The following is a 115343-nucleotide window of genomic DNA, read 5'->3' as shown; positions in this document are numbered from 1 at the left end:
TTCGATTCCGCATTTGAATTAATGGCGCATGGCATGAACCTGCATCGCACTCAAATATTGGAATCGCCGAACCTCGCCAAGACCATTGACGAAGACCGGGAAATCATTGAATTTGACCTGGACGAACTTTATGAAAGCAAAGTCAAGGCACTTTACAGCGCGATTATTGATTTCATTTCGAAGGCGCAATCCAATATTCCGAGCGTGTTTTCCGAAGAGTTGTTTCGGCTGCGCAACGCCGCTTCAGAAATTGTTGAATGCGTCAAGCACATCAAGCATTTGCGTAAAAACACAACGGTATATATGGTTTCGGATAACCAGTACATTCGCAATGAATACAACATGTTACGATTAAAAATTGCCACCATTCTTAAACAAATATACCGCTATAGAGATATGGATGATCACACATTATCAATTCTTGAACTCGATGAACTAAAAGCGGAAGCGCTCGCTTCGCATGACCTGTTAAACAAGCAAATTACCGATTTGCTCAACGATAACAAGATTACGCCATTGATGGCGACATCATTATTGAATGACTTTAATTATTCCGATGAAACCGCGAAAAACCTGCTTGACTCCGCCCAGGCATTATTGGCATCGCATGCCGACCTTATGGCAGAAGCCGCTCAAGAGGTTATTCTGGATGAAGACGAAATCGAGAGCCTGGCAAAATCCTGACCCACTAATTTGAACAACCAAAGAGAGCAACTTATGAAATTCACTAAATTAAATGCAAAGTTTGACAAACTCGCCCGCAAAAAAGAAAAAGGGAAATCAATCAATCCCGGAAAACTGGCAATACTGCAACAGTTACTGACGGATAAAAAAATCCGCTACGAAGAGAGAATAAAGTCGATTGAAGATTCGGATAAGAGACATTCTCTTGAAACCAAATTAAAAGTGGTCAACGCGCAAATCGAAAAATCCAGGCAGATGATTGCTGAAGGATAGTCGGGGCGATTCGGATAATTTCCAGCATACAAGCGTAGTCAATTAATAATTGTGAATAAAGAACAAAAAGCGAACGGACAAGATCAAGCAAACGGGCTGATCGCCCACCTGAAAGGCAAGTGGGAAAGGTTTTCGATTGGAATTAAACTGTTCTTGTCCGTTGCCGTGGCCTCATCTTTGGTCTTTCTTTGGTTCCAGGTTGGCCCGGAATTTGCAAAATTTATGACGTACTTGGTTGGTGGCGGATTGTTAATCTGGCAGATTTATGTCTCTAACCGACGGGCGACAGCGGCGGAAGAAACGGCGAAGGCAATGCAAAAAACGGCAGCGTTGACCGAAAAAGGTAACATTGCCGAACGGTACAAAAACGCCATTGAGCATTTGGGACATAAATCCGCTTCCATCCGGTTGGGTGGTATCTATGCCTTGCACCACATTGCATGGGAAGTAGAAGATTACCGGGGGCGGGTGGTTCAAATACTGTGCGCCCATATCCGGGGAACGACAACACATGAGGGATACAAGCCGAGAGAATCAGCCATGATGGACAAACAACCAAGTATTGAAATCGAAAGCATATTAGATTTATTGTTTGATAGAGCACAAACCCGTGAAATCTATACAGAACTATTCAAAAATTTAGCGGGTGCCAATTTACAAAAGGCTTTTTTTGGTTATGGCAACTTACGAACGGTTTATTTAGATAAAGCCGATTTGCAAGGAGCCCATTTCCAGCATACTAAATTACAAAAGGTTAGCCTGACCGGTGCGAACTTGCAAGGAGCTACTTTTTGGGAAGATGATTTCCGTGGAGCTGATTTAACCAACGCCAACTTGCAAGAGGCTGATCTAAAAAAAGTCATAATAGAAATCGATCGGTTATTGCAAGCAAAAACCCTATACAAGGCAAAACTGCCCGATGGAATGGAACAGGAGATTAAGAAACAAAAACCGGAACTCTTCGAAGAACCTCGCGAATAAACAGGAAACTTAATACATGCCTACCGAAACTGAAAAGCCTCATCGCTGTTTTAATTAAATATTTCTGAAAATATTTTTTTGAGTCTAGCACTTATGTCATCTTCTAAATTTTCGGTGTGCGGTATTCCTAACGTGATTAGCACTTCTCCAAATTTTTTATAGCCGCCTTGGCTTCTCATTTCCACCCACTCTACTCCACGATTAGCGAGTTGAGTTTTATTTTGTTCTGAAAGTTTATCAGCAATAAATACATTGCTGTCTCGTGCGATTACCGCATCAGCACTTTCCGGGTTGCCGCGTCCCATTAACTTAACCTCGCACCGATATTCCATATCATCCATTTTCAAAAAGAAATCCACCTCTCTATTCACTTCCCCTTTTTGGACGATACCCTTCCTTGTTTTCGTAGAATAATTTTGTTTTGGAACATCAAACAATTTACACAAAGAGACCATTAACGGACCTTCTACTTGTTTGCCAGCAGTGCTCCACAGACCACCTCGAAGCGCCGCTCTTTTCACTGCCAAAGCATTTATAACAATCAAACTTTCATTAATGTCCAGTTCGACGCTAACTTTATTGAATTTAATCTGTAGAATTAGATTTAGATCATCGCTCTTAGTTAATTGCTCGATTATAGAGCAAAGTTTTTCGTAATGTGCATTTGATGCGCCAATCACAATCTCACGCTTCGCGGTGTTGTGCATATTCATGATGGTCTTTCTATTTAAACCAGCATGAATAATAATTTCATCGCTTGGCAAATCAGAATTGAGCATCTCTTTCTGATACCAATCAACATCAATGTCTTGATTGGTTAATTTTGCTTCTGCAACTCTCCTAAAAAAATCAACCGCAAATTGCATAAATTCAGCATCAATCAGAGTCACAATTTCTGCCCGATAATCTTCGCCATCAAGAAGGCGAAGAACGATGTTTTTTATTACGTGGTTTGTTAACGTCATTTAATTCTTTTTTTAAATTCCTGTATAGTTAAAAAATTAGTCGGGGCTTCACCAAGCAATTCATAATCGTTCTTTTTCACAAAGGTTTTCATATACTCGAAATATTCCTCGTTTGCCTCAGTTAAGAAAAAACGCCGGTCTAAATGTTTAGCTGTCCTCCCGAATGTTCCACTACCAGCGAATGGATCAAAAACTAAATCGCCCTTAAATGAGTAATACTCAATGACTCTTTTGCATAATTCAAATGGGAAAACTGCCGAATGCACTTTGTTGAAAGTGGGATCTATTTCCCACACGTTCGAGGATTCGTAATTATCCGCCACCTTGCTCGACTGCACTGTTTGCCAATCATATTGCTTGATATTCCAGTCAATTAATTTGTCCGTTTGCTTTCGATAAACCATCAAATATTCGGTTCTTGCATTTGGCTTATATGCCAACGGTTTTCTATGCTGCAGAAAGCCTGCATTTCTATTTTTTACACTCGCTTCTGGTTTCACCCAAACAATATCATCGATAAATTCCCAGCCGATAGCGGTTAGAGCATGATGCAAATCAAAAGGGATTGGATGACGCTTGGAAGAATGTTGTCGACTTATTCGTGCGACGATGACAGGGGAAGTATTGACAATTAAAAATCGCCCTTCTTTTGTTTTATCATGCGTAAGTTTAAATACTTCCTTCAAAAAGGAAAGATATGATTTATAACTCGGATATATTGAATAGTCACGAGCATTATAATACGGTGGCGAAGTGAATGTCAGGTGAAAACTTTCATCAGGTATCTCTTTTAAGGTATTCCTAACATCGCCAAACACTACAACATTTTTCAAATAATCATAACACTTGCGGTGTTCCAACTTGTCTTTTGATGTTTTTTTGGAACTAAAATATGCTTTTTTTATTACCGCTTGAATTGTCTCATTTTCATGCTGGCTTAGTGAGGTTAACATTGCATCGACTGCTTGATCGCCTTTAAATACCAGTAGCCCGCGAATGGCTTGGCTAACCACTTTCGGATCTTCATCGATTAGAAATTCTGATAATGCTTTAACTGTTTTCTTGCTTTTCATTCTCCCAAGTGCAGATACAGCCTCTCTCCTGACATTAGTTGATGGGTCCGTTTTAGCTATCTTAAATAAAATGCCTATCCCTGCTTCTTGCTTCGTTTTGCCTAATGTTTTTACTGCATTCAATCGAATTTTTTGGTTATCGCTATTTAATAGATTCAACACCCATTTAACATCAAAATTATTCGGCAAACGCCCCAAATTCTCCAATATAAACAACGTGCTTTTAGCGTCACTTTGTGATTGAACAAGGGCACGCACGGCTTCATGGCCGTTAGATTTAACTACTTCTAAATGTTCTTTTGTAAGCATTTTTTTATCATCCGTATTGTCTGACATTGAGCGCCGCTGACTCATTCAGCGGATATGAGGTGCCACATTATACACAGCAGACAATGCTACTGCAGGCATTTTTTCATTCGGCAGCATTTCTATGGTTCAATCTTAAAGTGGAATATACAGAAACCGAAAACAGAAAATAATCAGTTTCGACCGCAGATTATGCCGAACAAAACCCCGAATACCACCTCAAATCATCTAAATTTTAGCTGGCTTGCTGCTAATCCGTTCTCGCTACCCTTGCTGTTTTAACTTTTATTAGATTCCTACTTGCGCGGGAATTCTAGCGAGGGCGTATCAGGACAAACCCTTGACCATATACTCATGCAGGTGGCGGTTTGCCCATTGCCGAAATTGCGTTCCGCAAACACCGCCCACCCTAAAACCAACCGCCAGTATCATCGGCAAGACGTAATGCCGAACCGAGTATTCTTTTCCGTCAGGGGCAGTTGTTAAGTAATCCTTAACAGCTGAGTTTGCAATTAACTCCTTTTCTTTCAATATGTTAGATAGGTGCATACTGATGTTCGGCTTGGAGGTGGCAAAAAGTTCTGTGAGCTGGTTTTGACTAAGCCAGATAGTGCCGTCACGGGCATAAAGCGCCACAGAGGCTTTACCATCCGGGGTGTTGTATATGACGATGCCTTGCCGATCCATGGTTTAATTCCAAAAATTTAGCCTTTCACTCTTCGCCCACTCAATAAAGGCTTCGGCGATGCCATCTGGCAGTTCTCCATCGTGATTGTGCAAATCGTGATTAACAATCAGATGACCGTTTTTGTCTAGCTTTTCCTGTCTGTTTTCACTCTTGAGATAGACATAATCACCGGAGTTGTCCTTGCCGCCTTTCTCGCTTACCGCGAAAAAGATGGGGTAGTCATCGACTTTCGGGCAGAGTTGGTCGTCCCATTTCTGCACAAACAACACGCTGGTTTTGGTGCCGGTGTGCGGCTTGAAGGTGTTGCCGTGCAACCCCACTACAGCGAGGATGCGGGCGTGCTGGGCGATGAATTCGCGGATGTGTTTATCCATTGTATTGTTGAACCTGCCTTGCGGCAAAACAATCGCCATGCGTCCGCCGGGTTTGAGAAAATCCAGATTTCTTTCAACAAAAAGAATATCGCGCCCGACCTTATTTTGCGCATTTTTTCTACCCGCCTTAAAGCCAAGTTCATATTGATGCAGGATACGGCTTTCCTTGATATCTCCAGCAAAGGGTGGATTAGCCATCAGAATATCGAAGTTGAATTGCTTGTTTTCGTTTTTCACCGCGCGCATTTTTTCCAGAAAATAATTCGGGTCTTTGCGATGGTAGTGAGAAATTTGCTCGCCATTTGTCCATACCCCGATGGGTGCGCCCGTAGCGTTGCAATAGGAGCGAAGCTGATCTTTTCCGTCTTTTAGTTTGGGCTTTTTTAGCTCAACAATAATATAAGCGGTGTCAGTACGATCTTTGTCAAAAATCACAATATCGGCGCTTTTCTTTTCCTTGCCGAAAGTAACGGAATGTTCAAATTTTATTTGTGTTTTGGGATAGCCGTATTGATTGATAAGCATCGCCGCATATAACTGGCGGACGATTTCTTCTGGCTTGAGTTGAATATCCTTGTCCCGAACGATACATTTTACAAACGGCATTTCCTTGCCTCTGGCGCTTTTGGCAAGGACTTTCTCCTGCAAGGCTGTAATTTCATCCGCCGCGAACAGGGCAAGATGATAATTGCTGTCTTTAAGTATCGACTGGATGATACATGATTGTGTCATTGATTCTTCGTTTTGTTTATGGATTGATAGTGAAAACCGCGTCGTTCCTCTATTTTCAATCTATCGTAACATAAGGCGCAATGACCTCTAGCGTCTTCGCGCCGATGCCTGGAATTTTCAGCAGGTCCTGGAGCGATTGATACGGTCGGCCGGCGATGATTTTGGCAGCGATGACCGGGCCGATGTGGTTGATTTGTTGGAGTTGTTTGCTGGCGGCGGTGTTCAGATCCATGGGATTGGTCGTTGATGGCTCGTCTATTGTTTTCTGCTTGTCCCGAAATTCCTTCTGTGCTTTCCTTTCCGCTTGCTTCTCCTCCCGCCGACGCTTGCGCTTCTCGGCGATGATGTTAGGGTCGGCTTCAGCCCATATTCCGACTCGTTTGAGCATGGCCGCGACTTCGAGATCCTGAAGTTCTTCAAGCACCAAATCGCTGGGCAGACCACTCGGCGCCGGACGGGTTTTGCCGTGGATTCTGGCCAAGCCTTGTTTGATCAGGAGACGGCTGAGATCGTGGCCGTCATTGGTTTCGACGAAGGCATAGAAGCGGCCGGCGGCCGAGCGCCCCAACGCTTTGGCGTAACTGGTGTGGATGGTGAACGGCCGGGATAATGCCTGCTTGGTGTATTCGGCGGCGCGTCTGCCGAAGCGGATTACGGCATGGCGGTCATTGAGGCCAAAGTGGTCTTGCTGTTCGCCTATTCTTTCAAAGTCGGCCTTGCTGCCGTAGGCGGTTTCCGGGCAATCGACATAGTACAACCGCAGGTGAAGTTCGCGCCCGGACGCATTGACTTTGAAACTGTCACCATCGTTGAGCTCGGCATCGATGAGCGTGACACCCGTTATGCTGACCAGTTCGGCGGCGTGCATCGGCAGTGCAATGCAGCCGAGCAAGGCGAAGCGCAGGACGTGCCGCAGCACATGCCGCAAGTATTTTTTCATGAGGATGTTTTTATGGAGATATTTTCATAGCGAGGGTTTGTGCGGTTGCATTGCGAAAACATGGTCCTTAAACTAGCGATTATCGAATTATGCCATAATCGACCGACCGCCGAAAAACCTCAAATTCGACTAACTGTTTGACCATGAACGAACTCATTCATATCGCAATCGTGAAACTGGCTCAGTTTCTTTCCAGCAATCAATCTCCCAGACCTATCGCCAGCGACTGGTGGCAAAATCATGTTGTGGATAGCCTGAGCGACCAACAACAGAGGCTACGCGAGAGCAGATACACCAAACCGCAACAACTCGACTTAGCCGCTTTGCTCCGGGTGCTGTATTCCAGTTTTATGCTATCGCCCATAACAATACGAACTATCTATAATAACAATTTGCTACCCATGCGCTTTGTGCATACCCTACGCGGTTTTCGCGCCGTTGCGCGGCTTCCAATTTCACAATAACTACTCAGGTTCCATCATTATGCAATTTACTCACGAACGAGAATTTACCTATAGCCGCGCTTACCGCGGCCCGCTTCGCTGTGTCATCCTCGACTGGGCTGGCACAACCATGGACTTCGGTTGCATGGCGCCTGCTGTGGTTTTTCGTCAGGTATTCGAGAAAGCCGGTGTGCCGATCAGCCTTGAAGAGGCGCGTATCCCGATGGGTGCGCATAAAAGAGTCCATATCGGTTTGATATGCGAAATCCCCAGTGTACGTCGTCGTTGGGTCGAAACTCATGGCACCGAGCCTGCGGACGACGATGTGGGTCGCATGTTTGCGGATTTCATCCCCTTGCAGGAAGCCTGCCTTTCTGAATATTCACAGCTTATTCCGGGCACGCTCGAGGTCATCGACGAATGCCGCAAACGTGATTATAAAATTGGCTCAACCTCCGGTTATCTGCCGGGCATGTTAGCCATCAACCAGGCCGATGCGAAAAAGCAAGGCTATATTCCCGATGCCACCTTTGGCGCAGGCGATGTTAAACGTGGTCGCCCGTTCCCGCATATGGTGCTGCGTAACATGCTTGAACTCGACATTTCACCGGTGCAATCGGTAGTCAAAATCGACGATACCTTGACCGGTATCGAAGAGGGTTTGAATGCCGGTTCATGGGCTGTCGGCCTGGCCATTTCCGGCAACGAGGTCGGTGTGCAGTTGGATGAATGGAACGCGTTCCCTGAAGAGGTTAAACAAAAACATCGCGATCGAATCTATCCCACCATGTACCAACGCGGCGCCCACTATGTCATCGACAGCATCGCCGATTTGGTGCCCTGCTTGGATGACATTGAAGCTCGATTGCGGCGTGGCGAAAAACCTTAAGTCTTGACTCGGTAACGCTGGCCGGGATTTGTTTATTTTAGGAAGACATGATTCTGATTGAGCGCCTTCCATTCGAAATGGATGACGGCATCGCCAAGCGCGCAAAAATCGGACTCATCGTTTTGGCAACGGACTACACCATCGAGCATGAATGGCGCACAATTTTTCATCATCTCGATGGCGTAGCCCTGTATCAAAGCCGCATCCTCAACGACGATTTAATCACCGCGCAATCGCTCAGGGCCATGCAGCCCCGAATAACGCTTTGCGCCGGACTGCTCACTCCGGGAACACCTGTGGATGTGGTCGCTTATGGCTGCACCTCCGCGTCAATCGCCATCGGCGAGGAAAAAGTATTTGAGAATATTCATGCGGCCCAGCCCACGGCGCATTGCACCACGCCGATAACCGCCGCCTTTGCGGCCTTTAACGCCTTCAACGCCAGCCGCATTGGCGTATTGACGCCCTACTCCGCCGAAGTCAACAAAATTGTCGCCAAATACATCGCCGACCGCGGTGTTGAGGTTCCGGTATTTGGCTCATTTAATGAGGATCGGGACTCAAATGTGTCCCGGATTACGCCCGCTTCCATTGAAAAAGGGGTGCGCGAAATTATCAAGCACGCAGCGGTGGACGCTGTTTTTGTTTCCTGCACATCGGTGCGCCTGGTTGAAGCGTGCAAAGAACTGGAAGTCAGCCTTGGTATTCCTTTGACCTCTTCGAATCACGCTATGGCATGGCATGCTATGAGACTGGCAGGAATTGATGACCAACTGACCCGGTTTGGGTCATTGTTTGAATTGCCGTTGCCCTAGAGTAATATTGGATCGCGGTCTTATCTCATCGCCTTGGATCGTCGCACTAAATCGTCGCACTAAATCATCTTGGGCTATTTCAAAATGTTATCTCTTCCTGACCAGAAACAATCCATCCCCTACGGCAATCATAGAGATATCAACACGCAAATCATTGGAAATCACCTGGTTTAAATTTCTGATGCTGGTCGTGTCATCGCTGTTATCTTTTTCGTCAACGACCGCACCATTCCAAAACACGTTATCAACGACGATAAGTCCATTAGGGCGAACTAGCCGCAACGCACCTTCATAATAATGGACATAGTTGGTTTTATCCGCATCAATAAACACCATGTCAAAATGGCTCTCCAAACCCTGGTTAATCAACTGCTCCAGGGTCTCTATCGCAGGGCCAATTTGCAGATCGATTATTTCGTCAACGCCGGCTTGTTGCCAAAATGGTTTGCCCATACCAGCCCATTCGCGGCTAACGTCGCAGGCAATTAAACGCCCGTCTTCGGGTAATGCCAGGGCCATGGATAATGCGCTATAGCCGGTGAATGTACCAATTTCAATTATCTGTTTCGCACCGATTAGTTTTACCAGCATCGCCATAAACTGCCCTTGGTCGGGAGAGATTTGCATTGCGGAAGCTGTCAAATTTTGCGTCAATTGCCTGAGCAATTTTTGCTCCTTGGTTTCCCGCAATGAAACTGATTTTATGTATTCGTATAGTTTTGGGTGATGGCTGACTGGATTTTTCGACATTGCGTTCCTGATATTAATTTAGAGCGGTTCTGAATAATGCCATCCTGGCGTGATCAGAGCAAGAAAATCCAACGGCGGAGACAAGGGCATGAAGAACAAAGCATGCCTTGCCTCCATACCTTTGTATTCACGTCCTTGTCTTCACACCCTTGTTTCTACGCCGACGCACAGAAATCGGGTAAAATATCATGTTAGATTTCTGAATGGGTTGTTTTATTATTTTGGGGCCGTTAGCTCAGTTGGCAGAGCAGCTGACTCTTAATCAGCGGGTCGCAGGTTCGAGCCCTGCACGGCCCACCATTATAATCAATAACTTGCCGGCATCTCTCCACCAATATCCTTAGGTTAGCGGGCTACTGCCGCATGATTGTTTTATCAATCATTGGCTGGCATTATGGATTTAAAGTCCACATAATCCCCACAACAAGCAGCGCAATGCCTGACAATTTCATAGAGCGACTGGTGCCTCCTCCGAGCATTCTTGTAAGCACCGTGAACGGGCGGGATATTTTATTATCTGTATTTATAGATTCAGCCATATTCTTGCTGAACGCAAAAAATATCACGCCGGTAGCCGCCAGCAGTGTGCCCGCGTATTTTGTTTCGCCCTGGATTGCTAAAAAAATAGCTGAAAGAATACAGACTAAACTTACAACAAAAGGAATTTGCCGAATCAACATTGGCAACATTGGCGCCGATACAAAATCGTTGCCCGCCAAAAATAAAGCGCGTCCGCGTTTTCAATGGCACCTGTCATCGCCTGGTTTTGTCGTGTTGGCATAAAATTTGCTGAGCCGCCTTCACAAAATAATTTTTCCAAAGCTTTGTTTTGGTCGCGTCCGGGTTTTCAAACAGCGCATACCCCTTTTTAACATGCCCATTAGAAAAATACTTTAACGACGTTGCCGTTCCGCTGGCAATCAGTTCAGCAACTTCCTTTTTCGGCAGTTTGAACGCCAGCCCGGCCGGCGACCATGATGCGCACATCGCCCCATTGACATAAAACCCCGCGCCACTAAAAAAGTGTCTGGCTTCCACAGGAACAGCGATCTCATCCCCGATTTTCAGATCATTTATAAGGCTGGATAATTTATCTAAATATGTTTTAGCCACAATTTTTCAATGAGATGTAACATTGGGACAGTAAATAAGAATTATAAATGTATTTCTGTTGTGCAATCCTAATTTCGAGACAATTCCAGACTTCTAACAAACTCTGGAAACAATCCACTTGCTGAAAGGCCGACAATAATTTCTGACTTGCGGGTTTTGTGATTGTGTCAGGTAGTAGCCGCACCCAGTCGCAATCTTGTCCTGAAAAGGCGCGATCAGCAACCCTTTTTCCAGCGCATCGCTGGTTAAAACGTTGCTGGCCAAGGTAAAACCGTTTCCGAGCTCCGCGGACTGTAACGCCAAGTGCGCGTGATTGTAATGAGGTCCGTCTTTCGTTTCTATGTTGGTTGTATCGGAATGCCGCTTGGCCGCCACTGAAATCCAGTCTTGCCAGGAAACGCCCACGTTGTCATCGTGAATAAGCGTGAAATTTGACAAATCAGTCACGTCGATTGATTTCACGTTTTGTATAATTTCAGGATTGCACACCGGAAATATTTCTTCCGGGAATAATAACCGCGTGTTATTAGTGTTTGCGACCGCGTTGTGTTTTTTATCGGTCATGAACAATATTCCCAAGTCGGCTTCCGATGAACGCAAGCTATCCCGAAAATCATAAGTGACTATTTTTATGGCTATATCCGGGAGAAGCGCCTCGAATTCCGACAAACGAGGGATTAGCCAGCGCGATGCGAACGAGTCCGTAGTTTGTATGGTGATGATCGCTTTATTTTTACGGCGGTCGATTTCACTATTGGAGAATTTCTCCAACCGATTGAGCAGAGAACCCAGTTTCAGCATATAACGAATTCCAAAATCGGTCAGCTCGATCGCGCGAGTGCTCCGCTCAAACAGCTTAAGACCCGACCAGTCTTCAAGAAAACGCACTTGATGGCTTATCGCGGAAGAGGTCACGCACAACTCATCCCCAGCTTTTTTAAAGCTTTTATTGCGCGCCGCGGACTCGAAAGCCACGATGGCGTTTAACGGGGGAAGCCTCCTTCTCATAGGTTGTTCAGTATATGGTATTCCTGAGATTTATTCAGCGCCTTGTTGAGTTTTTATAGTTTGTAAAGGGTTGTCGAACTCTATTACCCTTATGCCAAGGTGCAAATTTCACAAATTGGGATGCGGATGAAAAAATCAAATATAAAGATTGATACTATTTCTCACAGTGGATGGGAAAGCTACTATAAAGAACAAAATGGTATGAGAGCATGGAACGGCGTTCCAGACGAATATCTTTTAGAGAATTTAGTGATATTTTGCCCGCGCCAGGGGCTAGCGTTATTGATATTGCTTCTGGAGACGGGAGAAACACGACTCCTTTCTTAGGCAAAAATTACAATGTTGTATCAACAGATTTGTCACCAACGGCACTAACCTCTTTTAGAGATAGGTGTGCCGAAGAGGGTGCAGGAACTCCGATTTTGGTGGCAGGTGATTTTATGTCGCTGGAGTTTACTGAAGGTCAATTTCAATGTGCGATATGTTTTAATGGTATTCCACACTTTCCATCCATTTCCCAAGCCTTAGAAAAGATATATATATTATTAGCTAAAGGCGGCGGTGCCATTGAACATGTCAGTCATATCCGCCACATTGCCCACATCCCAGCTGCCGATGTTCTGGTTAAAGGCGGCGGCGCCATTGAACATGCCTGCCATATTCGTCACATTGCCCACATACCAGCCGCCGATGTCCTGGTTGAAGGCGGCGGCGCCACCGAACATGTATACCATATTCGTCGCCTTGCCCACATCCCAGCCGCCGATGTCCTGGTTGAAGGCGCTGGCGTCAAAGAACATGTATGACATATTCGTCACATTGCCCACATACCAGCCGCCGATGTCCCGGTTAAAGGCGGCGACGCCATGGAACATGCCTGCCATATCCGTCACATTGCCAACATCCCAGGTTCCGATGGCGCCGTTAAAGACGCGGGCATCTCGGAACATATCACGCATAGTGCCAACAGCAGAAAGATTTGGCGCATCCGTCGCGCTCATCCGCATATTTTCGGCGCCATCAAATGCGTTTTCCATGCTGCTCCATTGCGCGCCGCCCCATTGTTTTACATCTATCAGTTTCTCTTTATCCTCGCCACGATTTAAGTTAAAGCGGGTAATGGTGTTTGAGGCGGCGATGTCGTAGTCGCCGGCGGCGGCGTAGGTATGGTTGACAGCACCGGTAACGATGTCAATCGCGCTGCCGTCCCCCCAGTCGATGGCGTAGGCGCCTTCGCCGGGGAAGGTGATGGCATCGTTCGCCGTGGCGCGCCAGGTGGTGATAAAGGCAGTCGTCGTATCAATAGCACGGGTGACGACGGTGACATCCACCATTACCGCGTTAGCGGCGCCGAAGTCCACACCGCTTGCGCCAATGCGCACTTTATAGAGGCCGTTTGCGGTGCCGGCTTTAGCGCTTAATGCTGCGCCGGTTAGGGTGAATTTATTATTACCGCTATCCCCGACTCCTGCAGCCAGTGCATAGACGGGGTCTTGGCCGGTTAAAACGCTGTTCTGCGCAGCGAGATTGAGCACGACAAGATTATCAGCGCCGTCATAGTCAGTGTTTCGAGTTCCAACAATATACCAGCGACCGAGGTTTTGGCTAAAGGCGTCGGCGCCATTGAACATGTTTGCCATCTCCGTCACATTGCCCACATTCCAGCCGCCGATGTCCTGGTTAAATACTTTGGCGGCGGCGAACATGCCGTTCATATCCGTCACCTTGTCCACCTTCCAGCCGCTGATGTCCTGGTTAAAGGCGTCAGCGCCATTGAACATGAGGCGCATAGTCGTCACATTGCTCACATCCCAGCCGCTGATGTCGCCGTTAAAGGCTTTGGCAAAAAAGAACATGCCGTTCATATCCGTCACATTGCCCACATTCCAGCGGCTGATGTCCCGGTTAAAAGCGGCGACGTCAAAGAACATGAACCTCATATTCGTCACATTGCCAACATCCCAGGTTCCGATGGCGCTGTTAAAGGCGGCGGCGCCACTGAACATGCCTGCCATATTCGTCACACCTCCAACATCCCAGTCGCTGATGGACTCCCCCATAAAGGCGGCGGCGCCACGGAACATTTCACTCATAGTGCCAACAGCAGAAAGATTTGGCGCATCCGTCGCGCTCATCCGCATATTAGCGGCGCCATGAAATGCGTTTTCCATGCTGCTCCACTGCGCGCCGCCCCATTGTTTTACATCAATGAGTTTCTCTTTATCCGCGCCATTATTTAAGTTAAAGCGGGTAATGGGGCTTGAGGCGGTGATGTCGTAGTCGCCGGCGGCGGCGTAGGTATGGTCGATATAGCCGGTAGCGATGTCAATCGCGCTGCCGTCCCCCCAGTCAATGGCGTAGGCGCCTTCGCCGGGGAAGGTGATGGCGTCGTTCGCCGTGGCGCGCCAGGTGGTGATAAAGGCAGTCGTCGTATCAATAGCACGGGCGACGACCAGGGTGTAGGTCCGCTCCGTCGTGGTATCTTCGGCGGTGACCACGACCTTGATTTCAGTCTCGCCCACCGCCAGACTGATGGCACCGCTGGCCGCGCCGCTGACGACGCTGGCGGTATAGCTAATGGTGTCTGAGGCAAAGGCCGGGGACAGGATGTCGCCGGCGGATAGCATCAGGCCGCTCAAGGCCGCATCGGCGGCGGCACCGACGGTGACATCCACCATTACCGCGTTAGCGGCGCCGAAGTTCACACCGCTTGCGCCAATGCGAACACTGTAGTCGCCAGCTGCGGTGCCGGCTTTAGCGCTTAATGCTGCGTCGGTTAGGGTGAATTTATTATTACCGCTATCCCCGTCTCCTGCAGCCAGTGCATAGACCGGGATTTCGCTGGTTAAAATGTTGTTCTGCGCAGCGAGCCTGAGCACGACAAAATCAGTAGCGCCATCATAGTCAGGGTTTAGAGTTTCAACAATATACCAGCGACCGAGGTTTTGGCTAAAGGCGGCGGCGCCATTGAACATGTCAGTCATATCCGCCACATTGCCCACATCCCAGCCGCCGATGTCCTGGTTAAAGGCGGCGGCACGATAGAACATGCCTCCCATATCCTCCACATTGCCAACATCCCAGTCGCCGATGTCCTGGTTAAAGGCGGCGGCGCCATCGAACATGGCTGCCATATTCGTCGCCTTGCCCACATCCCAGCCGCCGATGTCCTGGTTGAAGGCGGCGGCGTCAATGAAGATGTATGACATATTCGTCACCTTGCCCACATCCCAGCCGCCGATGTCCCGGTTAAAGGCGGCGGCGCCATTGAACATGCCTGCCATATCCGTCACATTGCCAACATCCCAGGTTCCGATGGCGCCGTTAAAGACGCGGGCATCTCGGAACATGTCACGCATAGTGCCAACAGCAGAAAGATTTGGCGCATCCGTCGCGCTCATCCGCATATTAACGGCGCCATCAAATGCGTTTTCCATGCTGCTCCACTGCGCGCCGCCCCATTGTTTTACATCAATGAGTTTCTCTTTATCCGCGCCATTATTTAAGTTAAAGCGGGTAATGGCGCTTGAGGCCGCGATGTCGTAGTCGCCGGCGGCGGCGTAGGTGTGGTTGACAGCGCCAGTGGCGGTGTCAATGCTGCCGTCTCCCCAGTCGATGGTGTAGGCGCCTTCGCCGGGGAAGGTGATGGCGTCGTTCGCCGTGGCGCGCCAGGTGGTGATAAAGGCAGTCGTATCAACAGCGCGGGTGACGGCGACGGTGTAGGTCCGCTCCGTCGTGGTATCTTCGGCGGTGACCACGACCTTGATTTCAGTCTCGCCCACCGCCAGACTGATGGCACCGCTGGCCGCGCCGCTGACGACGGCCGCGCCATTCACCGTGACGCTGGCGTTGGCGTCATTGAGCGTCGGCGTGACCGTGATGCTGTCCACCGCATTGCCGACGCTGGCGGTATAGCTAATGGTGTCTGAGGCAAAGGCCGGGGACAGGATGTCGCCGGCGGATAGCATCAGGCCGCTCAAGGCCGCATCGGCGGCGGCACCGACGGTGACATCCACCATTACCGCGTTAGCGGCGCCGAAGTTCACACCGCTTGCGCCAATGCGAACACTGTAGTCGCCAGCTGCGGTGCCGGCTTTAGCGCTTAATGCTGCGTCGGTTAGGGTGAATTTATTATTACCGCTATCCCCGTCTCCTGCAGCCAGTGCATAGACCGGGATTTCGCTGGTTAAAATGTTGTTCTGCGCAGCGAGCCTGAGCACGACAAAATCAGTGGCGCCATCATAGTCAGGGTTTAGAGTTTCAACAATATACCAGCGACCGAGGTTTTGGCTAAAGGCGTCGGCGCCATTGAACATGAACCTCATATCCGTCACATTGCCCACATTCCAGCCGCCGATGTCCTGGTTAAAGGCGGCGGCGCCATAGAACATTACCCACATAACCTCCACATTGCCAACATCCCAGCCGCTGATGTCGCCGTTAAAGGCGACGGCGCTATAGAACATGCCTTCCATATACTCCACATTGCCCACATCCCAGCCGCCGATATCACCGTTAAAGACGCGGGCCTCTTGGAACATGCCACCCATAGTGCCAACAGCAGAAAGATCTGGCGCATCCGTTGCGCTCATCCGCATATTTTCGGCGCCATTAAATGCGTTTTCCATGCTGCTCCACTGCGCGCCGCCCCATTGTTTTATATCTATCAGTTTCTCTTTATCCGCGCCATTATTTAAGTGAAAGCGGGTAATGGCGCTTGAGGCGGTGATGTCGTAGTCGCCGGCGGCGGCGTAGGTATGGTTGGCTGCGCCGGTGGCGGTTTCAATCGCGCTGCCGTCCCCCCAATCAATGGTGTAGGCGCCTTCGCCGGGGAAGGTGATGGCGTCGTTCGCCGTTGTTGTGCGCCAGGTGGTGATAAACTCTGCCTGTGCCTGTGCGGCCAGGCCGAGCAGGAGGACGCCGCCCAGCAACGCAACTAGGCGCCGGCAGGCTTGGGTCAGATTTGAACGCAACACTGGCCGCGCCCGGGCAGGGGGGGACCGCCCAGCAACGCAACCAGGCGCTGGCAGGCTTGGGTCAGATTTGAACGCAACACTGGCCGCGCCCGGGCAGGGCGCGCTGGCTGTACGCTGGATGTGGGGGGGGGGGGTAGCCTGTTTGCGTTGCTATATTTAGACCGCCGCATGGCCAATGATGGGCGTTGCCCTTCAGAACCCTGCGTCGGTTGCACTTTGTTTCAGGCTGGATATACAGCTGAATATACACGGTTACGACCCGGTTGGTTTCATTGTTGCCCCTGCAATGTTTTGTTGTGCATCATTAATAGCGAAGGTTTTTGCCTTTCGCCGATTGTCCATACATGGTACAAGTATATCATTGTGCATTTTCACTTTCAAGCATTGTGTATAAGCTCAGATACCTTTGGCACTCCGATGCAGAAGGAGAGTCATGCAACATCAGCATATCGGATACCGAACAAAGGCTTTTATCGGGTAGCTGCTTTAGGGCAGCTTTGGGAGATGACTTCCAAACATGCTCAACAACGCCTTAAAATCCTCGGTTTCTTCAGCGGATTATGGCGCAGCCGCGACCAGTGATGCCTTTGATGTCAGCCGCACAACCCGGTATCGCTGGAAACAGTGCGCCAAGCCAGCGGCGACCCGGCCGCCCTGACTGCCAAATCCTGCGCCGAGCGCTTCAACCGCACCATCCAAGAGCAGTTGGTCGATTATCACGAGGATCAACTATTCCATGACCTGACCGACTTTAACCTTGCGCGGCTAAAGCCGCACTTCCGGCAATTACTGTTCCGTGACCTGAACGGCTTTAACCTTGCGCGGCTAAAGCCGCACTTCCGGCAATTACTGTTCCATGACCTGAACGGCTTTAACCTTGCGCGGATAAAGCCGCACTTCCGGCAATTACTGTTCCATGACCTGACCGGCTTTAACCTTGCGCGGCTAAAGCCGCACTTCCGGCAATTACTGTTCCATGACCTGAACGGCTTTAACCTTGCGCGGATAAAGCCGCACTTCCGGCAATTACTGTTCCATGACCTGAACGGCTTTAACCTTGCGCGGCTAAAGCCGCACTTCCGGCAATGACTATTCCGTGACCTGAACGGCTTTAACCTTGCGCGGCTAAAGCCGCACTTCCGGCAATTACTGTTCCATGACCTGCCCAGATTTAACCTTGCGCGGATAAAGCCGCACTTCCGGCAATGACTGTTCCGTGACCTGAACGGCTTTAACCTTGCGCGGCCAAAGCCGCACTTCCGGCAATGACTGTTCCGTGACCTGACCGGCTTTAACCTTGCGCGGCTAAAGCCGCACTTCCGGCAATTACTGTTCCATGACCTGAACGGCTTTAACCTTGCGCGGCTAAAGCCGCACTTCCGGCAATTACTGTTCCGTGACCTGACCGGCTTTAACCTTGCGCGGATAAAGGGGGTGGGCTTATACAGCCGTTTGTTTCGTTGGAAATTGTTCCATAAAATCGAAGACGCTAAATGGTTTCGACTTTGTGCTTGATCTTTGGTTTCATTGAATTCTCAAGTTGTTGTAGAATAGTATGCAACGCATATCATAGACTGAACACATACACATAATTCCCTTTAATTGGAGATACAAGATGACAAAAAACAGACAATTTCTGGCGGCGACCCTGGTGGCTGCAACCCTCGCCAGTGTGCCCGCAACCGGCTTTGCGGATAGCGTTAAAATTGGTTTTGTGACCACATTAACCACGCCTGCAAGTGTTATTGGCGAAGATATGCAAAACGCTGTCAACCTTGCGGTGGAACACCTTGGCGGCAAAATGGCCGGGCAGAATATCGAAGTCATTTTTGAAGACGATGGATTTAAACCGGAAATAGGCAAACAGAAAACTGACAAGTTGGTTAAAAAAGATGATGTCGATTTCGTCGCCGGTTTTATCTGGTCCCACGTTTTGCTGGCCTCTAGTAAAACAGTGCTTGATTCGGGTAAGTTTTTGATCAGCTCAAATGCCGGTCCTCCGCTGTTGGCGGGGGCCGGTTGTCATGCTAATTTCTTTTCTACTTCATGGCAGAATGACCAGACCCCTATGGCCATGGGTGAGGTGCTTAATACTCAGGGGGTGAAATCTTTATACGTCATGGCGCCGAACTATGCGGCTGGAAAAGATATGGTTGCCGGGGTCGAACGAACTTTCAAGGGAAAGATAGTGGGCCAGGATCTGACCAAGTGGGGGAAGGACAAACAGTTGGATTTTTCAGCTGAATTAGCCAAAGCCAAAGCATCCGGCGCCGATGGTTTGTTTATTTTCTACCCTGGAAGCGCTGGCGGTGCATTCATCAAACAATATCAACAGGCTGGATTGAGAGATTCTTTGCCGTTGTATAGTGTCTTTACGGTGGACTCCCTCTCTTTGCCTAAATTCCAGGCAGCTAATATTGAAGGGGTTATGGGTTCGAGCAGCACGATGTTCTGGGCGCCTGATCTTGACAACCCCGCCAACCACAAATTTGTTAGTGCCTTTAAAGCCAAACATGGCAGCTATCCTTCGTTTTACGCGGCCCAATCCTATGACACAATAATGTTGATTAACAGTGCGTTGCAAGCCACGGGTGGTAATCTGGATGATCAGGATGCGTTGCGTGCGGCTATGGAAAAAGCCGATTATGACTCCGTCCGTGGTCGATATTCTTACGGCAACAACCATCTACCGGTGCAAAATTTCTACCTTCGCAAAGTGGTGGTGGATGCCGACGGCAACTGGACCACCAGTATTGTCAGCATCATTTATGAAAACCATCAGGACACATATGCGAGTGAGTGTGCACTTTAGGGGCTTGTTTTAATCAATAAACCGGACACAGATCGCAGGGAAATTTCGTGCGGTCTGTGCCTAAGCATATATTTTTTGGGCATGTATTTTTTGTAACTGGCGACTAATGGACTGGCATCTGCTAATTTCCCAAATGCTCAATGGTTTGCAACTTGGATTGTTGTTATTCTTGCTGGCTGCCGGGTTGACGCTGATTTTTGGAATCATGGATTTCATTAATCTTTCGCATGGCTCTTTTTATATGATCGGCGCTTTTTTTTGCGCCAGCCTGATGGCGATAACCGGATCATTGATTTTCTCTATTGTGTTTGCAGTGATTGGGGTTTTTGTCGTTGGCGCCCTGGTTGAGCGGTTCATCGCCAGAAGACTCTACAAAAATGATCATCTCGATCATGTGTTGGTTACCTTTGGGCTGATTCTGGTATTCGATACCCTGGCGCATATGATTTGGGGTTCGGCCGGGGGTGTCATACCACTCCCCGATGCCCTTAATGGTCAGCTTGAATTTGGCGGTTTCGTTATTCCCACCTATCGGTTGCTCATCATTGCCGCTGGATTGATGGTGGCGGTTGGACTGTATTTTCTAGTCGCCCGCTCGCGCCTTGGCATGTTGATACGGGCCGGCGCCTCGAATCGCACCATGGTCAGTGCATTGGGTATCAACATTGACCGTTTATATTTCGTTGTTTTTGCAATCGGCGCTGCTTTGGCCGGATTTGCCGGCATGCTGATTGCGCCGATTACCGAGGCCAGCATCGGTATGGGCAATGAAATTATAATCGTTGCATTTGTGGTGGTCATCGTCGGCGGTCTTGGCTCTATTAAAGGCGCCTTTTACAGTGCCATTTTAATTGGATTTATCGACACCCTCGGCCGTTCGTATCTTGATGATCTGCTTAAGTTGTTCGTCTCCAATCAATCCGCGGAAACCGCTGCGCCCGCATTATCCGCGATGATGATTTACCTGTTAATGGCGGTGGTTTTGGTATTCAAGCCGCAAGGATTATTTCCGCCTGGCGGGTTGAACAAATAATGTTCAGCCGTTTCAAATTCATCGCCGCCCGGGTGTATCTTGGCTTTGCATTACTGTTATTCATTGTACCGATTGTCACTGCGCTTACCGGCCAGGATTTTTATCTTGACCTGTTAACTCGTGTTTTAATACTGGCAATCGCGGCATTGAGCCTGAATTTAATGGTTGGTTTCGGCGGTATAATCAGTCTCGGCCATGCTGCATTCATTGGCATTGGCGCTTACTGTGTGGGTATTCCAGCTTACTACGACATCCACAATGGATTCGTCCATCTTGGGCTCGCGATTGTATGCAGCGCCGTATTTGCGTTAATTACCGGCGCAATATGCCTGCGTACCCGCGGCCTGTATTTTATTATGATTACGCTGGCGTTTGCGCAGATGCTGTATTTCACCTTTGTCAGCCTGGATGAATACGGTGCGGATGACGGTTTAGTGATCTATCAACGCAGCGAGTTTTCAGGTCTGCTGAACATAGAAAACGCGGTCACCCTGTATTACACCGTTCTGGCGGTATTGCTGATCTTTTTTGGGTTGCTGCATCGTTTAGTACAAGCCCGTTATGGCCGCGTGATTATTGGCAGCAAGCACAACGAACAACGCATGCAGGCGCTTGGCTATAATACCTATAAATACAAACTGGTTTGTTATGTGATTTCAGGCACCATGGCCGGGGTTGCCGGTTTTTTTCTGGGTAATTTCACCAATTATATTAGTCCGGAGATGATGGATTGGACGCATTCCAGCGAGTTGTTGTTCATGATTGTTATCGGCGGGACGGGTGGGTTGTTCAGCCCGATTATCGGCGCCGCTGTGTTTCTTTTGCTTGAGGAATTTCTGTCGGGAATTACCGTTTTTTGGCATTTGATATTTGGTTTAATACTGATCGCCCTGGTGTTATTTGGCAAGGGTGGTTTGCATGGATTACTGTTGCGGTGGCAGGACAAACACCATAAATCTCATCCATATGGCCAGCGCGACGAAAAAATGGCGAACGGCGCTGGCCCATGATCCTGCAAGTACAAAACCTGAATAAATCATTTGGTGGCATTAGCGCATCATCAGACCTTAATCTTGAAGTTGCCAAGGGACAGGTTCACGCCATTGTGGGGCCAAACGGTGCCGGTAAAACCACGCTGATTGCACAGCTTTCCGGGGTTCTGAAACCCGATAGCGGAAACATAATATTTAATGGCAAAAATATAACCAAAGCCAGCGCATACCGACGGGCGCATATCGGCTTGGCGCGATCGTTTCAAATAACCAGTGTTATTTTACCCATGACCGTGCTTGAAAATGTGATGCTCGCCGTGCAGTCGTTATCCGGTCACTCATTTCGGTTTTGGTCGCCGGCTTCCCAGGAAAGCCACAGCCGTGAACAAGCGCAACAATATTTAATCGATGTCGGCCTTGGGCAACGTGCCGGTGCGCTGGCCGGTGAAATAGCCCATGGCGAGCAGCGACAATTGGAAATTGCCATGGCCCTGGCGTTAACGCCGCAGTTGCTGCTGCTGGATGAACCGACTGCGGGAATGAGTAAGGACGAATCCGGAAATATAATTAAGTTGTTGAATAAACTTAAAGGTCAAATCACAATTTTGCTGATCGAACACGATATGGATGCGGTATTTGCGTTAGCAGACACGACTTCTGTTTTGGTTGATGGACACATTATTGCCACCGGCAACACCGAACAAATTCGACAAAACCCGGAAGTGCAGAGAGCCTATCTCGGAGATTCGCCGGCATGACGTTGGCGGTGAAAAATATTGACACGTTTTACCGCAGTGGCCAGGTCTTGTTTGGTCTTAGTCTGGAAATCAATCGCGGCAGTGTGACTACCTTGCTCGGCAGAAACGGCATGGGCAAAACCACAACCGTCAATTCCATTATTGGGAACATTCCGTGCAGCGGCGGTGGAATATATTACAACAATGAAAAAATTGATGGGTTGCGGTCCTTTCAAATTGCACGGAAAGGCATTGGCCTGGTGCCCGAAGGCAGGCAAATCTTTCCGAACCTGAATGTCCGGGAGAATCTGATTGCCACAGCAGCAAATTACAACCCATCGGTGGATCCATGGAGCATGGAAAAGGTATTAGAATTATTTCCGCAACTAAAAGATCGACTGCATAACATGGGTAACCAGCTTTCTGGCGGCGAACAGCAGATGCTGGCGATAGGACGAGGGTTGATGCTAAATCCACAGCTGTTGATACTCGACGAAGCAACCGAAGGCTTAGCCCCGCTTATGCGAAAAGAAATCTGGCGTCAGTTAGAAAAAATCAAACAAACCGGCATTTCAATATTATTGATCGACAAAAACCTCAATGATCTGTACAGAATTGCAGATTATCATTATATTATTGAAAAAGGGCGGGTCGTTTGGCAAGGCGATGCCGAGACCCTGATGTCAATGCCCGATCTAAAAGCAAGGTATCTGGGCATTTGAACGCAACAAAAATTTTGTTCTAACAAACTATGTCGGCACTCTTTTAAGTTATTTTCACGATTATAGATTTGCGTCAACGCGTCGATCTTTTCAGGCATACTCTGGAAAATCGCTGGAAAAATAAAATTGTGGCGTGAAGCAACGCAGTTTTATTTTTCCGAGTCAACGTGTTTGTTATGCAACATTAACGACAGTTCTAAATTTTGGCAGTTTCAACATCCTCAAAATTGCTTCCTAATCACTATCGATGGTGTTTGTAAAACCACATAAAGCCCCAGTGCATCGACGCCGTTGAAAGTGGCATTGCCTTCTAGCGCATTATTCCGCATTGTCATCTTTCTTCATAAGAGAGACCTTTGCATAATTACCGGAAGTGCGGCTTTAGCCGCGCAAGATGATTGCCGATGGCGGGACTAAAGTCCCACTTCCGATAGTATTTTGAATTATGCAAAGGTCTCATAAGAAAATATTTTGATCCGGTTCCGAATTACCGGAAGTGCGGCTTTAGCCGCGCAAGATGATTGCCGATGGCGAGACTAAAGTCCCACTTCCGATAGTATTTTGATCCGGTTCCGACAAATTCAAAAGACAAATCTTGCTCGACAGAAAAACCATGCGCTGGAGGAACGCTGCCCAACTATGTTGAAAGTGGCATTGCCTTCTAGCGCATTATTCCGCATTGTCATCTTTCTTCATAAGAGAGACCTTTGCATAATTACCGGAAGTGCGGCTTTAGCCGCGCAAGATGATTGCCGATGGCGAGACTAAAGTCCCACTTCCGATAGTATTTTGAATTATGCAAAGGTCTCATAAGAAAATATTTTGATCCGGTTCCGAATTACCGGAAGTGCGGCTTTAGCCGCGCAAGATGATTGCCGATGGCGGGACTAAAGTCCCACTTCCGATAGTATTTTGAATTATGCAAAGGTCTCATAAGAAAATATTTTGATCCGGTTCCGACAAATTCAAAAGACAAATCTTGCTCGACAGAAAAACCATGCGCTGGAGGAACGCTGCCCAACTATGTTGAAAGTGGCATTGCCTTCTAGCGCATTATTCCGCATTGTCGTCTTTCTTCATAAGAGAGACCTTTGCATAATTACCGGAAGTGCGGCTTTAGCCGCGCAAGATGATTGCCGATGGCGAGACTAAAGTCCCACTTCCGATAGTATTTTGAATTATGCAAAGGTCTCATAAGAAAATATTTTGATCCGGTTCCGACAAATTCAAAAGACAAATCTTGCTCGACAGAAAAACCATGCGCTGGAGGAACGCTGCCCAACTATGTTGAAAGTGGCATTGCCTTCTAGCGCATTATTCCGCATTGTCATCTTTCTTCATAAGAGAGACCTTTGCATAATTACCGGAAGTGCGGCTTTAGCCGCGCAAGATGATTGCCGATGGCGGGACTAAAGTCCCACTTCCGATAGTATTTTGAATTATGCAAAGGTCTCATAAGAAAATATTTTGATCCGGTTCCGACAAATTCAAAAGACAAATCTTGCTCGACAGAAAAACCATGCGCTGGAGGAACGCTGCCCAACTATGTTGAAAGTGGCATTGCCTTCTAGCGCATTATTCCGCATTGTCATCTTTCTTCATAAGAGAGACCTTTGCATAATTACCGGAAGTGCGGCTTTAGCCGCGCAAGATGATTGCCGATGGCGAGACTAAAGTCCCACTTCCGATAGTATTTTGATCCGGTTCCGACAAATTCAAAAGACAAATCTTGCTCGACAGAAAAACCATGCGCTGGAGGAACGCTGCCCAACTATGTTGAAAGTGGCATTGCCTTCTAGCGCATTATTCCGCATTGTCGTCTTTCTTCATAAGAGAGACCTTTGCATAATTACCGGAAGTGCGGCTTTAGCCGCGCAAGATGATTGCCGATAGCGGGACTAAAGTCCCACTTCCGATAGTATTTTGAATTATGCAAAGGTCTCATAAGAAAATATTTTGATCCGGTTCCGACAAATTCAAAAGACAAATCTTGCTCGACAGAAAAACCATGCGCTGGAGGAACGCTGCCCAACTATTCCGTTTACCTGGTTGAGTACCGCTGATGATGAAATGGTGGCCTTTACGCTGTCTGCCCGTGAGTTACAAAAACAGGCCGCGATACTTTCTGCCAACCGCTAAATAATTCGGCAATATTCATGAGAAAATCACGCTATGAAAAATTCAGAGCTCTTTGAAAAAGCCAAAAAAGTCATTCCCGGCGGTGTGAATTCGCCGGTCAGGGCATTTAAAGCGGTGGGCGGTGATCCGGTATTTATTAATCGTGGCAAAGACGCGCACTTGATTGCTGAAGATGGAAAAGAATACATTGATTATGTCGGGTCGTGGGGGCCGATGATTCTGGGCCACGCCGATAAAAATGTTATTCAAGCGGTACAAAAGCAATGTGAATCGGGGTTGAGTTTTGGTGCGCCGACGGTCCTTGAAACAGAAATGGCGGAGTTGATTTGCGCGCGCCTGCCCTGGATCAAGAAAGTCCGCATGGTGAATTCGGGCACCGAAGCCACCATGTCTGCAATCAGACTCGCCAGAGGCTTTACCGGTCGAGACAAGATAATCAAATTTGAAGGCTGTTACCATGGGCATGTTGATAGCTTATTGGTAAAAGCAGGATCCGGGGCATTAACATTTGGTGTGCCGACTTCACTCGGGGTTCCGCATTCGATGGCCGAGCATACTTTGATTGCGACGTTTAATGATCTGGATTCAGTGGCCTCGATTTTTACTGAAATCGGAGACCAAATTGCGGCGGTAATCCTCGAACCGGTGGCTGGAAATATGAATTGCGTTGCGCCAGTGGAGGGGTTTTTGCCGGGGTTGCGTTCATTATGCGATCAATTTCAAAGTGTTTTGATAATGGATGAGGTAATGACCGGCTTCCGGGTGGGAGCGCGCGGCGCGCAGGGGCTGTATGGCGTGCACGGGGACTTGACCACGCTGGGGAAAATTATTGGCGGGGGTATGCCGGTAGGGGCTTTTGGCGGGCGCAGGGATATTATGGCGCATCTTGCCCCGCACGGCCGGGTGTATCAAGCAGGCACCTTGTCGGGTAACCCGGTGGCAATGGCGGCTGGTTTAGCAACGCTTAAAGCCATCGAGCAGCCGGACTTTTTTGAAAGATTAAGCGCGCAAACCGAAAAGCTTGTGGCAGGCATTTTAAATGTTGCGACCATTCATGGAATAGCGCTAACCGCGAATCAAGTAGGCGGGATGTTTGGGTTATTCTTTACTCATCAAAAGCCCATCGTTACATTTTCTGAGGTGATGGCCTGTGACCTGGGAAAATTTAATCAGTTTTTCCATGGGATGCTGGACCGAGGAATCTACCTGGCGCCATCCGCCTTTGAAGCCGGATTTGTTTCCTCGGCACACACAGATGAAGACATTGAGAGAACAATCGAAGCGGCACACGCCGTGTTTTCAACCCTTAAATCGTAAACAATGCGGCGACCGGATTCCATTATGCAATTTCCGCGATAGCAAACCTGACGAGTTGGCCCAGTTCAGTCCTTTGCAATTAGAAAATACGGCGCCCAAGTTGGGTATCGCGCCCAAATTTCTGTTTTTCAGTGTTTTAGGAAATATCCGCCTTATCGCCTTTGTCGTTGAGCCAGGATTTTCGATCGGCAGCCCGCTTTTTAGCAAGCAGCATGTCCATCAATGAGTGCGTGCCGTCGCCACGTTTCACTTCGAGTTGCAGCAAACTACGGGTAGAAGGATTCATTGTGGTTTCCCGGAGCTGAAGAGGATTCATTTCGCCGAGCCCCTTGAATCGCTGTATATTGACTTTTCCACGGATTTTTTCGGATTCAATATGTTCGAGAATCGCGTTTTTATCTGATTCGTCCAGCGCATAGTAAACCTTTTTGGCAACGTCGATCCGAAACAGTGGCGGCATAGCGATACATACTCTGCCGGCTTCTACTAACGCTGGAAAATGGCGCAGGAAAAGCGCGCACAGCAAGGCAGCAATATGGGCGCCGTCAGAATCCGCATCGGCTAAAATACAAATTCGGCCGTACCGAAGTCCTGATAAATCATCGAATCCCGGATCGACGCCTAATGCGACCGCAATGTCATGCACTTCTTGAGAGGCCAGAACCTCGGTGGATATCACTTCCCAAGTATTAAGAATCTTTCCCCGCAACGGCATCACTGCTTGAAATATCCGGTCGCGAGCTTGTTTTGCCGACCCGCCGGCCGAATCACCCTCCACTAAAAATAATTCGGTCATTTCCAGATCATCGCTGGTGCAATCCGCGAGTTTTCCGGGCAACGCCGGACCGCTGGTAATTTTTTTGCGTTGCACCCGTTTGCCGGCCCGCAATCGACGCTGGGCATTGTCGATGGCAATTTGGGCAATTTTTTCAGCATCGCTAAAATGCTGATTCAGCCACAGCCCAAAAGCGTCCCTCACCGCTGCCTGGACCATGGGTGTTGTTTCCCGCGAGGATAATCTGTCTTTGGTTTGACCACTGAACTGGGGTTCATTGATACGAGTAGAGAGGATATAGGTACAGTTCACCCAGATGTCTTCCGGGGTTAATTTCACGCCGCGCGGCAGCATACCGCGAAATTCGCAGAACGCCCGGATCGCTTCGGTCAATCCGCTTCTGAATCCAGTAACGTGGGTGCCGCCCTGAACCGTGGGCACCAGGTTGACGTAGCTTTCTGTGATGCATTCCCCGCCATCTGTTACCCAGGCAACGGCCCAGTCTAATTCCCCGGCCAATTTTCCGGCCAATTCCCCAGCCAATTTCCCGGCCGGTTCGCCATCGTTACTCCGATACCTTCCAATATATGGCGTTGCCGGAACCAGATCGGCATCCCCTAAATAACCGCAAAGATATTGCTGTAGCCCCTCTTGGTATTGCCAGCTCTCGTTGTTCTGTTCATTATTGTCATCGAGAAAACTGACGTATAAACCCGGACAGAGCACCGCTTTTGCACGCAATACACGTTTCAGCCGGGCAACATGAAACTTGGATGAGTCGAAATACTCGGCATCCGGATGAAAACGAATCGTCGTGCCGGTCACTTTTTTCGCGATTTTTTCGGTAACTTTGAGGTCGGTCTTTTTTTCGCCGTTAGCGAAACTAATATGGTGTTGTTCGCCGTTTCTACGAATCCAGACCTCCAGACGGGTTGATAATGCATTGACCACCGAAACCCCAACGCCGTGCAAACCGCCCGAGTACTGGTAGTGCTTCCCTGAAAATTTACCGCCAGCATGAAGCCGGGTCATGATTAATTCTACGCCGCTAACGCCTTCTTCCCGGTGTATGTCAACCGGCATTCCCCGGCCATTATCTGCAACAGTGACCGAGCCGTCCTGGTGTAACTGTACTTCGATGGAGTCCGCGTGACCGGCAATGGCTTCATCCACACTGTTGTCGATAACCTCATGGGCGAGATGATTTGGCCGCTCGGTGTCAGTGTACATACCCGGTCGTTTGCGAACAGGTTCGATGCCTGTGAGTACTTCGATGGCGGATGCGGTGTAATTACTGCTCATTAAGATGGATGCCATTAAGATAGAGGTGCAATTTTAGTGTGGGATGATAACGCAGATTTATCGCGGGCTAAAAAAATCCGACAAAAAATTCACAATTATTTGTTTTTGCATTGATTAAAAAAATGATATTTCAACGCGCTGATGATTTTCGCCCAGTCCATTACCGCTCCATCAGTACGCCAAATTTGATACTATAGCCGGATTAAATTAACCCCCATTTCTGAACAAAATGCCCCAATCTAAAAACGCTAAAATGCCGGATTTTGAAAAATCCTTGGCAGAACTGGAAAAAATAGTTGAAAGGATGGAACAAGGCGAGCAAACCCTGGATGATACGCTCAAGGATTTTGAGCGTGGTATGGCGTTGTCTGAAAAGTGTCAAAAAAGTCTTGATCAGGCCCAACAAAAAGTGGAAAAACTGGTTAAAAAACACGGCAGCTATAAACTTGAGCCTCTGGAAGATGACCTGGACGGTGACCTGGAAGATGACCTGGACGATGAATAGGGCGGCGGGGATGATGATGTCCATTCGATTGACAATGAGGATGCGCCTATCTCATGTCCTCTTTACAGGAAACGGCACGAGCATAACCGAAACACCAAACCTTAAACAAACAGAATGCTTGTGCCCTTTATGCCCTTATGGTTTGGGTATATCTAATAATATTATGCAAAAGGGTGAAGTTTAGTTGAGTGAGTTTGAATCTGTTTGGGAGAGTTACAGCCAGCGCACGGAAAAAGCACTCCAATCCAGGCTAATCAACCCGCTAAACAAGCAAGCAAAAGCATCCGCACGACTACACCAGGCCATGGAATATGCGTGCCTCGGTGGCGGCAAACGCTTGCGGGCAATGCTGGTGTATGCTTGCGGTGAAGTTGCCGGCGCGGATCTGGAACAATTGGATACCCCCGCCTGCGCTGTAGAAATGGCGCACGCTTACTCTTTAGTCCACGATGATCTGCCGGCAATGGACGATGATGATTTGCGGCGAGGACGCGCTTCCTGCCACATCGCTTTTGATGAGGCCACTGCCGTGTTGGTTGGGGATGCCTTACAGTCGCGTGCTTTCGAAATTTTGGCATCGAATCAAGAGCATGACATTTTGCCAATTCAACGGCTGCATATGGTACAAGAGCTGGCCTTTGCCATTGGCTCATTGGGCATGGCCGGTGGTCAAGCGTTAGACATGGAAGCGACAGGCAAGGCCGTTGAATACCAGGAGCTGGTGCAAATTCATCGACTTAAAACCGGCGCATTGATAAAAGCCGCGGCCACTATGGGCGGATTGACGGCCCAGAGCATTGATTCGGTGTTGTTGGAAAAACTGGCGCAATACGCCTCATCAATCGGGCTGGCCTTTCAAATAGCTGACGATATACTTGACCATACCGCGGATAGCGAGACTTTAGGGAAATCCAGCAGCGCCGATCATAGAATGAATAAAGCAACCTATATTTCATTGCTAGGTGTTGATGCGGCCAGAGCCCAGGCCAATAAAATATCCGGGCAAGCTATCGAATCGATCCAAGGTTTAGGGGATAATGGCCGATTCCTTGAACAACTCGCACAATTCGTCGTAACCCGGAGCCACTGATGAACCAGCAGATGCCAGACGGCAGCACCCGCTATCCCTTATTATTTGGCATTGATGAGCCGAGCCAGTTAAGAGAACTGAATCGAGATCAACTAATCCCGCTTGCGCTTGAGCTCAGAAAGTACTTGATTGAAATTACCGCCCAAACCGGCGGTCATTTGGCCCCGGGGCTCGGCACCATAGAGTTGACCATCGCCCTGCATTACGTTTTCAACACCCCTGAAGATCGTTTGGTATGGGATATTGGTCACCAAGCCTATCCCCATAAAATTTTAACCGGCCGTCGAGATCGTTTCCATACCATTCGTCAATACCAGGGGCTGTCGGGCTTTTTGAAACGCAGCGAAAGTGAATACGACACATTTGGCGCCGGACATGCGAGCACCTCCATCAGCGCGGCCCTGGGAATGGCGGTGGCGGCCGGGCAAGCGGGCATCGAGCGTGAAGTCGTCGCGATTATTGGCGACGGTGCGCTGACTGGCGGAATGGCGTTCGAAGCATTGAACAACGCCGGCGATCTTGATGCCAACTTGCTGGTTATTTTAAATGACAACGAAATGTCCATTTCGCCGAATGTCGGCGCCATTTCAAATTACCTCGCCAGAATTCTTTCTGGTCATGCTTATTCAACGGTGCGCGAAGGCAGCAAGACGGTTTTGAGCACATTGCCGCCGCCGATCAAAAACTATGCCCGACGCTGGGAAGAGCATTTAAAGGGCATGGTGATGCCGAGCACTTTGTTCGAGGAGCTCGGGTTTTATTACATCGGCCCCATTGATGGACACAATCTTCAGACTGCGGTGACCACGCTGAAAAATATGCGGAAAATGAAGGGCCCTCGATTTTTGCATGTAGTCACGCAGAAGGGAAAAGGATTTGAACCGGCTGAGGGAGATCCCTGCGTGTTTCATGGGGTCACGCCATTTAATCCTGATACCGGGAAAATGGAAAAAAAGAAAAAGGGCCGAACTTATACCGACGTATTTAGCGACTGGTTGTGCGACATGGCAGCACAGGATAAAAAACTCATCGGTATTACGCCGGCCATGCGGGAAGGTTCTGGTCTGGTTGGTTTTTCTCATAAATTCCCGGAGCGATACTTCGATGTCGGTATCGCCGAGCAACATTCGTTAACCTTTGCCGCAGGGCTGGCATGCGAAGGATTAAAGCCTGTAGTGGCAATTTATTCCACGTTTTTACAGCGCGCTTACGATCAATTGATTCACGATATCGCACTCCAGAATCTGGATGTTTTATTTGCCATTGATCGCGCCGGGCTGGTCGGCGCCGATGGCGCTACCCACGCCGGCGCCTACGACTATTCCTTTCTCCGATGCATTCCCGGCATGGTGGTTATGGCCCCTGCAGACGAGGCCGAATGTCGCAACATGCTCTATACCGGTTATCAACACGTTGGACCGGCCTCGGTGCGCTACCCGCGCGGCGGCGGCGGACCCGGGGTGGCGGAAAAAACCAGGATGAGGGCACTCACTATTGGTAAGGCGGAAGTTCGTCGAACAACTGAAGGAAAAATAAAACCGGTCGCAATTTTGGCCTTTGGGACGATGCTGACACCCGCCGTTGAGGTCGGTGACGCGCTTGATGCTACGGTCGTGAACATGCGCTTTGTTAAACCGTTGGATGAACCATTGATTTTGACCTTGGCAGACGCCTGCTCATTGCTGGTAACGGTCGAGGAGAATGTCGTGATGGGAGGCGCCGGATCTGCGGTGAACGAATGCCTGGCGAAAAATAATCGCCAGGTCGCTATTTTGAATTTAGGCATTCCCGATAAACACCTTGATCAGGGCAGCCAACAGCAACAACTCGCGGCCATCGGTTTGGATGCCGACGGAATTAAACGGCAGATTCTTTCCAGGTTGGCTATCATGTCGGAGCCGCAACAACAGGTTAAAACACAACAGGCTAAAACACAGTGGCCTAAAACAATTACCGCAGTCAGTTGATATTCCCCGAAAATTTTGCTGGGTTCAGCTAACGTTAATACGGAGCGAATAACATGAATAGCCTCTCTACAATTATATTTCTTGGTGGCCGCGTAGTGTTGGCGTCGATAATTGGGTTAACTGTACAAATAATCATGCTGGTCACAATACCCGATCACTTGCTTACCATACATGAAGGAATGAAGACAATGGCTTCCAGGATATTTGATACATTGAATGTGCAATCCCAATATCCCGTCGCTTACAATTTGACCGGTGGAGACAACATTATTGTCCATACATTTTTCGTGCTGGTTGCCTACGTTGGCATCTTGATTTTGTTGTTGCTTTTTAAATCGAGTAAACCTGCTCGCAGCAAAGATCAGGCATACTGATTAAATTACAAACACTTAGATTATGCATCTGATAAAATGTTATCAAACAATCATCGTTAATATAACACTTCAGATATGACCAATCCTGCTACCGAATCTGGATTTTTCGATAACCCGATTATTGAGGCTAAAAACATTCATTTCTCATTCAATGAGCGCAACGTATATAGCGGTTTAAATCTAACTATTCCTCGCCGAAAGGTAACGGTAATAATGGGTCCCAGTGGTTGTGGAAAATCCACGTTTTTGAGTTTGTTGGGCGGGAGATTGCAGGCAGACTCGGGTGAATTAATATTCGACGATGCCCCGGTTCCTGCGAGCAACCGCCCGGCATTATTTAAAATGCGTCGAAAAATGGGTATGCTGTTTCAAAATAGTGCGCTGTTGACCGATTTAAGCGTATTCGACAATGTCGCGTTTCCATTCAGAGAGCAAACCGACTTACCCGAAGAGTTGATTCGGATACTGGTGATAATGAAACTGGAAATGGTCGGTTTGCGTGGCGCTCGGGATTTAATGCCGTCTGAACTTTCGGGAGGGATGGTGCGACGGGTTTCTCTCGCCAGAGCGATCGCCCTTGACCCTGCATTAATTATGTATGATGAACCTTTTGTGGGTCTTGATCCAATTTCCAAGGGGGTGATTATGCATTTGATTCGCCAGCTGAATGAGGCGATGGGGATCACCTCAGTCGTGGTCACTCACGATGTTGCGGAAGGGTGCAGTATTGCCGACTATATTTATTTGCTGGATGACGGAGTGGTTGCGGGTCAGGGTACTGCGGAGCAGATGACTAATAGCCAGCAACCGGGAATCAAGCAATTTATGAATGGGTTGCCCGATGGACCGGTGGGCTACCACTATCCGGCCAATGATTATTTGGCGGATCTACATACACGGATATTATGATGAATAAGACACGATGAATCTAATTGCCAGTCTTGGGCAATGGGGAATAAGCTTTGTGTCCCGACTTGGGGCCGCAGTCATGTTTTTACTGTCGGCTATGCGTGGTGCGTTGCATAGCTTGCCCAAAGGCTCGTTGATTATTCAACAGCTTTACGCCATTGGCGTATTAACCATGTTGATCATTCTGTTTTCCGGATTATTCGTCGGCATGGTGTTGGGTTTGCAGGGCTATTATCAATTAGTCGCTTTTAGTGCAGAATCCAGTTTGGGCTTGGTGGTGGCATTATTTCTGGTTCGGGAACTTGGTCCAGTACTGGCGGCGTTATTGTTTGCTGGAAGGGCCGGTTCGGCATTGACCGCTGAAATTGGGCTGATGAAAGCCACCGAGCAGCTAGCGGCGATGGAAATGATGGCAGTCGATCCCATGATTCGTGTCATTGGGCCGCGATTTGTCGCTGGCCTGATTGCCATGCCGTTGCTGGCGGCTATGCTGAGCGCGATTGGCGTAGTGGGCGGCTATCTTATTGGGCATGGTCAATTTGGCCTGGATGCCGGGGTGTATTGGTCTTCAATGCAGAACGGCGTTGATTTGATCGATGATATATTGAACGGGATAATCAAAAGCCTGGTTTTTGGTTTTATTGTGGTTTGGGTGGCATTGTTTGAAGGTTACCATGCGGTGCCTACTGCGGAGGGCGTAAGTCGGGCGACTACCCGAACTGTTGTGACTTCATCGTTAGCCATTTTAGGCGGTGATTATGTTTTGACTGCACTAATGTTTGGAGGTTTTTAACCATGCAAAGAAAAAGCATTGAGATATGGGTTGGTGTTTTCATGCTCGTTGGCATTGCCGCGATAGTGATGTTGGCGGTGCAAGTGAGCGCCGCGGGAACCGGTGCAAATAAATCCTATCGGCTGGAAGCCAGATTTGACAACATCGGTGGACTAAACGTAAAAGCGCCGGTGATGATTGGCGGTGTCAGAGTGGGCCGGGTCGGCGGTATCTGGATTGACAAAGAAGATTATGTGGCGGTAGTCGGGCTGGATATCGACCAACAATACGATACTCTGGCGGTGGATACCGGCGCATCCATTCTCACATCAGGCTTGCTTGGCGCGCAATTTGTCGGGCTGTCGCCGGGATTTTCCGATATTTACCTTGAGCAAGGAGATACATTGGAATTAACGCAATCAGCGATACAACTTGAATCCTTGATTAGTCAATTCATGTTTAGCCAAGGACAAGACCAGGCAAAAAACCCGGAAAAAAACCCGGCAAAAAACAATGCCAAAGAGCAGTAGAGACAGGAAAAATTAATGAACAAAAAACACTCGTTTCAAATCCAGCATTTATTGGCTGTATTCGCCATTTCTTTAACGCTGTTTGCCACACCGCAAGCTCATGCAAACGATGATCCCGCAATCATCGTGGAAAAAACGGTTAACGCGTTGCTTGAGGAATTTTCTAAAAAACGAGATCAATTGGAGGGCAATAACCGAGATTTATTTGAGTTGGTAAATCGGATAGCGAGTCCGCTATTTGACTTCGACTATATCTCCAAGTTGGTTTTGGCGAAGAGTTGGAAGAAAGCCAACGCGCGACAACGCCAGGCGTTTGCTGATGAATTCAAAAGATTGCTCATCGTGACCTACGCCACCGCCTTGTTTCAATACACCGGCAATGAAACCGTCGAGTTTGGCGAATCAGACGTTAAGGAGAAAAAAGGGGTGAGATTTGGAACGGTAAACACCGCGGTCAGCATCGGCGAACAGGGGTCAATACCCGTGGTTTATTCCCTTATTCAGGATAACCGCCGGGATGACCGTCACCAATGGAAAATCTATAACTTGACGGTCGGCAGTTTGAATATGGTGCTTAATTATCGTGCGGTCATTCAATCGCTCATACACCGTGAAGGGTTGGATGGAATGATTGCTGGCATGAAGGAAAATAACGATAAAAATTACTAGCCATGAACAATAATATGGGGGTCGCTCCTGCGCATCCTGCGCCCGCGACATACATGCCGTCCATGGCAATAACAATCACCACGCTCGGCACAGATATTCGTTTGGCTGGAAAACTGACTACCGAATCAGTCGCCCGGGTTTTTATGAATACCCCTGAATTTACCGAGCCTGCGTATCGGGTGGATTTGCAGGAAATCGATGAAATTGACAGCGCCGGGTTGGCGTTGCTGGTGTATTGGCAAACCTGTGCGAAAGCATCGGCATCCACATTAAATTTTACTAATCCTCCGAAAAAATTATTGGATATCGCCGAGATTGGTGGTTTAACCCGACTGTTTCAGACCTGAGATTTTGCCCATGGAAAGGCTTGTTTTAATGGCGCATCGACCCCAAGTTGTCCTAATTAGATTTATCACTCGAACTTAATTATATTGATATTGGCAATGATCGCACCCCAAGATATACAAAACTGGATTTCCCTGGGTTTGGAAAACAGTGAAGTTACCGTTGATGGAGACGGGCAGCATTTTGAAGCAATCATCATATGCCCGGACTTTGAAGGAAAATCGCTGATTCAACGTCATAAAATGGTGTACAGTGCGTTGGGAGATAAAATGAAATCCGAAATTCATGCCTTGTCGATGAAAACACTGACGCCGGCCGAATTATAATTTCAGGATTGCTTTCGGGATATAATGACCACCGTATAAAATAGACTATTTTTTAGAGGCTCCTACTATGTCAATTCAGGAACAATTAAAAGAGATCATTGATAACAATGAAATCGTGCTCTTTATGAAAGGAAATCCCGATTTTCCCCAATGCGGATTTTCTGGTCGCACCACTCAGATTCTCCAGTCCTACGATGTCAGGTTTGCATCGATAGATGTGCTCGCTGACGATGCGGTACGCGCAGGCATCAAAGAATACTCAAACTGGCCTACTGTTCCCCAGCTTTATGTTCGTGGCGAATTTGTCGGTGGCTGCGATATTGTCACCCAGTTGTATGAAAGCGGTGAGCTGGAACAAATATTGAAACCTGAAAAATAAAATTTCAGCAGACAACTTTAGATGGACAGGCGACTCCTTTATAGAATTCGCCTGCCCTATCGTCAGGAATGACCATGATTAAAACCGCTGGCCAACTCATCTCAGAAGCGCAAACACAGATATCTTGTCTCAATGTGGCATCCGCCAAATCACTATACGATGAAACCGAGAATGTCGTAATCATTGATGTTCGAGAGGCCGGCAGCGCCGCTCAATCCAAACTGACCGACTCCGCAAATATATCGCGCGGATTGATCGAAATGAAAGTTCCATCACTTTGCCCTGACCCTGAAACGGTAATTTTAACCCACTGCGGCGGCGGCGGACGCGCATCACTCGCCGCCCTGACCCTGAATCAAATGGGTTACACCCACGTACACGCCATCACCGCAAAATTTGAGGATATAAAGAAAGTTTTTGGGTAACGAAGTCCGTTGCAGGATTCGGATTTCGATTGCGAACCACATCAACCGCATTATAATTTGGAGAGCAACAGATGACCGCGCCGAGCGTTTTTAAAATTTCAGATATTCAAGATCGAATTGACAACTTGCCCGCTAACGGCACTTTTATAAAACCGTTTGTGACGACCGAGCACAGCGACTCAATGTGCGGCGGGATAAATTGCCTGAATCAAATCTCAGTGCCTTGGGATTTAACCTGCGACGAACTCATTTATTGTCTTGAAGGCACGTTTCGTCTGGTCGTCGATGAGGTTGACTATGTGCTCAATCGCGGTGATTTGATGTATGTCCCCAAGGATAATCATGTTAAATATGAGTGCGATCAGAAGTGTATTATTTTCTACGCGGCCTCCCCGGCCGATTGGAAGCAACGGGCCGGCATCACTTACGTGCCGGGCATCGATGCAGAAGATATGCCGTCGAGCAGCTAACCCGGTGAGCTTGGTCGTTATGCGGCATTAAGGACAAGAGCAGCAGGACAAAACAATGAATGAACACGAGAAAATCAACTACGTCGAGTTTCCTGCTAAAGATATTGAATCTGCCAAAGACTTTTTTGCAACCGTATTCGGTTGGTCGTTCATAGACTATGGCCCGGCATATACGACTTTCTCCAATCAAGGTATTGACGGCGGCTTTTTTCAGGCCGACTTGGCGACTTCTGCCGAAAGCGGTAGTGCCCTCATCGTTTTTTACAGTAAAGACTTGGAGCAAACCCAAGCTAAAATCGAGAGTGCTGGCGGCTCAATCGTAAAACCCATATTTTCTTTTCCAGGCGGTCGTCGCTTCCACTTTGCTGACCCCAACGGCAATGAGTATGCGGTGTGGTCAGATAAAAACCAAGCGCGTGAAAGAAGGATTCCCGCCGATTGCTGATGCACGGGCAACGGTTCTGATTTTGGGTACCATGCCTAGCGAGGAATCGTTGAGAAAAAAACAATACTACGGAAATCCCCGCAACGCATTTTGGAAAATAATGGGGAGATTATTGAAGTTTGAGCGCGCCGCAATCTACGAAGAAAGAACGGAAATATTAAAAAATAATAAAATTGCGTTATGGGATGTCATGCAATCTTGTGAACGGCAAGGCAGTCTTGATTCAGCGATAATTAACAGCACTATAATAGAAAACGATTTTGTTTCTTTTTATCGTAGTCACCCAAACATAAGGCAGGTGTTTTTCAATGGCACAAAGGCAGAAAAAGAATATTGCAAAAGAGTGCTGCCAAAACTATCTGTTAAAACAAAAGACATCGAGTATTCCAGGCTTCCCTCAACAAGCCCGGCAATGGCTCATATGTCGTTTGATGTAAAATTGCTGGAGTGGTCAGCTATTTGCGAGGTTAGGCGAGCGATATAGACATGAAAACAGTTATAAATATTTTTGCAATTACAGGGGTTTCGTTGGTTCTGTTGATTGCCATCGGATTATATTTTGATATCAAAGAAATGGACCGCACTGAAGGTGGTTACGAGGCGCCATTTGTTGGTGTGACCGGACAGCCGATTGATTGGGATAGCATGGATCTTAGTCGCACAGGTTTGGTAAGGAGAGGGTATGTATTGGATTTTTTAGTGAACGGCACTACGGGAATGATTAGCCTCGAAATGTTCGGAATCAGGTTTGAAGCACGCAAACTATCCGAGCGAGCAATTGCTGTCCACAAACCGAGAGAAGCTTTTATTCACAGAGGCTTTAAGCCGCAGTTTTGAAAAACCTCACCAAGCAATTAAAGCGGACAAGTAACAAGTTGACTTGTGCACAAACGGACACCTGCTCATCGACATTCCCAATAAAATTGTTTTTCAGGATTATCAGAAAAAACACTAACAATGGATCGTTCTGTATCTATATCTGAAACTGATCAGGATGATATTTATCAATACGTGGATTCAACTCGTAAGCGAAACAGTTAACAAAGTCTTGGTATTAAAAAAGACATCATGGAGAGTGCGAAAGCCCAAGGTCTTTCTTGGGCGGTGGTTAAGTTTATCCATGGCATGCTTGATTTCGGCGTTGCGCACGGTCTCGGCGGTCTTGCGCAGAACTGCGCGGATAATGGCGTGGCGGGACTTGCGCTCGACCAGCGTCACCAAGGCGCCGAGATGGCCTTTGCCGATCATTGTGTCGCCCTCCCAATCGCCGATGCGGCGCGCCGGGCATCGACCACGGCCGGGCGCTCATCGATCGATGTTCGGTCGGGAATGACGCCGCATCGGTCGGCTGCGCCTGAACGCTTGTCCGCATAGACCTGTTGATAAATCCACTCGTGGCTGACGCCGACGCCTTGCTCCATCTCAAGCCGATCTACGATCTGCTCCTGGCGCCACATCTTTGCGCAGCAACGCTTCGACTTGCCGCCAGACCAGGCTGCTGATACGCGACTGCGCCTTGTCGCAACGCCGCGACAGCGCCAGCTGGTGAGCCTGCCGGGGCCGGTAGCCCTTCAAGCCCTGATTGCGCCGGAGTTCGCCGGAGTTCGCGGCTGATCGTCCCTTTATCGCGGCCCACTATCGCCGCCACCTCGGTTTGGCTATAACCGGTTTGCTTGAAGGCATAAATCCGGTATCGTTCCTCTTGGGTAAGCTGTGTGTATCTCATCGGCGCTCCTCCTGCTTCGTTGGTTCGAGAAAGCCACGATGTTACCGCAGATTGCCTCTTCCAACACTGTGGAATTGCACTTGCTAGTTGAATTCAAGTTACGATAGTTCACATATCCGTTCAAAAGGTTATGGACAAAATGCCGGGTATCGGGGTGATACTAATAATGAAAAATCTGCTTCCGTTGATATTGGCAATTCGGGCTCGGAAAGATCGATAATTTTAGTGGTGAATATTATCGACCCAAAAACAAATACGGTAGTGGGCACCGAAGGGTTTGATTTGAAATTTTACAGCAATAGTAAAACGGCTCGTTTTCGGGTTGCTATCGACGATTATTATTATGGATTTTCAAACACCGATGTAAAAGTCGAAACGGTGCACGCCGCACAACAACTGGCAACCCCCAAACTCTTGCCAGCGCCACAGACCTTGGCTGCGCCGGAAGAATTAGCGGCGGAGAACTCAAGCACTCAGACGACACCGAGCAATATCACTGAGCCCGCAGTCGCCGACAAGGCAACGCCAAATCAATATAAAGTGAAATTGTCGTTACAAATGTGGAGTCTTTGAGCAAGATTGCCGGTTATGATTTCGTGTATGGCGATGTGAGCCAGTGGCCTCGTCTGTATATTGCCAATGTTGATAAATTCAAGGATCCGGCAAATCCAGACCTTATTTACCCGGGCCAGATTATTGAAATTCCAATTATCGACGATGCCAAAGGGCTGTCTGCTCGGACCAATGATGGCAAGGCGGGCGGGCAAGTTGTCGTGGGTATATTCGCTAAGAGCAGGAATGTTGTGGTACGTGTCCAAACTGCTGAGTAGCGCGGGATACGAAGCCAACTATAAGGTAGTGCAAAGCCATGCAGGAAAAAGGCTACGCAAGTCTGGCTAGGGCCTTATACCGAAAAAGATATAGCTAAAAAATAAGTGTTAAATTGGAGAACATTACCGGCGAAAAAGGTTACCTTGGCAAGCATACTTTTTGAAGCAAAATGAATGAATAGACATGCGTAAGACAATTGTTTTACTGCTGATTTTAGTTCCGGCATCTCAAAGCGTGACCGCTGCCGACTGGACGGTTGTGCAAACCGCCAGCGTATCCCCTCCGACGTTTAGCATGTCCCAACAAAATGCAACTTCTTCCCGCCAAGCGGTTAACGGTAGCGTACTTGGACCGGACGATCCGTTATCCTCTGTTACGCAAACAACCAACTTTGCCAACGCTAATGTCACTTTAACGCAAAGCGGATCTGCCACAAATTCAAATGTGCAGACAATCAATCTCGCTTCCGTCCCCTCGATAGTTCAGTTAGAACAAACCGCTGAAAATTTTAACACCGCGACACTAACTCAAGATATAACGGGTAGCGACAACGTTCAAGCCATTAATTATGCCTACGCAGATGACTATATTGGCGATGCAACACAAACCGTTACAGCGACATCCATAGCATTGACTAAAACGGCAACCACGCCTGCGGGCAATGTCCAGGCGGTTAATTACATGAAGGCGAATCGTTATACGGGAATCATCATTCAACAGTTAAATTTGAGAGAATCGTTGGTTCCTAACGACCTCTCTGCCAGCAACAGTGGCATACGCATCAATAGTATAAACGGGAATACTGTCGGTGCAATATCCATAACACAAACCGTAAAAGCGCGTTCAGTCGAAATTAACGCCGAAGATTTTCCTACTATAATCCTCAATCATATTTCACCATAAACCATGGCAGATACATGTCGAATCTGTTTGTTTCAACCGAACAGTATTCAGTGAAACTCTGGATAATCATTCCCCGCCTTCATCTATAACATTTGGGGTTACAGAAACTCCGTTGAATGCCCAGACCGCCGGTTTAGTAACCCAATCATCCTGCCCCCCTGAAGTCAAAAGGGGACATTGCCGCTTTGGGCTAACACCAACTCGATTATCGGCTGATTCTAATTTCAGACAATCCGTATATCGCGGGCGTGATGAAAAACCACCCACGCTCATTTTTGGTATTTGTATAAGCTCAGATACCTTTGGCGCTCCGATGCAGAAGGAGAGCCATGCAACATCAACACATCGGATACCGAACAAAGGCTTTTATCGGGTAGCTGCTTTAGGGCATCTTTGGGAGAGGACTTCCAAACATGCTCAACAACGCCTCAAAATCCTCGGTTTCTTCAACCAACATGGCACAGCGGCTGCTTGTGATGCCTTCAATGTCAGCCGCACAACCCGGTATCGCTGGAAACAGTGCGCCAAGCCAGCGGCGACCCGGCCGCCCTGACTGCCAAATCCTGCGCCCTCAAGCGCCGGCGACAGCCACAAGTGCCACCGATGCTGGTGCGGCAAATCCGCTGGCTGCGAGAGAAATTCCCCAACCTCGGCAAAGCCAAACTGCGGGTTTTGCTGCGACCCTGGTGCAGGCAGCAAGACATCGCACAGCCCAGCGTCTCCGCCATCGGCCGCATCATCGCCCGCGACTCAAACAAAATGCGCCACACCCCCACCAGACTGAGTGCCCGCGGCCACCACAAACCGCTCAAACACAAACGCAAACGCAAACGCAAAACCCGCAAGGCCAAAGGCTTCAAACATCAGCCGCTTGAAGTGTTCGCCTGCGATACCGTGGTGCGCCTGCGCGATGGCCTGCGCGATGGCCTACGCCGCACCTGTTCACTTTCATCGACCCTCACTCCCGCTTCGCTATCGCCTTTGACGCGCTGTGCCAACGGCTGCCAAAACCGCCGCGCTTCATCCGCTCCGATAACGGCTCGGAGTTCATATGACGCTTCCAGCAACGCCTCGATGCCCACGGCATGACCCACTGGCGGACTTATCCCCGCTCGCCCGCCATTTCGCCGGGAGCGAAATGGCGCCTAGTCCGCGAAGCGGATTCGTATCAGGGATGATGCGAACAAAATGAACCCCTGCGCCGAGTGCTTCAACCGCACCATCCAAGAGCAGTTCGGCGATTATCACGAGGATGAACTGTTCCATGACCTGGCCGGCTTTAACCACAAACTGGCCGACTGGCTACTCGACTGCAACACTGTCCTGCCTCATCATAGCCTCGGCTTGCGATCTCCTGCAACTTCCTCATCCATAATCAACCCGAGCACCAATGAGGGTGGACTTATACAGTATTTTGTACATTCCTGCTTCTTCAGTTAAACTGATGTTCTCATCTGTTGCGGATTGAATCTGAAGTTCACTCTTGGGGCAGAGCGACCGAACCATCCGAAATCACTGAAGGCTCGGTCGTTGTTTGGCTGAAACCTATCGTCGTTACACTGGATATATTAATTTTCGTGTAAAATGGAATCGACGACAGACTTGGCCAACAACAAATCTTCCCACGATTTCGATTTTTGCTGGGGGCTCCGCAACAAATACGCAGGATGATAGGTAATCACCAACGGCGTATTTGACGGCCCATACTGATGCACTTTTCCTCGGAGACTGCCAAGAGATTCACTGGTTTTTAGCAATGCCTGGGCGCTGATCCGACCCAATGCAACAATTACTTTCGGTTTAACCAACGCTAATTGACGGTGTAAATAAGGCTCACACTCGGCTATTTCCTCGGGCACGGGGTCTCGATTAGCCGGTGGGCGACATTTAATCACGTTAGCAATAAATACACCGGAGCGCTGCATCCGCAATGCGGCGATCATGGCATCGAGTAATTGACCGGCCCGGCCGACGAAAGGCAAGCCCTGTTGATCCTCATTTTGTCCCGGCGCTTCGCCGATGAACATCCATTGCGCTTGAAGACTCCCGACCCCTGGAACCGCTTTAATCCGGGTGGCGTGCAGTTGACAACGCTGGCAACGGTTAATTTCCATGGCCACGTTGTCCAGGGTATTCAGGGCATCCACGGTCAATTCTGGTTGCCTTTCAAGCGCAATGGCGCTTTTTGGTTCAATTAACTGTTCCACGCTTTTGCTATCCGCCTCTGCATCATCATCAATCCGATCATCGGCCGGATTATCAGCCAAATTATCAGCCAGATTATCAGCCTGGGCGGCGTTTTCGCCGGATTGCCGATGCCTGAGCCGCCAGATGTCGATGCCCATTTTATCGAGAATCTCCAACTGGCGGTAGTCAAGGTCAGGCATTTTATACCGCCTGGGCGCGCTGAGGATGGGTTCGGATTTCAGCATTGTAAAGCTTATTCAATGCATTAATGTACGACTTTGCCGACGCAATAATGATATCCATATCCGCGCCGTGACCATTTACGATAACGCCCTCTTTCTCCAGCCGTATACTAACCTCGCCTTGAGCATCGGTGCCGCCGGTTATGCTGTTAACCGAGTACAGTTGCAATTTGCTTCCGGATTCAATGATTTTCTCGATCGCCTTAAACGTCGCATCTACCGCACCGTTGCCGGTTTCTTCGGCTTTGGCTTCTATTCCGTCCACCCCCATAACCACTTTCGCGCTGGGCGTTTGATCCGTGGCCGAATAGGTTTGCAAATGCTTAAGTATAAACCGTTCATTTTCGGCTTCATTGCCTGATTCGGTGACTAACGCTTGCAGATCATCGTCAAAAATTTCATGTTTTTTATCTGCCATATCCTTGAAACGCGCAAACGCTTTATTCATTTTATCATCAGAACTGAACTCGAACCCCAGCGTTTTCAATCGCTGTTTGAACGCATTTCTGCCCGAATGTTTGCCCAACACCATACGATTTGAACCCCAGCCGACCTCTTCCGCCGACATTATTTCATAGGTCTCCCGCGCCTTGATGATGCCGTCCTGGTGTATCCCCGCTTCATGCGCGAACGCATTAGCGCCGACTATGGCTTTATTCGGTTGCACCGGGAATCCGGTGATATGGGAAACCAGCTTGCTGGCAGGTACGATTTGAGTAGTATCAACGTTTGTATCGCAAATAAATTCATCCTGTCGAGTGCGAACCGCCATCACAATTTCTTCCAGGGAAGCATTGCCGGCACGCTCCCCCAATCCATTGACGGTGCATTCAACCTGGCGCGCGCCCGCCGTAACCGCCGCCAATGAATTTGCAACCGCCAATCCAAGATCGTTGTGACAATGAACGGAAAAAACGGCCTTATCCAAATTCGGGATTTTTTCGAGCAATTTTTCGATTAACCCGCCAAATTGGGCCGGCAGGTTATAACCCACTGTATCCGGTATGTTAATCGTCCGCGCGCCTGCCTTGATTGCCTGTTCGATAACTCGACACAGGAAATCAAGCTCTGACCGTCCGGCATCCTCTGGGGAAAACTCCACGTCGTCGGTGTATCCTCTTGCCTGTTTTATTGCGGCAACCGCATGTTCGATAACCTCGTCCGGCCGCATGCATAATTTATGCTGCATATGAATTGGAGAGGTGGCAATAAAGGTATGAATTCGACCTGATTTTGCTGATTTGAGTGCTTCACCAGCGCGTGCCACATCTTTCGGGTTGGCGCGGGCCAACCCACATACCGTGCTGTCTTCGATCAGCTTTGCAATTGCTTTCACAGAATTAAAATCTCCTGGGCTGGCTGCGGGAAACCCCGCTTCAATGACATCTACCCGCATTTTCTCCAGCAAACGAGCGATCCGGATTTTTTCTTCCTGGGTCATTGAAGCACCGGGGCTCTGTTCGCCGTCTCTTAATGTTGTATCAAAAATGACTAACCTTTCTTTTATCGTATTGTCTTTCATCGTATTGCCTGTTTAGCTAATGTGAATATTATAAATAAGCTTGACCATTCTGCCTTGTAGGCAGAGGATGGTGCGCTGGCGGATAAGAGGTAAGTTTTATTGCGCTGGGAGGCGCAGTAGCAGAGTAGGCAGGAGTAACAACAAAGCAGTAGCCGAGGCAGGAATCCCCTGACAATTAAATTGTGGCAATTGTGGACAGAATTTTGCTACTGCTTCATTCATGGGCGTAGTCTATAAAATCAATAAAGATGTTGCAAGACCTAATTCAGTACTAAATTAGTCGAAGTTTCGACGTTTTTTGCGCTATTTTGATTTCTTTTTAGCGCCAATCGGCTGTATTTTTCCAGAATCCGCATGGCTATTGCCATGATCTTCAGTCTCGTGCTCCTGATCATCTTCATCCGGTAGAAACGCCGGGTTTTCAATAATGCCGCGCTGTCTGCGAATAACCCAACCGATGGGGCCTGAAGCGCCATAGGCCAGCGCCATCAAAAACAGCACTCGTGGCGGGTCGAACGAAATCAAGACAATGATACCCAAAATAGCAATCAATGCGAAAAACGGAACTTTGTGCTTGGGATCGAAATCCTTGAAACTGCGAAACTTAACATTGCTTACCATTAAAACGGCCATGAGCAATGTAACCAATGCGCTTATCCACGACATCGATTGCCCGGAAATTCCAGTTTCATGGAAATTCCAAACCCAAAACGCGATCAATGCCGCAGCCGCCGGACAAGCTATTCCATAAAAATATCGATTGTCTTTAATGGTCAAGGTGTTGAACCTGGCCAATCGCAACGCCGTTGCCGCAGCATACAGAAATGCAATCAACCAGCCAGCCTTGCCAATATACTGCAACGACCAAAAATACATGATCATGCCCGGCGCAACGCCAAATGCAACCAAATCCACCAGGCTATCGTATTCCTTGCCGAAATCACTTGCCGTATTGGTCCATCGAGCGACCCTGCCATCCAGCCCATCCATTATCATTGCAATTAATATGCCCACCGCAGCGTTGGCAAAGTCACCCTGGGTAGCCCGGATGATAGCGTAGAAACCGAAAAATAACCCGGCTGTTGTAAACAGACTGGGCAAAAAATAAATGCCTTTGCGGCCGTTCTGCGACGGTGGATAGTTTATTTCCATAACAAGATTATATTCCTTTTCGTACTAATCATGGCTTAATAACCGGGCAAATATCCGATAGTATTGTTTCCAGAACTTACCCATTGCCCCAATTTTACCGCTAATCTGCACTCCAGAGGCATATATAAATCCACCCTTGAGCCAAAACGGATAAAGCCATAGCGTTGTCCAGTTTGCACAGTATCGCCCGGTTTTACATAACACAGGATGCGTCTAGCGATCAATCCTGCTATTTGAATGCTATAGACATTGAAACCGGCGCTGGTTTCAATACAAATTGCATTTCGTTCATTTTCGCTAGACGATTTGTCCAGTGCGGCGTTGACAAACTTACCCGGGTAGTACCAATGGCGCTTGATGGTTCCCGATATGGGGATGAGATTGGAATGTACGGAAAATATATTCATAAACACACTGACCTTGAGTGCTTTGGCATTATCCTGATAGGGGTTTTCCTGTTCACTGATAGACACCACCTTTCCGCTTGCCGGGGAAACGATGGCGCCGGGCTCGGTGGTGATGTTGCGTTTCGGATCACGAAAAAACTGGAACACCAGTAAAACGCCAATCCATACCACAATCGATCCGTACCCGAACCATAGCGTGGCGCCCACACCAAGCACAGTCGCTACGATTAAATGTACGGTGCCTTCCTTAGCGAGAATTGGGTAACCGATCGCCATTATTAGTTCCTAATTGTCACAATTGAGCGCGTCCGCGCCGCTGTAGGGGTGGAAATACGGGAAACGAAAAGGAGTATTGAATAATAAAAAATATTTTAAACTTGGGTCATTAAATCCAGATTTATTTCGTCATGTAGCGCTTCTAATACGTTGCAGCTCCGGTAAAAGTTTTGGCTCCAATTCGGAAAGCGAAAACCAATTGTCAGCGCCGTTAAAATTCACAGACGGCGTTCTCGGTATTGAGTCATCTTTTCCTGCTATGGTTCGAGGAAAGCAACATCGCCAATCATTATGCACATCTAACGAGTTCTTCGTCTGTGCTCGCGTCATAGTATTTCTTCAGATATGCAATTGCTTCTTTATTTATGCAAAAGTTCCAACTGATTCCCAAGCGTTGCCCCCTGAAATATAGAATTTGATACATTGCAGACAATCAAATCAAAGTCGCCCACCAAATAGCGATCATTGGTGGTTTGACTTTTACTGATATTGCTGCGCGACCTGTGACACTTCACCTTGAAATGCGGGACATTAATCTTCATTCAATGAGTGCCCATCTTAAAACTACCGCGCACTGCGTTTTTCGCCTCCACTTTCAATCGATATCCTGTTTTAGAGTGCGTGATACTTATATCCTCATCGTACACGCCTTGTTGCGCGTTCAGATTCAGTTTCTGAACCTGCCAATTACGCCCCAATAATTTTTTAAGAACAACCGTTGCGATATATTCAGTGGCCTTGCCGCGTATCATCGGCAAAACTTTCTGATCCTCCAGAATATCCATCAAGTTCTCTAATGGGATGTTATACCGCTCGCAGTATTCTTTTATGCTATCGTAAATCCGGATGTGGTTGATCTCATTCACAACAGCGCCTCTTGTTTCGGCGCGACAAGCTTCGAAGAATGAACAGGACCGCAAATCGCCATGCTGTTTCTATCATAGTTCTTGATAAACAGCTCATTTCCATTGTAACGTTTGCTTTTGTGACCATCCGCCAATTTTTTGCCGTTTTTCTGATCATCTGTCCGATTGATTGTGTATTGCCATTCATGCTCTTCCACAACGTCGCACCAGTCATACATTTCCCCGACCCCTTCCGAATTATCATAGGTAATTAGAAACATCAGGCGTTCAGCATTGCGCGCTAAACAGTCTCTCAGTCGACTATGGTCGGATAGTTCAAAATGGCAAGAATAAAATTTCTTCTGGTCGGCTTTATAATAGGGTGGGTCAACAAACAAGAAGGCTCCAGTTGGCGCGTTATCAATGCAATACTCGAAATCAACAGACGTAAGCGCCACGCCTTGCAAACGACCGGATACTGTTCGTAAATGACGAGGCCAATTTTCAGGACGCATGGAGTATTTTTCATGATAACCCCAATAGCAATTTTCTGGTTTCATTATACCGGAATAAGATGTCCGGTTTAGATAATACCAACGAAAAGCGCGCTCCAAATCGTTTTTTGGCTTGAATTTATTCTTGTAATAGGTGTGCTGTTCTTTGGTTGCTGGAAGCCCCTCCAAAAGATCCAAAAGCCCGTTCAAATTATCTCTTATTTGAGAGAATGTATTTATAACATCGCTATCTAAATCATTCAGAATGGATGTTTTAGATGATTCCTTGGCGAAAAAAATAGAAGCGCCGCCGGCGAATGGTTCGCAATAAACATCCGTATGCGGTATGTGTTCCAGAATGAGTCTGCGAGCGTAAAATTTTCCGCCAGCGTAGCGAAATGGAGAATTGCTTTTACCTGATTTAACGCCACCGATGCTACTCATGCTATTAATTTCCAAGGAGTTAAATCAAGGTTACTATGTGAAATTAATTCTTCGCCTTATCCACAACCTTGTTTTCGCCGATCCAGGACATCATCGAACGTAGTTTGGAACCGACTTGTTCGATTTGATGCTCTTGACCTTTGCGGCGCAGTTCCGGAAAACGCTTTCCGCCGGAGGCATTTTCATCCATCCATTCCCGCGCAAATTCACCGGATTGAATTTCGTTAAGAATTTTTTTCATTTCAGCCTTGGTTTGCTCGTTTACGATTCTTGGCCCGCGGGTCAAGTCACCGAATTCAGCGGTATTCGAAATTGAATAGCGCATATCAGCAATGCCGCCTTCGTACATCAAGTCAACAATCAACTTGAGCTCGTGCATACATTCAAAATACGCCATCTCCGGCGCATAACCGGCCTCAACCAGAGTCTCGAATCCTGCCTGAACCAAAGCCGTCGCGCCGCCGCACAGCACCGCCTGCTCGCCGAATAAATCAGTTTCGGTTTCTTCCTTGAATGTGGTTTCAATGATGCCAGCGCGGCCGCCGCCAATCGCCGAAGCATAGGCCACGGAAATATCCAGCGCATCGCCGGTTGCGTCTTGATGAATCGCCACCAGGCACGGCACGCCGGCCGCGCGTTCATAAGTCGAGCGCACCAAATGACCGGGGCCTTTCGGCGCGATCATAATTACGTTCAGGTCTGCTTTAGGTTTGATGTAGCCAAAATGAATATTAAAGCCATGGGCAAAAGCCAGCGATGCACCGGGCTTGAAATCGGACTCAATGTCCCTATAAATTGCGCCCATCAATTCGTCCGGACATAGCATCATGACGATATCGGCCTGAGCCACCGCATCATTGACCTCGGCCACATTCAATCCGGCTTGCTCAGCCTTGTCCTTCGAACTTGAATCGTGGCGAAGCCCTACCACCACATCAATACCGCTGTCTTTCAAATTGTTGGCATGGGCATGGCCCTGAGAACCATAGCCGATAATGGCCACTTTTTTACCGCGAATCTTGTCAAGATCCGCGTCTTTGTCATAATGCACTTTCATATTTAATTCACTCTATTTTGGTTAATCGTACTGACACTGACATTTTTACTCATTATTACTGTTCAGGCTTGCTGTTTGCAGGATAGTGAGAAAGGTGCAGTGATAATTGCTAAAAAATTTTCTTTGTAAAACAACCGCTTTATACCTAATACACGTCTATTTTAAAGGAACCGGCACGAGCCTGACCTTAACCCCGAATCTTAAACAAAGGGTGTATTTACGCCCTATCTAAGAACATTATTAAAGAGGGTGCGCCTTAAGCGCGTTCTTGCCCCGGCCAATACCCAGAATTCCTGAGCGCACAACTTCAACCAATTCTATTTGCGACAATGCTTCCAGGAAAGCATCTACTTTCTCACTGCTGCCGGTCATTTCCAGGGTATATGTCGATTCGGTTACATCAATAATACGACCACGGAATATATCAACCAATCGTTTAATTTCATCTTTTTGATCGATATTTGCTGCACATACCTTAACCAGCATGAGTTCTCGCCCAAGATGTCTGCCTTCGGTCAGGTCACGCAATTTGACGACATCAACCAGTTTATTCAGCTGTTTGGTTATTTGCTCGATGATGGCATCAGTGCCACTGGTTACGATGGTCATTCTTGATAATGATTGGTCGTCCGTCGGGGCCACGGTCAGCGATTCAATATTATAACCACGGGCGGAAAACAGACCCGCAACACGTGATAACGCCCCGGATTCGTTTTCAAGCAAGACCGAGATTATCCTCCTCATTAAGCTAACTCCCGCTCTTGGGCATCCTTATCGCCCGGTTTCAAGTGCATTTCGTTATGCCCTTTTCCAGCCGCAATCATGGGATAGACGTTTTCGGTGTGGTCTGTGATCACATCCACAAAAACCAGTCGGTCTTTCATGGAAAACGCTTCTGCCAAAACGTCGTCCACCTGCCCGGGATTCTCGACCCGCATACCGATATGACCATAACTCTCCGCGAGTTTCACAAAATCCGGCAGTGCATCCATATAGGAATGTGAATATCGGCGATCATAAAAAAACTCCTGCCACTGCCGAACCATTCCCATATACTGGTTATTCAGGTTAATCACTTTGATCGGCAATCCATATTGCAAACAAGTGGACAGTTCCTGCAAACACATTTGAATACTGGCATCGCCGGTAATACAAACCACGACATCATGCGGAAATGCCAGTTGCACGCCCATGGCGGCCGGCAACCCAAATCCCATGGTGCCCAATCCGCCGGAATTTATCCAACGACGCGGCTGCTCAAAAGTATAATATTGCGCTGCCCACATTTGATGTTGTCCGACATCGGAAGTGATATAGGCATCGCCTTTGGTTATCTCCAATAGTTTTTGCACCACGTATTGCGGTTTTATTGCCTTATCGTCGAGGTCATATGCCAAGGAATCCTTGGTTTTCCACTGGTTAATTATTTCCCACCACTGATCAACCGCAGCGCGATCAATTTTGTCCACTTTAGTTTTCAATTGCTCATTCATAACCAGCAACACTGTATGGCAGTCGCCGACAATAGGGACTTCCACTGCAACATTTTTTCCGATAGACGCTGGGTCAATATCAATTTGCACAATTTTGGAATTAGGAGAAAACTTCGCAAGTTCTCCGGTTACCCGGTCATCAAACCGGGCGCCAATAGCCAACATGACATCACATTCATACATGGCCATGTTGGATTCATATGTGCCATGCATACCCAGCATTCCAAGAAAGCATGGGTTGGAAGCCGGGATCGCACCGAGTCCCATCAGCGTGCTTGTGCTTGGAAATTTCAAGGTATCCACAAGCTGCGTTAACGCCTGTGCGGCATTGGAAATCACCGCCCCGCCGCCGGTATAAATGATCGGCTTTTTCGCACGAAGCAAAATTTCGATGCCGCGCTCAATCTGCTTGGTGTGGCCTTTGGTGCGAGGCTGATAAGAGCGCATATTGACGGTTTGGGGGTATTTGTATTCAGCCGTCTGCGCGGTGATGTCCTTAGGAATATCAACAACCACCGGGCCTGGTCGCCCGGAAGTCGCAACATAAAACGCTTTCTTCATGATCTCAGCCAGTTGGTTAACATCCTTAACCAGAAAATTATGTTTCACGCATGGGCGGGTGATGCCGACGGTATCGACTTCCTGAAATGCGTCGTCGCCAATCAAATGGGATGGAACCTGTGCCGTGATAACCACCATCGGCATGGAATCCATAAAAGCGGTGGCGATGCCGGTGACGGTATTGGTCACACCCGGACCAGAGGTTACCAATACCACGCCAACCTTGCCGGTGGCCCGTGCATAGCCGTCCGCGGCATGGGTCGCGCCCTGCTCGTGGCGCACCAATATATGCTTTATTTTGTCCTGACGATACACCGCATCGTAAATATGCAATGCCGCCCCGCCGGGATATCCAAAAATGTATTCGATTCCTTCATCCTGGAGACAACGGACGAGAATATCTGCGCCTTTTAAAATCACTGATTACCTCTAATTAAAAAGTCCGCACCGGACTTGCCACATACTAATAACCGCCGAGTATAACGATATTTAATAAGAGATTCCAAGAGTTTGCATTGATGCCGTCAAAACCGTCCGCCCGGCATTGCAGCGCCACGAAATTGATTGAGCAGGCCCTTCATTGCTCCCTCTTTTCTCATTTTTTTCATCATTTTTTGCATCTGCAAAAATTGTTTCAACAAACGATTAACCTCCTGCACCTGTGTGCCAGACCCGGCAGCTATGCGCTGTTTTCTGGAAGCGCGAATGACTGCGGGAAATTTTCGTTCGTGCGGCGTCATTGAATTAACAATCGCAATAGCCTGATCAGTTTTCTTGCCAGCGACCTGATCCAGAGCCTTTTGTGGAAGCTTGTCCATGCCGGGAAGTTTTTCAACCACCCCCATAATTCCGCCCATATTCTGTATTTGCATCATCTGATCGCGAAAATCTTCTAAATCAAACCCCTTGCCTTTGGTCATTCTTTTCGCCAGTTTTTCCGCCTGGTCTTTGTCAACTTTACGCTCCACTTCCTCAACCAGCGACAATACATCCCCCATGCCCAGAATACGCGAAGCGACACGATCAGGGTGAAACGGCTGCAATGCATCCATGGCTTCGCCGGTCCCTAAAAATTTAATCGGTTTGCCGGTCGCTTGGCGAACAGACAGCACCGCACCGCCGCGGGCGTCGCCATCGGTTTTGGTCAAAATCACCCCGGTCAAGGGCAGCGCCTGAGCAAACGCTTTGGCGCTATTGACCGCATCTTGTCCGCTCATGCTATCCACAACAAACAAGGTTTCTATGGGTTGTACAGCTTGATGCAACGCTCTTGCTTCATCCATCATTTTTTTGTCCACATGCAAGCGTCCTGCGGTATCGACGACAACCACATCGATGCTGTTTTTACGCGCATGGCGCAAAGCATCCATGGCAATGTCCACGGGGTTTTGTGATTGACTGCCCGGATAAAAATTTAACTCAAGATCATCGGCAATGACTTTAAGCTGGTCAATGGCTGCCGGACGATAAATATCAGTGCTGACAACCAAAACAGATTTTTTCTGACGGATTTTAAGGAAATGACCCAGTTTACCCACAGTGGTTGTTTTACCCGCACCTTGTAACCCCGCAATAAAAATCGTTGCAGGCGGACGCGCGGACAGATTAAGCCCTTCATTTGCATCACCCATCAATTTGACCAGCTCGTCTTGAACGATTTTTATAACCGCCTGACCAGGTTGCAAGCTGCCCGACACCTCGGTTCCAACGGCCCGAACCTTTACCTGTTCAATAAAACTTTTAGTAACCTCAAGCGACACATCCGCCTCCAATAATGCGATCCGAACCTCACGCATTGCATCGGCTATATTCGCTTCGGTGAGACGACCTCGGCCACTTAGGGTTTTTATGGTGCCGCGAAGCTTATCGCTGAGTTGGTTAAACATGCTTTTAATCGTCCTGCTGTTAATAGTGATGAGTTAAAATAAGATAAGGTCATGCAAGAAAGGCTAATGGGTGACCTTGCCCGATTCATGGAAGTGTATAATTCACAGCGTCTGTCTATCCCCTCTAATATATATTAGATATGTCTTGGTCATTAATTTTGGTAGCGGCCTGTGTCGCAATTTACTGCCTCGGTACATTTTTTCTTTGGCGTGAAGCGAATGGCGATACCATCACTGGTTTCAACAACGGTCATTCCAGGTTTCTGATACCGGGATTGACCGCCCTGGCAATCGCCGTGCATGGCTATTTACTCTATCACAGCATCTATTCCCAGGGCTATTCTCAGGGATATTCTCAGGGATACTCTCAGGGCGGTCCAAATATTTCTTTAGGGCAGGCAATATCAATGGCAGGATGGATTTCGGCCGCATTGTATTTGTGCATTTCGTTTGTCAAGCAAACCATCAATCTTGGAATTATTGTACTTCCATTAGGATTGATCGCGGTGTTGATTGGCTTCATATCAATTGACCCAACATCCACCAATCACGCCTTTTCAATAGATCAAATTCTTAGTGGAATGGGCTGGCATCTTGCCTTGGCTATTCCGACTTATGGCATATTATGCGTTGCCTTTGCCCAGGCATGCTTATTGATTATACAGGATCGATTACTGCACAAACCTAACCCGGGCAACAGGCTGCCCACGTTTCCAGCTATACAAACCATGGAGTCGAATCTGTTTTGGTTGATGCTATTGGGATTTTTACTGATGACAGTCAATTTAGTTATCGGCATGGCCTCTAATTTAAAAAAAATTGGCGCATTGCTGGATTTCAACCACCATATATTATTTTCCATATTAGCGTGGTTTTGCTTTGCATGTTTACTGTCAGGGCGTAAAATTGCCGGTTGGCGCGGTCAAACTGCCGCAAAATGGACAATTATCGCATTCGGAATTCTTGTTTTAGCCTATTTTGGAACACGCTTTGTCAATGAATTACTACTCAGTGGTTGAAGCGGCACAAGCCGTGCCCGCGATACATGCACGGCTTGTGCCTTGCGCATTAACATATTGGAATAAAATCGGCATTTATGCATTATGGTCTGGGTACGACAAACATCTGCCGCCGCCACAAAAACCAATGCCTCAAGACCGCCCATGACTTTATACTGGCCTGCCCGCTTTTCGCTGCTTCTTTATTTCATCCTGTTGGTACTGGTCGCCATCAATCTGGCGCGGGTACTGGAACTGCCCGTGTGGCTGGCCACGGCGCCGCCGGTGCTTGCGCTCGGGGCGCTAGCCGCCACCTGGTTTTTCCTCGGCACCCGCCACGCACTGTTCACTTGTCTCTTGGCACTGGGCACAATCGCTCTGGTGGCGGTGGCATTGGTGCTGGCGGTGCCGGCCTGGCAGGTGATTAGCGCCGGCGCCAGCGGTTCCTGGGCTGGGCGCATGATGCCAATGTTTATCGCCGTGCTGGCACTCCACGCCTGCAACCTGTGGGTTGCCACTGTGGACTCCGGCGAACACGAACAAAGCCTTGAACGTCTGGCGCGCCTGCTCTACGGTCCGGGCATATTGTCGTCGCTAATCACCGCGCTGATTCTGTGTACCGGTACGATTCTCGGTATGGAACTGCTGGCGCGCGGCGGTGCCGATGTGCAAGCGCTGACGCGGCGCTTTCTGGAACGCGGCATAATTCCGCCGCTCACTATGTTGCTGTTTTTCTGGGGTATGTTGCTGTTGCTCGGCAAATCGTGGAACGGCTGGTACTTGCGCCGGGTACTGGCAGGTTGGCGCACTAACCCGCGCGCGCGAGTCTCGCCCTTCGCCGCCAGCCTGGATGCACTCAGCGCAAACCCGGCCGACATTGACATGTCCCTGCAATTGCTCTGGCGGCGCCACGAGGAATCGTGGTTGATTCCGCGCTACATCTGTTGGGCCGTGCCGATTTTGGGTTTCATCGGTACCGTGCTCGGTATTTCGCTGGCGGCTGACGGCATCCGTCGCATCATCGCCTCGGATGCCGGGCTGGCCAGCCTGTCGAGCGACCTGGACGCCGCCATCGCTCCGCTCGGCATCGCCTTTGACACCACCTTAATCGCACTCTCGCTGAGCGTGCTACTGATGCTGGTGCTGGCACTGGTACAACGCAGCCAAGAGCGCTTGCTCGCCACCCTTGAACGGCGTTTGCAAGAAACCTGATCAGATGCCTCGCCTCGTTTATAAACTCCTTCACCTCGTTTAGTTATTCTTTGAACGCGGCACCGAGTATAAGTTTGTTAAAAGTTTGGTGTTTAATGTAGGCTCATGCTCGTTCCTCAAAAATATTAAGGGTGCGATAGTGAAAAATATGAGGTGTTCGAAGTGAGACGCACATCGGCGGCGCGCGCTTCCGGAGATGCGCTGCAAGAAGAGAACAACGCGCCAATGATGGCTATTTTCGGCGGCGTGTTCGGCGTGCTGTTGGTGTTTCTGGTGGTGGTCAACCTATATTCCGATGCGGCACAACGCGAACGGTTGGAGCGCGGCAGCGAAGACAGTCTGTACCGCATTGAACGCCTTGACGGCGGCAGCGGTTACGTGGTGATCACCTTTCCTGACGAGTTGCGTATCATTGAAACCGGCCTCAGCATCAACCCGGCTGAGGTGTGCGCGGCAGGCAGCCCGTTCGTTGACTATGCCCGGCGCGTTTACCAGGACAACGGCAGCCAGCTGGTGTTTTTCATGCTTGAAGGCAGTGTGCCGAGCATGGCGCTGGCGCGCGAGTGCTTGCGCCGACTATGGCCGCAACAGGTATTAGCCATCGGCTGGGTAATCGCCGATAATGAACTGCTCAAATCGGTGGCGTTGAACGACATCCCCGACTACATCCAAGGCTACGCCGAGGAAACTCGATGAAACGGCGGATGCAGATGCCCGATTTCGCTGGAACGGCATTAGTGGATATCCTCGCCAACGGCCTGGCGATGCTGATTATCGTCATCGTGCTCAGTATCGCCGCGCGCGGCGAACACGAACAACGCACCGCTTCGCAGGTAGAAGAAGTGGAAACGATGATGAGCCGCCGCTTCAGCACCTCGCTGGTACTGAACAGCCTGGCGGCGAGCAAGCCGGCGCAGTTGCACGACTACCGCAACTCGCCGCTCGATCAACAGTACGACCCCCAGATGTTGCCGATTATTGAATTACACCGCGGCTTCGTGCGTGAATTTTACAGCGGGACAATCTGGCGCCGCGAACAGTTGCTACGCGAACCGAACGGCATGGACGCTTGGCTTGCCGGCTTTGACCAGGATCGCAAACAGCGTCTGCGTGCCGACGTGTATGACATCGCCCAATTCTATCTGACCATGTCAATTTTGCGCGACCACGACATCACTGTGCAGCATTGGCATTTTCTCTCTGGCGGGCTGGGTCTGGCACAGGCCGGCCATTGCCCGCCCGCTGTCGCCGCCCAGGATTGTGGCGCGGGCGCCGGCCGGGCAGCGACATCGGCCTTGCCGACACTGGCGCAGAGCGACGGCGGCGATGAAACCTGGCCGCCGGGTTTTCCGGGAGGACCCGGCGATCGGGCGGAGGCAGGCTTCGGTCCGTTCCCAGGCGGGGCCGCCCTCGGTCCGTTGCCGGGCGCGGCCGGCTTCGGTTCGTTTGCCGACGCGGCCAACTTCGGCGGCAATGCTCTGGGGGGCAGTTTCCCTAATGCGCGCCCCGGCATCGGGTCGCAGTCCCGGGGGTTGCTCGGGGCACCAGTGGCCGAGGGAGACGGGCGCATCCGTTTTCGGCTTTCCACTCCGGAGTCGCTGCGCCCGGATAGCGATCAGGCGCTCAACTGGGGCGATACCGAACCCACTGTAGAACGGGTGTTGATGGTGCTGTTTGATTTCATCGGCAAGTTGCAAGCAACCCTGGATGCGGGCGCCTCACCGAGCGCCCAACTGGCAAATTTTGAACTTCTGCTCAGCCGTGCATTCACCTCGCCGCTGGTGCTTGATGAGCAAACACGCACGCTGGTCAGCACCTTGGTTTGGGATATCTTCCAGAATCTGGCACAAGATTTGCCTGAAGATCTGGCTATGGGAATCCAACCGCCTGCCGCCGATGGGCACAGCCAACAGCAACTCAATGTCATCCCGCTTGAACTTGAGGATCGGGCGAACACGGCGCTTATCATTGCGCCCAATCGGCGACTACAACAGGTCTCTGTGGGGCAGGCACGATATAATGCCACGCCGTTGCCCGAGGTGGCGCATGCGGTGCTGCGGCTAAACACCCATCCCGACGTGTGGCGTGGCCTTTCGCTGCCTCTTGAATGGAACTCAATACTGCTGATGCCGCCGAAACAACAACGGGCCAACCAGTTGCGTTGGCGGGCGGTGGCCTACATCGCGCCCAAGTTTGATGACTTCATCATCGGCTTCATCGATGCAACCATTGATGCCGACGGGCGGCTGGTGGTGCAAGCCGAGGACAACCGGGTACGCCTGAACGGTCGTCCTCTACTGACACCGTACCGAGAAACCGGGTTCGGGACACGCGGTTGGCTGGTAACGTTGTACGCCATACTGGTGGTTTGCCTGCTCGGCTTCCTGCTGCTGGTGCGACGCTTGGCCACGGAGCGGCGCAAGTGAAACAATACCGCATCGCCGCATTCGGTCTTGGTGGTCTGTTGGTATTGCTGTTGTTACTGACCCAGTTCGGTTCTCGGGCGTTACGTAACGACACCGTGGCGGTGGAACTCGGCTTTGAGGCATCGCACAGCCCCCGCGCCCAAGCGTTTGACCAGTTTCTGTTTGAAGCGCTGGAGCGCGGGTATTTCGGCATTGAGCTACGGCGACGCCTGCACCGACCGGCTCATACTGCACAACTCAATCCCTTCTGGGCCGATACCTGCGAAGTGCGGCAACTTGACTTTGAACGTTTCGCACGCTGGCAACAACGCGACGGTGCAGCGCTGCCCGACCCGGGGGCATTGTACAGTTCATCCAGCGGTCATCGCATCGCTGGATTGCTCCAGTCTCCAGTAAGCGGGGTGAACTATAACGCCGCCGCCGCCTACTGCGCAGCAGCTGGCGGCCGCCTGCCCTGGGCCGAGGAATGGGAAGCGATGGCGGTTGGGCATGAGGGGCGTTTGTATCCGTGGGGCGACACCTTTGATGACAGCCCCTGGCCTTACCAAAGCGCCCACCGCAATGCCGCGCAATCCTGCGCTTTGCACCCGGTCACGACAACACCCGAAGGCGTGCACGATCTGGCCGGTAGCGTGATGGAGTGGAGCCGCGGTCAGCGCAGCGTACACCCTCTGCTACGGCAACCCGGCGCGCACGGCGCTCCGGCGGTGCGGGCACACGGGCGGCCGCTGTATGCACTGGCCGCCGCCTGGCTTGATATTGAGCCACAAACGCGCAGCCACCATCTGGGTTTTCGTTGCGTCTATCAACAGCCGGCGGCGACCCTGCCGTGGGGCGCGATGCCGAAATCGGTGGCAATTCCCGCTGGCCGCTATCCGCTCGGGGTACCACCGGATTTGCGGCTGGCCAGAATTGCGGTACTGTTACCGGCGGCACGGCAACGCCAAGCGCGCAGTCTCATCAGTCAAACCCGGGGAGCACGGCGCATGGAGGTGAGCCGTTGTGAAGTCAGTCGCAGCGAATACCGCTCGTTTTTACGTCACCCGCTGGTACGCCTCGGCCTGTTTGCCAACGAACACGAACCACGCTGGCAAAACTACACGCCGCAAAACTGGGAACAGCAACTGCAGCAGCCCGAACTGCCGGTGAGCGGAATCGACTGGTGGGCGGCGGACGCATTTGCCCGCTGGGCCGGCGGACGATTGCCCCAGGTTGAAGAGTGGCAGTTGTTGGCCGCCGGGCCGGATGCCAATCCGTACCCCTGGGGCGATGATTATGTGGTGAACAACGCCGCCACCGGCGATCAGACCGAACCGGGGCCGCGCCGATGCGCGGACGCTGTGCACGACAGCACCACCAACGGCGTGTACGACCTGGCCGGCAACGTCTCGGAGTGGACACTCTCTGTCACCGCCGAACCAGGCGACTACGCCGCCTGGGTGCAGGGCGGTAACTGGCTGTTACCCGGCAAAACCACAGCACGCAGCGTGTTTGGGCGACTGCTGCCCCTCACTCACCGCTCCGACAGCATCGGCTTCAGAGTGGTGTACGACTGAGAGCGGAAAACAGGCGGGGAAACTCCATTCCTCCTCGTTCTCACCCCCCCCTACTCATCAAACACCACGATTACGCGGCGGTTGTGTTTGCCTTGGCTCTCAATTTTTGCCTCTTGTGCTGTGCCGGTTTCACCGGTGGCGGCGACCGTTAACATCGCGTGGCGACGTTGCCGTTCACGTCGGTCACCGTGTAGGTCAACTCGGCCGTCTCCGTCGTGGTCGGCCTCCCCAACAGCGTGCGGGTGGCCGCGTTAAAGAACAACCCCTGCGGTAACGGAGCCAGGGTATAGTCCAGCGGAGCGGCACCTCTTTCGGCCCCCGGCGACACTAGAGCGGTGATCGCCGTGTTCACGGAATAGGTTCAGTTAGCCACCTCTTCGGTAAATATCGGCGAGAGAGTGATCGTGATTTGAGTTTGTCCATTAAAGTGGGCAGTTAGAATCAGTAGGCGCATTCTTTTCGATTTTTATCATAAAGAAGAAAGGTGAGTTACATCGATAAATGATGGCTGCATGAAACCCTGAATCACCAGTCCTTTTTCTTTGTATGTTTACCATATGGCCGTCTGGTTGTACTACACCATTTTTATAAGTATAGATCCAGGATTGTGTGGTACCTGTGGTATCTATTGCATAATTAATATGGGTCTTAACTAATTAAGACCCAAAGACAAAAATAAAATTGGCGAGGTGGAATTTAACGTCTCCTGTTGTATTTTGCGTTATTGAATTTTTCCATAAGGAAACCGCTTTTGAGATTCAACGATGTCATTTCTGACATAAGTTGCCTGCAGTTGCGTGGGTGCCACTGCCGACTCCAAGCCTGATTGTTGCGCGACTTTGGCCAGATATTTTGCCTCCGGATAGCGCTCCGATAAGCGGTTTATTTCGCTGTGCCCAATGCCCGCGATAATGGCGTCGCCATAAACATCCCAACCGCTGCCTAAGCCGCAGGCGGATTTGTTTACCGGGAATGGAATCGAACCCGGATCAACCACCATGGGGTTATGCAACTGAATCGGTTTAGAACTTTTAGCGACTTCATAGAGCCCGCAATAAACCTGTTTCATTCGTGCATCAATGGCTGGCAATACCACGCCACTATCAATCGATGCGGCCAACACTGCCAACGAACAAACACCAATAACAAGCAAGTCCGCACCATAAGCTAAGCCCTGGGCCACGCCCAAACCGATTCTGACACCCGTGAATGATCCCGGCCCGGTGTTTACCGCAATGGCATCCAAACTGCCCAGGCTGAAGCTTGATTTTTGTAGTACATCTTCCACCATTTGCAATACTAATCTTGAATGTGCGGCAGGCTGCCCGGTGGGCTGAAGATCATACTTTTGAATAATTTCCTGCCCCGTTAATATGGCCACAGAACAAGCTTCAGTCGAGGTGTCTATGGCAAGTATTTTCATGGATTGCATTCAGTCGATGTTGTCGATCTGAGGTTATCGACATGACGTAAAAAATCGTTGCACATCATAAAGACTTTGGGTAATCGGCATCGGTGGCAGGCTTTTCAAAAACAAACCTCCATAGGCTTTCGTGGTAATCCTCTGATCACAAATGACCAGTATTCCGCGGTCGAATTCAGAGCGAATTAAACGCCCTGCTCCCTGTTTAAGTGCAATCACTGCATTGGGAATTTGAATATCCATGAACGGATTCCCGCCCTGTTCCTCACTATTTTGCAATTTACTCTTCAACACCGGATCTGAAGGCGATGCAAACGGCAGTTTATCTATGATTACGCAGCTAAGCGCCTCACCTTTGACATCGACCCCCTCCCAAAAACTTGAGGTGCCCAACAAAACTGCATTTTCAGACTGGAGAAATTGTTCCAGCAGTTGTTGTTTTGCAGCCCGTCCCTGCACCAACAACGGCCATTTGCAATTGCCATGCAGCAATTGATAAACATTTTCCAGCATGGCGTGACTGGTAAATAAACAAAATGCCCGTCCGTTGCTGGCGTTAGTCACATCCAGTATGGTAGCCGCCAATGCCTGAAAGAAATTTGATTCTCTGGGGTCGGGTAATTCCGCGGGCAGGTACATCATCGCGTTTTGCTGAAAATCATACGGGCTTTCCCAGCGTCGAGTTTCTGCATTCTCCAAACCAATCTCGCTGCAAAATGCGGTAAAATCATCTTCCACCGCCAAAGTTGCCGAGGTAAAAATCCACGACATGCCCGGGTTGCCGGCGTTTTCAATAAATTTTGAAAAATGGGCTCCGACATTAAGCGGCGTTAAATTCATTCTGAACCAGGATTTTTCAGCCGCCAGCCAACACACGGAATCTTTGTCTCGATTTTCCCACCAACGATCCAGTTGATTCTGAATTTGCAAGCATCTGTTCTGACACTTGACCAGCCCTTCCCCCGCAACCGCAGCAAGGGTTAACGCATTATGCAGGTCATCCAGATTTATCGCTAAAGATTCAAGCAATGCATCGAATTTGGCGTTTTTTAAATTGGCCAGAATTTCTTTAGAATTTTTAAGCCGCTTGCAATATCCTTGAATGTTATCTATTTGATTTTCCAGGGCAGGAATACAAACGCCAAAATCCACTGCGCTTTTTTCCTCCTTTTCCGCCGCTAATACATCTTTAGTTAACTCTTTTAATTGAAAACTGGACAATGAAAACCCGAAAAACTGTGCCGCAATATCGGGAATGCTATGCGCCTCATCAAAAATTACCGCCTCATGGTCGGGCAACAACTCGCCAAACCCTTCAGTTCTAAGGGTCAAATCAGAAAAGAACAGATGATGATTTACCACCATGATGTCCGCCTTCATGGCGCGTTGCCGAGCCTGGTTGACAAAACAGTTTCGGTAGTCAGGACATTTTCCACCGAGGCAGTTATCCGTTGTGGACGTTACCTGTTTCCATATTGGAGAAGCCTCATTCACATCAGAAACTTCTGAAATATCGCCGGATTTGGTCCGCGAAGCCCATTTATCGATCACATCGTATTCAAGCTGATTTGCCTTGCCCACCAAATCGCTTTGCTGACTGTTCAATTTGAGACGATAGCGGCACAAATAATTGGCGCGCCCTTTCAGCATTTGCGCGCTGACGGTTTCATCAAGCACGCTGAGCACAACCGGAAGATCACGATTAAAAATTTGCTCCTGCAAATGTTTCGTGCCGGTCGAAATAATAGTGCGTTTTCCACTGAGCACCACGGCAACCAGGTAGGCATAGGTCTTGCCGGTGCCGGTGCCGGATTCAACCACCAACCGGCCCGAAAAAGCTAGAGCATCCTCAACCGCCTGAGCCATCTCTTGCTGCGCCAATCTCGGTGTGAAGTCTTCGATCTGATGATGAAACAACCCGTCGGTTGCCAACATGTTGTAACTTTCAGACATTAAAGGATTAACCGGTTTTTGGTGCACCTAATACATGTTTATTCTTGAGGAAACGGCACGAGCTTGAATTTAAGTACATACTTTTGTTAAACCTATACTCGATGCCTTATCTAAAGAATATTATGCAAGAGGGTAACTTTTCTTTTAGCACGACGTTTCCTCCTTTGGTGCATAACGCTTCGCATCACCGACTAAATAACGGTGCGGAACGAAACGGTACGGCTTTATTTTGTCCAAGTGCATGCGTTTGTCAGCTGCTTACCCGAACTTTATAGTTTGACTTTTTCTCTGCTATCCCCAATTCTAATTGACCGGTAGCAGTATATGATTGTACTTCAATCCATTGTTTATATTGTTTAAGTTCACCTAGCTCTGCCGCCACTGCTTTTAATGATAGTCTTCTTAGAATTTCTACGGTAATGGGGCGTTTTTCATCCCAAAATATCATTGATTCCAGAAATTCCAGTGAAGGACCTGAGGTAATTAGATGGAAAATAAATCGTGCCTCTGCCTCTGTATCAAAAGACAAGAAATTAACAGTGTCATCAAAAGCTACAGTTTTACCATCAAGCGGTCCGACAAGATTAAATCTTAATTTTTTATAGAATCCTGATATTGCAATTTTCCAATCCTTAAATGTGTATGGGCCAATACCGAATACAGAAAATTCTGGTTTATTCCTGTAAATTGAACTTTTTCTTTTATTTAAATACTCCCTATGACTTAATAAATATTTCCATGTATTTGGAGCAATGTTCTTCATGGATAATGTTTCTTCGCCTACCGTTTTCTGAGTTATCAATACTACTTTCCTGTAAGAAGTAATTCGCCCATTTCCCACATCGGAGCTTTTTAAGAGAGGATATATATAATTTTTTTCAAGAATAAAGGTTTCATTTAACCCATTCTTAAATCCCCCCTTAGCAGGTTCTAATTCCATGACTTTTGAGCAATCATGTTTAATGCCAGATCGCCAAGTATAACGTGGATCTTGCCCCTTTAAATGTCTCCATTTCTCATAAACATTAACGTTACTAACGATAAATCCATCTCTTTCGCCAATAATACAAGAAGACTTGGCCGAGTCTAATGATTCGTAAACCTCACAATCAGCATTTCCAGCATTTGTAGTAAGGACAAAAAGACACGCCTCAACTGATGCATCAAAATGTGCTTTAGCGTCAATTGGATAAATATGCCCAAAAAAACGATGCTCTGCACTTTGCCTGACTTGTCTCATTACTTTACGTGCAACAGCGTACTTACATAAGAAAGCAATAGCTCCGTCGCGATGTGAAAGCCAATTAACATGCTGTAGCAGCATCCATTCTGAAATATCAAAATTTCCTGAACCAGTAATAGCTTCAATGCCTTTACGGTTTTGAAAATTTGATTTTTCAGGGAGATTTCTACTGTTGAGAATGCCCAGTTCACTGCTTGTCACCCAAGGGGGATTCCCGATTATGAGGATATACCCACTCAATCCAGAAAGTATCTTTTTCCAGTCAGTATCAAAAAAATCGGCCTGTTTGATTGAAACGTGATTCGTAGAAGAAATCGCATTTAATGATGAAGTGGCTTCATCGACGTACGCTTTATTTATTTCATAACCAAATATATGAGAATGCTCAAATCCTTCGTTAGCAGCACAAACAAACGCTCCTTTTCCACAAGTGGGTTCAATAATAATTTCAGGTTTAATGTTGTGGTTTTGCTTTAGCGCTTCAACTACTTTGTCAGCGAGATCAATTGGTGTCTGAAAATCACCATACTGCCATTTATCTATCGATTTCTTAGCCATTCTTCATCGAACCTTTAATATACCAGATATAGATCCAGCTTCTTGAATAACCCTGCTATATTGAAGCCTCCATTGAAGCGCATTTGAAATTGTTAATTTGGTTTCATATTCCTTTCTGTTTATGTGTTTTGCAGCTAATGTCGCCAATGCGCCGCTGAAAAACCAGCCCAACTCGATTGGCCTTGTTATGTGCAAATTTAATCTGGCACACCAAGTAAATAGCCCGATGTCAAACCCCTTGCTCTCATATATTCCTTAATTTCACTCTTATTGTCAGTCAATACTCTATCAACTTCTGAATTTTGTGGAGACGACCATACCGACCACTCAACCAACCTTCTGATAATTTTTCGTATTTGATTGAAATTTTCTTTTGTCAATTCACGATAAAATAACATTGATTTTTCACCAGCACCAATTATCTCTAGTTTTGCGGAAATCGCATCTTTTAATATTTCTGCCCATAACATAATTGATTTGCTCCTAAACATTCTGGAAAGCTTATTCTGATTAGAATCCCTAGAGTCTTTCTCTGCATCCCAGTTATGCAATGCTTCCTCGTGCAAAATCTAGATAGAGAGTTCATATCATTCTAACTATTCGTATAGGGCGTATTGCCCTGACACGTCATATAAAGGTAAATTTTAAATCCTAAAGGAAAATACTTATTGAGCAAATTCGGCGAAACCTGTTTTTGTGCGAAATCTAAAAAAGAACAAACTATCGATGCTGACTCGATACCGTAATTCGTTTAATGACTTCCCAAGGCAACGATTCAGCCCCCCTGAAAGCCTAAGCAAAAACCAGAAATTCTGTTTTCCGGGCGATTTAATCAGCGAGAGCAGGTTCCATTTTACGGCACCAGCTCGTCAAAGAAAGATTTTATCTTGTTGGTCCATGAACTGCTGCGTGGAGAATGTCGCTTTCCGCCTTGGCTTAGACTTTTTTCAAAATCTTTCAATAGCTTTTTCTGTTCCCTGGTTAAATTCACCGGGGTTTCCACAACTACTTTACAATCTAAATATCCTTGATTGCCATTGCGTACATTACGCATCCCTTTGCCGCGCAATCTGAAAACCCGTTCTGACTGGCTTTCAGCCGGAATTTTCAAATTTGTGCGACCGGATAATGTGGGTATTTCCAACTCGCCGCCCAATGCCAATTTGACGTAGCTAACAGGCACCTCACAATACAAATTATCCCCATCCCTTTCAAATATATCGTGCTTTATCATCCTGACCTGGACATACAAATCACCGGGAGAACTGCCTTGACCGGCGCTTTCACCTTCACCGGACAACCGCACTTGATCACCGTCATCCACACCCGCAGGGATTTTCACCGACAGGGTTTTTTCCTGTTTAACCACCCCTTGCCCACTACACGATGTGCATGGGTCTGAAATCACCTTTCCTTGCCCCTTGCAACGTGGGCAAGTCTGTTGCACCGAGAAAAATCCCTGTTGCATTCTTACCTGGCCCTGCCCATGACAGGTATCACATGTTTTGGCTTCCGAACCTGGTCTCGACCCAGAGCCATCACAAGTCGCACAATTTGCCATCTTCGGAACGCGAATTTGTTTTTCTACGCCCATAACCGCCTCTTCCAGGGTCAGATTCAAACGGTATCGCAAATCCGAACCGCGCTTTCCGCGACCGCCTGCAGCTGCACCGCCACCGAAGATATCCCCAAATATGTCCCCAAATATATCTCCAAAACCACCCGCCCCAGCACCGCCGCCCATGCCACTGGCGGGATCAACCCCGGCATGGCCAAACTGATTGTATGCCGCACGTTTTTGCGAGTCCCCCAAAACACTGTAAGCCTCCTTGGCTTCCTTGAATTTAGCTTCTGACTCCGCGCTATTTTGATTACGATCCGGGTGGTGTTTCATTGCTAAGCGACGATAGGCCTTTTTCAGGTCTTGATCGCTGACATCCCGGCTCACACCCAGAACTTCGTAATAATCTTTTTTTGACATATTTGTCGTTGCATATGCACCGTTTAATAATTGACATGCAAAAGCGGGGTCATGGCCCCGCTTTTGCTTGCTTATTTATTTATGGGCATTTATGCATAATGTATTCAGGATTTTTTGTCCTCATCATCTACTTCTTCAAATTCGGCATCCACCACATCATCGGCTTCGCTTGAACTATCAGACTCAGCCTCACTGGGCTCGCCGGACCCGGGTTGATCGGCCTGGGACTGGGCATACATCTGCTCCGCTAATTTGTGGGATGCCTGGGTTAATGCTTCGGTTTTAGCCTTGATGGTTTCCAGGTCATCCTCTTTCAGAACTTCTTCAAGTTCTGAAATTGCGGATTCAATGCTTTGCTTTTCGTCAGCCTCAACTTTATCGCCAAGTTCGTCCAGAGATTTCCTGACACCGTGTATCAAGGCCTCGCCCTGATTGCGCGTATCAACCAATTCCCTGGTTTTTCTGTCTTCATCAGCATGCTCTTCGGCATCCCGAACCATTTTATCAATTTCCCCGTCAGACAATCCAGAACTCGATTTAATGACAATTTTGTTTTCTTTGCCGGTGACCTTGTCTTTCGCCGATACATTTAAAATGCCGTTGGAATCGATATCAAACGAGACTTCGATTTTAGGAATTCCCCTCGCTGCCGGCGGAATCTCAGTCAGATCGAATCGGCCCAAAGACTTGTTTCCGCTCGCCATTTCGCGCTCGCCCTGCAGAACATGCACGGTCACCGCATTTTGGTTGTCATCGGCAGTCGAAAACACTTGGCTTGCATTGGTCGGAATAGTCGTATTCTTTTCAACCAACTTGGTCATAACACCGCCCAGAGTTTCAATACCCAATGACAACGGCGTAACATCCAGCAACAATACATCCTTGACGTCGCCGCCTAGTACGCCACCTTGAATCGCGGCACCCACCGCTACCGCTTCGTCAGGGTTAACATCTCTGCGTGCTTCCTTTCCGAAAAAGGTTTCAACAACTTCATGAACTTTGGGCATCCGTGTTTGACCGCCGACCAGTATGACATCATCGATTTCAGATGCTTTTATTCCCGCGTCCTGCAAGGCGATTTTGCAAGGCACCAAAGTGCGTTGCAATAAATTATCTACCAGAGACTCCAATTTGGCCCGGGTTAATTTCATATTCAAATGCTTCGGTCCACTGGCATCCGCAGTGATATAGGGCAGGTTAACCTCGGTTTGAGAACTGGAAGACAATTCAATTTTCGCTTTTTCAGCGCCTTCCTTGAGCCGTTGCATTGCCAGCGGGTCGCCTCGAAGATCCATGCCCTGATCTTTCTTAAACTCATCCGCCAAATAATCAATCAAACGCCGATCGAAATCTTCGCCGCCGAGGAAAGTGTCACCATTGGTTGAAAGCACTTCAAATTGGTGCTCGCCCTCAATTTCCGCAATCTCGATAACCGAGATATCGAAAGTGCCGCCGCCTAAATCATAGACCACGATTTTTCGATCTCCTTTGGCTTTGTCCATGCCATAAGCAAGGGCTGCTGCGGTGGGTTCGTTGATAATGCGCTTGACTTCCAAGCCAGCGATTTTTCCGGCATCTTTGGTCGCTTGACGCTGAGAGTCATTGAAATATGCGGGTACCGTGATAACCGCTTCGATCACTTTTTCCCCCAGATAGTCCTCAGCCGTCTGCTTCATCTTCTGTAGTATTCGCGCCGAGATCTCCGGTGAAGCCATTTGTTTGCCGCCAACCTCTACCCAGGCATCACCATTTTTGGCTTTAATAATTTTATAAGGCATCAAGTCCATATCGCGCTGCACCACGTCCTCATCGAACTGACGTCCGATTAAACGCTTGACCGCGAAGATTGTGTTTTCCGGGTTAGTAACGGATTGACGTTTGGCTGACTGCCCCACTAAAACCTCATCATCTTTAGTAAACGCGACGATGGAGGGCGTGGTACGATCACCTTCACTATTTTCGATAACCTTGGGCGTACTACCTTCCATCACTGCAACGCAAGAATTGGTAGTACCAAGATCAATACCTATAATTTTTGACATTTTTTCGGGTCCTCTATAAACCTGGGTCTTAAAACAACTGGCTTTGATATAAGGGTTAACGATTGAATAACAAGTGATTTTTCACTCTTTTTCGGAACTTTTAGCAATCACAACCATCGCTGGACGTAATAACCTGTCTTTTAAGGAAAAACCCTTTTGCATCACGTTTACAATATGTTCAGGCTCAACCTCATCGCTCGCAACCACGCTAATCGCCTGATGTACTTCGGGATTAAACTTTACCCCGGGTTCCGCCTCCACCGCGATAACGCCAAACTTTTCCATTACTTTGTCAAACTGCTTCAGGGTCAATTCCAGCCCTTGTTTCATGTTCTCTTTCATATTAATAGCGGCTTCTCCGTTTGGCTTATCCATCTCAACCCTAGTCGCCTGATCCAGACTATCAACAACACTGAGTAATTCCTGGGCAAATCCTTCAATTGCGTATTTGCGCGCCGATATCATTTCATTCTGGCTGCGCCGACGAATATTTTCCATTTCAGCTTTCGCCCGAATATAACCATCTTTTAATTCGTCGATCTGGCTGTGCGCGACGACCAATTTTTCCATCAAACCCTCCCTGGAATCGTCGGCTTTGGCATCCTGCGTCGCCCTATCTCCTGCATCCATGCAGTCGTCTCCATAAACACCAATGGATGATTCATTATTTTCATCCCCATTCACTTTCTCCGAGGTTGATTCATCAACCAACTCATCGGCGGCTTGTTCAAGGGTATTTGGATCTTCAGGGATATTCTTATGGGTATTCTCAGGCGGCTCCTGATGGCGTTGATCGCTGGGTTTTGTTGACTTTCGACTCATATTGACAAAATTAGGGCATTGCAGTTGTAAGTTATCTCGAAAATGTGGGGATAAAATTCAAAAGCTCAAGCGTTAAAAAGCATATGGCTAAAAAGCGCCTCAATGCACTTTTTAGTATCCCGAACACGCCCCACACCCCAGCGAGGAGGAATCTCTCACCGACCCCAATCGGCTTTGGCATCCTCGGCAATTGCTCCTGCATTGCTCTAATAAGCTACGTCCATGTAGCGATGCGTCGCTCTACCTCCTGCATCCATGCAGTCGTCGGCTTTGGCATCCTGCGTCGCTCTACCTCCTGCATCCATGCAGTCGTCGGCTTTGGCATCCTGCGTCGCTCTACCTCCTGCATCCATGCAGTCGTCGGCTTTGGCATCCTGCGTCGCTCTACCTCCTGCATCCATGCAGTCGTCGGCTTTGGCATCCTGCGTCGCTCTACCTCCTGCATCCATGCAGTCGTCGGCTTTGGCATCCTGCGTCGCTCTACCTCCTGCATCCATGCAGTCGTCGGCTTTGGCATCCTGCGTCGCTCTACCTCCTGCATCCATGCAGTCGTCGGCTTTGGCATCCTGCGTCGCTCTACCTCCTGCATCCATGCAGTCGTCGGCTTTGGCATCCTGCGTCGCTCTACCTCCTGCATCCATGCAGTCGTCGGCTTTGGCATCCTGCGTCGCTCTACCTCCTGCATCCATGCAGTCGTCTAGATCGAAAACGAAGAACCACAGCCGCAGGTGGTTGAGGCATTAGGATTGTTTACCAGAAATCGGCTGCCCATCAGGTCATCCTTGTAATCAATTTCCGCCCCACTCAGATACTGCAAACTGAGCATATCTATCAGCACTTTGATGCCGTCGCGTTCTACGGTGATGTCATCTTCTTCCTGATTTTCGTCAAACTGAAAACCGTACTGAAAACCAGAACAACCGCCACCCTGGATATAGACGCGAAGCATCGAGTCAGGATTGTCTTTGGTGGCAAGTAACTCGGTGATTCTGCTCACTGCGTCGCTGGAGATTTTTAGATCGGCTTGTATAGGCTCGGCTTGTATAGGCTTGTGCATAAATTATCAGGTGCGGCAAATAATGTCAGGGAAATGTATCTTGCTGGTATATGTGGTATATGGGGGTGGATTTTACCAGAAACAAGACTAATGAAACTAGACATCGAATTCGTCAGAAAACAATTCAACCAGCTGCATGATAACCCGGAATTTGTGTTTTGTTCAAACGCAGGGGGTAGTTATGTGGCTAATCAGGTCAATACCTTGATGAACCACTACAATTCCCACACCAGGGTGCAGCCTTACGAGCGTTATGCGCCATCAAGCCAAGCCGGGGAAGCAATGGATCGGGCGATTGAGGGTTGGGCAGAGGCGCTTAATATCTCAGCCAATGAATTAACCATAGGTCCCTCTACCTCAATGAATACCTACGTTATGGCCCAAGCGATAGGCGTTGATTTGGGGGCAACAGACGAAATTATTGTCACCAATCAAGACCACGAAGCCAACAGCGGGGTGTGGCGCAGAAAAGCGGAAGAAAAAGGCGCGAAAATTCGTGAATGGAAAGTGGACCTTGAAAACGGATTGCTTAATCTGCAACAACTCGATTCTCTGGTCAATGAAAATACCAAATGGGTGTTTTTCGCACATTGCTCGAATATCGTTGGCACCTCTAATCCTGCCAGCGAAATCACCCGGCGAGTCAAGCAAAATTCCAATGCGAAAGTATTCGTCGATGCGGTGGCTCATGCCCCGCACCATATATGCGACTTGAAAGCTTTAGGGGTGGATGGTTATGCGTTTAGTTTATATAAGGTGTATGGCCCGCATCAAGGTTTAATGTATTTAAATCGGGAGATTGCTTCCAATCTAACGCCGCAATGCCACTACTTTAACATCGGCGACGGCAAATTATTCAACCCGGCCGGGCCGCAGCACGCCCAGGTTGCCGCTTGCGCCGGGGTGCTGGACTATTTCGACGCGCTGCATCAGCACCACTTTAAAGACACCCTCCGCGCGCCACAAAGAATGGCGCCGCAAAAAATGACGCAACTGCATTCATTGATATCCGCTCACGAAACCGAATTGGCAGCCCCTATTCTGGATTTTCTAGGCAATAACGACAAAGTGCGACTGCTTGGCAAAAACCATACCCGGGATAATGACAGAGTGCCGACCATCGCTTTTCAACCTCTGAAACAAAGCGCGCGGGCGGTTTCCACAAAAATACAGGATATGGGAATCGGCTGTGAAAGCGGACACTTTTATGCTCATCGATTACTCACCGATCTGGGTATTAATGCCGATGATGGTGTGGTACGTGTTTCCTTGGTGCATTACAACAGCACTGAAGAAGTCGAAAAAATACTGATGGCGCTGGAGCGCGCAATAAACCACTAATCAATATCAAAGCGGCAAATATCGAAAGTGGAGCGCGGTCGCACCGATTCAGGAATTGCCTCAGAGATTATTCCGGGGATTACCTCAGGGATTACTCCGGGCATCGCCCTTTGGGGCGGTTTGAAAAATATCTGCGAAGTTCACTTTACCGCCAAGTCCAGCAACGTCGAAACCGGCTGGAATGGCAGCGGCAAGGGGGAGGTGGTGGTTACCGTGATCGATGATAACACCATGACTTTTTCGGAAACCGGAAAATGGACTACCTTCGCAGGGACCGAACTAGCGTTTTCAAATCGGTATCGATGGCGGTTAAATGAAGACCAAAATTCGATACAACTGGAACACCTTCGATATGGCGCGGATAATCCCGTGCAATTGATTGAACTCGTAGCCACAGGAAAGCGGCAATGGAATACGGTAACGCCACATATCTGTAATGAAGATAGCTACACGCTGGCACTTGCCCATGATGACAAAACGGTGCGGATGGTTTGGGAGATAGTCGGCCCCAATAAAAATGAATGTATCAGATACCACTACCGATGACACCGATAATTAGTGTGAAAAGACGCTGGATGAATAGGTTATAATTTCGGGGTTATCGGATTTACACTAACAAGAGTTTTGCTGGATGAAAATACATAATCCTAAGAAATGAAATCTTTTTACAAAAATAAAGGAGTCAGGTTGTTCAAGGGGGATGTTCTGGAGGTGCTAAATGCCTTGCCGGATAACAGCATCGATTTGATTTTCGCCGACCCGCCCTACAATCTGTCAAATGACGGTTTTAGTTGCCATGCTGGAAAGCGCGTGAGCGTGAACAAGGGCAAATGGGATAAAAGCAATGGATTTGAAAAAAATTATGAGTTTCATTATAACTGGATTCAAGCGTGCCGCAGAGTCTTAAAAGAGAACGGCTCTTTGTGGGTTTCAGGAACCTACCATTCCATATATGTCTGCGGATTCGCATTGCAGAGCCAAGGGTGGCATTTGCTTAATGAAATCTGTTGGTATAAACCAAACGCAGCGCCTCATCTGGCCTGCAGAATGTTCGCCGCCAGCCATGAAACCTTGCTATGGGCGCGCAAAACAAAGAAGGCAAAACATCAATTCAATTATGAGTTGATGAAAAAATCGGAATGGGCGGGGGATTTTATAAAAAAATCGGATAAACAGATGCGAAGTGTTTGGGCTATTAATACCCCTAGGAGCGCAGAAAAAAAATACGGCAAACATCCCACGCAAAAACCCGAAGCCCTTTTAGACAGAATTGTATTATCTTGCACAAGCGAGCATGAAATAGTGCTTGACCCTTTTTGTGGAAGCGCGACTACCGGAGTGGCCGCCTTACGGCACAACAGAAATTTTGTCGGGATTGACGCTGAAAAAGATTATCTTGCAAGCATGGCGGTTAAAAGGATTAGTGATGTGTTGAAACAGAGAAATTTGCCGATTTCTGAAAGTGCTGTGAGAGAAGAATCCGCGACATATTTCGATGGAATTTTCAGACAGCTATAGGTTTTTGTGTTATGGCTTCCGATAATTCCTGGCGCAAGATTTTTAAGGATTACAAGATTCACAAGCACAATTTTTCGAACTCGCCGCTTGTTATTACCAACAAACAAATCAAAAAGTCCTGCCAGAATTTCACACGGACAACCGAAAAAGAAGTGCGGATTTTGTGCAAGCAAGATTCCCGTGAAGATCGCCCAGAAATTTTTCAAGAAAACAATCTTTTTATTCTTCCAATCAAGAATGGATTTTATGCAATTATTGAGGGCGAAGGCTATATTGATATTCCAGAAATTAAAACTGAGACCGTTGTGTATCAATCAAAATTGTCATTTTCTCTCGACACTTCAAAAGTCGGCGATTCTGAAATGCAACATTTGGACTATGCTTATGCTTCAAGTTTAATTCGTAGTTTTATGCAGGACGACACTCTCGTTTTAACCATACGAGGACGCAAATACACGCCAGAATTTTCATTCCGTGCAGGGAAATACAAACATCTCATAGAGACAAAAAGTGTTCAAACAGAAGTCGATGCTGGATACGAAGGCGAAAGTAAAGTTTTGCTCGTTGAGGCAAAGAACTGTTCCACTGCTAATGTGATTATTCGACAAATCTATTACCCATTTCGTCAATGGCAACGCTACACAAACAAGCCTGTTGAGTTAATTTTCTTTGAAAAAAGAGAAGAAAATTACTGTATATGGCGGTTTGTGTTTGATACCATTACTGATTACAACAGCATTCGGCTTGTTGATTCAGTACGCTATAAAATATCCGATTAAAGACTCGGTAATTGAGGATTTGTAAAATGCCAATAAAAGAAAACTCCAGAATTGTAAAAACCCTTACAGTGTCGAATTTAAATACACGGATCGATATCCGCAAATTTATCTTGAATGAATGGGGAAAAGAGGCCGTTGGGAAGAAATATAGATATTTCGTTGAAGTTCTTGATAACGGCAAACATATTTATCTTGAACGTCCGGCAAGCTTAAATAAGGGATGTGATTTCAAGATTTTGATAGAAGATTTGTTTTTGTATAAAAATGGATATGATAGACCACCAAGCCATACAGATTTGATTGATGATTTGATGGATAAGAAAAAACTTTTAGATTCGCAAACATGGAGCCACCTGATTCGATCAATTGAAGCGGTGCATCAAATAATTTCGTATGAGATGCCATCAGATTGCAAGAACAAAATCAATAACCTTGGCACCATGAGTGTTGAGCAAATTCAACTTTTATGCAAATGGTTATTTATTGAACAAGATATTACCTATTGGTCAGGCGATGGAAGGGATATGCTGCTAAAAAGAATTAAATCAATATAAGGTGTTGTCCTAGCTGGTTTATTTTATCGTAAGCAAGAATGCCTAATCACTAACCCAGAGCAATACCAGAGTAACCGCAAAAACAAAATGACCTACCAACATATCAAACTGCCGGAAAGCGGCGAGAAAATCACGATAAAGAACGACACGCTCGTTGTGCCGAAGCAACCTATCCTTGGATTTGTGGAGGGCGATGGCATTGGGCCGGATATAACCGCCGCATCGTTGCGCGTGTGGGATGCGGCGGTGGAAAAAGCCTATGGCGGAAAACGCAAAGTTCATTGGTGTGAGTTATACATGGGTGAAAAAGCCGCCGGCATTTATGCGGGCGATTATTTCCCGGCAGAAACATTGGAAGCCATAAAGGCGTTGATTGTTTCTATAAAAGGCCCGCTGACTACGCCGATTGGCGGTGGTTTTCGTTCCTTGAATGTTTCATTGCGCCAGGAAATGGATTTGTACGCTTGCGTTCGACCGGTGCGATATTACGCCGGCGTGCCTTCTCCGCTGCAAAAACCGGAGGAAATCGATGTGGTTATTTTCCGGGAAAACACTGAAGACGTTTACGCCGGCATCGAATATGAAAGTGGCTCGGATGCCAATAAAAAATTGGCGAAGTTTTTGCGCGAAGAAATGGGCGCGGCGTTTTTTGAGGATGCGGGACTCGGCGTCAAGCCAATCAGCCCATTCGCCAGCAAACGCCTGGTCAGAAAAGCGATCCAGTATGCCATCGACAATAACAAAACCGACGTAACCCTGGTGCATAAGGGCAACATTATGAAATTCACCGAGGGCGCGTTTCGCAACTGGGGTTATGAAGTCGCAAAAGAAGAATTTCGCGACCACATCGTTACCGAACAAGAGCTTTGGGATGAGCACAATGGCACACTGCCTGAGGGTAAAATATTGGTGAAAGACCGAATCGCCGATATTATTTTTCAACTGCTGCAATTACGCCCGGCTGAATTTGAGGTGCTTGCCACCATGAATTTAAATGGCGACTACTTGTCCGATGCGGTGGCCGCGGAAGTGGGCGGCGTCGGCATCGCGCCCGGCGCCAATATGGCCGATCACATCGCGGTTTTCGAGGCTACTCACGGCACCGCGCCGAAATATGCGAATCAGAATAAAGTCAATCCATCGTCGCTGCTGTTTTCGGGAGTAATGATGCTGGAATATATTGGCTGGAATCAGGCCGCTGATTTAATAACCGATGCGTTCGTTTCGGTTATGGCAGACAAAACCGTGACCTATGACTTCGCCAGATTGCTGGAGGGCGCGACCACGTTATCGACCAGCGCTTTCGCTGATGCGTTGATTGGAAAAATCAACGGGTAATTTTAGTAGTGATTCTCGCGGCAACTGACTGGTATGACAAACGCAACTTTATTGATTATTCGCCGCCAGCAACATTGATTCGGGATCATCATCAACGCGTTTGAGAACAACCCGGGTTTTATAAACTTTTCAAAATCAGGGTGTCCGCAAGAAGCACTGCTACGGTAATTTATACCATGGCCATGATTTCCAGATTGGAACAATAGCAAGCTACAACAACATCTCATGTCGAAAGGAAAAATAGCCGTTGTCATTGCGATATTACTTGTTGTCGGTCTGTTGATTTATATTGGGCCGGAAAAGTATCTGAATCTGGAATATATAAAATCGCGATTAGGACAATTGATTGCGTTTAGAGAAGAAAAACCGTTATTAACTGGATTGATATTCTCATCAATTTATATCGCAGTCACCGCAGCATCCATACCTGGAGCCTTGGTGCTGACCCTTTGCAGTGGCGCAATATTCGGTTTTATCTGGGGGTCGATCATCGCCTTAGTGTCCGCAACCATTGGCGCAACCATTGCTTTTTTAGTCGCACGATATCTGTTCGATGATTGGGTGCAAGCGAAAATGGGCCAGCGTGTGGCAAAGATTCGTGAAAACTTTCGTGCCGAAGGCGCGTTATATTTATTCTCCATGCGCCTGGTGCCGGTGATTCCATTTTTTGCAATCAATCTTTTGATGGGATTGACCTCAATAAAAACAGTCACTTATTTTTTTGCCTCATTGCTTGGCATGGCGCCAGGTAGCATGGTGTTTGTTAATGCCGGAACCCAACTTGCCAAGATTGACTCGCTCAAAGGACTTTTGTCGCCAGGGCTAATCGCCTCTTTTGTGTTGCTGGCGATATTTCCGTACCTGGCGAAATATGTCCTGACACTCATTAAAAACAAGGCAATTAAAAACAGGGCCAGTTAAATATGGGGCAAAAATATGATGCCAACCTTATCGTAATCGGTACCGGCGATCCAATTGCAGAATTCGTACTCGCTATGCGTCATGGATTGGGTATGAATAAAATCCTCGGCACCTTCACGTTTATCCGACATGGATGGAAGCAAATAAATATGCGGCGGGTAACTGGAAGAAAAGCCATGCTCCCCAGTGGGTACTAAGTCTGCTAGAAAAATTTCATAGTTGGCATCGAAACTAAGTAACATGGATAGTGCGCGGAAGCGAACCGAGTTGAAAATATACCCTTTTTCATGAAATCTCTTAGATAGGGCACGAGCATAAACTAAACAACAATCCCAAACAAACTATCATTTGCACTCTATCCAAAAAAATCAAAATGAAGAGGGTGTATCATCATCTTTTCAATTATTAAACCAGCCTTTGGTCGTGCGGAAAAAGCGTCAGCAATTCGTAACCGGTTTCGGTAATCAAAACCTGCTCCTCAAGTTTGACCCCTTCTTTTCCGCCAACCTCGCCTATATAGGCTTCCACACATAAACACATTCCAGGCTGCAACACGCCATCATAGCCACTGGACTCCCAATTTTCCGGGTACATGATTGCCGGATATTCATCGCACAATCCCACGCCGTGATATTTCACCCCATACTGCTGCCGACGATACTTCTGATCGAGTTGATTGCCGCCAAAGGTTAACTCTTTAAAGGTCAATCCCGGTTTAAGCAACGCCATATCTTCCATGATATGTTCATGGGCAACCTGGAAAAGTTGTTTCTGTTGTGCAGTCGCTTTCACGTCGCCGACAACCCAGGTACGTGACATATCCACGCAATAGCCGTAAACCCCAATCAAATCGGTATCAAGCGCAACCATATCTCCATCCTGAATAATTCTCGGGCCGCACTCAGACATCCACGGGTTTGTTCTTGGTCCCGATGACAAAATCCGGGTTTCAATCCAGTCTCCGCCACGTTTGATATTGCCAAAATGCAAGTAAGCCCAGAGTTCATTTTCGCTGATGCCGGGTTGCATTGCATGTTCAAATTCAACCAGCGTCGCCTCGCAAGCGGCGACCGCGCATTTCATGGCGCGAATTTCATTGTGGTTTTTTATTTCCCGCGCGGTTTCCATCAACTCCATCCCGTCCATGATCTCGATACCCGCGCGGTCCAGGGCTCGAACCCCGACTATTTCCAGTTTGTCCACCGCTAGGCGGCGGTTGCCGGCGCCATGCTGGCGCAAGAGTTGATCAATTTCCGCGGTAAATTTTGCCGCGAATTCGGCACTCCTTGCGCCACCCAGAAAATAGAAAAAACTGGTCATCTTGCGCACCTCATCAATCAACGGCAGATGCTGATTCAGGTGTTCGCAATTATGAAAATCAAACATCACCACCGGACCGTCTGTGGCGATAAAACAACCTCTGGCCTGGTTATGCATAATCCAAATCTGCATATTGGCACTGTCGGTGGCATAGCGAATATTAAGCGGGTCGAACAACAAGATGCCAGCGTAGTCGCGTTGGCGCAACTGCTGTTTGACCCGTTCAAGGCGATACTGACGCAACGCCACCAGGTCCGGCGGCGGCAAATCCAGCGCCGCCCATTCATCAAAGGCTAACTGGCTCGGACCAATCTCAATGCGATCATTATCGTTTGGCGTATTGTCCGGCTTTCTGTGAAAACTGCGTTTTAGCGCGCTATCTGACCTATTCATAATTAGTCCTGAATTTTTACCAGGGTTCGCCCCCAATTACTGCCATTTAGATAATTGTCAAATGCACTGGCTAAATCTTCGAACGCGATTTCGTTGGTGACGATGTTATCCAGATGTCCAGGTTTTAATTCGGCGCCTAGGCTGCTCCATATTTGGTTGCGAATATGATTGGGCATTTCAATGGAATTGATGCCCAGCAGGGAGACGCCGCGCAAGATAAAAGGCATCACTGTGGTGTTGAGTTTGTAATCATCCACCAAGCCAATGCTGGCGATATTTCCCCAGGGTTTCACAGTTCGGGTAAGCCAGGCCAGCGTTTCTCCGCCAGCGTTATCCACGGCGCCGCCCCAGATTGCCGATTCAAGCGGCCGGGTGCCCATTTCGATGGTATGTCTATCGATGAACTCACTGGCGCCCAGTTGTTTTAAGTAATCGTGTTGGTCCTTTTTTCCTGTGAAAGCAGTCACCTGATAACCATTTGAAGCAAGAATATCTATGGCAATGCTGCCAACGCCGCCGCTTGCGCCGGTGACGACTATTGGGCCATCATCTGGCGTTTGGCCATTGGTTTCCATGCGCGCTACGGCCATGGCCGCGGTAAACCCCGCAGTGCCCAAGGCCATTGATTCCTTCAAACTTAATCCTTCCGGCAAGACAACAACACAGTCGCCTTTGACTCTGGCGACTTCAGCGTATCCGCCATCAGCGGTTTCAGACAACCCGCATCCGGCTACCAAAACCTCATCGCCTTGCTTAAATCGATCATCGGTTGAGCTCATTACCACACCGGAAAGATCAATACCGCCGTTCAGCGGATATTGGCGTAAAATCTTTCCGCTGCCGGTGGCCGCCAACACGTCCTTGAAGTTTATCCCGGACCACTTAACGCTGATAACAACCTCGCCCTCGGTCAGTCCATCGACCGTCATATCCTCGAATTTTGCAACTATATTTTTTTCAACTTGATGAATTCTAAAAGCCCGAAATGATGACATGTCTAGTTCCAAACACTATGTTAAGTGTTAGTGTTAATGCTGGTATTTTATTGAGGGGAGTCAAATTCGCTGATGCAGCGGACTGGTCCTGGGAAAATGGGATTTCAAAAATTCCATTTGATCAGCAAGAATTCTCCGGCCTTGCAAATAAACATATTCTGCGTGGGTGGGCGTGAATGGCACCGCAATTAATTTCATGCCCGCCTGTTCCGGCGTTCTGCCGGCCTTGAAATTATTGCATCGAACGCAAGCAGTCACCACATTATTCCAACTATCCTGCCCGCCCTGGGAGAATGGCGTGACGTGATCTCGGGACAATGCCACCGGCTTAAATTGCTCACCACAATATAAACAAATACACGCATCTCGTTGAAAAAGCGGTATATTATGCAGCGGTGGCGTATATCTGTCGCGTCCATTGCTACAGTCCTTACTAAAAGCCTGACTGGCGCCACAAGTCGCTAGAATTGAATTAACCTCAAGTTTGCTTTGGCATTGGGTAAGACGGTTTATGCCGCCTCTTACCGTCATCACGAATTCGCCACAGGTATAAGCCACCTGATCCAAGGTAATCAAGGTTACGGCATGCCTGAAATGAATCCATTCCAGAGGCATTCCCGACACATCGGTTCTGAGTATAGGTTGGGTGATGTCCAGCATCTATTATAATGTTAAGGCACGAAGCATCGCGCCCTGCGAGTCTCCAAATATTTAATGGCAATAATCTACCATAAAACCGCGGTGACCAGCAGGCGGCGCTTAATCGGCGCTCTTAACAGGCTGCCGTCGACAAGTTGCGCCGGAGCGGTCGCGCATGTCGGTTTAAAGCGGTAAGTAAGGCAATAAAATTCTGAGTGCAATATTAGCGAATATCGCGGCGATAATATCGTCCAGCATGATGCCAATGCCGCCGTGGACATGCTGATCAAAATAACGAATCGGCCATGGTTTTACAATATCAAAAAACCGAAACAACAAAAATCCGATTAGCAACGTTAGCCATGTAACCGGGATAAATATCATGGTCAGCATCATGCCGACAATTTCGTCCCATACTATTGCCGGGTGATCATGCACACAATGATTACGTCCAGAATGATCATTTAACGTTCTTGATGCAGCGTTGCAAATTGCTGAGCCGGCCAATACGCAGAACAAAGTGATGGATGTGTAAATCAGGTTTGGAAATTGCGACATTATCCAAACCAGCGGAACTGCTGCTAATGTCCCCATTGTGCCTGGAGCTTTGGGTGACAACCCAGATCCAAACCCGAATGCCAGAAAATGGAGTGGAGACTGAAATAGATGCTGGCGGGTAATTCTATACATCTCCTCTTACCTCACGAGCGATTTTATCGAGCACGCCATTGACGTATTTATAGCTATGTTCAGAGGCAAATACTTTTGCAATATCAATGGCTTCGTCGAGCACCACTCGAGCCGGCACGTCCGGTTGAAACTTTAACTCATAAGTCCCGACTCTTAAAATAGCATGATCGATCAAATCAACTTTATCCAGTTTACGGTCAAGATGAGGGGTAATAAGGTTATCAATCACTTCCATATTTAACGGTATATTTTTTATTAATGCTAAAAAATAATCCAGATGCCGCCCCGACAGGTTTTCATTTTTTATAAAACTGCTTTCAATCTCAGAAGGAGATTGCCCGGTCACATTCCACTGGTAGAGCGCCTGCACCGCACACCGCCTGGCGAGATGTCGCCCGCTGCGCGCCATTATGCTATCGGGTAAGGTTTTACGCTGGAAACACTCATAACTGTTTCAGCAAGCTCACCATTTCCAACGCCGCCAATGCGTAGTCGGCGCCTTGGTTGCCGGCCTTGGCATCCGCCCGCTCAACCGCCTGCTCAAGGGTGTCCGTGGTCAACACCCCGAAAATGATGGGAATGTCGCTTTGCAGATTCAATTGGGCAATGCCTCTGGCGCACTCGCCGGCAACAAAGTCGAAGTGAGCGGTGGCCCCGCGAATAACCGCCCCTAAGGCAATCACCGCCATATAGCGTCTGGTTTCAACCAGCTTTTTTGCCGCCATCGGTATTTCAAACGCCCCGGGCACCCACTTGCAATCAATCTCAGCGATGTCAATGCCGTAGCCGGTCAATGCTTCTGTGGCGCCTTGCACCAACTGATCGGTTATGGCGCGATTAAATCGACCGGCCACCAAAGCGTATCGGCCAGAACAATTTTTAAGCTCACCGTCGGCTTGATTATTTTTCATGGCCTTAATTTGCATGGCGTTCATTATCTTTATTCCACTGCAACAGTTGTTGCGGACTTTCAATATAATCGATGATTTCCAATCCAAACCCAGATAATCCATGGGCTTTCTTTCGTAGTCCTAAGGCCAGAATTTTTGTCAAACCAAGACTGGCCAAAATTTGCCCGCCGGCGCCTAACATTCTCAAATTACCGGGATCATCATGGGGCGTTGTTTCTTTTCTTGGATGTCTTCTTTTGGTGTCGTTATTTAGCTTGATACGACTGACCAACTCGTCAACGGACGAGTTATAAGACAATATAACCGCAACACCGGATGGTTGAGCGGAAATTGCCCGCAGTGCATTTTCCAAGGTCCAGCTCCCTGGCGTTGGATCTAGTACGGCGTCGAGTAATCCGCGATGCACATGAACCCGCACCGGAACGACACCACCTGGATGAATCTCCCCTTTTACCAACGCCAGATGGGTGCCGCCTTCCACCACATCGTGATAAACATAAGACTGAAACCCGCCCTGCTTTAGCTGCAAACTCTCTGTTGAGACCTTTTTCAAGGTAGGGTCATTTTTCAATCGGTAACTGATTAAATCAGCAATAGTGCCCATTTTTAAATTGTGTTCTTTTCGGTACTCAACCAGATCCGGCAACCGCGCCATGCTGCCATCGTCCTTCAAAATTTCACAAATGACGCTTGCTGGCTCGAATCCGCTTAATCGCGCCATATCGACGCTTGCCTCGGTATGGCCTGCGCGAGTTAATACGCCACCCGCTTGGGCTTTGATAGGAAAAATATGTCCTGGTGTCACCAGATCATTGGGTTGCGCATCCGGGTTGACTGCTGCTTGAATTGTAATCGCTCTGTCCTGAGCAGAAATTCCCGTGGTAACGCCGACTGCGGCTTCAATCGAAACGGTAAAATTTGTTGAAAAACGCGCACTATTTCGACTAACCATTAAGGGCAAGTCAAGCTGATTGCAGCGTTCCTCGGTTAGCGCCAGGCAGATCAGACCGCGCCCTTTGGAGGCCATGAAATTGATATGGTCATCAGTAATACACGCTGCCGCAACCAGTAAATCGCCTTCGTTCTCCCGGTCTTCATCATCGACCATAATGACCATCTTACCCTGTCGGTAATCTTCAAGGACCTGTTCGATTTTATTCGCGGTTATGGCTGTTTTATCCATTGACTGTTTGCTTTTGAATTACCTGTTTGCTTTTGAATTACCTGTTTGCTTTTGAATTACCTGTTTGCTTTTGAATTATATGGGTTCAACATCTTGATTTTCTGCACATTCGCTTAGCCTTTGAATGTACCGGGCAACTTGATCCACTTCAACATGAACCCGCGAATTTTTTTCGAGCTTTCCCAGCGTTGTTCGCTCAAGGGTGTGGGCAACCAACATGATTTCGAACTGCGTCCGATGGTTGCTATCCGCCACTTTATTGGTGGTCAAACTGACGCCATCAATGGCTACCGATCCTTTGACCGCGATAAATTTCCCAATGGCACGCTCCGTTTCAAACCGCATGACAGCAAATCCCGACCCATCTTGTCGGTTAACCAATTTTGCCGTACCGTCGATATGGCCCGATAGCAGGTGCCCACCGATAGGCGTTTGCAGCGTTAAGGCAAGTTCCAGATTTATCCGGTCACCGGCCTGCCAGTCTCCCATCAAACATGTTGCCAATGTTTCGCTGGACACATCAAAATGAACAATATTTTGTTCGAGTCTGTTAATCGTAAGACAAGCCCCGTTTACCGCGATACTGTCACCAAGGCAAATCCGTTCTAAATCCAGTTGTTTGAGATTAATTGACAACCGCGCCCCATTCGAAGCGGATGAAATTGCGGTAACCGAACCGACGCTCTGTATAATGCCAGTAAACATGGCCTGGCGCTATTTAGCTACCGATAGCGTCAATCGAAGGTCACGACCGACCCGGGTGACATCTTTGTATTCCAGCGATAGTTTGTCGGCAAGTTGTTCAAGCCCTGGGATTGTGAACATATCCATGGCATCGCTGCCCAACAAATCAGGGGCCATATAAACAACGATTTCATCCACCAAACCTTGTTCGAGCATGCTGCCACTGAGTCTTGCGCCCGCTTCAAGCAAGATCGTGTTCATTTCTCGTCGTCCCAGTTCAAGCATCACTTCGTTCAAATCTATTTTGCCGCCTGAGGTGCGGCAATTGATGATTTCAACAGAATCATTCTGAAAAATTTCCGCTGCGCTGTCTTCAGAATTTGCGGTAACGATCAATACATCGCCCATTACGCCATCTTGGCGGCCCAGAATTCTTGCATCAACCGGGGTGCTTAAATTGGTATCGAGAATGATGCGTAGTGGTTGTCTTTGGACGCCATCGAGACGAGCATTCATATTCGGATCATCTCGCAGCACGCTGCCGATTCCGGTCAGTATGCCTGAAGCCGCCGCTCTCAACTTCTGTGCATCTTGACGTGCTGGTGGGGATGTAATCCATTGGCTTTCACCATCCGCCATGGCAGTTTTTCCATCCATGCTGGTTGCGATCTTAAGCGTCACCCAAGGGATGCCGGTGGTGATGCGTTTTAGAAATCCCCGGTTAATGGTTTTTGCCTGAGCCTGTCCAACGCCCAGGGTTACGTCGATTCCAGCACCTTGCAATTCAGAAATTCCAGAGCGATTCACTAACGGGTTTGGATCTTCGACAGCGATTACTATTCGACTGATTCGGGATTTGATAATTGACTTGACACAAGGCGGCGTCTTGCCGTGATGGCTGCAAGGTTCCAGGGTGACATACATAGTCGCTCCGGCTGAAGCCTTCCCCGCCTGTTTCAACGCATTGATTTCTGCATGGGCCTGTCCGGCGAAATCATGCCATCCTTCACCAACAGTTTCCCCATGGTTAACGATTACGCAGCCAACCGCCGGATTGGGGTGGCAAGTAGCAGCCCCCTTTCGCGCGAGTTGCAGCGCTCTGGCCATATAACCCTCGTCCTCACCGGGGCCTAATTTAATGTTGTCGCTAATGCTGTCGCCTGTTTGATCGGCCGCATCAAACTCCGTTGTCCGCTCCGATTGCCCAAGTTTCAATTTCTTGCTCTCCTGAAGCCCTGAAAACAAACTCATCGCTTACTATCCTTATTCGGCAACAGCGACAACTGGAATTTACTTTCCCGACCGGGATCTGACTCTCTTAATTTTTCTACTTCATCGCTAAAAGCTTCAGGGTCCTGGAAACTGCGGTAAACCGATGCGAATCGTACATAAGCAACTTCGTCCAACTGCCTGAGCGCATCCATGACCGCCTCGCCGATTTGTTTGGCGTTAATTTCCTGGTCACCTTTGCGGGTAAATTGACGCATGATGCGATTTATCGCGCCTTTGACAGATTCCATCTCAATCGGTCTTTTTTCAAGCGCGCGGGCAATACCTCTACGCAGCTTTGCCTCATCGAATTTTTCCCGCCGACCGTCAGATTTTATTACTCGGGGCATTTCAAAAACCACATGCTCGAAGGTGGTGAACCTTTGTGAACATTCCTGACATTGCCGTCGACGGCGAACATTTTCACCGCTATCCCCCAATCTCGAATCGACTACTCGAGTGTCGTCATTTGAGCAAAATGGGCAGCGCATATGATGCTGAAACGGTTAGGGTTGAGCGTCAATGTTTTCACCTTCTTTTTGTACCGGCATCATGTCTTCACGGCTTATGCCAAGCATCATCACCGCTGGGCTGGCTACAAAAATTGATGAGTAGGTACCAATGATAACGCCGATAAACAATGCCAAGGAAAACCCGCGAATCACCTCGCCACCCAATAGCAATAACGTAACCACAACCAGTAACGTCGTCAACGAAGTCAGGATTGTCCGCGGAAGCGTTTGATTGATGGCAACATTCATGGTTTCCACGATATCGCTTTTACGCATTTTGCGGAAGTTTTCGCGGATGCGGTCATACACCACGATGGTGTCGTTCAGGGAATAACCGATTACCGCCAATACAGCAGCCAGCACCGGCAGCGAAAAATCCAATTGAAACAGGGAAAAAGTCCCAACGGTAATTGCCACATCATGTACCAGTGCGATAACCGAGCCAACGGCGAACCGCCATTCAAATCGAAAGGTAACGTAAATCAGGATGCCAAGCAGGGCGTATAACATTGCCAATCCACCCTCGTTTGCCAGTTCATCTCCCACTTGCGGGCCGACGAATTCCACCCGCCGCATCTGCACCTGACAATCGACCGTCGTTTCATTTAAAACACATTGCTGCTGCGCGGAATTAGACGACTCAACCAACAATTCACCGAATGGCAATCGTAACGCCTCCATTACACTACTGCTTATTTCCGCGGCGTTAACACTTTCTCTGGAAAACGTGCCCGGCAAGCGCACCATGACATCTCTCGGGGTGCCGAAATGCTGCACCACAGCATCATCAAACCCGTTATCCTGTAATGCTGCTCTAACTGATTCGATTTGTACGGCGTTCTGATAACCCACTTCCACAAGCGTTCCGCCGGTAAAGTCGATGCCCAGATTTAATCCTTTGGTAAAAAGACTGGCAATACTTACCAGCATTAATACGCTGGAAATAACCAGCGCGATTTTTCGCTTGCCCAGAAAATCAAAGCGAGTTTGTTTTTTTAGTATTTCCATAGCCAATTAAATTAACCGATTAGATCGCCAGCTGTTTGACGGTTTTACCGCCATAGAACAGGTTAATTAACATTCTGGTCAACATTATTGCGGTAAACATCGAAGTGATAATGCCGATACTCAGGGTAACTGCAAATCCCTTGATCGGACCGGTGCCAAAGTTGAATAAAACCACAGCCGCAATCAACGTGGTTATATTGGCATCCACAATGGTGGAAAGTGCGCGGTCATAGCCCAGGTAAATACTGGCCTGGGGCGAGTTGCCATTCCTGATTTCTTCGCGTATGCGCTCGAATATCAAAACATTGGCATCGACCGCCATACCCACGGTTAATACGATCCCGGCGACGCCCGGCAGAGTGAGAGTTGCCTGCAGCAGTGACAAAACAGCAACGATGAGTATCAAATTCAAGCTCAATGCGAGCACGGCGGTAAAACCGAATACGCGGTAATAAACCAACATAAAAATTAATACCAACATGAATCCAACCATCACCGAACGAAAGCCCTGACTGATATTCGCCTGCCCCAAACTGGGGCCAACGGTGCGCTCTTCGATTATTTCAACCGGTGCCGCCAAAGTGCCAGAGCGCAACATCAATGACAAATCCCGCGCTTCTTCGACCGAATCGAGTCCTTCAATCTGATAGCGTTTGCCCAATTGATCCCTGATCACCGGCGCGGTCAGCACCTCTTCCAGCCGATTGGTCACGCGCACCGGCTTGCCATCATCGTCGAGAACAATATTACCGTTAGCATCTTTCTTGATTGCGGATGTTATTTCAAGATAAACCACTGCCATACGGTTATTAATATTTTCACCGGTCACCCTGCTATTGATGGTTGCTGCGGCAGAATCAAGAGTGATGCTAACGATAGGACCACCCGTTTGAGCATCCAGACTGGCCGCCGCATCGATAATACTGTCACCGGAGTAAATGACCCGTTTGTTAAGCAAAATTCTCCGACCATCACGGAATTTAAAAATTCGGGACCCGGATGGGGCTTGTCCGGAGGCAATCGCCGAGGTGTTATTTTTTTCATCCACCAAATGCATTTCAAGGGTAGCCGCCCTGCCGAGAATTGTTTTCGCCCTAGCAGTATCCTGAACCCCGGGCAGCTGGATCACGATACGATCATTGCCTTGTTGCTGCACTACCGGTTCGGCCACCCCTAATTGGTCAACCCGATTACGCAATGCAGTGAGGTTTTGTTGCAGCGCAAACTTTTTGATTTCATCGGTTTGGGTTTGGCTCAGTTGTGCCAAAATAATTTCCGCTCGACTGTCGTCGTTACTGAGATCCAGATCGGGTAATTCCTTAATCAGAATATCGTAGGCTTGCTGCCGATGATCAGGATTACGAATGGTTGTTTCCAATTGACCATGAGGGTTCAGCATTACCGCTCTGTAACGCAATTTATTCTCCCGCAATATCGTTTTTATACTGTCCTGATAGCGTTCCTGGGCGCGTTTAATTGCACTTTGCATATCTACTTGCAGCAGGAAATGGACGCCACCACGCAGATCAAGGCCCAAATACATCGGCAATATCCCTAAATCGGTGAACCAGCTCGGCGCGCCTGTTAATAACGTCAACGCCAATGAATAGTTATTGCCCAATTCTTTTTCTATTAACTCTTTCGCGCGCAATTGCGTTTCATCATTTTCAAATCTGATTTTAATGCCCTTTGCATCATGGGAAATGGATTTGAATGAAATAGACTGTGCGTCCAATACAGCTTGCGCGCGCCCAAGAACTGATGATTCAACGCTTAGCCCTCTGGCGCCGCGTATTTGAATACCCGGATCGCTACCGAAAATATTCGGCGCGGCATAAATCAGGCCTAGCAACACAACGGTGATAATCACCAGGAATTTCCACCAAGCAGTTTGGTTAAGCATAGAGAATTGAAGTTACCAGGTTAATGGCGGCAAATCGCAGGAAATGACAGGCGCATTTCTATCGCTAATGGCCTATCACTTATGGTGGTCGGGACAATGTTATTCCAGGCTGGATTATTCATGGTTGGATTATTCACGGCAAGCATATCCTAATGATATTGCTTAAGATTTCACCGTTCCTTTGGGCATCATTTGGGCTATCGCCATGCGCTGAACTTTGATGGTGACACCGGCGGCGATTTCCACGGAGACGAAATTATCATCCACATCGGTCACTTTGCCGAGCGCGCCACCATTGGTTACGATTTCGTCACCTTTGGATATGGCGGCGACCATCGCTTTATGTGCCTTCGAGCGTTTTTGCTGAGGCCGAATCAGTAAAAAATAGAAAACAGCAAAGATGAGAACCATTGGCAGAAGGCCCACCAATCCGCTGCCTCCCTCTGAACCAAATTGTGCCCAGGCGTCTGAAATCAGTAAATTCATGTTAATTCCTTAAATAAAAGGGTGAGTTGAATGTTTGATGTTACTGGATGGCCATAATTTTTGCAGCCAGCGTTTTTGCGCGCCCGATTATGCCATATATGAATCGAAAATGGGAATTTCGCAGGGCTGGCAAGCCTATGCTGCCGATGCCGCTGTTTCACAATCAGGGCGGGTTATACATCAATTCAATTTCGGTCTTAAATCGCTCCATGAGCACCGGTCGCTTGAGCTTTAGTGTGGGCGTAATAGCGCCATCGCTGACGCTCCATACATCGGTAGAAAGCGTTACCTGTCGAATAAATGCGTAGCCCGGAAATTCGGTTAATTGATCGGCGATTTTATCTAAAACAAATTGTTTTACTTTTTCGCTTTGCAATGCCGTTTTATCGGACCGATCAACGCCAAGCAATAAGGCGACTTCGGGCCAAACCTCAGGGCTTAACACAATAAGGGCGGTGAGGCAGGCTTTGCCTTCTCCTATTACCATCGCTTGCTCGAACAACGGATCGTCAATTATCGCTGACTCCATATCCGCTGGCGGCACTTTTTCACCATTCGCCAAAATGATTATCTCCTTGATTCTTCCGGTAATGGAAATAAAACCTTGCTCGGAAATATTGGCAATATCGCCGGTCATCAGCCAACCTTCCGAATCTATGGTTTTGGCCGTGGCTTGCGGGTTGTTCCAATAGCCCATCATGATGTACCGCCCTTTGGCTTGCAATTCATCATTATCTCCCAATCGTAGTTCGGCGCCGTGGAGCGGTAATCCAATGGAACAAGGCTTGTTTCGGGACAAGGTATTCACTGTCAGTACCGGACTGCTTTCGGTCAAGCCATAACCCTGCAAGATTTTAATACCGAGACCAATAAACACTTTGGCGATATTCGGCGATAATCGAGCGCCGCCACTAACCACAAAGCGCAATCGGCCACCAAATCGCTGTGCCACTTTACCGGCAACCAGGGCATTGAGTATCGGCCGGAAACACTGTCTAAGGCGCCACTTTGATCGACCTTGCTGATTTTCGAAACACTGCCAACCCACGCTAACCGCTTGTTCAAACAGCCATTTTTTTAATTTTGGTCCTGCGTCTAAGCGGGTTTTAATTTTCGAGCAGGCGCGTTCGAAAATTCTCGGAACGGCAATCATGCAGGTAGGTTTGATTTCCGCCATATCGTCCAATAGTTGTGGGACCGAGCGGCTGAACGCAACTGCAGCGCCCGCCATCATGGTCAAATAGTATCCCGCCGTGCGCTCAAACATATGCGACAACGGTAAAAAAGAAAGAAATTGATCCGATGGATACACCGCCACGCTTTGCAAGCCACCGTAGGCATTCAAAAACATGTTTGAGTGAGAAAGCATCACCCCTTTTGGTTTTCCTGTTGTGCCCGAGGTATAAACGATGGTTGCCAAATCGTCTGCATCAATCGCCGGGTTTTGAGGCACAACCGGCATGGCCGAAGCCAACCAGGCATTCAATGACATTACCCTAGCATCGCCGCAATTTGTAATTTCATCATTATCGTCCCTATGAGTATCGTCATGCGTATCGTCATGAACAATGACTACGCGCTTTAAGGCCGTTAACGATAGCAACTGCTGTTCCATCTCCAACCACTGCGAGTATTTTTCAAGCAGCAGCAACCGAGTTTCGGTATCCACAAGAATGTAGGCGATGTTGTCTGCGCGATCTTCGACATAAACCGGGACCACGATTAAGCCCTGGGCCAATACCGCCTGGTCGAATAAAACCCACTCTCTGGAGTTAGCCATGCGAATTGCCGCGCGTTGCCCGGGCGCCATGCCATCAGCGGCAATCGCTCTGCGCCAATGATTGACATCATTCGCCATATCCTGCCAAGTGTATTCAACCCATTCATTTCGGACTGGATCGAATTGCGAATAGGCTTTTTTGTCAGGACTGCGTCTTACCCTTTCCTCGAACAACCCGGGAATGGTTGTGGTAATTTCGGTATCAATGACATCACACCGGCGCTTATTTTCTTCAATGGCGCAATCAGCATAAATTGTTGCGGCGCGAATTTTTGCAACTTGCATGATTACAACCTGATAACGATCAATTTTGGGCTGATTAATTCCGGGCCAATCCCTAATCGGGCGCCACCGGTTTGAAATAAGAAACCACCGGGGCGAGAATCGTCAACAAGATGATGATCAGAATCGATAAGGTGATCGGACGCTCCCAAAGAAAAGAAAACGAGCCATCATTGATCAGCAAAGCCCGTCTGAGATTTTCTTCCATCATTCCCCCCAAAACAAATCCCAGTAACATCGGCGCCATCGGAAAATCCAGAATTCTCAGGAGCAACGCCGCAATGGCAAAAAAGATCATCATTTGGATGTCAAACGGATTGAACGATACCAAATATACGCCAATCAGAGAAAAAAACAAAATCATCGGGGTCAGCAGCTGCTTGGGCAACATTAATAATTTGGCGATGTAAGGGATTAATGGCAGGTTCAAAATCAGCAAAATGATATTGCCGATATACATGGATATAATCACCGACCAAAACACTTGCGGCTGTTCCACAAACAACCGCGGGCCGGGCTGAATTCCATAAGACAGCAAAGCGCCCAGCATCACCGCTGTGGTTCCGGAACCGGGAATTCCCAACGTCAGTAGCGGCACAAAAGAACCGGAGCAGGCGGCGTTGTTCGCGGTTTCAGGCGCAACCAACCCTTTGAGGCTTCCCTTGCCAAATTGAGCTTTGTGCTGAACTTTGGCTAAATTTCTTTCCATTCCATAGGCGAGAAAAGACGCAATCGTGGCTCCGGCTCCGGGCAAGACCCCAACAAAAAACCCCAACACCGAAGAGCGCGCAATCGTGGGCGCAATTCCCTTGAATTCTTGCCTGGATACTTTGAGGCTGCCAAGATTTCCGTGGGTCGCTTGTTGCGCTTTTTTCGAGATTTTTGTTCTTTTGAGAATCACCATCAAGGCTTCGGATAAAGCGAATGTGGCCATCGCTAACAGAAGAAAGCTGATGCCATCAATCAAATCCACGCGCCCAAACGTGAACCGTTGAATGCCGGCGGATGCATCCGTCCCCACGGTCGACAGCATCAAACCCAGCACCGTCATCATTATTGCCTTCAGGAATCCGCCCTTGCCCGCAAAGGCGGACACGGCGGTCAGCCCCAGCACCATCAAGGCAAAGTAATCCGAAGATTGGAAACTTAAAGAAACCGAAGCCAGCGCCGGAGCGGCAATCAACAAAAAAACAGCGGCAATCGTCCCGCCTGAAAAAGAAGAATACGCAGCCAGCGCTAAAGCTTTTCCGGCTTTTCCTTGTTGGGCAAGCGGATAGCCATCAAACGCGGTTGCGACGGTTCCGGCGACTCCCGGCGCATTGAGCAGAATGGAAGAAGTGGAACCGCCGAAAATCGCGCCATAATACACCCCGGCCATTAGAATCATCCCGGAGGCCGGTTCAAACCCATAAGTAATGGGGATCATCAAGGCAATGGCGGAAATCGGTCCCAGCCCTGGCAGCATTCCAATAAAGGTTCCGGCAAAACATCCGACCAACACCAGGAATAAGTTAATGGGTAAAAAAGTGGTCGATAACCCGGCAAGAATTCCTTCTAACATCACATGCCTCTCAGAAAATAGAAAAAACTTCCCGGATCAATATAGATATCCAGCAATTGGCTCAGGATATACCAAAACACAAGCACCAGAGGAACCGAAGTCAGCAAGATTACTTTGATTCGTCTTTCTCCTAAAATCCAAAACCCCAGCGCCAGAAAAAGAATGGTGGAAACAATGAATCCGACGACTTTGATGGTCAATCCATAAACGACCATCAAAATCAACAACAGAATCACTTCTTTCCAGTACAGACCACGAAATGCTTCCCCGACACTTGCTTCTTTTCCAGAAGAAGACGGCAAAATCAACAACAACAAGGAGGTTGTCCCTCCTAAAATTGCCAATGCGATGGGCAAGGTTCGCGAATTAAATACATCTTCTTCCGCAAACAAAGGAATCTTAATATCCCGGGAAGACACGCCATAGGCAACGGAAAAGATCAGAAAGATCAATGCGCCGACCTTGTCTTTATGAATATGGGCTTTATGAATCCGGCTAAAATTCATTGCTCCTTTCGTGGTATCCAGGGCGGGATTCTTATTTCAAAAACCCTAATTGCCGCAACATGCCGCCAATCGCTTTTTCCTGTTCCTCCAGAAAACTATAAAATTGGAATCCGGGCACGTATTGATTGGTCCAGCCTCTGCGGGCACGAACGGTTTCCCATTCCGGCGTTGCGTACATGTCCCGGAGCAGACTGGCATAGACATGAGCCTCGTTATAGGATAACCCCGGAGCGCCGAAAAACCCGCGCCAGTTGGCAAAGATCATGTCATATCCCAATTCTTTCACCGTGGGGACATTCGGAGCGTCTTTGGAACGAGTGGCAGAAGTGATCGCTAGAATGCGAACTTGTCCAGACTTCGATAACTCCAATGCTTCTCCAAATCCAGTGGACAACACATGGATCTCACCGGATAACAACCCTGCCATCGCCTTCCCGCCAGCGTCATAAGCGATATATTTGACTTTTTTAGGATTTTCACCCGCTGCCTGGATGGCTAAAGCGACGGCAATATGATCCAAATCCCCGGGCACGGAACCGCCGCCCACTTTAACTTTTTTTGAATCCGATTTAAAAGCCGCAACCACATCCTGCCAGGATTGAAACTTCGAATCCGCCTGAACGATAAAAACAGCGGAATCTGCGATAATTCCTGCAATGGGGGTTAAATCACGAAACGAATACGGAAACACTTTGGTGATGGAACGCACCACAATCGGGGTGGAGTTCACCATCAGCGTTCCTTTTTGTCGTTCTGCGGTTTCAATCATGTGGGCAATGGCTTTTCCACCGCCGCCGCCAGACATGTTTTCGTAAGACGCATGCTTCAGTAGCCCCGATTTGGTTAACGCTTCCCCGGTCCCGCGAGCCGTTCCATCCCATCCGCCTCCTGCCCCTCCCGGAATCAGAAAGTGAATTTTTTCAACTTCCGCCGCTTGCACCGGATTCCAAAGCATACTGGCGGCAACGCCGAATCCTCCGATCAGGACGACTTGCATCATATGGCACCAAAATCTCTTGATTTGACTCATTCTCATTTCCTCATAAAAATAATTGGGTAGTCTCTAAATAGTCTCTTTTGTGTCTGAGCCCGGACAAGAACCAGCATCTGGCACAAATTAAGTCGTGAATTCGCTCTGGATTGAGCGATAACAGCAATACATTTCTTTATTCCATTTCTGCAGGCCTGTGAAATTCCAGCAATACCGGATCTGAAAGGTCAGCGCCGCTAAATTGGACGATGGCAACCGTAGCCGTGGTCATCAATTTATTACCCAGTTTATGACTAAGAGTAACCGTAACATTGGGACAATATCCAAGCAGTACACTATCCATACCCGGGTTGTGCCCGACTATCATCAACCGATCACAAGCGCTTAAATTATCGGTAATTATATCAACGATTGTTGATTCGGATGCTAGGTAAAGCGCGTCGTCAAAATCGATGTTGATATCAGTGGCGATCTTTCCCCAATCGGTCGCATCATAAGCCAGTTGCAGCGTCTCTCTGGTTCTGTTAGCCGTTGAGCTGACTATTCGCTCCGGTTCATAACCATTTTCGCTAAGCCAGCGTCCAACCTTTGGAGCATCCTTTCGACCGCGATGATTGAGCGGCCTGGCGTGATCGCTCTGCGCGCTGGAGTGCCAGTCGGATTTAGCATGTCGCAATAAAATGAGTTGTTTATTCGCCATCGGTCACTAATAAGCAAGTAGAATACGCCATCTATTTTAACCGATTTTGTTGCAATCCACATCACAAAAACCCATGTCACAAAAACGACACAAACACAAATCCGGCACCGCCGCCAGCTCGGCGGATCGTCATGCGCTCTATGAAATTGCCGTGCAATCGGTTGAAACGGAAATTGATTTTGTTGATGAAACCTTTACCAATATCCGTGCACGACAGGCTGGTTTTTTGCGGGAAGATTTTTGCGGCACGGCGAACAGCAGTTGCGAATGGACAAGACGGCGGCCATCCAACCACGCTTTGGGACTGGATTTGAGCCAGGAGGTGCTGGATTGGGGAATCGCCAACAACATTAAAAAATTAAACAAAAAACAACAACAACGCATCCAATTGCTCAAACAGAATGTGCTGCACTACCAAGGGAAACCGGCGGATATCATTATTGCAATGAATTTCAGTTATCAGCTTCTCAAGACTCGGGATGAGCTGCGCGGTTATTTTAGCCGAGCGCATGACGGCTTGACTGAAGATGGCATTTTATTCATAGACGCTTATGGCGGTCACGATTCCTGGCGTGAAATCAAGGAAAAAACCAAGCATAAAGGTTTCACTTATTATTGGGATCAGAAAAAATTCGACCCCATAACGGCGAACATGATTTGCCACATTCATTTTAAATTTAAGGATGGCTCTAAAATGAAAAAGGCGTTCACCTACGATTGGCGCATGTGGACACTGCCCGAGCTTCAGGAAATTCTTGACGAAGCTGGATTCAGCAAAGTAACCGTGTATTGGGAGGGAACCGATGAGGACAGCGGTGAATGGGATGGCATTTATTCCACCGCCGAACACGGTGAAGATGAGCCCGCTTGGATCGTTTATCTAACGGCGGAAAAGTAAAAAAATACGCCCATTTCTTATTGAATCCGTGTTTCAAACGGCCCGTTTAATGATCAGCTTAATAATTAGGCAGAGTCTTTCAAAAGGTCGATAAAATCAGGTTAAGACGGCATCATGAGACAGCCGATTTCGTTACCACTCACAATCAGACGAAGTTGCCTGGCAAGGCGTGGTGATTATCCGATCCAGTAAATTATCATATTCGATGCTGTTGACCTGATAATCAATAATATCATCTATATGTTGCAATTTTACAATCCGCTCGTCTTTATAAGCCTGCAAAAGATCCCGGAAAGATGTTTCGCCGGATTGATATTTTTTATGTTCGATTCTGGTGCTTTGTGCGGCCGCATCAATGGCCGCAAGCAGTCGGTCTTCATCCAGCGTCAGCAAGGTATTCAGCAATTGAATGTCGGCGAGGAGGTCTTGCAGTTTATCCTGATAGCTGATTTCCAGTTTTCGAACGCCCAACCGGGATTTGCTCAAATTCGCTCGATTAGAAATGTTGCCGCCCAAAGGATAGCTGAATTCTAAACCAGCTGAATAGGTTATTTTATCGTCATCGTAAGTCGAGGTTGCGGTGGTGTTTCTGCTGTTCAGGTTTTTTTCGGCACGCACGGCAAAATCCAACGTCGGCAGGGTTTGTTTTTGGTAATGGTCAATTTCAAGCTGGCTTAATTCGATATTCATGGCAATTCTTTGTAAATCGCGATTGCGGGTTTGCAAATAATTTGGCAAACTTTCTGTGACCAGTTGAACGCGCGTGCGTAAATCGAAGCTTGGGGTTTCGGTTAAAATCATCCTGTCATCCAATAACACCGATAATTTTTCCCGGATAGCCTGCAACTGGATGCGGGCATCCGAGTCGTATTGTTCGATTTCATAAACCGTGCTTTTCAAAAGCGCGGTTTCGGCATCGTCTTTAGGATTCAATCGCCGCAATTTATTCAACAATTCCTGGTTGATCAGCATCTGTTTTTGATACAGAAGCCACGACAAGTAATCGTTTAATCGATCATCCAAAAAATCCTCTTTGGTTTCATAAAATAATAATTGCTGCCGCTTGAAATCGACAATATCGCGGTGGTAGGTTTTCAGCGACAGAGCGTTGGAATCGGGCTTGAGCAACGGGTATTTAACGCTAATATACTGCGTGGTTTCGTATTCTTTTAAGGTACGGCTTGCGGTATGAGAAGGTTTTTTAGCATAAGGCGCACCCCGGCCATCTTCATCGATGCTGAGTCTTTTATATTGTTCTTCCCGTGTTTTGTCCTGACTTCGACTCACGCCGATTGCCAAGGCAAGCGGGCTGGTCAAAAACCGTTTTTCAAAACTCAAGCTGATTTTTCTTGGATAGTCCTGGCTTTTTTTCGTATAGGTGGTAGTGGAACTAGCATCCCGATCTAAATCCTGGTAACGATAATCCAGATCGACCGACAGGTTTATTTTCCAGTTTTGATAATTGTCACGGCTGGCATCGCGTTCGATTTGTTTTATATCCAAGCCAATTTGCGCCTCTTCCAGCAGTTTGTCTTGAGCCAGCACTTTTTCGATAAACTGCGCTTCGGTGATGGCAAAAGAAGGGGCGGAGAATAAAAGCAAACAGCAAGCAAAACACGTGTTGATGCGGATACCGCCGTCACCGTCATTCTCGCGCAAGCGAGAATACAGTGAAACATGGGCGCGCAAGCGGGAATACAGTGAAACATGGGCGCGCAAGCGGGAATCCGCCACATCATTGGGGTTGCCATTCCTACGCTCATTTCCCGTATTTTTCCGCTGCGCTGGCCAAGCCAACCATTGTAAGGTGCGTTTTTTCGATGATGTTTTCCTTGTTGCAGTCATTGCAGCCCTCCTTGGCTATCCGTGAACAAATCCGATTATAGAACACTTTATTAAAAAAACAATAGACTTTATCGACAGACTTTAGCGTCTCCCGGAAGACCATAGAGACAATAAATCTGAGACAATGAATCTTGCAATGCGCCAGTGCGGTTGAGCCTATGCCCGCGGTCTTTCGTTAGCGGGATCCCAAACAGGTTCGCTTAAAACCGTGGCTTTTCTATTCTCGCCCAACAGATAGACATCAAAATTTGACCCGGGTTCGGCGTATTTAGGTTCAACATAGGCAAAGCCCAGGCTACGTTGCGTCGTGTGCCCGTAGCCGCCCGAGGTGGTCACGCCAATGACTTTGTCACCGTCTAAAACGGTTTCACCACCAACTACGTCGTTATCGCCTGCTTCCACTGCACAATAGACCAGTCGTGTTGCTGTATTATTTTCGACCACATCCAGCGTTGCCTGCCGGCCAACAAAGTTTTCTTTTTCCGCTGAAAAGAATCTCATGGCATCTGCTTCCAGCATGGATATTTCATTGGTTAATTCCGCGCCCCAGCCTTTGTAGGCTTTTTCGATTCTCAAGGAATTCATCGCATAGGTTCCAAAGTTTGCGATGCCATAGGCTTGGCCGGCTGCCCAAACAGCTTCATAGACTCCAAGCATATTTGCCATCGGGCAATGCAATTCCCATCCGAGTTCGCCGACATAGTTGACCCGCAACGCCCTAACTGCATACCCCGCAATCTCAATTTCCTTTCCTGTTAACCAACGAAATGATTGGTTAGATAAGTCCGACTCTGTCAGTCCAGCCAGGGTTTCACGCGCGCTGGGGCCTGCAACCACAATGACGCCCCAATGGTCGGTAATATTGGTTATGGTTACGTCCTCACCGTCAGCAATACCATAGGTCAAAATAGACAAATCTCGTTCTTCGCTGGCAGAACCTGAAAGCACATAGTATCGCCCTTCTCGCAATCGTGTGACCGTAGATTCGCCATTGAGCCGCCCGCTTTCCGCCAAGTAATGGGTCAAGGCGATGCCGCCTTCTCGAATGGGCATTTTGTTAGCGCTGATTCGATTTAAAAACTGCTCGGCATCTTTTCCAACCACATCGTATTTTGCAAATGTGGACAATTCCAAAACGCCCACTCTTTCGCGAACCGCACGGCATTCCTCTGCAACTACTTCAAAGGTATTGTTATGGCGGAATCCAATGTCTTCAATTCGACCGTCAAGGGAAAACCATTTTGGCCTTTCCCAACCGTTGGCCTCGGTGTGCACAGCGCCCCGGGATACCAGCAAATCATATAACGGGGTAGTTCGTTGTTTGCGCGAAGCCGGCCGCTCTTCGCCCGGAAGGTGAAGCTTATACATATGTTCATAATCTTCGTGGGATTTTCCTTTGGTGTAATCCCCCGGCGCATAATCACTGAAGCGGCGCGGATCGACACCAGCCATATTGATTTCCGCATCGCCGTAAATCATCCATTGGGAAAGGTATTTGCCCGAGCCGGCACCCGCTGCTATGCCGATTGACGCACCGTTGCAATGCCAGAAATTTCGCAATCCTGCGGCTGGCCCGAGAAACGGATTGCTGTCCGGGGTATGCGGTATGGCGCCGCATACCACGCGCTTGATGCCGAGTTCACGCCACATTGGAATTCGTTCCATTACCCGTTCAACATAGGGCATGATGTTTTCAAAATTTGCATCGAACAACTCATTTTCCGAATCCCATTCAGGCCAACCACCCCGATGAGTCCAGCACTCTTCGGAATTCTGCATTTCATAAATGCCAATCAACCCGGATTTTTGTTCCTGACGATAGTATGAGGATGGATAGGGGTCACGAATTACAGGCATTTCGTCCTCCCGGTCCAAAAATTCCTGAACCGTGTCGGTAACCAGATAGGTGTGCTTCATATTGATCATCGGCACATCGGCACCCACCATTTGACTGACCTGCCGGGCATAGCACCCGGCCGCATTAACGACGTGCTCGGCGATGACATTGCCCTGTTCCGTGAACACTTCCCAATCACCGGATTTACGCTGCTTAATATCAGTGACCCGGTTGCCCGTCACTATTGTCGCGCCCATTTGCCGCGCCCCTTTGGCCATGGCATTACACACCCCGGCCGGATCAACATGGCCATCGGTAAAGGTCTGCGCGCCGGCAAGCACGCCGTCGATATTGGCGTAAGGAATTAATTGCTTGATTTTTGCGGGATCGATAATCTCGCAATCGAAGCCAATCATTTTTCCAACGCCTTTGACGCGCTGAAACCATTCCACCTCGGCCGGTTTTAACGCGAACCGGATACCGCCACAGCCATGCCAACTGACATATTGACCGGTTAATTGTTCAAGTGTGGGATACAACCGCACGCCGTAATCATGAATTTTCGCCATATTGAAATCAGCGATGAAACTGGCACACTGGCCAGCGGCATGCCAAGTTGAGCCGGATGTCAGCTCGCCTTTTTCAATTAACAAGCAATCGCTCCAGCCTTCCTCGGCCAGGTGATAGGCCAGGCTCGCGCCCATCATGCCACCGCCAACAATCACCACTTTTGCCTGGGAAGGCAGTTCTTTTTCGCTCATATTCATGATTAATGCCTCTTTATTATGACTACTTGTTCTTCAAATTTTGGGCTGCATCTGTTGCCGGGGAAGTCGAATATCAAATTTTTCACGAATTCGAGCATCCAGTTCATCGGAAATATGGGATGGGAAATGACTAGCGAGTATTTCCCGGGTTTTTTCCCGCGCCACATCATTGACTGTTTTGGAGCCCAATTCCTGCCATTCCGCCGGGGTTAATCGATTGCCGACATCAGGATAAACGTAATCGGTTTCCATCCTCGATAAAGTGGCCTGGTGTCCAAGAAAATGCTCCGGGCCGTTTATGCAAACATCCTCGATGGTTTCCAGGGCAAGGTTCTCGATATCGATTTCAACGCCGCGAACGCTACGATTGATCGCGCCCAGCATATCATTATCGATGGTCGCGCCCTCAAAACTAAAGCCCAGCAAACTTGCCTGCATCCCCACCGTTTCATACACCAAATTGGTGCCGCTATGGCCGGCAAGCGCTAACGTATAGCCTTTTTCAAATCCAGACTGGGCATCGGGAATTTTGGAATCCGCCATGCCCGCGGCAATACCTGTGGGCAAGTCCAAATAGCGGCCGACCTGGCCGCAGGCGGCCATCAAAATCGCTTGCTCGCCACTGCCGCCGCTCATGGCGCCGGTGCGTAAATCGGAAACAAACGGCCATGGGCCATAGATACAGGGATGCCCCGGAACAATCAGATTAGCATATGCCAATGCCGCCAAAGACTCGGCGCATTCCTGCACCACCGCGCCGGCCAGCGATGCCGGACTGGTCGCGCCAGCCTGCCCAGCCGCGAGCAACAATATCGGCATACCGCCGCGCACGCATACTTCCATAACCCGGCATGCATCTTCAGCGAAACGTAATGGCGGCACAACAAAACAACAGGACACGCTGGCAAACGGCCGAGCCCGCCATTTATCTTCACCGCCGGCAATTTCATGCAACAGTTTCAAGCCTTCCTCGGCGTGTTGCGGTTCCACATAACTTACCCCGCAGTGTTTGGTGGTGCCGGCAACCGAGGCATAGGTGGTATTCAAATCCATCGCTGCAGGCTGCTCGATATCGCGGGCAACCATGCAGCGTTGGAAAAAATGAATATGCTCATGATAATCCACCAAGCGCGCCGCATCGTATAAATCCTGAAGCGTGGATTCCCGATAAACACCCGCTTTTCTGCCGCTGTATTGATCATGATGCTTCCAATCATCGACGACATGCACCGCCGCGCCAGCGGTGCCAAAATATATTTGGTTTCCACTTAGGTGCATATCATGTTCAGGAGACTGACCGTACAGGGTAATATCTCGAGCACAGGTTTCCATAGTCCATTCAATCAGCTCTCTGGGAAATAATAACCGCCCTTCCGCGGTTAACTTTCCTCCAGCTTTAGTCACCATTTCAACACACGATGGCAGCTGCCGAGTAAAACCAACATTCTCCAAAAGATCAAGCATGGCTTCATGCACACGTTTTAAATCATCATCAGTAAGCGGCATAAATCGGCCGCCGCTTTGCCCCGGTCGAACCGGTTTATTCTCTTCGGCTAACGGTGCGGCGCGTAATGCCTTTCTTGCTTCTCTTCCACCTGCTCTTCTAACCATAAGTTTGAGCCTAAGTTTTAATGTTAGTTTAATGTTTAAAAAGAACGCTGAGTATCATTGAAACCGATTTCAATCATGTAATATTTAACGACTCGAATTTCAATTTCTGCGTCCGTTAAAATTTCAGGCATTCCAATCAATTATCAGATTTTACGTGAATCTCGCGGGGTAACGCCATAGCTGGAATAAGAGCGGCTGCTGAAATGTCCAGCAGATTTAAACCCGCAAGCTACCGTGACATCAATAATTTTCATAGCGCTTGTCTCCAACATTTTTCGAGCGGCATCCAGCCGCATATTCAGATAGTAGCGCGCCGGGGTGGTATTCAAATAGCGGCGGAACAATCTTTCCAACTGGCGTTTGGATATCTCGACCAAACGCGCTAATTCGTTAGGCGATAGCGGTTGTTCTATATTGGCTTCCATCAGCTCAATACACTCCAGCAACGCTGGATGGCTTACGCCGGTGCGCGCCTGAACATTCATTCGCTGTGGTTCGCCGGGGTGGCAAATATTTGGATGAATCATCACATCCGCCACCGAGGCGGCTAATTCGTGACCATGATGTTGCTCAATGATATAGAGCATCATATCCATGGAAACCGCTCCCCCGGAACAGGTCACTCGGTTGCCGTCGATCTCATAGACATCGGATGAAACTTTATGTTTTGGAAAAGCTTCAACAAACTCGACCTGGTTTTCCCAATGGGTAGTGCATTGAATACCATCCAGAAGACCCGATTCAGCGAGAATGTGGCAACCCGTTTCAATTCCCCCAATAACAATGCCGCGCTTACTCTGCCCTGCTAACCAATTGAGCGTCGGTCGGTGATTGAAATTTTTAGGTTCATGGGGGCCGTTTACAAAGATCATGGAAAAATCCGGTGCATTCTTAACGGCATATTTTGCGGCTAATTCCATCCCATTGGTTGCGAAAACACTGTCTCCATTTTCAGTGACGATAGACCACTGATACAGCGGTTTGCGCGACATGCGATTGGCTATGCGTAAAGGCTCCACCGCAGATATGAATGGCAGCATACTGAAATTATCGGAGAGATAAAATCCTATTTCTCGTTCCGCGCCTTCCGTGATTGCGCCGTATTGAGCTCGGTTCATGTGTCTGGAAATATTAAAATAATTGGCTTATTATCAATTGAACGAACATCATTGACAAGAAATTATTGCCGAACTCCACTTTTTCATTGACAGAGGGCGATATGACAATCAGAATACGCCCGGTTTACGTGGCTATCCCGATTTAGCCTGAATGTAGTGTATAAAACACCAGCAACAAGCAACCACGAGCACCTTACATTGCATATTAACTTATGACCATGCTTAATCATTGGGGTGTAGCCAAGCGGCCTAAGGCACCAGATTTTGATTCTGGCATTTCGGAGGTTCGAATCCTCCCACCCCAGCCACTATTTTTTGGCCACTAATTTCTTGAGGAAACATGGTATCACCTGAAAATCTGGCAATATTTGCAGGTAACGCTAATCCTGGATTAGCCGCAGAGGTTGTGCAGTTGCTGGGAATCCCCTTGGGCAAGGCCACAGTGGGTAGGTTTAGCGATGGTGAAATCAACGTGGAGATTATGGAAAATGTTCGCGGTCGGGATATTTTTATCATCCAGCCCACTTGCGCGCCGAGCAATAACAATCTGATGGAATTGCTGGTCATGATAGATGCCGTTAAACGCTCGTCCGCAGGCCGCATTACCGCCGTTATCCCCTATCTCGGTTATGCCCGCCAGGATCGGCGTCCGCGCACTGCGCGGGTTGCCATTTCCGCGAAACTGGTTGCGGAAATGATCGGCGTTGCCGGCGCCGACCGGGTTCTGACCATGGATTTGCATGCCGATCAAATCCTCGGCTTTTTTGATATTCCCACCGACAATATTTATGGCTCGCCGGTATTGATGAGCGAATTATGGCGCAAGCAATTACCCAATCCGATTATCGTATCGCCTGATGTCGGCGGCGTTGTCCGCGCGCGCGCGATGGCCAAACAGCTTGAAACCGATCTTGCCATCATCGACAAACGCCGTCCCAAAGCCAATGAAGCTAAAGTGATGCATATCATCGGCGATGTTTCTGAGCGCTCCTGTATTCTTATCGATGACATAGTGGATACCGCCAACACCCTTTGCGAAGCGGCCCGCGCCCTAAAACAGCATGGCGCAATCAAGGTGCTTGCAAGTTGTACTCATCCAGTTCTGTCCGGCCAGGCGATTAAGCGTATTGATGATTCAGAAATCGATGAATTACTAGTTACCAATTCAATTCCACTGCGAGAAAATGCCCAAAATTGCGCGAAGATCAAGCAATTAAGCGTGGCCGAATTATTAGCCGAGTCAATCCGTCGCGTTGCGACCGCCGACTCAATCAGCAACCTGTTTATCGATTAACCCTACCAGAGCAAGAAAATGTCAGATCAATTTGAACTTATCGCCAGAGTCCGAGCCCGTTCGGGCACTAATCTGGTCCGACGATTGCGCCGTGAAGGCGATGTGCCTGCGGTTTTATACGGCGGCGATAAGGGAAATGTCCATATTGCCATCAACCATGATGTATTGTTCCATAGTTTGGAAAAAGAAGAATTCCACTCGGCGGTTCTCATTATCAATACGGACGGCAATAAAGAGCAAGCCATACTTCGGGACGTCCAACGCCATCCCCATAAAATAAGCATCCTGCATGCGGATTTTCAACGCGTGGATGAAAAGAAAACCTTGACCATGCCGTTGCCGATTCACTTCATCGGCGAACAAGATTGTGTCGGCGTTAGAACCAGCGGCGGCATCATTTCTCACTTGATCAATGATGTGGAAATATCCTGCTTGCCGGGCGACCTGCCGGAATCCATTGAATTGGATATCACCCATCTTGATTTAAATGAATCATTGCATTTGTCGGATATTAAACTTCCAGAAGGCGTCAGTATCACAACGTTGATGCACGACGAAAACAATGAACACGATTACGCCGTGGTTTCGGTATTGCCGCCGCGCATCGAAATCGAGCCTGAGGATGTAGTCGCCGCAGAAGAGGAACTGGAAACCGATGCGGAAGATTCAGAGGAAACAACCGCCGACGAAAAGTCGAGCGATGGCTAACTAGGTTGCTGACGCTGAGATCACCGGCAACGTTAAGCACCAGCGAAACTTATCCGGCGCATCGTTTTGTTAGGAATTCAGTCTTTCAAGAGCTTTAGCCCAACACTCAAAAGTTGATTTGTTGTATAGAAAAAACTAATTGCCAAATTCTCATATTTACTTTTTAGGCAAATTGATATTGCGATTTCAGCCGCTTCTTGAACAGGGTAACCGTAGGCTCCACACGAAATAGCTGGAAAAGCGATAGACTTGCAGTCGTTTAAAACAGCAAGGTCTAAACTGTTAGTATAAGCTCGGGTAAGACAATTTTCAGGGTTTTGTATGGGTCCACCACATATTGCATTTTTTGTTGTTTTCAATGACAGCCTGAGCCGGTGTTTTCAGTTCAAGCCCTTTATGCGGTCGAATGGCGTTGTATTTGACCAGCCAATCGGCCAGTTTTTGGTTGAACAAATCGAGATCGTCAAACAGATGATTTTCGTGATAATCCACAAACTGCGCCGGTATGGTGCGGTTGAAGCGCTCGCCATGCGCGTTCATCTTCGGCCTTTTCGGATAAGTCCATAGATGCGTGATGTTACTGTCGGTGAGCAGTTGATCGAAACCGCCCCTGAACTCGCCGCCGCTGTCGGCGCCCCCTTGTTGGCGGGCGAATGGCGTGAGTTTGAGGCAACGCTCCAGGAAAATCGCCGCCCCTCCTTCTTTCGATCGCGTCCAAGCCAACGCACTCGCCGAACTGCGGACCGGTTTTCGCTCCTGCAAAACCTGCATTTCCGCCATCCTTGGCGGTCATATGATTGGATACGCAGGCTTTTGATCTGCATCGGGCAGGCGCCTGTGATTTAAGTGAAAGGATTTCACCACGGACTGCCCGATTTTTTATCCTCTTAATAGTCTCATTTGTGTCTGAGCCCGGACAGGTCGATTTTCACCCAAATCAATTTTAAGCCCAAATTAAATTGCTGATGTATAATATCAGTTTAAGCGACTGGTATTATGGTGAAAATTACAAAAGTTGGCCTATTCGGAAAATTCAACGACAGCAGTGTAGCAGGCGCTATTGCTCAGGTTAAAGCGGTGCTTGAGGACAAAAACTTGTCCGTGCTGCTCGGCAACACCACCTCCACGAAAATTGCGGGCGCTAGAATTGACGATCATGACCAGCCTCTGCAGGAGGTTATTGATCTCGCTATTGCGGTCGGCGGGGATGGCACCATGTTGAATGTGGCGCGAGAATTATCCAACCACGATGTCCTTGCCATCGGGGTGAATCTCGGTCGTCTGGGGTTTCTCACAGATATTGCGCTTTCCGATCTTGATACCAGTATGTCGTCAATTTTAAAAGGCGATTATGCTATCGAGCGCCGGACTATGCTGCAATGCCAAGTAACCCAAAATGGCACGCAAGTTTGTTCTGGAATTTCGCTTAACGATATGGTTATCTCAAAAGGCAACACCGGTCGATTGATAGAGTTTGAAATCTGGGTCAACGGTCAATTTGTCAGCCAGCCAAGAAGCGATGGCTTGATTCTCTCGACGCCGACCGGGTCAACCGCTTACGCCCTGTCCGCCGGCGGCCCTATCATCTACCCGAATCTTCCGGTAATCAGCATGTCGCCCATTTGTCCGCATACGTTAAGTAATCGCCCAATAATTTTGGATGAAAATGACAAGGTGGAAATTACCGCATTGAAAGTCCACGAAGCGCCCGCAAATCTGGCCTTCGACGGCGTGATCGCCGCTCAGCTAAAAGGGGATGAAACCATCGCAATAAAACGTGCGGCAAAGAAACTGAAAATGGTGCGAATTAAGGGATTCAACCACTTTGAAACCTTACACTCAAAACTCGGTTGGAATGGATGAGAATGATTGACTGGCTGGAAATCAAACAATTTGTAATTGCCGATCATATCGAACTTGAGTTTGAGCGTAGTTTTACCACAGTGACCGGGGAAACGGGTTCGGGAAAATCGTTAATTGTTGATGCCATCGGTATTTTACTCGGTCACCGTTCCGATAATAGTTATATCCGCCATAATCACAATACCGCTGAACTTCAGGCAAGTTTTGATTTACCGCCAGGCCACCCCTGCCTGCATTGGCTGGCGCAACACGGCATGGCCAACGACAATGAGTGCCTGTTGCGGAGGGTTATTCGACGGGACAAATCGAGCAAGGGTTATATTAATGGTCATGCCGCAACCGTGTCGCAATTGCGCGATCTTGGCAAGGATATTGTCGATATCCACGGACAAAACGAACATCACTCCTTGCTGAAAAAACCGGTGCAGCAAATGTTGCTGGACGGCGCTGCCGACAATATTGAGCGGGTCGCTGAGCTCAGCGATTGCTGCCATGCGATTAATAATATCCAGAAACAAATCGACCAACTCAATGATCAAAGCCAGGCTGCACAGGAGCGTACAGACTTGCTTAAGTTTCAAATTGAAGAATTAAATGAACTTGCCCCCGAAGCCGATGAGTGGTTGTCTCTGGAAAACAAGCACAAACGATTAAATCATCAACAGGAACTGTCGGCTGGCGCCCACACCGTGGCGAAAATCCTGCACCAATCCGAAGACCATAATTTAAGCAGCCAATTAATTCAATGCGGTCTGCAACTTGAACGGCTTTCTCAATTCGACGACAGCTTAAAATCCATCGCAAAAATGATTGATGAAGCCGAGGTCAATATTGAAGAAGCCGCAAACCAACTTCGCCCTTTTTATCAAGACAACGAAATTGACCCGGAAGAAGTGGAGAAAATAGAAACGCGTTTTTCGCTGTACCAGACTTTGGCCAGAAAACATCGATTGCTGCCGCAATTGCTTGTCGACCACCTTGACACGATGAAACGTGAACTGGCTGGTCTAAAAGATCCGCAACGAGAATTGGGACGTCTCAACGATCTACTGGAAACCGAGTCGGAAACGTATCAGGGTATGGCAACGAAGATCAGCGCGAATCGAAATAAATCAGCTCGGTATCTTGCGAGCGAAGTGACCACATTGATGCAGGAGCTGGGTATGAAAGGCGGTCGGTTCGACATTCGGCTTATACCTATTGAGACAGGTAGCTACACTCAATTCGGTAATGAGAACGTGGAGTTTGTGGTCGCCGCCAATCCAGGCCAACCGCTCCAATCCCTGACAAAGGTAGCCTCTGGCGGCGAGTTGTCGCGAATTTCCCTGGGCATTCAAGTTGTGCTGGCGAATAAAACGCAGGCGCCAACATTGATATTTGATGAGGTGGATGTGGGCATTGGCGGTGAAGTCGCAAACGTGGTCGGTCAGAAACTAAAACAGCTGGGAAAATCCAATCAGGTTATCTGTATCACCCATCTTTCTCAGGTCGCCGCCAAGGGTGATCATCATTTTAGTGTTTCCAAGCAAGGGCCCAATCAAAGACTTCATCAAGGATCTAGGCAAGGACATGACCAAGTGGAAGCCAAGGTCGTTAAGTTAAACGCCGAACAACGAGTAGCAGAAATTGCACGCATGACGGCGGGCGAAAAAATTACCAAACAGGCATTGGCCCAGGCCCAGGAAATGCTGAAATCAGCATGAACGCCACTGCCGCTAACAGTGATTATCAAATCAGGCACGCTCAACTAGGGGATGTGCCTGGCATTTATTCGCTACTAAAACATTATAGCGATGAGGGCGTATTGTTACCGCGACCGCAAAGCGATATCTACGGTTCATTGCGAGATTTTTATGTTGTAGAAGAGGGCGGGGAAATAATTGCGTGCGCGGCACTGTTGATTTATACCAAAGAACTTGGAGAAGTTCGAAGTCTGGCAGTGCATCCAGCGTATATGAAATTAGGGCTTGGCAATAAAATGGTGCTACGCCTTGAACAAGATGCGGATAATATCGGCTTGGTAAAATTGATGGCATTGACCTATGTGGTGGATTTTTTCGAGAAGATAAATTTCGAGGTGGTGGAAATGAGTGAATTGCCGGAAAAAGTCTGGGGCGCCTGCATCAATTGTCATAAATTTCGAAATTGTGATGAAATAGCGGTACTAAAATATATTTAATTAGGTGTCCTCTGGCCACTAAATTTTTATGTGGCAAATTTATTTGGAAAATTTTTATGAAAGCACATTTTGTAACATCAGGTTTTGTAGTGAAGGCGTTTGTTATTTGTGCCGTGTTGTCTCTCGGTGGTTGTTTTGTTTACAAAGCCGATGTACAACAGGGCAACGATATTACCGCACAGATAGTATCAAAATTAGAAATCGGCATGACCAAGCGGGAGGTTGCCCGGATAGCCGGCTATCCGCTAATCAACGATCCGTTTCATAAAGACCGATGGGATTATTACTATTCCAGGCGAGACGGAAAAACTGGCGAAATAGAGCAACAACTCGCGTCCTTAAAATTCACGGACGATTTGTTAAGCGAGATAACCAGTTCTTTCCATCAGTAAGAATAATCAATAAGAATTTCCTTTGGAAATCTTAATTTCAATCGACATCCATTTCTACTTCGGTAAATGGCTAATCTGGAGGTAAAAGCTCAGGAATTACCTTTGCCGGTATTCGGCAATGATTAACATACCCAGAACGCCTATTTTTATCCTAAATTATATGTTTCGCCACCGGGGTTTGCGGTTATCCGATTAGCCGGCTATAAGAAGAAAGTAAGACGACAAGATATTGGGGCTTCGGGTATAAATCCCAAGGTGCTTACGTACCGGATCAAGCATGGAGCAATGCTGCCATCGCCTGGGAATCACACGCAGATTGGCGAGCCGTTCGTGGCTTCGTATCCGGTTACAACAAACAAGCGATGCGCGGCGCGTAAAATCCGGGATTTACAACAAGGCCGGCTCGCCAGTTTCCCCAGTCCGGATTCTGGTCACATCTTCAAGATTCAACACGAATATTTTGCCGCTGCTGATTTGTCCGGTGTTGGCGTATTCGGCGATGATCTTTTTAATACGGTCAACGCGATCATCGGTGACTGCCGCCATCATCAGCATCATCGGTTTTAGTTTGGTGCGGTAGGTTACGCCACGGGAAATCTCGGTGGAGTCCTTACGTTCCCGGCCGAACCCATGGATTTCGTGGGTGGTCAAGCCGGGGACATCCTCTTCTATCAGTGCTTGCACTACCTGGTCAAACATGTGCGGCTTGACTGTTGCGACAATTATTTTCATTTCAACCTCCTATTATAAGTGATAACCACGTTCGCCGTGGGCAACGTAATCGAGACCCTCGGACTCCTCAGCAGGATCCACCCGCAAACCGACCAGTTTCCTAACCACCAAAACAATCAGCCAAGTACCCAATGCAGTCCATGCCATGGTTACGACCACCCCCGTTAGCTGACTCACCAATTGCTTGCCGATACTGACTTCGAGTCCAAGACCGCCAAACGTGGTCGCGCCGAATATCGCGGTCAGGATAGTGCCGAGAATGCCGCCCACGCCGTGCACCGCAAATACATCAAGAGTGTCATCAATAACTAGTTTGACCTTCACCCAGTCCACTGCCAAATAGCAGACCACGCCACCCGCAAAACCAATCGCGAGACCGCCGACTGGTCCCACGAACCCCGACGCTGGAGTAATTGAGGCCAGCCCCGCGATCAGACCAGTCACCAGACCCACCAGGCTGGACTTGCCGAAACGAAAGTTTTCAATCACGACCCAGACCAGAGCCGCCATGGCCGCGGAAATATGGGTCACCAGAACCGCCATCGCGGCATTGCCGCCGGCTGTCAGGGCACTGCCGCCGTTGAAGCCGTACCATCCGACCCATAACAATGCGGCACCGGCCATAGTCATGCCCGGGTTGTGCGGCGGGGAGCCACCATGAGAAAACCCGCTACGCGGACCAAGCATTATCACCAACACCAAGGCCGCGGTCGCGGAGGTTGCATGCACCACCAAGCCGCCAGCGAAATCCAGTACTCCAAGGTCAGCAAGGAAGCCACCGCCCCAAATCCAGTGCGCCACCGGCGCGTACACGATCAGCATCCAAAAACCACTGAATAGCACAACATGCATGAACTTGATGCGCTCGACATAAGCACCGATGATCAGCGCCGGGGCGATGATCGCGAAGGTCATCTGAAACAAGCAGAACAACACTTCCGGGATGGTGCCCGTCAGGTCATCAACGCCGACACCTATCAGGAAGGACTTACCGAAACCGCCGAACCAGGCATTGGCGGCACCACCGTCCCCAAAGGCAATGCTGTAGCCGACCGCCAGCCACAATATCGATGATACGCAGGCCACTACGCAACACTGCATCATCACCGACAACACGTTGATGGAACGCACCAGGCCGCTATAGAAAAACGCGAGTCCGGGCAGCGTCATCAACAAGACCAGCGCGGTGGCTACCAAAATCCAGGCTGTATCGCCGCTATCGAGAACATCCTGGGCATGTACCACGGCTGGCAGCAGTCCCGAGCCGAATAAACCCAGAAAACCAATCACGAATCGGGATTTAGATAATGAACGTTGTGCAAAAAACCACTTTAATCTCGCTATTCCCTGTTTTATTAATTGTGTCATAAGTGAATTTCTAAATTTAGTTATATTTAAATTCAATAGCAATCAGACAGTTTGCTCTCTAAAGTTCGTATATTGCAATGGTAATCCCAGTTTCTGTTCTTTTAAAAACGCCATAATTTGTTGCAGGTCATCACGTTTTTTCCCGGTTACCCGTATCTGTTTTCCCTGAATTGCGGCTTGCACCTTTAATTTTTGGTTTTTTATCAATTTAACAATTTTTCTAGCCAAGTCTATATCAACCCCCTGGCGCACATGAATTGCCTGCATTGCCTTGCCGGTCGGACTTTCTTTTACCTCGTCTTTATCAAGACATCCCAAATCCACGCTGCGTTTTGCCAGTTTGAGCTGCAATATCTCCAGCATTTGCCCGACCTTGAAATCATCGTCGCCATACAGCGTTAAATTAGGGTCGCTTTCGTCAATCTTCGATTGACTCCCCTTGAAATCAAAACGGTTGGTGATTTCCTTGTTCGCTTGATTAACAGCATTCTTCACTTCCTGCCAATCCACTTCTGAAACGATATCAAATGAAGGCATTTTCAATTCCTGGTCTAATTCACTAATATGGGATAAATGATATGAGCAATGTCACTGATTATTCCAACGATGCGGAATGGATCTTTTCCGTGATAGCGAGTATATCTTTTTTTCTGCCGTGAATCATTTGTTGCAGGTCTTGTTTTGTCAATGATTCGACGGGTTTGCTTGGTCCATCGGAGATTATTTTTACGATAAATGCGCGACCTAGTAAATTCCGGTCGGACAATACGGATATCATTCCCGCGGTTTCCATATCATAGACGTTGTGCCCATAATAGGTTGCTTGTGGGGATTCCACAGTACATATATGCGCGCCGGGTAAATTCAGGTTGATGCCATTTTCCAGAGTCCAGATTTGCCCAGTTTTCCCAGGGGATTGATCGGTAACGGTGTGCGCCAGCACCAGGTCGCCAATCTCCCAGGCCGCGCTGCCGGCTATGCCAAAATTCAACCAATAGGTTAATTCGCGTTGATGCTCTGGATTCTGGTTCTCCGGATTGTGCCGTCCCAGAAAATAACTGGTCAAAGCCCGGGCATTTGTGCAACCCGGGCCGCTGATTGCAAGCTGAATACCGCATCCCGAAAAAATTAATCGCTTTGACAACGGCTGCTGCTTGAGGGAAAGTCCTTCTATGAACGGCGCTGCTTCCGCTTTTAACGCAGTAATGATGTTTAACACAGCCGCTCACTCCAGCGTTTATACAATGCCTGATAGTGAATTAAATCAGTCGTGTTTTTTCTCTTTTCAAAACCCTTGATTAATATTGTGAGCTTGTGCAACAACATATTCACAGCACATTGTCGATAATGTTCACTCAAATCATGCCGCTCAAGCAACTTAATGATTGCCGCCGTCCTGAACCGGTCCATGCCCCAATACTTTTGCGATAACTGATCCTCATGCCCGCCGTGTTTAATCAGTAATTGCTCGGCAACCAGTAAAATCGGAACCCGCGAAAATATTCTCAACCACAGATCATAATCTTCACAAGCCGGCAACGATTCATCGAATAATCCAACGCTTTCCAATAACGTCTTTTTGACCAGCGCCGACGACGGTGAAACACAACATAACGGCAGACATTGCTCGAAAATCCAGCCATCCGGCTTGGCATGTTTTTTCATCGGATTGACTCGCTTGCCATGGCGAATCCAAATCTCATCGGTGTGACAAATTTCGAAGTCAAGTGATTGCGCCAATGATTGAGACAGGGCTTCAACCTGGCGCGCCAATTTATGTTCGCGCCATTCATCATCTGAATCCAAAAATGCGATCCAGCGCCCTGCGGCGAATTTAATGCCGGCATTTCTCGCGCTGCTCACTCCATGAGGTTGGCCCTGAGGTTGGCCCCGGTTAGGTTGGGTAATCATTTTTACCTGAGGAAATTTCTGCGTGATATTGGCAACGGTATGGTCAGTTGAACCATCATCAACCACGATTATTTCGTGCGCCGGATAACTTTGATCAAATACGGATTGAATCGCCCGCTCAACCAGATGCACGCGATTGAATGTGGGTATGACAACGCTGATATTCATTTAGGCGCGCGGCAGCATGATCGTCAACCGCGCTACAGTAATTGCGCCACCGCCTGTTTTTCTTGACTGAGTTCTTGCTCGGTCAGCTGCATTCGAGCACGACTGAAATCGCTGATTTCAAGACCCTGAACAATTTCGTATTTACCCGCCTTGCAGGTAACCGGAAATGAATACATCAACCCCGGTTCTATGCCATAGCTGCCATCCGAATAAATCGCCATGCTTACCCAGTCTCCGTCTGAGCTGCCCAGCACCCAATCGCGCATATGATCAACCGCAGACGAACCCGCCGATGCGGCGCTGGATGCACCACGCGCTGTTATGATGGCGGTTCCGCGCTGCTGCACGGTAGGAATAAAAACCTCTTCTAGCCATTGTTGCTCAACCCGGTCGCTTACCGCCTTGCCATCAACCCGCGCATTTGAAATATCAGGATATTGGGTTGCTGAATGATTGCCCCAGATGGTCATTCGACTGATTTGTTCATGGTGGATGCCCAATTTTTCCGCTAGTTGGGATTTGGCGCGATTATGATCCAATCGAGTCATCGAGGTGAACTGTGAACTCTCTAAATCCGGCGCATTTGCGGCAGCGATCAGCGCATTGGTATTCGCTGGATTACCCACCACCAGCACTTTTACATCTCTTGAGGCATGCTCATTAAGCGATCTGCCCTGCACCGAAAATATTTTGCCATTGTCCTTCAACAAGTCACTCCGCTCCATACCCAGGCCTCGAGGTTTTGCGCCTACCAACATTGCATAATCCACTTCGCCAAAAGCAATATCCGGATTATCCGTTGCAACGATTCCGCTCACCAATGGAAAAGCACAATCGTTTAGTTCCATAACGACCCCTTCAAGGGCATTCATCGCCGCTGGGATTTCCAGCAACTGCAATATGACCGGCTGATCCTTGCCCAGCATATCCCCGGCCGCGATTCTAAACAGCAAGGCATAAGAAATGTTACCCGCAGCACCGGTAACTGCGACTTTGACCGGTTTTTTCATATCAAGGACTCATAAATGTGTTCGGGCCGTGATTAT

General features: G+C 48.3%; 117 protein-coding genes, 2 tRNA genes and 4 pseudogenes (1 of these 123 running past the window's edge). 58 read left to right on the top strand and 65 right to left on the bottom strand.

Annotated features, from left to right (window positions below; all coding sequences use genetic code 11):
- The 3 genes in view from ACPXXB_RS04020 to ACPXXB_RS04010 are tightly spaced (at most 51 nt apart) and all read left to right on the top strand, a layout consistent with a single transcriptional unit that may run on beyond the window.
- Positions 1-684, top strand: the 3' portion of a protein-coding gene (locus ACPXXB_RS04020; protein WP_423909633.1) for a Na/Pi cotransporter family protein. It extends 1116 nt beyond the left edge of the window; 684 of the gene's 1800 nt are visible here — the last part of the coding sequence; its start codon lies off the left edge, out of view; its stop codon occupies positions 682-684.
- 33 nt (positions 685-717) lie between these two features.
- Positions 718-957, top strand: a complete 240-nt coding sequence (locus tag ACPXXB_RS04015; RefSeq protein WP_423909631.1) for a hypothetical protein — start codon at positions 718-720, stop codon at positions 955-957.
- A 51-nt stretch (positions 958-1008) separates the two neighbouring features.
- Complete coding sequence (locus ACPXXB_RS04010; protein ID WP_423909628.1) at positions 1009-1938, top strand: pentapeptide repeat-containing protein; 930 nt, start codon at positions 1009-1011, stop codon at positions 1936-1938.
- Between the two features lie 50 nt (positions 1939-1988).
- Here the strand turns inward: ACPXXB_RS04010 and ACPXXB_RS04005 are convergent, their stop codons facing one another.
- From ACPXXB_RS04005 to ACPXXB_RS03985, 5 genes and pseudogenes are all read right to left on the bottom strand, one after another.
- Complete coding sequence (locus tag ACPXXB_RS04005) at positions 1989-2903, bottom strand: CfrBI family restriction endonuclease (RefSeq protein WP_423909625.1); 915 nt, start codon at positions 2901-2903, stop codon at positions 1989-1991.
- Positions 2900-4312 carry a DNA methyltransferase gene (locus ACPXXB_RS04000; RefSeq protein ID WP_423909622.1) on the bottom strand — a complete coding sequence of 471 codons (1413 nt, stop codon included), beginning with the start codon at positions 4310-4312 and terminating at the stop codon, positions 2900-2902. The genes ACPXXB_RS04005 and ACPXXB_RS04000 overlap by 4 nt, the downstream gene beginning before the upstream one ends.
- A gap of 306 nt (positions 4313-4618) precedes the next feature.
- A pseudogene (locus tag ACPXXB_RS03995) lies at positions 4619-4969 on the bottom strand (virulence RhuM family protein); the annotation flags it as partial.
- A 3-nt stretch (positions 4970-4972) separates the two neighbouring features.
- Entirely contained in the window at positions 4973-6076 is a 1104-nt protein-coding gene (locus tag ACPXXB_RS03990) for a type I restriction enzyme HsdR N-terminal domain-containing protein (RefSeq protein ID WP_423909619.1), read from the bottom strand.
- A 55-nt stretch (positions 6077-6131) separates the two neighbouring features.
- Entirely contained in the window at positions 6132-7016 is an 885-nt protein-coding gene (locus ACPXXB_RS03985; RefSeq protein WP_423909617.1) for a helix-hairpin-helix domain-containing protein, read from the bottom strand.
- Between the two features lie 143 nt (positions 7017-7159).
- On the opposite strand from ACPXXB_RS03985, the gene ACPXXB_RS03980 reads away from it, so the two are divergent.
- The 3 genes from ACPXXB_RS03980 to ACPXXB_RS03970 are packed head-to-tail and all read left to right on the top strand — an operon-like array spanning position 7160 to position 9163.
- Positions 7160-7480: a hypothetical protein gene (locus tag ACPXXB_RS03980; protein WP_423909614.1), complete on the top strand. Its 321-nt coding sequence runs from the start codon at positions 7160-7162 to the stop codon at positions 7478-7480.
- Positions 7481-7499: 19 nt separating this feature from the next.
- Complete coding sequence (phnX, locus tag ACPXXB_RS03975) at positions 7500-8348, top strand: phosphonoacetaldehyde hydrolase (RefSeq protein WP_423909612.1); 849 nt, start codon at positions 7500-7502, stop codon at positions 8346-8348.
- Between the two features lie 47 nt (positions 8349-8395).
- Positions 8396-9163: a maleate cis-trans isomerase family protein gene (locus ACPXXB_RS03970; RefSeq protein ID WP_423909609.1), complete on the top strand. Its 768-nt coding sequence runs from the start codon at positions 8396-8398 to the stop codon at positions 9161-9163.
- 87 nt (positions 9164-9250) lie between these two features.
- Here ACPXXB_RS03970 and ACPXXB_RS03965 read toward each other — a convergent pair whose 3' ends face one another.
- Positions 9251-9913: a class I SAM-dependent methyltransferase gene (locus ACPXXB_RS03965; RefSeq protein WP_423909606.1), complete on the bottom strand. Its 663-nt coding sequence runs from the start codon at positions 9911-9913 to the stop codon at positions 9251-9253.
- Between the two features lie 224 nt (positions 9914-10137).
- Between ACPXXB_RS03965 and ACPXXB_RS03960 the strand changes: the two genes are divergently transcribed.
- A tRNA-Lys gene (locus ACPXXB_RS03960) sits at positions 10138-10213 on the top strand.
- Positions 10214-10305: 92 nt separating this feature from the next.
- Here the strand turns inward: ACPXXB_RS03960 and ACPXXB_RS03955 are convergent.
- The 3 genes from ACPXXB_RS03955 to ACPXXB_RS03945 all read right to left on the bottom strand — a co-directional run bounded on the left by ACPXXB_RS03955 (position 10306) and on the right by ACPXXB_RS03945 (position 12034).
- Positions 10306-10593: a hypothetical protein gene (locus ACPXXB_RS03955; protein ID WP_423909603.1), complete on the bottom strand. Its 288-nt coding sequence runs from the start codon at positions 10591-10593 to the stop codon at positions 10306-10308.
- 73 nt (positions 10594-10666) lie between these two features.
- Positions 10667-11026, bottom strand: a complete 360-nt coding sequence (locus ACPXXB_RS03950; protein WP_423909600.1) for a TfoX/Sxy family protein — start codon at positions 11024-11026, stop codon at positions 10667-10669.
- 93 nt (positions 11027-11119) lie between these two features.
- A complete protein-coding gene (locus ACPXXB_RS03945; protein WP_423909598.1) occupies positions 11120-12034 on the bottom strand; it encodes a LysR substrate-binding domain-containing protein in 915 nt (304 codons plus the stop codon).
- A gap of 126 nt (positions 12035-12160) precedes the next feature.
- Here ACPXXB_RS03945 and ACPXXB_RS03940 point away from each other — a divergent pair, with 126 nt between their 5' ends.
- Both ACPXXB_RS03940 and ACPXXB_RS03935 read left to right on the top strand, forming a co-directional pair.
- Positions 12161-12361 carry a hypothetical protein gene (locus ACPXXB_RS03940; protein ID WP_423911229.1) on the top strand — a complete coding sequence of 67 codons (201 nt, stop codon included), beginning with the start codon at positions 12161-12163 and terminating at the stop codon, positions 12359-12361.
- Positions 12292-12543 (top strand): annotated as a pseudogene (locus tag ACPXXB_RS03935) (class I SAM-dependent methyltransferase); the annotation flags it as partial. The gene ACPXXB_RS03940 and the pseudogene ACPXXB_RS03935, both read left to right, overlap by 70 nt.
- A 36-nt stretch (positions 12544-12579) precedes the next feature.
- Here the strand turns inward: ACPXXB_RS03935 and ACPXXB_RS03930 are convergent.
- The gene (locus tag ACPXXB_RS03930; RefSeq protein ID WP_423909595.1) at positions 12580-17010 is read right to left on the bottom strand and encodes a BspA family leucine-rich repeat surface protein; all 4431 of its coding nucleotides are present in this window, start codon (positions 17008-17010) and stop codon (positions 12580-12582) included.
- 517 nt (positions 17011-17527) lie between these two features.
- On the opposite strand from ACPXXB_RS03930, the gene ACPXXB_RS03925 reads away from it, so the two are divergent.
- The 9 genes from ACPXXB_RS03925 (at position 17528) to hemL (ending at position 26762) form a co-directional block, all read left to right on the top strand.
- Entirely contained in the window at positions 17528-17668 is a 141-nt protein-coding gene (locus ACPXXB_RS03925) for a hypothetical protein (RefSeq protein ID WP_423909593.1), read from the top strand.
- Positions 17635-18099: a hypothetical protein gene (locus ACPXXB_RS03920; protein WP_423909590.1), complete on the top strand. Its 465-nt coding sequence runs from the start codon at positions 17635-17637 to the stop codon at positions 18097-18099. The genes ACPXXB_RS03925 and ACPXXB_RS03920 overlap by 34 nt, the downstream gene beginning before the upstream one ends.
- A 526-nt stretch (positions 18100-18625) precedes the next feature.
- On the top strand, positions 18626-19822 hold the full coding sequence (locus tag ACPXXB_RS03915) for an ABC transporter substrate-binding protein (protein WP_423909587.1): 1197 nt from the start codon (positions 18626-18628) through the stop codon (positions 19820-19822).
- A gap of 106 nt (positions 19823-19928) precedes the next feature.
- A complete protein-coding gene (locus ACPXXB_RS03910) occupies positions 19929-20855 on the top strand; it encodes a branched-chain amino acid ABC transporter permease (RefSeq protein ID WP_423909584.1) in 927 nt (308 codons plus the stop codon).
- The gene (locus ACPXXB_RS03905) at positions 20855-21865 is read left to right on the top strand and encodes a branched-chain amino acid ABC transporter permease (RefSeq protein WP_423909581.1); all 1011 of its coding nucleotides are present in this window, start codon (positions 20855-20857) and stop codon (positions 21863-21865) included. The genes ACPXXB_RS03910 and ACPXXB_RS03905 overlap by 1 nt, the downstream gene beginning before the upstream one ends.
- Positions 21862-22605, top strand: coding sequence for an ABC transporter ATP-binding protein (locus ACPXXB_RS03900; protein ID WP_423909578.1), 744 nt, complete (start codon positions 21862-21864; stop codon positions 22603-22605). Before ACPXXB_RS03905 ends, ACPXXB_RS03900 begins: the two co-directional genes overlap by 4 nt.
- Positions 22602-23306: an ABC transporter ATP-binding protein gene (locus tag ACPXXB_RS03895; RefSeq protein ID WP_423909576.1), complete on the top strand. Its 705-nt coding sequence runs from the start codon at positions 22602-22604 to the stop codon at positions 23304-23306. The genes ACPXXB_RS03900 and ACPXXB_RS03895 overlap by 4 nt, the downstream gene beginning before the upstream one ends.
- Positions 23307-25262: 1956 nt before the next feature.
- Positions 25263-25445 (top strand): hypothetical protein, encoded by a 183-nt coding sequence (locus ACPXXB_RS03890; protein WP_423909575.1) that lies wholly within the window; start codon positions 25263-25265, stop codon positions 25443-25445.
- Positions 25446-25478: 33 nt separating this feature from the next.
- A complete protein-coding gene (hemL, locus tag ACPXXB_RS03885) occupies positions 25479-26762 on the top strand; it encodes a glutamate-1-semialdehyde 2,1-aminomutase (protein WP_423909574.1) in 1284 nt (427 codons plus the stop codon).
- 136 nt (positions 26763-26898) lie between these two features.
- Here the strand turns inward: hemL and parE are convergent, their stop codons facing one another.
- Entirely contained in the window at positions 26899-28839 is a 1941-nt protein-coding gene (parE, locus tag ACPXXB_RS03880; protein ID WP_423910936.1) for a DNA topoisomerase IV subunit B, read from the bottom strand.
- A gap of 229 nt (positions 28840-29068) precedes the next feature.
- Here parE and ACPXXB_RS03875 point away from each other — a divergent pair, with 229 nt between their 5' ends.
- The 16 genes from ACPXXB_RS03875 to ACPXXB_RS03800 all read left to right on the top strand — a co-directional run bounded on the left by ACPXXB_RS03875 (position 29069) and on the right by ACPXXB_RS03800 (position 38882).
- Positions 29069-29344: an exodeoxyribonuclease VII small subunit gene (locus tag ACPXXB_RS03875; RefSeq protein WP_423909573.1), complete on the top strand. Its 276-nt coding sequence runs from the start codon at positions 29069-29071 to the stop codon at positions 29342-29344.
- Positions 29345-29528: 184 nt separating this feature from the next.
- Positions 29529-30434 (top strand): polyprenyl synthetase family protein, encoded by a 906-nt coding sequence (locus ACPXXB_RS03870; RefSeq protein WP_423909571.1) that lies wholly within the window; start codon positions 29529-29531, stop codon positions 30432-30434.
- Positions 30434-32401 carry a 1-deoxy-D-xylulose-5-phosphate synthase gene (dxs, locus tag ACPXXB_RS03865; protein WP_423909570.1) on the top strand — a complete coding sequence of 656 codons (1968 nt, stop codon included), beginning with the start codon at positions 30434-30436 and terminating at the stop codon, positions 32399-32401. The genes ACPXXB_RS03870 and dxs overlap by 1 nt, the downstream gene beginning before the upstream one ends.
- A gap of 53 nt (positions 32402-32454) precedes the next feature.
- On the top strand, positions 32455-32775 hold the full coding sequence (locus tag ACPXXB_RS03860; protein WP_423909568.1) for a hypothetical protein: 321 nt from the start codon (positions 32455-32457) through the stop codon (positions 32773-32775).
- A gap of 75 nt (positions 32776-32850) precedes the next feature.
- The gene (locus tag ACPXXB_RS03855) at positions 32851-33684 is read left to right on the top strand and encodes an ABC transporter ATP-binding protein (RefSeq protein ID WP_423909566.1); all 834 of its coding nucleotides are present in this window, start codon (positions 32851-32853) and stop codon (positions 33682-33684) included.
- Positions 33685-33697: 13 nt separating this feature from the next.
- The gene (gene mlaE, locus ACPXXB_RS03850; RefSeq protein ID WP_423909564.1) at positions 33698-34477 is read left to right on the top strand and encodes a lipid asymmetry maintenance ABC transporter permease subunit MlaE; all 780 of its coding nucleotides are present in this window, start codon (positions 33698-33700) and stop codon (positions 34475-34477) included.
- A 2-nt stretch (positions 34478-34479) separates the two neighbouring features.
- Positions 34480-34986, top strand: coding sequence for an outer membrane lipid asymmetry maintenance protein MlaD (gene mlaD, locus ACPXXB_RS03845; protein WP_423909562.1), 507 nt, complete (start codon positions 34480-34482; stop codon positions 34984-34986).
- Between the two features lie 15 nt (positions 34987-35001).
- On the top strand, positions 35002-35655 hold the full coding sequence (locus ACPXXB_RS03840) for an MlaC/ttg2D family ABC transporter substrate-binding protein (RefSeq protein WP_423909559.1): 654 nt from the start codon (positions 35002-35004) through the stop codon (positions 35653-35655).
- Positions 35656-35657: 2 nt separating this feature from the next.
- Positions 35658-36002: an STAS domain-containing protein gene (locus tag ACPXXB_RS03835; protein WP_423909557.1), complete on the top strand. Its 345-nt coding sequence runs from the start codon at positions 35658-35660 to the stop codon at positions 36000-36002.
- A gap of 96 nt (positions 36003-36098) precedes the next feature.
- Positions 36099-36326 carry a BolA family protein gene (locus ACPXXB_RS03830; RefSeq protein ID WP_423909554.1) on the top strand — a complete coding sequence of 76 codons (228 nt, stop codon included), beginning with the start codon at positions 36099-36101 and terminating at the stop codon, positions 36324-36326.
- Positions 36327-36393: 67 nt separating this feature from the next.
- The gene (grxD, locus tag ACPXXB_RS03825; RefSeq protein ID WP_423909551.1) at positions 36394-36705 is read left to right on the top strand and encodes a Grx4 family monothiol glutaredoxin; all 312 of its coding nucleotides are present in this window, start codon (positions 36394-36396) and stop codon (positions 36703-36705) included.
- 74 nt (positions 36706-36779) lie between these two features.
- Positions 36780-37130, top strand: coding sequence for a rhodanese-like domain-containing protein (locus ACPXXB_RS03820; RefSeq protein ID WP_423909549.1), 351 nt, complete (start codon positions 36780-36782; stop codon positions 37128-37130).
- A 71-nt stretch (positions 37131-37201) separates the two neighbouring features.
- Positions 37202-37600 (top strand): cupin domain-containing protein, encoded by a 399-nt coding sequence (locus ACPXXB_RS03815; protein WP_423909546.1) that lies wholly within the window; start codon positions 37202-37204, stop codon positions 37598-37600.
- Positions 37601-37655: 55 nt separating this feature from the next.
- A complete protein-coding gene (locus ACPXXB_RS03810; RefSeq protein ID WP_423909543.1) occupies positions 37656-38045 on the top strand; it encodes a VOC family protein in 390 nt (129 codons plus the stop codon).
- Entirely contained in the window at positions 38017-38529 is a 513-nt protein-coding gene (locus ACPXXB_RS03805) for a DNA-deoxyinosine glycosylase (protein ID WP_423909540.1), read from the top strand. Before ACPXXB_RS03810 ends, ACPXXB_RS03805 begins: the two co-directional genes overlap by 29 nt.
- Positions 38530-38531: 2 nt before the next feature.
- Positions 38532-38882, top strand: a complete 351-nt coding sequence (locus ACPXXB_RS03800; protein WP_423909537.1) for a hypothetical protein — start codon at positions 38532-38534, stop codon at positions 38880-38882.
- Between the two features lie 180 nt (positions 38883-39062).
- Here ACPXXB_RS03800 and ACPXXB_RS03795 read toward each other — a convergent pair.
- Positions 39063-39771: pseudogene (locus ACPXXB_RS03795) on the bottom strand (IS30 family transposase).
- A gap of 87 nt (positions 39772-39858) precedes the next feature.
- Here ACPXXB_RS03795 and ACPXXB_RS03790 point away from each other — a divergent pair.
- The 3 genes from ACPXXB_RS03790 (at position 39859) to ACPXXB_RS03780 (ending at position 41505) form a co-directional block, all read left to right on the top strand.
- Positions 39859-40344 carry a hypothetical protein gene (locus ACPXXB_RS03790; protein ID WP_423909535.1) on the top strand — a complete coding sequence of 162 codons (486 nt, stop codon included), beginning with the start codon at positions 39859-39861 and terminating at the stop codon, positions 40342-40344.
- Positions 40341-40601, top strand: coding sequence for a LysM peptidoglycan-binding domain-containing protein (locus tag ACPXXB_RS03785; RefSeq protein ID WP_423909532.1), 261 nt, complete (start codon positions 40341-40343; stop codon positions 40599-40601). The genes ACPXXB_RS03790 and ACPXXB_RS03785 overlap by 4 nt, the downstream gene beginning before the upstream one ends.
- Positions 40602-40785: 184 nt before the next feature.
- Complete coding sequence (locus tag ACPXXB_RS03780) at positions 40786-41505, top strand: hypothetical protein (protein ID WP_423909530.1); 720 nt, start codon at positions 40786-40788, stop codon at positions 41503-41505.
- Positions 41506-41993: 488 nt separating this feature from the next.
- On the opposite strand, the gene ACPXXB_RS03775 is transcribed toward ACPXXB_RS03780, so the two are convergent.
- On the bottom strand, positions 41994-42245 hold the full coding sequence (locus ACPXXB_RS03775) for a hypothetical protein (protein ID WP_423909528.1): 252 nt from the start codon (positions 42243-42245) through the stop codon (positions 41994-41996).
- A 123-nt stretch (positions 42246-42368) separates the two neighbouring features.
- On the bottom strand, positions 42369-42599 hold the full coding sequence (locus tag ACPXXB_RS03770; RefSeq protein ID WP_423909525.1) for a hypothetical protein: 231 nt from the start codon (positions 42597-42599) through the stop codon (positions 42369-42371).
- Positions 42600-42693: 94 nt separating this feature from the next.
- Here ACPXXB_RS03770 and ACPXXB_RS03765 point away from each other — a divergent pair, with 94 nt between their 5' ends.
- Complete coding sequence (locus ACPXXB_RS03765) at positions 42694-42945, top strand: integrase core domain-containing protein (protein ID WP_423909522.1); 252 nt, start codon at positions 42694-42696, stop codon at positions 42943-42945.
- Between the two features lie 128 nt (positions 42946-43073).
- Here the strand turns inward: ACPXXB_RS03765 and ACPXXB_RS03760 are convergent, their stop codons facing one another.
- From ACPXXB_RS03760 to ffh, 10 genes are all read right to left on the bottom strand, one after another.
- A complete protein-coding gene (locus ACPXXB_RS03760) occupies positions 43074-43892 on the bottom strand; it encodes a uracil-DNA glycosylase (protein WP_423909519.1) in 819 nt (272 codons plus the stop codon).
- Position 43893: 1 nt separating this feature from the next.
- Positions 43894-45456: a 2-isopropylmalate synthase gene (locus ACPXXB_RS03755; RefSeq protein ID WP_423909516.1), complete on the bottom strand. Its 1563-nt coding sequence runs from the start codon at positions 45454-45456 to the stop codon at positions 43894-43896.
- 303 nt (positions 45457-45759) lie between these two features.
- The gene (gene pssA, locus ACPXXB_RS03750; protein WP_423909513.1) at positions 45760-46608 is read right to left on the bottom strand and encodes a CDP-diacylglycerol--serine O-phosphatidyltransferase; all 849 of its coding nucleotides are present in this window, start codon (positions 46606-46608) and stop codon (positions 45760-45762) included.
- 35 nt (positions 46609-46643) lie between these two features.
- Complete coding sequence (locus ACPXXB_RS03745; RefSeq protein WP_423909511.1) at positions 46644-47291, bottom strand: phosphatidylserine decarboxylase; 648 nt, start codon at positions 47289-47291, stop codon at positions 46644-46646.
- Between the two features lie 542 nt (positions 47292-47833).
- Positions 47834-48157 carry a hypothetical protein gene (locus ACPXXB_RS03740; RefSeq protein ID WP_423909508.1) on the bottom strand — a complete coding sequence of 108 codons (324 nt, stop codon included), beginning with the start codon at positions 48155-48157 and terminating at the stop codon, positions 47834-47836.
- Positions 48154-49065, bottom strand: a complete 912-nt coding sequence (locus tag ACPXXB_RS03735) for a DNA adenine methylase (protein ID WP_423910933.1) — start codon at positions 49063-49065, stop codon at positions 48154-48156. The genes ACPXXB_RS03740 and ACPXXB_RS03735 overlap by 4 nt, the downstream gene beginning before the upstream one ends.
- Positions 49066-49117: 52 nt before the next feature.
- The gene (gene ilvC / locus ACPXXB_RS03730) at positions 49118-50131 is read right to left on the bottom strand and encodes a ketol-acid reductoisomerase (RefSeq protein WP_423909506.1); all 1014 of its coding nucleotides are present in this window, start codon (positions 50129-50131) and stop codon (positions 49118-49120) included.
- A 240-nt stretch (positions 50132-50371) separates the two neighbouring features.
- On the bottom strand, positions 50372-50875 hold the full coding sequence (ilvN, locus tag ACPXXB_RS03725) for an acetolactate synthase small subunit (protein ID WP_423909503.1): 504 nt from the start codon (positions 50873-50875) through the stop codon (positions 50372-50374).
- Positions 50875-52605 (bottom strand): biosynthetic-type acetolactate synthase large subunit, encoded by a 1731-nt coding sequence (gene ilvB, locus ACPXXB_RS03720; RefSeq protein WP_423909500.1) that lies wholly within the window; start codon positions 52603-52605, stop codon positions 50875-50877. The genes ilvN and ilvB overlap by 1 nt, the downstream gene beginning before the upstream one ends.
- A 104-nt stretch (positions 52606-52709) precedes the next feature.
- On the bottom strand, positions 52710-54071 hold the full coding sequence (gene ffh / locus ACPXXB_RS03715; protein ID WP_423909497.1) for a signal recognition particle protein: 1362 nt from the start codon (positions 54069-54071) through the stop codon (positions 52710-52712).
- A 140-nt stretch (positions 54072-54211) separates the two neighbouring features.
- On the opposite strand from ffh, the gene ACPXXB_RS03710 reads away from it, so the two are divergent.
- From ACPXXB_RS03710 to ACPXXB_RS03690, 5 genes are all read left to right on the top strand, one after another.
- A complete protein-coding gene (locus tag ACPXXB_RS03710; RefSeq protein WP_423909495.1) occupies positions 54212-55090 on the top strand; it encodes a cytochrome C assembly family protein in 879 nt (292 codons plus the stop codon).
- Positions 55091-55234: 144 nt separating this feature from the next.
- The gene (locus ACPXXB_RS03705; protein ID WP_423909492.1) at positions 55235-56281 is read left to right on the top strand and encodes a hypothetical protein; all 1047 of its coding nucleotides are present in this window, start codon (positions 55235-55237) and stop codon (positions 56279-56281) included.
- Between the two features lie 153 nt (positions 56282-56434).
- Positions 56435-56977 carry a hypothetical protein gene (locus tag ACPXXB_RS03700; protein WP_423909489.1) on the top strand — a complete coding sequence of 181 codons (543 nt, stop codon included), beginning with the start codon at positions 56435-56437 and terminating at the stop codon, positions 56975-56977.
- Entirely contained in the window at positions 56974-58707 is a 1734-nt protein-coding gene (locus ACPXXB_RS03695; RefSeq protein WP_423909486.1) for a hypothetical protein, read from the top strand. The genes ACPXXB_RS03700 and ACPXXB_RS03695 overlap by 4 nt, the downstream gene beginning before the upstream one ends.
- Positions 58704-60263: a formylglycine-generating enzyme family protein gene (locus ACPXXB_RS03690; protein ID WP_423909483.1), complete on the top strand. Its 1560-nt coding sequence runs from the start codon at positions 58704-58706 to the stop codon at positions 60261-60263. The genes ACPXXB_RS03695 and ACPXXB_RS03690 overlap by 4 nt, the downstream gene beginning before the upstream one ends.
- 148 nt (positions 60264-60411) lie before the next feature.
- On the opposite strand, the gene ACPXXB_RS03685 is transcribed toward ACPXXB_RS03690, so the two are convergent.
- The 10 genes from ACPXXB_RS03685 to erpA all read right to left on the bottom strand — a co-directional run bounded on the left by ACPXXB_RS03685 (position 60412) and on the right by erpA (position 71342).
- Positions 60412-60591, bottom strand: a complete 180-nt coding sequence (locus ACPXXB_RS03685) for a putative Ig domain-containing protein (protein WP_423910930.1) — start codon at positions 60589-60591, stop codon at positions 60412-60414.
- A 393-nt stretch (positions 60592-60984) separates the two neighbouring features.
- Positions 60985-61686, bottom strand: a complete 702-nt coding sequence (gene tsaB / locus ACPXXB_RS03680; RefSeq protein WP_423909480.1) for a tRNA (adenosine(37)-N6)-threonylcarbamoyltransferase complex dimerization subunit type 1 TsaB — start codon at positions 61684-61686, stop codon at positions 60985-60987.
- Positions 61687-61719: 33 nt separating this feature from the next.
- Positions 61720-63639 carry an ATP-dependent DNA helicase gene (locus ACPXXB_RS03675; RefSeq protein WP_423909478.1) on the bottom strand — a complete coding sequence of 640 codons (1920 nt, stop codon included), beginning with the start codon at positions 63637-63639 and terminating at the stop codon, positions 61720-61722.
- 250 nt (positions 63640-63889) lie between these two features.
- Positions 63890-65440: an SAM-dependent methyltransferase gene (locus tag ACPXXB_RS03670; protein WP_423909475.1), complete on the bottom strand. Its 1551-nt coding sequence runs from the start codon at positions 65438-65440 to the stop codon at positions 63890-63892.
- Between the two features lie 197 nt (positions 65441-65637).
- Positions 65638-65910 carry a hypothetical protein gene (locus ACPXXB_RS03665; protein WP_423909472.1) on the bottom strand — a complete coding sequence of 91 codons (273 nt, stop codon included), beginning with the start codon at positions 65908-65910 and terminating at the stop codon, positions 65638-65640.
- A 383-nt stretch (positions 65911-66293) separates the two neighbouring features.
- A complete protein-coding gene (gene dnaJ, locus ACPXXB_RS03660; RefSeq protein WP_423909469.1) occupies positions 66294-67421 on the bottom strand; it encodes a molecular chaperone DnaJ in 1128 nt (375 codons plus the stop codon).
- 104 nt (positions 67422-67525) lie between these two features.
- Entirely contained in the window at positions 67526-69463 is a 1938-nt protein-coding gene (dnaK, locus tag ACPXXB_RS03655; RefSeq protein ID WP_423909466.1) for a molecular chaperone DnaK, read from the bottom strand.
- 81 nt (positions 69464-69544) lie between these two features.
- Positions 69545-70285, bottom strand: coding sequence for a nucleotide exchange factor GrpE (gene grpE / locus ACPXXB_RS03650; protein WP_423909463.1), 741 nt, complete (start codon positions 70283-70285; stop codon positions 69545-69547).
- Positions 70286-70491: 206 nt separating this feature from the next.
- Complete coding sequence (locus ACPXXB_RS03645; RefSeq protein WP_423909461.1) at positions 70492-70974, bottom strand: hypothetical protein; 483 nt, start codon at positions 70972-70974, stop codon at positions 70492-70494.
- 8 nt (positions 70975-70982) lie between these two features.
- Entirely contained in the window at positions 70983-71342 is a 360-nt protein-coding gene (gene erpA, locus ACPXXB_RS03640; RefSeq protein WP_423909458.1) for an iron-sulfur cluster insertion protein ErpA, read from the bottom strand.
- A 90-nt stretch (positions 71343-71432) separates the two neighbouring features.
- On the opposite strand from erpA, the gene ACPXXB_RS03635 reads away from it, so the two are divergent.
- The 7 genes and pseudogenes from ACPXXB_RS03635 (at position 71433) to ACPXXB_RS03605 (ending at position 77793) form a co-directional block, all read left to right on the top strand.
- Entirely contained in the window at positions 71433-72683 is a 1251-nt protein-coding gene (locus ACPXXB_RS03635; protein WP_423909455.1) for an aminotransferase class V-fold PLP-dependent enzyme, read from the top strand.
- Positions 72684-72710: 27 nt separating this feature from the next.
- The gene (locus tag ACPXXB_RS03630; RefSeq protein ID WP_423909452.1) at positions 72711-73229 is read left to right on the top strand and encodes a DUF6314 family protein; all 519 of its coding nucleotides are present in this window, start codon (positions 72711-72713) and stop codon (positions 73227-73229) included.
- Between the two features lie 108 nt (positions 73230-73337).
- Positions 73338-74201, top strand: a complete 864-nt coding sequence (locus tag ACPXXB_RS03625) for a DNA-methyltransferase (protein ID WP_423909449.1) — start codon at positions 73338-73340, stop codon at positions 74199-74201.
- A gap of 11 nt (positions 74202-74212) precedes the next feature.
- Complete coding sequence (locus ACPXXB_RS03620) at positions 74213-74980, top strand: type II restriction enzyme (RefSeq protein ID WP_423909446.1); 768 nt, start codon at positions 74213-74215, stop codon at positions 74978-74980.
- A 26-nt stretch (positions 74981-75006) separates the two neighbouring features.
- The gene (locus tag ACPXXB_RS03615; RefSeq protein WP_423909444.1) at positions 75007-75534 is read left to right on the top strand and encodes a hypothetical protein; all 528 of its coding nucleotides are present in this window, start codon (positions 75007-75009) and stop codon (positions 75532-75534) included.
- Between the two features lie 87 nt (positions 75535-75621).
- Positions 75622-76869, top strand: a pseudogene (gene icd / locus ACPXXB_RS03610) (isocitrate dehydrogenase (NADP(+))); the annotation flags it as partial.
- Positions 76870-77097: 228 nt separating this feature from the next.
- The gene (locus ACPXXB_RS03605) at positions 77098-77793 is read left to right on the top strand and encodes a TVP38/TMEM64 family protein (protein WP_423909441.1); all 696 of its coding nucleotides are present in this window, start codon (positions 77098-77100) and stop codon (positions 77791-77793) included.
- Here ACPXXB_RS03605 and ACPXXB_RS03600 read toward each other — a convergent pair.
- From ACPXXB_RS03600 to ACPXXB_RS03510, 19 genes are all read right to left on the bottom strand, one after another.
- Positions 77790-78035 carry a hypothetical protein gene (locus ACPXXB_RS03600; protein WP_423909439.1) on the bottom strand — a complete coding sequence of 82 codons (246 nt, stop codon included), beginning with the start codon at positions 78033-78035 and terminating at the stop codon, positions 77790-77792. The genes ACPXXB_RS03605 and ACPXXB_RS03600 overlap by 4 nt on opposite strands.
- A gap of 163 nt (positions 78036-78198) precedes the next feature.
- A complete protein-coding gene (locus ACPXXB_RS03595; RefSeq protein ID WP_423909436.1) occupies positions 78199-79506 on the bottom strand; it encodes a M24 family metallopeptidase in 1308 nt (435 codons plus the stop codon).
- Between the two features lie 2 nt (positions 79507-79508).
- Positions 79509-80501: an oxidoreductase gene (locus ACPXXB_RS03590; protein ID WP_423909433.1), complete on the bottom strand. Its 993-nt coding sequence runs from the start codon at positions 80499-80501 to the stop codon at positions 79509-79511.
- Between the two features lie 60 nt (positions 80502-80561).
- A complete protein-coding gene (locus ACPXXB_RS03585) occupies positions 80562-81161 on the bottom strand; it encodes an HNH endonuclease (RefSeq protein WP_423909430.1) in 600 nt (199 codons plus the stop codon).
- 162 nt (positions 81162-81323) lie between these two features.
- Entirely contained in the window at positions 81324-81830 is a 507-nt protein-coding gene (locus ACPXXB_RS03580) for a phosphatidylglycerophosphatase A family protein (RefSeq protein WP_423909427.1), read from the bottom strand.
- Positions 81823-82239 (bottom strand): transcription antitermination factor NusB, encoded by a 417-nt coding sequence (gene nusB / locus ACPXXB_RS03575; protein WP_423909425.1) that lies wholly within the window; start codon positions 82237-82239, stop codon positions 81823-81825. Before nusB ends, ACPXXB_RS03580 begins: the two co-directional genes overlap by 8 nt.
- A 34-nt stretch (positions 82240-82273) precedes the next feature.
- Positions 82274-82765: a 6,7-dimethyl-8-ribityllumazine synthase gene (gene ribH, locus ACPXXB_RS03570; protein WP_423909422.1), complete on the bottom strand. Its 492-nt coding sequence runs from the start codon at positions 82763-82765 to the stop codon at positions 82274-82276.
- Positions 82746-83909 (bottom strand): 3,4-dihydroxy-2-butanone-4-phosphate synthase, encoded by a 1164-nt coding sequence (gene ribB / locus ACPXXB_RS03565; RefSeq protein WP_423910927.1) that lies wholly within the window; start codon positions 83907-83909, stop codon positions 82746-82748. The genes ribH and ribB overlap by 20 nt, the downstream gene beginning before the upstream one ends.
- A 90-nt stretch (positions 83910-83999) precedes the next feature.
- Complete coding sequence (locus ACPXXB_RS03560) at positions 84000-84629, bottom strand: riboflavin synthase (protein WP_423909419.1); 630 nt, start codon at positions 84627-84629, stop codon at positions 84000-84002.
- 9 nt (positions 84630-84638) lie between these two features.
- A complete protein-coding gene (ribD, locus tag ACPXXB_RS03555; RefSeq protein ID WP_423909416.1) occupies positions 84639-85823 on the bottom strand; it encodes a bifunctional diaminohydroxyphosphoribosylaminopyrimidine deaminase/5-amino-6-(5-phosphoribosylamino)uracil reductase RibD in 1185 nt (394 codons plus the stop codon).
- A 32-nt stretch (positions 85824-85855) separates the two neighbouring features.
- Positions 85856-86368, bottom strand: coding sequence for a transcriptional regulator NrdR (gene nrdR / locus ACPXXB_RS03550; protein ID WP_423909413.1), 513 nt, complete (start codon positions 86366-86368; stop codon positions 85856-85858).
- 15 nt (positions 86369-86383) lie between these two features.
- On the bottom strand, positions 86384-87397 hold the full coding sequence (gene secF, locus ACPXXB_RS03545) for a protein translocase subunit SecF (protein WP_423909411.1): 1014 nt from the start codon (positions 87395-87397) through the stop codon (positions 86384-86386).
- Positions 87398-87416: 19 nt separating this feature from the next.
- Positions 87417-89300 carry a protein translocase subunit SecD gene (gene secD, locus ACPXXB_RS03540; RefSeq protein WP_423909408.1) on the bottom strand — a complete coding sequence of 628 codons (1884 nt, stop codon included), beginning with the start codon at positions 89298-89300 and terminating at the stop codon, positions 87417-87419.
- 162 nt (positions 89301-89462) lie between these two features.
- Entirely contained in the window at positions 89463-89786 is a 324-nt protein-coding gene (gene yajC / locus ACPXXB_RS03535; RefSeq protein WP_423909405.1) for a preprotein translocase subunit YajC, read from the bottom strand.
- Positions 89787-89949: 163 nt separating this feature from the next.
- Positions 89950-91851, bottom strand: a complete 1902-nt coding sequence (locus tag ACPXXB_RS03530; RefSeq protein ID WP_423909404.1) for an AMP-dependent synthetase/ligase — start codon at positions 91849-91851, stop codon at positions 89950-89952.
- A gap of 52 nt (positions 91852-91903) precedes the next feature.
- A complete protein-coding gene (locus ACPXXB_RS03525) occupies positions 91904-93409 on the bottom strand; it encodes a tripartite tricarboxylate transporter permease (RefSeq protein WP_423909402.1) in 1506 nt (501 codons plus the stop codon).
- The gene (locus ACPXXB_RS03520; RefSeq protein WP_423909400.1) at positions 93409-93915 is read right to left on the bottom strand and encodes a tripartite tricarboxylate transporter TctB family protein; all 507 of its coding nucleotides are present in this window, start codon (positions 93913-93915) and stop codon (positions 93409-93411) included. The genes ACPXXB_RS03525 and ACPXXB_RS03520 overlap by 1 nt, the downstream gene beginning before the upstream one ends.
- Positions 93916-93946: 31 nt before the next feature.
- Positions 93947-94912, bottom strand: coding sequence for a tripartite tricarboxylate transporter substrate binding protein (locus ACPXXB_RS03515; RefSeq protein WP_423910925.1), 966 nt, complete (start codon positions 94910-94912; stop codon positions 93947-93949).
- Positions 94913-95081: 169 nt separating this feature from the next.
- Entirely contained in the window at positions 95082-95606 is a 525-nt protein-coding gene (locus ACPXXB_RS03510; protein WP_423909397.1) for a SixA phosphatase family protein, read from the bottom strand.
- 73 nt (positions 95607-95679) lie between these two features.
- On the opposite strand from ACPXXB_RS03510, the gene ACPXXB_RS03505 reads away from it, so the two are divergent.
- Complete coding sequence (locus ACPXXB_RS03505; protein ID WP_423909394.1) at positions 95680-96504, top strand: class I SAM-dependent methyltransferase; 825 nt, start codon at positions 95680-95682, stop codon at positions 96502-96504.
- 132 nt (positions 96505-96636) lie between these two features.
- Here ACPXXB_RS03505 and ACPXXB_RS03500 read toward each other — a convergent pair whose 3' ends face one another.
- From ACPXXB_RS03500 to ACPXXB_RS03485, 4 genes are all read right to left on the bottom strand, one after another.
- Positions 96637-98349 (bottom strand): TolC family protein, encoded by a 1713-nt coding sequence (locus ACPXXB_RS03500; RefSeq protein ID WP_423909391.1) that lies wholly within the window; start codon positions 98347-98349, stop codon positions 96637-96639.
- A 156-nt stretch (positions 98350-98505) separates the two neighbouring features.
- Positions 98506-100953, bottom strand: a complete 2448-nt coding sequence (locus tag ACPXXB_RS03495; protein ID WP_423909388.1) for a GcvT family protein — start codon at positions 100951-100953, stop codon at positions 98506-98508.
- A 33-nt stretch (positions 100954-100986) separates the two neighbouring features.
- Positions 100987-102564: a trimethylamine methyltransferase family protein gene (locus ACPXXB_RS03490; protein ID WP_423909386.1), complete on the bottom strand. Its 1578-nt coding sequence runs from the start codon at positions 102562-102564 to the stop codon at positions 100987-100989.
- A gap of 143 nt (positions 102565-102707) precedes the next feature.
- The gene (locus ACPXXB_RS03485) at positions 102708-103682 is read right to left on the bottom strand and encodes a GlxA family transcriptional regulator (protein WP_423909383.1); all 975 of its coding nucleotides are present in this window, start codon (positions 103680-103682) and stop codon (positions 102708-102710) included.
- 230 nt (positions 103683-103912) lie between these two features.
- Here ACPXXB_RS03485 and ACPXXB_RS03480 point away from each other — a divergent pair.
- The 3 genes from ACPXXB_RS03480 to ACPXXB_RS03470 all read left to right on the top strand — a co-directional run bounded on the left by ACPXXB_RS03480 (position 103913) and on the right by ACPXXB_RS03470 (position 105684).
- Positions 103913-103990, top strand: a tRNA-Gln gene (locus ACPXXB_RS03480).
- A 32-nt stretch (positions 103991-104022) separates the two neighbouring features.
- Positions 104023-104976: a ribose-phosphate pyrophosphokinase gene (locus ACPXXB_RS03475; protein WP_423909380.1), complete on the top strand. Its 954-nt coding sequence runs from the start codon at positions 104023-104025 to the stop codon at positions 104974-104976.
- An 18-nt stretch (positions 104977-104994) separates the two neighbouring features.
- On the top strand, positions 104995-105684 hold the full coding sequence (locus ACPXXB_RS03470; protein ID WP_423909377.1) for a 50S ribosomal protein L25/general stress protein Ctc: 690 nt from the start codon (positions 104995-104997) through the stop codon (positions 105682-105684).
- Positions 105685-105761: 77 nt separating this feature from the next.
- Here ACPXXB_RS03470 and ACPXXB_RS03465 read toward each other — a convergent pair whose 3' ends face one another.
- Together ACPXXB_RS03465 and ACPXXB_RS03460 are read right to left on the bottom strand one after the other, a co-directional pair.
- Positions 105762-106043, bottom strand: coding sequence for a macro domain-containing protein (locus ACPXXB_RS03465; RefSeq protein WP_423909374.1), 282 nt, complete (start codon positions 106041-106043; stop codon positions 105762-105764).
- Positions 105994-106464 (bottom strand): integrase core domain-containing protein, encoded by a 471-nt coding sequence (locus tag ACPXXB_RS03460; protein WP_423909371.1) that lies wholly within the window; start codon positions 106462-106464, stop codon positions 105994-105996. Before ACPXXB_RS03460 ends, ACPXXB_RS03465 begins: the two co-directional genes overlap by 50 nt.
- Before the next feature lie 216 nt (positions 106465-106680).
- Here ACPXXB_RS03460 and ACPXXB_RS03455 point away from each other — a divergent pair, with 216 nt between their 5' ends.
- The 4 genes from ACPXXB_RS03455 to ACPXXB_RS03440 are packed head-to-tail and all read left to right on the top strand — an operon-like array spanning position 106681 to position 110118.
- Positions 106681-107547, top strand: coding sequence for an NAD(+)/NADH kinase (locus tag ACPXXB_RS03455; protein ID WP_423909369.1), 867 nt, complete (start codon positions 106681-106683; stop codon positions 107545-107547).
- A gap of 2 nt (positions 107548-107549) precedes the next feature.
- Positions 107550-109250, top strand: coding sequence for a DNA repair protein RecN (gene recN / locus ACPXXB_RS03450; RefSeq protein WP_423909366.1), 1701 nt, complete (start codon positions 107550-107552; stop codon positions 109248-109250).
- The gene (locus tag ACPXXB_RS03445; RefSeq protein WP_423909363.1) at positions 109247-109726 is read left to right on the top strand and encodes an N-acetyltransferase; all 480 of its coding nucleotides are present in this window, start codon (positions 109247-109249) and stop codon (positions 109724-109726) included. Before recN ends, ACPXXB_RS03445 begins: the two co-directional genes overlap by 4 nt.
- A 56-nt stretch (positions 109727-109782) precedes the next feature.
- Complete coding sequence (locus ACPXXB_RS03440; protein ID WP_423909360.1) at positions 109783-110118, top strand: outer membrane protein assembly factor BamE; 336 nt, start codon at positions 109783-109785, stop codon at positions 110116-110118.
- A gap of 387 nt (positions 110119-110505) precedes the next feature.
- Here the strand turns inward: ACPXXB_RS03440 and ACPXXB_RS03435 are convergent, their stop codons facing one another.
- From ACPXXB_RS03435 to ACPXXB_RS03410, 6 genes are read right to left on the bottom strand one after another with little or no spacing between them, the layout of a single operon-like run.
- Positions 110506-110850 (bottom strand): P-II family nitrogen regulator, encoded by a 345-nt coding sequence (locus tag ACPXXB_RS03435; protein WP_423909357.1) that lies wholly within the window; start codon positions 110848-110850, stop codon positions 110506-110508.
- Between the two features lie 12 nt (positions 110851-110862).
- A complete protein-coding gene (locus ACPXXB_RS03430) occupies positions 110863-112218 on the bottom strand; it encodes an ammonium transporter (RefSeq protein WP_423909355.1) in 1356 nt (451 codons plus the stop codon).
- Between the two features lie 42 nt (positions 112219-112260).
- Positions 112261-112755, bottom strand: a complete 495-nt coding sequence (locus tag ACPXXB_RS03425) for a YajQ family cyclic di-GMP-binding protein (RefSeq protein ID WP_423909352.1) — start codon at positions 112753-112755, stop codon at positions 112261-112263.
- A 58-nt stretch (positions 112756-112813) separates the two neighbouring features.
- A complete protein-coding gene (locus tag ACPXXB_RS03420) occupies positions 112814-113437 on the bottom strand; it encodes a hypothetical protein (protein WP_423909350.1) in 624 nt (207 codons plus the stop codon).
- Complete coding sequence (locus tag ACPXXB_RS03415; protein ID WP_423909347.1) at positions 113431-114297, bottom strand: glycosyltransferase family 2 protein; 867 nt, start codon at positions 114295-114297, stop codon at positions 113431-113433. Before ACPXXB_RS03415 ends, ACPXXB_RS03420 begins: the two co-directional genes overlap by 7 nt.
- A 32-nt stretch (positions 114298-114329) precedes the next feature.
- Positions 114330-115307 carry a malate dehydrogenase gene (locus ACPXXB_RS03410; RefSeq protein ID WP_423909344.1) on the bottom strand — a complete coding sequence of 326 codons (978 nt, stop codon included), beginning with the start codon at positions 115305-115307 and terminating at the stop codon, positions 114330-114332.
- Between the last annotated feature and the right edge of the window lie 36 nt (positions 115308-115343).

The organism is Candidatus Spongiihabitans sp. (genome assembly GCF_965237845.1).
In the GTDB taxonomy this organism is placed as follows: domain Bacteria; phylum Pseudomonadota; class Gammaproteobacteria; order Arenicellales; family Poriferihabitantaceae; genus Spongiihabitans.
The sequence above is the reverse complement of the archived record's forward strand: the minus strand, read 5'-3'. Positions and strand labels throughout refer to the sequence as shown.

Coding starts and splice junctions, on each gene's coding strand:
- ACPXXB_RS03605 (WP_423909441.1), top strand. CDS start 77,098: ATGTCGAAAGGAAAAATAGCCGTTGTCATTGCGATATTACTTGTTGTC.
- ilvN (WP_423909503.1), bottom strand. CDS start 50,875: ATGAGGAGGATAATCTCGGTCTTGCTTGAAAACGAATCCGGGGCGTTA.
- pssA (WP_423909513.1), bottom strand. CDS start 46,608: ATGGAAATAAACTATCCACCGTCGCAGAACGGCCGCAAAGGCATTTAT.
- ACPXXB_RS03515 (WP_423910925.1), bottom strand. CDS start 94,912: ATGCAAGTCGTCCTGATCGGAGGATTCGGCGTTGCCGCCAGTATGCTT.
- grxD (WP_423909551.1), top strand. CDS start 36,394: ATGTCAATTCAGGAACAATTAAAAGAGATCATTGATAACAATGAAATC.
- ACPXXB_RS03585 (WP_423909430.1), bottom strand. CDS start 81,161: ATGCTGGACATCACCCAACCTATACTCAGAACCGATGTGTCGGGAATG.
- ACPXXB_RS03620 (WP_423909446.1), top strand. CDS start 74,213: ATGGCTTCCGATAATTCCTGGCGCAAGATTTTTAAGGATTACAAGATT.
- ACPXXB_RS03665 (WP_423909472.1), bottom strand. CDS start 65,910: ATGTTATGGGCAGAAATATTAAAAGATGCGATTTCCGCAAAACTAGAG.
- ACPXXB_RS03525 (WP_423909402.1), bottom strand. CDS start 93,409: ATGTTAGAAGGAATTCTTGCCGGGTTATCGACCACTTTTTTACCCATT.
- ACPXXB_RS03965 (WP_423909606.1), bottom strand. CDS start 9,913: ATGTCGAAAAATCCAGTCAGCCATCACCCAAAACTATACGAATACATA.
- ACPXXB_RS03755 (WP_423909516.1), bottom strand. CDS start 45,456: ATGAAAGACAATACGATAAAAGAAAGGTTAGTCATTTTTGATACAACA.
- dnaJ (WP_423909469.1), bottom strand. CDS start 67,421: ATGTCAAAAAAAGATTATTACGAAGTTCTGGGTGTGAGCCGGGATGTC.
- ACPXXB_RS03710 (WP_423909495.1), top strand. CDS start 54,212: ATGTCTTGGTCATTAATTTTGGTAGCGGCCTGTGTCGCAATTTACTGC.
- ACPXXB_RS03560 (WP_423909419.1), bottom strand. CDS start 84,629: ATGTTTACTGGCATTATACAGAGCGTCGGTTCGGTTACCGCAATTTCA.
- ACPXXB_RS03435 (WP_423909357.1), bottom strand. CDS start 110,850: ATGAAAATAATTGTCGCAACAGTCAAGCCGCACATGTTTGACCAGGTA.
- ACPXXB_RS03810 (WP_423909543.1), top strand. CDS start 37,656: ATGAATGAACACGAGAAAATCAACTACGTCGAGTTTCCTGCTAAAGAT.
- ACPXXB_RS03895 (WP_423909576.1), top strand. CDS start 22,602: ATGACGTTGGCGGTGAAAAATATTGACACGTTTTACCGCAGTGGCCAG.
- ACPXXB_RS03440 (WP_423909360.1), top strand. CDS start 109,783: ATGAAAGCACATTTTGTAACATCAGGTTTTGTAGTGAAGGCGTTTGTT.
- ACPXXB_RS03520 (WP_423909400.1), bottom strand. CDS start 93,915: ATGAATTTTAGCCGGATTCATAAAGCCCATATTCATAAAGACAAGGTC.
- dnaK (WP_423909466.1), bottom strand. CDS start 69,463: ATGTCAAAAATTATAGGTATTGATCTTGGTACTACCAATTCTTGCGTT.
- ACPXXB_RS03985 (WP_423909617.1), bottom strand. CDS start 7,016: ATGAAAAAATACTTGCGGCATGTGCTGCGGCACGTCCTGCGCTTCGCC.
- ACPXXB_RS03910 (WP_423909584.1), top strand. CDS start 19,929: ATGGACTGGCATCTGCTAATTTCCCAAATGCTCAATGGTTTGCAACTT.
- ACPXXB_RS03590 (WP_423909433.1), bottom strand. CDS start 80,501: ATGTCATCATTTCGGGCTTTTAGAATTCATCAAGTTGAAAAAAATATA.
- ACPXXB_RS03490 (WP_423909386.1), bottom strand. CDS start 102,564: ATGGTTAGAAGAGCAGGTGGAAGAGAAGCAAGAAAGGCATTACGCGCC.
- grpE (WP_423909463.1), bottom strand. CDS start 70,285: ATGAGTCGAAAGTCAACAAAACCCAGCGATCAACGCCATCAGGAGCCG.
- ACPXXB_RS03695 (WP_423909486.1), top strand. CDS start 56,974: ATGAAACGGCGGATGCAGATGCCCGATTTCGCTGGAACGGCATTAGTG.
- ACPXXB_RS03455 (WP_423909369.1), top strand. CDS start 106,681: ATGGTGAAAATTACAAAAGTTGGCCTATTCGGAAAATTCAACGACAGC.
- ACPXXB_RS03990 (WP_423909619.1), bottom strand. CDS start 6,076: ATGACACAATCATGTATCATCCAGTCGATACTTAAAGACAGCAATTAT.
- ACPXXB_RS03505 (WP_423909394.1), top strand. CDS start 95,680: ATGTCACAAAAACGACACAAACACAAATCCGGCACCGCCGCCAGCTCG.
- ribH (WP_423909422.1), bottom strand. CDS start 82,765: ATGAACGCCATGCAAATTAAGGCCATGAAAAATAATCAAGCCGACGGT.
- ACPXXB_RS03705 (WP_423909492.1), top strand. CDS start 55,235: ATGACTTTATACTGGCCTGCCCGCTTTTCGCTGCTTCTTTATTTCATC.
- ACPXXB_RS03980 (WP_423909614.1), top strand. CDS start 7,160: ATGAACGAACTCATTCATATCGCAATCGTGAAACTGGCTCAGTTTCTT.
- ACPXXB_RS03410 (WP_423909344.1), bottom strand. CDS start 115,307: ATGAAAAAACCGGTCAAAGTCGCAGTTACCGGTGCTGCGGGTAACATT.
- recN (WP_423909366.1), top strand. CDS start 107,550: ATGATTGACTGGCTGGAAATCAAACAATTTGTAATTGCCGATCATATC.
- hemL (WP_423909574.1), top strand. CDS start 25,479: ATGAAAAATTCAGAGCTCTTTGAAAAAGCCAAAAAAGTCATTCCCGGC.
- ACPXXB_RS04000 (WP_423909622.1), bottom strand. CDS start 4,312: ATGTCAGACAATACGGATGATAAAAAAATGCTTACAAAAGAACATTTA.
- ACPXXB_RS03955 (WP_423909603.1), bottom strand. CDS start 10,593: ATGTTGATTCGGCAAATTCCTTTTGTTGTAAGTTTAGTCTGTATTCTT.
- ACPXXB_RS03840 (WP_423909559.1), top strand. CDS start 35,002: ATGAACAAAAAACACTCGTTTCAAATCCAGCATTTATTGGCTGTATTC.
- ACPXXB_RS04005 (WP_423909625.1), bottom strand. CDS start 2,903: ATGACGTTAACAAACCACGTAATAAAAAACATCGTTCTTCGCCTTCTT.
- ACPXXB_RS03945 (WP_423909598.1), bottom strand. CDS start 12,034: ATGAGAAGGAGGCTTCCCCCGTTAAACGCCATCGTGGCTTTCGAGTCC.
- ACPXXB_RS03875 (WP_423909573.1), top strand. CDS start 29,069: ATGCCCCAATCTAAAAACGCTAAAATGCCGGATTTTGAAAAATCCTTG.
- ACPXXB_RS03595 (WP_423909436.1), bottom strand. CDS start 79,506: ATGAATAGGTCAGATAGCGCGCTAAAACGCAGTTTTCACAGAAAGCCG.
- nrdR (WP_423909413.1), bottom strand. CDS start 86,368: ATGCGCTGCCCATTTTGCTCAAATGACGACACTCGAGTAGTCGATTCG.
- ACPXXB_RS03835 (WP_423909557.1), top strand. CDS start 35,658: ATGAACAATAATATGGGGGTCGCTCCTGCGCATCCTGCGCCCGCGACA.
- ACPXXB_RS03470 (WP_423909377.1), top strand. CDS start 104,995: ATGTCAGATCAATTTGAACTTATCGCCAGAGTCCGAGCCCGTTCGGGC.
- ACPXXB_RS03580 (WP_423909427.1), bottom strand. CDS start 81,830: ATGTATAGAATTACCCGCCAGCATCTATTTCAGTCTCCACTCCATTTT.
- ACPXXB_RS03760 (WP_423909519.1), bottom strand. CDS start 43,892: ATGCCTGACCTTGACTACCGCCAGTTGGAGATTCTCGATAAAATGGGC.
- ACPXXB_RS03940 (WP_423911229.1), top strand. CDS start 12,161: ATGAAAAAATCAAATATAAAGATTGATACTATTTCTCACAGTGGATGG.
- ACPXXB_RS03765 (WP_423909522.1), top strand. CDS start 42,694: ATGAACCCCTGCGCCGAGTGCTTCAACCGCACCATCCAAGAGCAGTTC.
- ACPXXB_RS03905 (WP_423909581.1), top strand. CDS start 20,855: ATGTTCAGCCGTTTCAAATTCATCGCCGCCCGGGTGTATCTTGGCTTT.
- tsaB (WP_423909480.1), bottom strand. CDS start 61,686: ATGAAAATACTTGCCATAGACACCTCGACTGAAGCTTGTTCTGTGGCC.
- ACPXXB_RS03925 (WP_423909593.1), top strand. CDS start 17,528: ATGCTCAACAACGCCTTAAAATCCTCGGTTTCTTCAGCGGATTATGGC.
- ACPXXB_RS03745 (WP_423909511.1), bottom strand. CDS start 47,291: ATGGCGATCGGTTACCCAATTCTCGCTAAGGAAGGCACCGTACATTTA.
- ACPXXB_RS03675 (WP_423909478.1), bottom strand. CDS start 63,639: ATGTCTGAAAGTTACAACATGTTGGCAACCGACGGGTTGTTTCATCAT.
- ACPXXB_RS03970 (WP_423909609.1), top strand. CDS start 8,396: ATGATTCTGATTGAGCGCCTTCCATTCGAAATGGATGACGGCATCGCC.
- ACPXXB_RS03670 (WP_423909475.1), bottom strand. CDS start 65,440: ATGGCTAAGAAATCGATAGATAAATGGCAGTATGGTGATTTTCAGACA.
- ACPXXB_RS04015 (WP_423909631.1), top strand. CDS start 718: ATGAAATTCACTAAATTAAATGCAAAGTTTGACAAACTCGCCCGCAAA.
- ACPXXB_RS03615 (WP_423909444.1), top strand. CDS start 75,007: ATGCCAATAAAAGAAAACTCCAGAATTGTAAAAACCCTTACAGTGTCG.
- ACPXXB_RS03460 (WP_423909371.1), bottom strand. CDS start 106,464: ATGGCGGAAATGCAGGTTTTGCAGGAGCGAAAACCGGTCCGCAGTTCG.
- ACPXXB_RS03600 (WP_423909439.1), bottom strand. CDS start 78,035: ATGTTACTTAGTTTCGATGCCAACTATGAAATTTTTCTAGCAGACTTA.
- ACPXXB_RS03625 (WP_423909449.1), top strand. CDS start 73,338: ATGAAATCTTTTTACAAAAATAAAGGAGTCAGGTTGTTCAAGGGGGAT.
- ffh (WP_423909497.1), bottom strand. CDS start 54,071: ATGTTTAACCAACTCAGCGATAAGCTTCGCGGCACCATAAAAACCCTA.
- ACPXXB_RS03780 (WP_423909530.1), top strand. CDS start 40,786: ATGCGTAAGACAATTGTTTTACTGCTGATTTTAGTTCCGGCATCTCAA.
- ACPXXB_RS03800 (WP_423909537.1), top strand. CDS start 38,532: ATGAAAACAGTTATAAATATTTTTGCAATTACAGGGGTTTCGTTGGTT.
- mlaE (WP_423909564.1), top strand. CDS start 33,698: ATGAATCTAATTGCCAGTCTTGGGCAATGGGGAATAAGCTTTGTGTCC.
- ACPXXB_RS03860 (WP_423909568.1), top strand. CDS start 32,455: ATGAATAGCCTCTCTACAATTATATTTCTTGGTGGCCGCGTAGTGTTG.
- yajC (WP_423909405.1), bottom strand. CDS start 89,786: ATGAATTTACTGATTTCAGACGCCTGGGCACAATTTGGTTCAGAGGGA.
- parE (WP_423910936.1), bottom strand. CDS start 28,839: ATGAGCAGTAATTACACCGCATCCGCCATCGAAGTACTCACAGGCATC.
- dxs (WP_423909570.1), top strand. CDS start 30,434: ATGAACCAGCAGATGCCAGACGGCAGCACCCGCTATCCCTTATTATTT.
- ACPXXB_RS03635 (WP_423909455.1), top strand. CDS start 71,433: ATGAAACTAGACATCGAATTCGTCAGAAAACAATTCAACCAGCTGCAT.
- mlaD (WP_423909562.1), top strand. CDS start 34,480: ATGCAAAGAAAAAGCATTGAGATATGGGTTGGTGTTTTCATGCTCGTT.
- ACPXXB_RS03645 (WP_423909461.1), bottom strand. CDS start 70,974: ATGGATGCAGGAGGTAGAGCGACGCAGGATGCCAAAGCCGACGACTGC.
- ACPXXB_RS03900 (WP_423909578.1), top strand. CDS start 21,862: ATGATCCTGCAAGTACAAAACCTGAATAAATCATTTGGTGGCATTAGC.
- ACPXXB_RS03500 (WP_423909391.1), bottom strand. CDS start 98,349: ATGACTGCAACAAGGAAAACATCATCGAAAAAACGCACCTTACAATGG.
- ACPXXB_RS03830 (WP_423909554.1), top strand. CDS start 36,099: ATGATCGCACCCCAAGATATACAAAACTGGATTTCCCTGGGTTTGGAA.
- ACPXXB_RS03775 (WP_423909528.1), bottom strand. CDS start 42,245: ATGATGCGGCCGATGGCGGAGACGCTGGGCTGTGCGATGTCTTGCTGC.
- ACPXXB_RS03475 (WP_423909380.1), top strand. CDS start 104,023: ATGGTATCACCTGAAAATCTGGCAATATTTGCAGGTAACGCTAATCCT.
- nusB (WP_423909425.1), bottom strand. CDS start 82,239: ATGGCGCGCAGCGGGCGACATCTCGCCAGGCGGTGTGCGGTGCAGGCG.
- ACPXXB_RS03485 (WP_423909383.1), bottom strand. CDS start 103,682: ATGAACCGAGCTCAATACGGCGCAATCACGGAAGGCGCGGAACGAGAA.
- secF (WP_423909411.1), bottom strand. CDS start 87,397: ATGGAAATACTAAAAAAACAAACTCGCTTTGATTTTCTGGGCAAGCGA.
- ACPXXB_RS03915 (WP_423909587.1), top strand. CDS start 18,626: ATGACAAAAAACAGACAATTTCTGGCGGCGACCCTGGTGGCTGCAACC.
- ACPXXB_RS03495 (WP_423909388.1), bottom strand. CDS start 100,953: ATGAATATGAGCGAAAAAGAACTGCCTTCCCAGGCAAAAGTGGTGATT.
- secD (WP_423909408.1), bottom strand. CDS start 89,300: ATGCTTAACCAAACTGCTTGGTGGAAATTCCTGGTGATTATCACCGTT.
- phnX (WP_423909612.1), top strand. CDS start 7,500: ATGCAATTTACTCACGAACGAGAATTTACCTATAGCCGCGCTTACCGC.
- ACPXXB_RS03855 (WP_423909566.1), top strand. CDS start 32,851: ATGACCAATCCTGCTACCGAATCTGGATTTTTCGATAACCCGATTATT.
- ACPXXB_RS03415 (WP_423909347.1), bottom strand. CDS start 114,297: ATGAATATCAGCGTTGTCATACCCACATTCAATCGCGTGCATCTGGTT.
- ACPXXB_RS03425 (WP_423909352.1), bottom strand. CDS start 112,755: ATGCCTTCATTTGATATCGTTTCAGAAGTGGATTGGCAGGAAGTGAAG.
- ACPXXB_RS03815 (WP_423909546.1), top strand. CDS start 37,202: ATGACCGCGCCGAGCGTTTTTAAAATTTCAGATATTCAAGATCGAATT.
- ACPXXB_RS03820 (WP_423909549.1), top strand. CDS start 36,780: ATGATTAAAACCGCTGGCCAACTCATCTCAGAAGCGCAAACACAGATA.
- ilvC (WP_423909506.1), bottom strand. CDS start 50,131: ATGAAAGTGCATTATGACAAAGACGCGGATCTTGACAAGATTCGCGGT.
- ACPXXB_RS03510 (WP_423909397.1), bottom strand. CDS start 95,606: ATGGCGAATAAACAACTCATTTTATTGCGACATGCTAAATCCGACTGG.
- erpA (WP_423909458.1), bottom strand. CDS start 71,342: ATGCACAAGCCTATACAAGCCGAGCCTATACAAGCCGATCTAAAAATC.
- ACPXXB_RS03430 (WP_423909355.1), bottom strand. CDS start 112,218: ATGACACAATTAATAAAACAGGGAATAGCGAGATTAAAGTGGTTTTTT.
- ACPXXB_RS03530 (WP_423909404.1), bottom strand. CDS start 91,851: ATGCAAGTTGCAAAAATTCGCGCCGCAACAATTTATGCTGATTGCGCC.
- ACPXXB_RS03445 (WP_423909363.1), top strand. CDS start 109,247: ATGAACGCCACTGCCGCTAACAGTGATTATCAAATCAGGCACGCTCAA.